124 protein-coding genes and 1 riboswitch (2 of these 125 cut by a window edge) are annotated in these 114131 nt (G+C 44.5%); of the genes, 80 read left to right on the forward strand and 44 right to left on the reverse strand.

Going from position 1 to position 114131, the window contains the following annotated elements:
* The 11 genes from ASC49_RS05220 to ASC49_RS05270 form a co-directional block, all read left to right on the forward strand.
* A protein-coding gene (locus ASC49_RS05220; protein ID WP_055462177.1) for a FecCD family ABC transporter permease crosses the window boundary here: on the forward strand, positions 1-311 show its 3' portion. The gene continues 670 nt to the left of window position 1, outside the view; only the last 311 of its 981 coding nucleotides appear in the window; its start codon lies beyond the left edge, outside the window; it ends in the stop codon at positions 309-311.
* Positions 308-1075 carry an ABC transporter ATP-binding protein gene (locus ASC49_RS05225; RefSeq protein WP_407067172.1) on the forward strand — a complete coding sequence of 256 codons (768 nt, stop codon included), beginning with the start codon at positions 308-310 and terminating at the stop codon, positions 1073-1075. Before ASC49_RS05220 ends, ASC49_RS05225 begins: the two co-directional genes overlap by 4 nt.
* A gap of 13 nt (positions 1076-1088) precedes the next feature.
* Entirely contained in the window at positions 1089-1481 is a 393-nt protein-coding gene (locus ASC49_RS05230) for a nucleoside-diphosphate sugar epimerase/dehydratase (RefSeq protein WP_055462179.1), read from the forward strand.
* A 400-nt stretch (positions 1482-1881) separates the two neighbouring features.
* Positions 1882-2889, forward strand: a complete 1008-nt coding sequence (locus tag ASC49_RS05235; protein ID WP_055462180.1) for an amidohydrolase family protein — start codon at positions 1882-1884, stop codon at positions 2887-2889.
* A gap of 27 nt (positions 2890-2916) precedes the next feature.
* Positions 2917-3594 (forward strand): 4-carboxy-4-hydroxy-2-oxoadipate aldolase/oxaloacetate decarboxylase, encoded by a 678-nt coding sequence (locus ASC49_RS05240; protein ID WP_055462181.1) that lies wholly within the window; start codon positions 2917-2919, stop codon positions 3592-3594.
* Positions 3587-4657 carry a 4-oxalomesaconate tautomerase gene (locus ASC49_RS05245; protein WP_055462182.1) on the forward strand — a complete coding sequence of 357 codons (1071 nt, stop codon included), beginning with the start codon at positions 3587-3589 and terminating at the stop codon, positions 4655-4657. Before ASC49_RS05240 ends, ASC49_RS05245 begins: the two co-directional genes overlap by 8 nt.
* Positions 4658-4699: 42 nt before the next feature.
* A complete protein-coding gene (locus tag ASC49_RS05250; protein WP_055462183.1) occupies positions 4700-5569 on the forward strand; it encodes an amidohydrolase family protein in 870 nt (289 codons plus the stop codon).
* A 34-nt stretch (positions 5570-5603) separates the two neighbouring features.
* Positions 5604-5963 (forward strand): protocatechuate 4,5-dioxygenase subunit alpha, encoded by a 360-nt coding sequence (locus ASC49_RS05255; protein WP_055462184.1) that lies wholly within the window; start codon positions 5604-5606, stop codon positions 5961-5963.
* Entirely contained in the window at positions 5963-6814 is an 852-nt protein-coding gene (locus ASC49_RS05260) for a class III extradiol dioxygenase family protein (RefSeq protein ID WP_055462185.1), read from the forward strand. The genes ASC49_RS05255 and ASC49_RS05260 overlap by 1 nt, the downstream gene beginning before the upstream one ends.
* A 245-nt stretch (positions 6815-7059) precedes the next feature.
* Positions 7060-7407, forward strand: coding sequence for a protocatechuate 4,5-dioxygenase subunit alpha (locus ASC49_RS05265; protein WP_055462186.1), 348 nt, complete (start codon positions 7060-7062; stop codon positions 7405-7407).
* On the forward strand, positions 7407-8261 hold the full coding sequence (locus ASC49_RS05270; protein WP_055462187.1) for a class III extradiol dioxygenase family protein: 855 nt from the start codon (positions 7407-7409) through the stop codon (positions 8259-8261). Before ASC49_RS05265 ends, ASC49_RS05270 begins: the two co-directional genes overlap by 1 nt.
* 93 nt (positions 8262-8354) lie before the next feature.
* Here ASC49_RS05270 and ASC49_RS05275 read toward each other — a convergent pair whose 3' ends face one another.
* The 3 genes from ASC49_RS05275 to ASC49_RS05285 all read right to left on the reverse strand — a co-directional run bounded on the left by ASC49_RS05275 (position 8355) and on the right by ASC49_RS05285 (position 11728).
* A complete protein-coding gene (locus ASC49_RS05275) occupies positions 8355-9338 on the reverse strand; it encodes an aldo/keto reductase (RefSeq protein WP_055462188.1) in 984 nt (327 codons plus the stop codon).
* A 78-nt stretch (positions 9339-9416) separates the two neighbouring features.
* A complete protein-coding gene (locus ASC49_RS05280) occupies positions 9417-10364 on the reverse strand; it encodes a Gfo/Idh/MocA family oxidoreductase (protein WP_055462189.1) in 948 nt (315 codons plus the stop codon).
* 149 nt (positions 10365-10513) lie between these two features.
* A complete protein-coding gene (locus ASC49_RS05285) occupies positions 10514-11728 on the reverse strand; it encodes a LysR family transcriptional regulator (protein WP_055462190.1) in 1215 nt (404 codons plus the stop codon).
* A gap of 284 nt (positions 11729-12012) precedes the next feature.
* Here ASC49_RS05285 and ASC49_RS05290 point away from each other — a divergent pair, with 284 nt between their 5' ends.
* Complete coding sequence (locus tag ASC49_RS05290) at positions 12013-14808, forward strand: ligand-binding sensor domain-containing diguanylate cyclase (protein WP_162265195.1); 2796 nt, start codon at positions 12013-12015, stop codon at positions 14806-14808.
* Positions 14809-14913: 105 nt separating this feature from the next.
* On the forward strand, positions 14914-15225 hold the full coding sequence (locus ASC49_RS05295; protein ID WP_055462191.1) for a high-potential iron-sulfur protein: 312 nt from the start codon (positions 14914-14916) through the stop codon (positions 15223-15225).
* 86 nt (positions 15226-15311) lie between these two features.
* On the opposite strand, the gene ASC49_RS05300 is transcribed toward ASC49_RS05295, so the two are convergent.
* The 6 genes from ASC49_RS05300 to ASC49_RS05325 form a co-directional block, all read right to left on the reverse strand.
* On the reverse strand, positions 15312-16118 hold the full coding sequence (locus ASC49_RS05300) for a M48 family metallopeptidase (protein WP_055462192.1): 807 nt from the start codon (positions 16116-16118) through the stop codon (positions 15312-15314).
* 20 nt (positions 16119-16138) lie between these two features.
* Entirely contained in the window at positions 16139-16498 is a 360-nt protein-coding gene (locus tag ASC49_RS05305) for a DUF2750 domain-containing protein (protein WP_072242061.1), read from the reverse strand.
* A gap of 118 nt (positions 16499-16616) precedes the next feature.
* Positions 16617-17687 carry a BMP family ABC transporter substrate-binding protein gene (locus ASC49_RS05310; RefSeq protein ID WP_055462194.1) on the reverse strand — a complete coding sequence of 357 codons (1071 nt, stop codon included), beginning with the start codon at positions 17685-17687 and terminating at the stop codon, positions 16617-16619.
* Between the two features lie 55 nt (positions 17688-17742).
* Positions 17743-18675, reverse strand: a complete 933-nt coding sequence (locus ASC49_RS05315) for an ABC transporter permease (RefSeq protein WP_055462195.1) — start codon at positions 18673-18675, stop codon at positions 17743-17745.
* 9 nt (positions 18676-18684) lie between these two features.
* Positions 18685-19752, reverse strand: coding sequence for an ABC transporter permease (locus ASC49_RS05320; RefSeq protein ID WP_055462196.1), 1068 nt, complete (start codon positions 19750-19752; stop codon positions 18685-18687).
* Complete coding sequence (locus ASC49_RS05325; RefSeq protein WP_082443723.1) at positions 19749-21209, reverse strand: ATP-binding cassette domain-containing protein; 1461 nt, start codon at positions 21207-21209, stop codon at positions 19749-19751. Before ASC49_RS05325 ends, ASC49_RS05320 begins: the two co-directional genes overlap by 4 nt.
* A 647-nt stretch (positions 21210-21856) precedes the next feature.
* Here ASC49_RS05325 and ASC49_RS05330 point away from each other — a divergent pair.
* Genes ASC49_RS05330 through rlmM form a run of 3 tightly spaced genes read left to right on the forward strand, consistent with a single transcriptional unit; the run spans position 21857 to position 24624 of the window.
* Positions 21857-22870 (forward strand): GGDEF domain-containing protein, encoded by a 1014-nt coding sequence (locus ASC49_RS05330; protein ID WP_141656803.1) that lies wholly within the window; start codon positions 21857-21859, stop codon positions 22868-22870.
* Positions 22871-22873: 3 nt separating this feature from the next.
* A complete protein-coding gene (locus ASC49_RS05335) occupies positions 22874-23557 on the forward strand; it encodes a pseudouridine synthase (protein WP_055462198.1) in 684 nt (227 codons plus the stop codon).
* Positions 23558-23571: 14 nt separating this feature from the next.
* Positions 23572-24624 (forward strand): 23S rRNA (cytidine(2498)-2'-O)-methyltransferase RlmM, encoded by a 1053-nt coding sequence (gene rlmM, locus ASC49_RS05340; RefSeq protein ID WP_055462199.1) that lies wholly within the window; start codon positions 23572-23574, stop codon positions 24622-24624.
* Positions 24625-24681: 57 nt separating this feature from the next.
* On the opposite strand, the gene ASC49_RS05345 is transcribed toward rlmM, so the two are convergent.
* Positions 24682-26370 (reverse strand): L,D-transpeptidase family protein, encoded by a 1689-nt coding sequence (locus ASC49_RS05345; RefSeq protein ID WP_055462200.1) that lies wholly within the window; start codon positions 26368-26370, stop codon positions 24682-24684.
* Complete coding sequence (locus ASC49_RS05350; RefSeq protein WP_245624658.1) at positions 26367-26600, reverse strand: YkgJ family cysteine cluster protein; 234 nt, start codon at positions 26598-26600, stop codon at positions 26367-26369. The genes ASC49_RS05345 and ASC49_RS05350 overlap by 4 nt, the downstream gene beginning before the upstream one ends.
* Here ASC49_RS05350 and ASC49_RS20155 point away from each other — a divergent pair.
* Both ASC49_RS20155 and ASC49_RS05355 read left to right on the forward strand, forming a co-directional pair.
* Positions 26545-26676 carry a hypothetical protein gene (locus tag ASC49_RS20155; RefSeq protein WP_281175775.1) on the forward strand — a complete coding sequence of 44 codons (132 nt, stop codon included), beginning with the start codon at positions 26545-26547 and terminating at the stop codon, positions 26674-26676. The two genes, ASC49_RS05350 and ASC49_RS20155, sit on opposite strands and share 56 nt — an antisense overlap.
* A 71-nt stretch (positions 26677-26747) precedes the next feature.
* Complete coding sequence (locus tag ASC49_RS05355; RefSeq protein WP_055462202.1) at positions 26748-27992, forward strand: response regulator; 1245 nt, start codon at positions 26748-26750, stop codon at positions 27990-27992.
* Positions 27993-28078: 86 nt separating this feature from the next.
* Here ASC49_RS05355 and gatB read toward each other — a convergent pair whose 3' ends face one another.
* Genes gatB through gatC form a run of 3 tightly spaced genes read right to left on the reverse strand, consistent with a single transcriptional unit; the run spans position 28079 to position 31287 of the window.
* The gene (gene gatB, locus ASC49_RS05360; protein ID WP_055462203.1) at positions 28079-29524 is read right to left on the reverse strand and encodes an Asp-tRNA(Asn)/Glu-tRNA(Gln) amidotransferase subunit GatB; all 1446 of its coding nucleotides are present in this window, start codon (positions 29522-29524) and stop codon (positions 28079-28081) included.
* Positions 29525-29526: 2 nt separating this feature from the next.
* Positions 29527-30987, reverse strand: a complete 1461-nt coding sequence (gene gatA / locus ASC49_RS05365) for an Asp-tRNA(Asn)/Glu-tRNA(Gln) amidotransferase subunit GatA (RefSeq protein WP_055462204.1) — start codon at positions 30985-30987, stop codon at positions 29527-29529.
* A 12-nt stretch (positions 30988-30999) separates the two neighbouring features.
* Positions 31000-31287 (reverse strand): Asp-tRNA(Asn)/Glu-tRNA(Gln) amidotransferase subunit GatC, encoded by a 288-nt coding sequence (gene gatC, locus ASC49_RS05370; RefSeq protein ID WP_055462205.1) that lies wholly within the window; start codon positions 31285-31287, stop codon positions 31000-31002.
* A 238-nt stretch (positions 31288-31525) separates the two neighbouring features.
* Between gatC and ASC49_RS05375 the strand changes: the two genes are divergently transcribed.
* From ASC49_RS05375 to ASC49_RS05405, 7 genes are read left to right on the forward strand one after another with little or no spacing between them, the layout of a single operon-like run.
* A complete protein-coding gene (locus ASC49_RS05375; protein WP_055462206.1) occupies positions 31526-32569 on the forward strand; it encodes a rod shape-determining protein in 1044 nt (347 codons plus the stop codon).
* 17 nt (positions 32570-32586) lie between these two features.
* Positions 32587-33423, forward strand: a complete 837-nt coding sequence (gene mreC, locus ASC49_RS05380) for a rod shape-determining protein MreC (RefSeq protein WP_072242051.1) — start codon at positions 32587-32589, stop codon at positions 33421-33423.
* On the forward strand, positions 33420-33893 hold the full coding sequence (gene mreD, locus ASC49_RS05385) for a rod shape-determining protein MreD (protein WP_055462207.1): 474 nt from the start codon (positions 33420-33422) through the stop codon (positions 33891-33893). Before mreC ends, mreD begins: the two co-directional genes overlap by 4 nt.
* Positions 33894-33902: 9 nt before the next feature.
* Positions 33903-34499 (forward strand): Maf family protein, encoded by a 597-nt coding sequence (locus tag ASC49_RS05390; protein ID WP_055462208.1) that lies wholly within the window; start codon positions 33903-33905, stop codon positions 34497-34499.
* A complete protein-coding gene (rng, locus tag ASC49_RS05395) occupies positions 34492-35946 on the forward strand; it encodes a ribonuclease G (protein ID WP_055462209.1) in 1455 nt (484 codons plus the stop codon). Before ASC49_RS05390 ends, rng begins: the two co-directional genes overlap by 8 nt.
* Before the next feature lie 14 nt (positions 35947-35960).
* Entirely contained in the window at positions 35961-39797 is a 3837-nt protein-coding gene (locus tag ASC49_RS05400; RefSeq protein ID WP_055462210.1) for a YhdP family protein, read from the forward strand.
* Between the two features lie 6 nt (positions 39798-39803).
* Positions 39804-40643, forward strand: a complete 840-nt coding sequence (locus ASC49_RS05405; RefSeq protein ID WP_055462211.1) for a carbon-nitrogen hydrolase family protein — start codon at positions 39804-39806, stop codon at positions 40641-40643.
* Between the two features lie 3 nt (positions 40644-40646).
* Here ASC49_RS05405 and yjgA read toward each other — a convergent pair whose 3' ends face one another.
* The 9 genes from yjgA to ASC49_RS05450 form a co-directional block, all read right to left on the reverse strand.
* Positions 40647-41177 carry a ribosome biogenesis factor YjgA gene (gene yjgA / locus ASC49_RS05410; RefSeq protein ID WP_055462212.1) on the reverse strand — a complete coding sequence of 177 codons (531 nt, stop codon included), beginning with the start codon at positions 41175-41177 and terminating at the stop codon, positions 40647-40649.
* Positions 41178-41190: 13 nt separating this feature from the next.
* Positions 41191-42543 (reverse strand): magnesium transporter, encoded by a 1353-nt coding sequence (gene mgtE / locus ASC49_RS05415; RefSeq protein WP_245624644.1) that lies wholly within the window; start codon positions 42541-42543, stop codon positions 41191-41193.
* Positions 42544-42547: 4 nt separating this feature from the next.
* Complete coding sequence (locus ASC49_RS05420) at positions 42548-42817, reverse strand: HPr family phosphocarrier protein (protein WP_055462214.1); 270 nt, start codon at positions 42815-42817, stop codon at positions 42548-42550.
* A 10-nt stretch (positions 42818-42827) separates the two neighbouring features.
* Complete coding sequence (gene ptsN, locus ASC49_RS05425) at positions 42828-43277, reverse strand: PTS IIA-like nitrogen regulatory protein PtsN (RefSeq protein ID WP_055462215.1); 450 nt, start codon at positions 43275-43277, stop codon at positions 42828-42830.
* 11 nt (positions 43278-43288) lie between these two features.
* Entirely contained in the window at positions 43289-44776 is a 1488-nt protein-coding gene (locus tag ASC49_RS05430) for an RNA polymerase factor sigma-54 (RefSeq protein WP_055462216.1), read from the reverse strand.
* Positions 44777-44852: 76 nt separating this feature from the next.
* Positions 44853-45578, reverse strand: coding sequence for an LPS export ABC transporter ATP-binding protein (lptB, locus tag ASC49_RS05435; protein ID WP_055462217.1), 726 nt, complete (start codon positions 45576-45578; stop codon positions 44853-44855).
* Between the two features lie 5 nt (positions 45579-45583).
* Positions 45584-46099 carry a lipopolysaccharide transport periplasmic protein LptA gene (gene lptA / locus ASC49_RS05440; protein ID WP_072242052.1) on the reverse strand — a complete coding sequence of 172 codons (516 nt, stop codon included), beginning with the start codon at positions 46097-46099 and terminating at the stop codon, positions 45584-45586.
* A complete protein-coding gene (gene lptC / locus ASC49_RS05445; protein WP_055462218.1) occupies positions 46080-46661 on the reverse strand; it encodes an LPS export ABC transporter periplasmic protein LptC in 582 nt (193 codons plus the stop codon). The genes lptA and lptC overlap by 20 nt, the downstream gene beginning before the upstream one ends.
* A gap of 3 nt (positions 46662-46664) precedes the next feature.
* Positions 46665-47621 carry a calcium/sodium antiporter gene (locus ASC49_RS05450; protein WP_055462219.1) on the reverse strand — a complete coding sequence of 319 codons (957 nt, stop codon included), beginning with the start codon at positions 47619-47621 and terminating at the stop codon, positions 46665-46667.
* Between the two features lie 166 nt (positions 47622-47787).
* On the opposite strand from ASC49_RS05450, the gene ASC49_RS05455 reads away from it, so the two are divergent.
* The 10 genes from ASC49_RS05455 (at position 47788) to ASC49_RS05500 (ending at position 54862) form a co-directional block, all read left to right on the forward strand.
* Positions 47788-48585, forward strand: coding sequence for an ATP-binding cassette domain-containing protein (locus ASC49_RS05455; protein ID WP_055462220.1), 798 nt, complete (start codon positions 47788-47790; stop codon positions 48583-48585).
* Positions 48585-49367: a lipid asymmetry maintenance ABC transporter permease subunit MlaE gene (gene mlaE, locus ASC49_RS05460; RefSeq protein WP_055462221.1), complete on the forward strand. Its 783-nt coding sequence runs from the start codon at positions 48585-48587 to the stop codon at positions 49365-49367. The genes ASC49_RS05455 and mlaE overlap by 1 nt, the downstream gene beginning before the upstream one ends.
* 2 nt (positions 49368-49369) lie before the next feature.
* Positions 49370-49831 carry an outer membrane lipid asymmetry maintenance protein MlaD gene (gene mlaD / locus ASC49_RS05465; RefSeq protein WP_055462222.1) on the forward strand — a complete coding sequence of 154 codons (462 nt, stop codon included), beginning with the start codon at positions 49370-49372 and terminating at the stop codon, positions 49829-49831.
* Positions 49828-50454 carry an MlaC/ttg2D family ABC transporter substrate-binding protein gene (locus tag ASC49_RS05470; protein ID WP_245624645.1) on the forward strand — a complete coding sequence of 209 codons (627 nt, stop codon included), beginning with the start codon at positions 49828-49830 and terminating at the stop codon, positions 50452-50454. The genes mlaD and ASC49_RS05470 overlap by 4 nt, the downstream gene beginning before the upstream one ends.
* 1 nt (position 50455) lies before the next feature.
* On the forward strand, positions 50456-50728 hold the full coding sequence (locus ASC49_RS05475; RefSeq protein WP_055462223.1) for a hypothetical protein: 273 nt from the start codon (positions 50456-50458) through the stop codon (positions 50726-50728).
* Between the two features lie 110 nt (positions 50729-50838).
* Positions 50839-51075, forward strand: a complete 237-nt coding sequence (locus ASC49_RS05480) for a BolA family protein (protein ID WP_055462224.1) — start codon at positions 50839-50841, stop codon at positions 51073-51075.
* 17 nt (positions 51076-51092) lie between these two features.
* Positions 51093-52355 carry a UDP-N-acetylglucosamine 1-carboxyvinyltransferase gene (murA, locus tag ASC49_RS05485; RefSeq protein WP_055462225.1) on the forward strand — a complete coding sequence of 421 codons (1263 nt, stop codon included), beginning with the start codon at positions 51093-51095 and terminating at the stop codon, positions 52353-52355.
* A gap of 1 nt (position 52356) precedes the next feature.
* The gene (hisG, locus tag ASC49_RS05490) at positions 52357-52995 is read left to right on the forward strand and encodes an ATP phosphoribosyltransferase (RefSeq protein ID WP_055462226.1); all 639 of its coding nucleotides are present in this window, start codon (positions 52357-52359) and stop codon (positions 52993-52995) included.
* Between the two features lie 6 nt (positions 52996-53001).
* On the forward strand, positions 53002-54312 hold the full coding sequence (gene hisD, locus ASC49_RS05495; RefSeq protein WP_055462227.1) for a histidinol dehydrogenase: 1311 nt from the start codon (positions 53002-53004) through the stop codon (positions 54310-54312).
* Between the two features lie 13 nt (positions 54313-54325).
* Positions 54326-54862: an SRPBCC family protein gene (locus tag ASC49_RS05500; protein WP_055462228.1), complete on the forward strand. Its 537-nt coding sequence runs from the start codon at positions 54326-54328 to the stop codon at positions 54860-54862.
* 1 nt (position 54863) lies between these two features.
* Here ASC49_RS05500 and ASC49_RS05505 read toward each other — a convergent pair whose 3' ends face one another.
* Positions 54864-55862, reverse strand: a complete 999-nt coding sequence (locus ASC49_RS05505; RefSeq protein ID WP_245624646.1) for a S1C family serine protease — start codon at positions 55860-55862, stop codon at positions 54864-54866.
* Between the two features lie 64 nt (positions 55863-55926).
* Between ASC49_RS05505 and ASC49_RS05510 the strand changes: the two genes are divergently transcribed.
* Positions 55927-56688 (forward strand): Nif3-like dinuclear metal center hexameric protein, encoded by a 762-nt coding sequence (locus ASC49_RS05510; protein ID WP_055462230.1) that lies wholly within the window; start codon positions 55927-55929, stop codon positions 56686-56688.
* A gap of 77 nt (positions 56689-56765) precedes the next feature.
* On the opposite strand, the gene ASC49_RS05515 is transcribed toward ASC49_RS05510, so the two are convergent.
* Positions 56766-57206 carry a DUF1043 family protein gene (locus ASC49_RS05515; RefSeq protein ID WP_055462231.1) on the reverse strand — a complete coding sequence of 147 codons (441 nt, stop codon included), beginning with the start codon at positions 57204-57206 and terminating at the stop codon, positions 56766-56768.
* A gap of 130 nt (positions 57207-57336) precedes the next feature.
* Here ASC49_RS05515 and zapE point away from each other — a divergent pair, with 130 nt between their 5' ends.
* The 8 genes from zapE to ASC49_RS05555 all read left to right on the forward strand — a co-directional run bounded on the left by zapE (position 57337) and on the right by ASC49_RS05555 (position 63455).
* Positions 57337-58446: a cell division protein ZapE gene (gene zapE / locus ASC49_RS05520; protein WP_055462232.1), complete on the forward strand. Its 1110-nt coding sequence runs from the start codon at positions 57337-57339 to the stop codon at positions 58444-58446.
* A gap of 157 nt (positions 58447-58603) precedes the next feature.
* The gene (gene rplM / locus ASC49_RS05525) at positions 58604-59032 is read left to right on the forward strand and encodes a 50S ribosomal protein L13 (RefSeq protein ID WP_055462233.1); all 429 of its coding nucleotides are present in this window, start codon (positions 58604-58606) and stop codon (positions 59030-59032) included.
* Between the two features lie 15 nt (positions 59033-59047).
* Positions 59048-59440: a 30S ribosomal protein S9 gene (rpsI, locus tag ASC49_RS05530; protein WP_055462234.1), complete on the forward strand. Its 393-nt coding sequence runs from the start codon at positions 59048-59050 to the stop codon at positions 59438-59440.
* A 200-nt stretch (positions 59441-59640) separates the two neighbouring features.
* A complete protein-coding gene (gene petA / locus ASC49_RS05535) occupies positions 59641-60237 on the forward strand; it encodes a ubiquinol-cytochrome c reductase iron-sulfur subunit (RefSeq protein WP_055462235.1) in 597 nt (198 codons plus the stop codon).
* Positions 60237-61472: a cytochrome b gene (locus ASC49_RS05540; protein WP_407067170.1), complete on the forward strand. Its 1236-nt coding sequence runs from the start codon at positions 60237-60239 to the stop codon at positions 61470-61472. The genes petA and ASC49_RS05540 overlap by 1 nt, the downstream gene beginning before the upstream one ends.
* Entirely contained in the window at positions 61472-62257 is a 786-nt protein-coding gene (locus ASC49_RS05545; protein ID WP_245624647.1) for a cytochrome c1, read from the forward strand. The genes ASC49_RS05540 and ASC49_RS05545 overlap by 1 nt, the downstream gene beginning before the upstream one ends.
* 112 nt (positions 62258-62369) lie before the next feature.
* Positions 62370-63002 (forward strand): glutathione S-transferase N-terminal domain-containing protein, encoded by a 633-nt coding sequence (locus ASC49_RS05550; protein ID WP_055462236.1) that lies wholly within the window; start codon positions 62370-62372, stop codon positions 63000-63002.
* Between the two features lie 66 nt (positions 63003-63068).
* Positions 63069-63455 (forward strand): ClpXP protease specificity-enhancing factor, encoded by a 387-nt coding sequence (locus ASC49_RS05555; protein ID WP_055462237.1) that lies wholly within the window; start codon positions 63069-63071, stop codon positions 63453-63455.
* Positions 63456-63462: 7 nt separating this feature from the next.
* Here the strand turns inward: ASC49_RS05555 and ASC49_RS05560 are convergent, their stop codons facing one another.
* Genes ASC49_RS05560 through ASC49_RS05570 form a run of 3 tightly spaced genes read right to left on the reverse strand, consistent with a single transcriptional unit; the run spans position 63463 to position 66232 of the window.
* The gene (locus ASC49_RS05560; protein ID WP_055462238.1) at positions 63463-64056 is read right to left on the reverse strand and encodes an SIS domain-containing protein; all 594 of its coding nucleotides are present in this window, start codon (positions 64054-64056) and stop codon (positions 63463-63465) included.
* Between the two features lie 9 nt (positions 64057-64065).
* Positions 64066-64443 carry a YraN family protein gene (locus ASC49_RS05565; RefSeq protein WP_055462239.1) on the reverse strand — a complete coding sequence of 126 codons (378 nt, stop codon included), beginning with the start codon at positions 64441-64443 and terminating at the stop codon, positions 64066-64068.
* Entirely contained in the window at positions 64403-66232 is a 1830-nt protein-coding gene (locus ASC49_RS05570; RefSeq protein ID WP_072242053.1) for a penicillin-binding protein activator, read from the reverse strand. The genes ASC49_RS05565 and ASC49_RS05570 overlap by 41 nt, the downstream gene beginning before the upstream one ends.
* 35 nt (positions 66233-66267) lie before the next feature.
* Here ASC49_RS05570 and rsmI point away from each other — a divergent pair, with 35 nt between their 5' ends.
* The 6 genes from rsmI to thiH all read left to right on the forward strand — a co-directional run bounded on the left by rsmI (position 66268) and on the right by thiH (position 72680).
* The gene (gene rsmI, locus ASC49_RS05575) at positions 66268-67122 is read left to right on the forward strand and encodes a 16S rRNA (cytidine(1402)-2'-O)-methyltransferase (RefSeq protein WP_055462241.1); all 855 of its coding nucleotides are present in this window, start codon (positions 66268-66270) and stop codon (positions 67120-67122) included.
* A gap of 63 nt (positions 67123-67185) precedes the next feature.
* Positions 67186-67290: riboswitch (TPP riboswitch) on the forward strand.
* 136 nt (positions 67291-67426) lie between these two features.
* On the forward strand, positions 67427-69430 hold the full coding sequence (gene thiC / locus ASC49_RS05580; protein ID WP_055462242.1) for a phosphomethylpyrimidine synthase ThiC: 2004 nt from the start codon (positions 67427-67429) through the stop codon (positions 69428-69430).
* Positions 69431-70570, forward strand: a complete 1140-nt coding sequence (gene thiE, locus ASC49_RS05585; protein ID WP_055462243.1) for a thiamine phosphate synthase — start codon at positions 69431-69433, stop codon at positions 70568-70570.
* Complete coding sequence (gene thiS, locus ASC49_RS05590; protein ID WP_055462244.1) at positions 70551-70748, forward strand: sulfur carrier protein ThiS; 198 nt, start codon at positions 70551-70553, stop codon at positions 70746-70748. Before thiE ends, thiS begins: the two co-directional genes overlap by 20 nt.
* Before the next feature lies 1 nt (position 70749).
* Complete coding sequence (locus tag ASC49_RS05595; protein WP_055462245.1) at positions 70750-71523, forward strand: thiazole synthase; 774 nt, start codon at positions 70750-70752, stop codon at positions 71521-71523.
* Positions 71520-72680, forward strand: coding sequence for a 2-iminoacetate synthase ThiH (gene thiH / locus ASC49_RS05600; protein WP_055462246.1), 1161 nt, complete (start codon positions 71520-71522; stop codon positions 72678-72680). The genes ASC49_RS05595 and thiH overlap by 4 nt, the downstream gene beginning before the upstream one ends.
* A gap of 371 nt (positions 72681-73051) precedes the next feature.
* On the opposite strand, the gene ASC49_RS05605 is transcribed toward thiH, so the two are convergent.
* On the reverse strand, positions 73052-74017 hold the full coding sequence (locus ASC49_RS05605; RefSeq protein WP_055462247.1) for an integron integrase: 966 nt from the start codon (positions 74015-74017) through the stop codon (positions 73052-73054).
* Between the two features lie 410 nt (positions 74018-74427).
* Between ASC49_RS05605 and ASC49_RS05610 the strand changes: the two genes are divergently transcribed.
* The 15 genes from ASC49_RS05610 (at position 74428) to ASC49_RS05685 (ending at position 85328) form a co-directional block, all read left to right on the forward strand.
* A complete protein-coding gene (locus ASC49_RS05610) occupies positions 74428-75348 on the forward strand; it encodes a hypothetical protein (protein ID WP_055462248.1) in 921 nt (306 codons plus the stop codon).
* Positions 75306-76043: a hypothetical protein gene (locus tag ASC49_RS05615; protein WP_055462249.1), complete on the forward strand. Its 738-nt coding sequence runs from the start codon at positions 75306-75308 to the stop codon at positions 76041-76043. Before ASC49_RS05610 ends, ASC49_RS05615 begins: the two co-directional genes overlap by 43 nt.
* Positions 76044-76191: 148 nt before the next feature.
* Positions 76192-76659: a nucleotidyltransferase family protein gene (locus ASC49_RS05620; protein ID WP_082443725.1), complete on the forward strand. Its 468-nt coding sequence runs from the start codon at positions 76192-76194 to the stop codon at positions 76657-76659.
* Positions 76660-76735: 76 nt separating this feature from the next.
* A complete protein-coding gene (locus ASC49_RS05625) occupies positions 76736-77770 on the forward strand; it encodes a DUF2806 domain-containing protein (RefSeq protein WP_055462251.1) in 1035 nt (344 codons plus the stop codon).
* A 112-nt stretch (positions 77771-77882) separates the two neighbouring features.
* The gene (locus ASC49_RS05630) at positions 77883-78278 is read left to right on the forward strand and encodes a hypothetical protein (protein WP_141656804.1); all 396 of its coding nucleotides are present in this window, start codon (positions 77883-77885) and stop codon (positions 78276-78278) included.
* 125 nt (positions 78279-78403) lie between these two features.
* The gene (locus ASC49_RS05635; protein ID WP_055462253.1) at positions 78404-78886 is read left to right on the forward strand and encodes a hypothetical protein; all 483 of its coding nucleotides are present in this window, start codon (positions 78404-78406) and stop codon (positions 78884-78886) included.
* Positions 78887-79036: 150 nt separating this feature from the next.
* On the forward strand, positions 79037-79384 hold the full coding sequence (locus ASC49_RS05640; RefSeq protein ID WP_055462254.1) for a hypothetical protein: 348 nt from the start codon (positions 79037-79039) through the stop codon (positions 79382-79384).
* Between the two features lie 82 nt (positions 79385-79466).
* Entirely contained in the window at positions 79467-80081 is a 615-nt protein-coding gene (locus tag ASC49_RS05645) for a rhomboid family intramembrane serine protease (protein WP_072242054.1), read from the forward strand.
* Positions 80082-80112: 31 nt separating this feature from the next.
* Positions 80113-80544: an acetyltransferase gene (locus ASC49_RS05650; protein WP_055462255.1), complete on the forward strand. Its 432-nt coding sequence runs from the start codon at positions 80113-80115 to the stop codon at positions 80542-80544.
* Between the two features lie 302 nt (positions 80545-80846).
* Positions 80847-81275, forward strand: coding sequence for a hypothetical protein (locus tag ASC49_RS05655; RefSeq protein WP_055462256.1), 429 nt, complete (start codon positions 80847-80849; stop codon positions 81273-81275).
* Positions 81276-81368: 93 nt separating this feature from the next.
* Entirely contained in the window at positions 81369-81758 is a 390-nt protein-coding gene (locus ASC49_RS05660) for an MAPEG family protein (RefSeq protein WP_055462257.1), read from the forward strand.
* A gap of 106 nt (positions 81759-81864) precedes the next feature.
* A complete protein-coding gene (locus ASC49_RS05665) occupies positions 81865-82383 on the forward strand; it encodes a DinB family protein (protein ID WP_281175771.1) in 519 nt (172 codons plus the stop codon).
* A gap of 552 nt (positions 82384-82935) precedes the next feature.
* Entirely contained in the window at positions 82936-83796 is an 861-nt protein-coding gene (locus ASC49_RS05675; RefSeq protein WP_055462260.1) for a transporter substrate-binding domain-containing protein, read from the forward strand.
* Positions 83766-84425, forward strand: a complete 660-nt coding sequence (locus ASC49_RS05680; RefSeq protein ID WP_055462261.1) for a GGDEF domain-containing protein — start codon at positions 83766-83768, stop codon at positions 84423-84425. Before ASC49_RS05675 ends, ASC49_RS05680 begins: the two co-directional genes overlap by 31 nt.
* Before the next feature lie 225 nt (positions 84426-84650).
* Entirely contained in the window at positions 84651-85328 is a 678-nt protein-coding gene (locus ASC49_RS05685) for a hypothetical protein (RefSeq protein WP_055462262.1), read from the forward strand.
* 174 nt (positions 85329-85502) lie between these two features.
* On the opposite strand, the gene ASC49_RS05690 is transcribed toward ASC49_RS05685, so the two are convergent.
* Positions 85503-85820: a c-type cytochrome gene (locus ASC49_RS05690; RefSeq protein ID WP_055462263.1), complete on the reverse strand. Its 318-nt coding sequence runs from the start codon at positions 85818-85820 to the stop codon at positions 85503-85505.
* Between the two features lie 165 nt (positions 85821-85985).
* The gene (locus tag ASC49_RS05695; RefSeq protein WP_055462264.1) at positions 85986-86861 is read right to left on the reverse strand and encodes an MYG1 family protein; all 876 of its coding nucleotides are present in this window, start codon (positions 86859-86861) and stop codon (positions 85986-85988) included.
* A 277-nt stretch (positions 86862-87138) separates the two neighbouring features.
* Here ASC49_RS05695 and ASC49_RS19870 point away from each other — a divergent pair, with 277 nt between their 5' ends.
* Positions 87139-87291 carry a hypothetical protein gene (locus tag ASC49_RS19870; protein WP_169787810.1) on the forward strand — a complete coding sequence of 51 codons (153 nt, stop codon included), beginning with the start codon at positions 87139-87141 and terminating at the stop codon, positions 87289-87291.
* Positions 87292-87526: 235 nt separating this feature from the next.
* On the opposite strand, the gene ASC49_RS05700 is transcribed toward ASC49_RS19870, so the two are convergent.
* From ASC49_RS05700 to ASC49_RS05740, 9 genes are all read right to left on the reverse strand, one after another.
* The gene (locus ASC49_RS05700; protein ID WP_211262017.1) at positions 87527-88006 is read right to left on the reverse strand and encodes a helix-turn-helix domain-containing protein; all 480 of its coding nucleotides are present in this window, start codon (positions 88004-88006) and stop codon (positions 87527-87529) included.
* A 272-nt stretch (positions 88007-88278) separates the two neighbouring features.
* Positions 88279-89163, reverse strand: coding sequence for a hypothetical protein (locus ASC49_RS05705; RefSeq protein ID WP_055462266.1), 885 nt, complete (start codon positions 89161-89163; stop codon positions 88279-88281).
* The gene (locus tag ASC49_RS05710; protein ID WP_211262018.1) at positions 89153-91645 is read right to left on the reverse strand and encodes a fimbria/pilus outer membrane usher protein; all 2493 of its coding nucleotides are present in this window, start codon (positions 91643-91645) and stop codon (positions 89153-89155) included. The genes ASC49_RS05705 and ASC49_RS05710 overlap by 11 nt, the downstream gene beginning before the upstream one ends.
* On the reverse strand, positions 91629-92318 hold the full coding sequence (locus tag ASC49_RS05715; RefSeq protein ID WP_055462267.1) for a fimbrial biogenesis chaperone: 690 nt from the start codon (positions 92316-92318) through the stop codon (positions 91629-91631). Before ASC49_RS05715 ends, ASC49_RS05710 begins: the two co-directional genes overlap by 17 nt.
* A gap of 2 nt (positions 92319-92320) precedes the next feature.
* Positions 92321-93028 carry a fimbrial biogenesis chaperone gene (locus ASC49_RS05720; protein WP_055462268.1) on the reverse strand — a complete coding sequence of 236 codons (708 nt, stop codon included), beginning with the start codon at positions 93026-93028 and terminating at the stop codon, positions 92321-92323.
* A gap of 80 nt (positions 93029-93108) precedes the next feature.
* Complete coding sequence (locus tag ASC49_RS05725; RefSeq protein WP_055462269.1) at positions 93109-93609, reverse strand: hypothetical protein; 501 nt, start codon at positions 93607-93609, stop codon at positions 93109-93111.
* A gap of 80 nt (positions 93610-93689) precedes the next feature.
* Positions 93690-94043, reverse strand: a complete 354-nt coding sequence (locus ASC49_RS05730; RefSeq protein WP_055462530.1) for a hypothetical protein — start codon at positions 94041-94043, stop codon at positions 93690-93692.
* Positions 94044-94885: 842 nt separating this feature from the next.
* Positions 94886-96577 (reverse strand): sensor domain-containing diguanylate cyclase, encoded by a 1692-nt coding sequence (locus ASC49_RS05735; RefSeq protein ID WP_055462270.1) that lies wholly within the window; start codon positions 96575-96577, stop codon positions 94886-94888.
* A gap of 94 nt (positions 96578-96671) precedes the next feature.
* Complete coding sequence (locus ASC49_RS05740) at positions 96672-97130, reverse strand: hypothetical protein (protein ID WP_055462271.1); 459 nt, start codon at positions 97128-97130, stop codon at positions 96672-96674.
* 508 nt (positions 97131-97638) lie between these two features.
* Here ASC49_RS05740 and ASC49_RS20160 point away from each other — a divergent pair.
* The 5 genes from ASC49_RS20160 to ASC49_RS05765 all read left to right on the forward strand — a co-directional run bounded on the left by ASC49_RS20160 (position 97639) and on the right by ASC49_RS05765 (position 101719).
* On the forward strand, positions 97639-98766 hold the full coding sequence (locus ASC49_RS20160) for a methyl-accepting chemotaxis protein (RefSeq protein WP_055462272.1): 1128 nt from the start codon (positions 97639-97641) through the stop codon (positions 98764-98766).
* Between the two features lie 3 nt (positions 98767-98769).
* Positions 98770-98961, forward strand: coding sequence for a hypothetical protein (locus ASC49_RS05750; RefSeq protein WP_055462273.1), 192 nt, complete (start codon positions 98770-98772; stop codon positions 98959-98961).
* Positions 98962-99263: 302 nt separating this feature from the next.
* Positions 99264-100340 carry a GGDEF domain-containing protein gene (locus ASC49_RS05755; protein WP_055462274.1) on the forward strand — a complete coding sequence of 359 codons (1077 nt, stop codon included), beginning with the start codon at positions 99264-99266 and terminating at the stop codon, positions 100338-100340.
* A 237-nt stretch (positions 100341-100577) separates the two neighbouring features.
* Positions 100578-101276: a helix-turn-helix transcriptional regulator gene (locus ASC49_RS05760; protein ID WP_055462275.1), complete on the forward strand. Its 699-nt coding sequence runs from the start codon at positions 100578-100580 to the stop codon at positions 101274-101276.
* A 77-nt stretch (positions 101277-101353) separates the two neighbouring features.
* Positions 101354-101719: a VOC family protein gene (locus ASC49_RS05765; protein WP_055462276.1), complete on the forward strand. Its 366-nt coding sequence runs from the start codon at positions 101354-101356 to the stop codon at positions 101717-101719.
* Between the two features lie 82 nt (positions 101720-101801).
* On the opposite strand, the gene ASC49_RS05770 is transcribed toward ASC49_RS05765, so the two are convergent.
* Both ASC49_RS05770 and ASC49_RS05775 read right to left on the reverse strand, forming a co-directional pair.
* Positions 101802-102263: an NfeD family protein gene (locus tag ASC49_RS05770; protein WP_055462277.1), complete on the reverse strand. Its 462-nt coding sequence runs from the start codon at positions 102261-102263 to the stop codon at positions 101802-101804.
* Positions 102263-103210 (reverse strand): SPFH domain-containing protein, encoded by a 948-nt coding sequence (locus ASC49_RS05775; protein WP_141656805.1) that lies wholly within the window; start codon positions 103208-103210, stop codon positions 102263-102265. Before ASC49_RS05775 ends, ASC49_RS05770 begins: the two co-directional genes overlap by 1 nt.
* A 364-nt stretch (positions 103211-103574) precedes the next feature.
* Here ASC49_RS05775 and ASC49_RS05780 point away from each other — a divergent pair, with 364 nt between their 5' ends.
* Positions 103575-103784 (forward strand): cold-shock protein, encoded by a 210-nt coding sequence (locus ASC49_RS05780; protein ID WP_055462278.1) that lies wholly within the window; start codon positions 103575-103577, stop codon positions 103782-103784.
* Between the two features lie 126 nt (positions 103785-103910).
* Here the strand turns inward: ASC49_RS05780 and ASC49_RS05785 are convergent, their stop codons facing one another.
* A complete protein-coding gene (locus ASC49_RS05785) occupies positions 103911-105464 on the reverse strand; it encodes an ATP-binding cassette domain-containing protein (protein ID WP_055462279.1) in 1554 nt (517 codons plus the stop codon).
* Between the two features lie 236 nt (positions 105465-105700).
* Here ASC49_RS05785 and ASC49_RS05790 point away from each other — a divergent pair, with 236 nt between their 5' ends.
* From ASC49_RS05790 to ASC49_RS05815, 6 genes are all read left to right on the forward strand, one after another.
* Positions 105701-106024 carry a DUF2834 domain-containing protein gene (locus ASC49_RS05790; RefSeq protein ID WP_055462280.1) on the forward strand — a complete coding sequence of 108 codons (324 nt, stop codon included), beginning with the start codon at positions 105701-105703 and terminating at the stop codon, positions 106022-106024.
* A 23-nt stretch (positions 106025-106047) separates the two neighbouring features.
* Positions 106048-106533 carry an AAA family ATPase gene (locus ASC49_RS05795; RefSeq protein ID WP_055462281.1) on the forward strand — a complete coding sequence of 162 codons (486 nt, stop codon included), beginning with the start codon at positions 106048-106050 and terminating at the stop codon, positions 106531-106533.
* 198 nt (positions 106534-106731) lie between these two features.
* On the forward strand, positions 106732-107721 hold the full coding sequence (gene msrP, locus ASC49_RS05800; protein WP_055462282.1) for a protein-methionine-sulfoxide reductase catalytic subunit MsrP: 990 nt from the start codon (positions 106732-106734) through the stop codon (positions 107719-107721).
* Position 107722: 1 nt separating this feature from the next.
* Complete coding sequence (locus tag ASC49_RS05805; RefSeq protein ID WP_055462283.1) at positions 107723-108337, forward strand: protein-methionine-sulfoxide reductase heme-binding subunit MsrQ; 615 nt, start codon at positions 107723-107725, stop codon at positions 108335-108337.
* A 262-nt stretch (positions 108338-108599) separates the two neighbouring features.
* Positions 108600-109868 (forward strand): ABC transporter substrate-binding protein, encoded by a 1269-nt coding sequence (locus tag ASC49_RS05810; protein ID WP_055462284.1) that lies wholly within the window; start codon positions 108600-108602, stop codon positions 109866-109868.
* Between the two features lie 9 nt (positions 109869-109877).
* Entirely contained in the window at positions 109878-112133 is a 2256-nt protein-coding gene (locus tag ASC49_RS05815) for an ATP-binding protein (protein WP_055462285.1), read from the forward strand.
* Between the two features lie 419 nt (positions 112134-112552).
* Here the strand turns inward: ASC49_RS05815 and ASC49_RS05820 are convergent, their stop codons facing one another.
* A complete protein-coding gene (locus tag ASC49_RS05820) occupies positions 112553-112990 on the reverse strand; it encodes a GNAT family N-acetyltransferase (protein WP_055462286.1) in 438 nt (145 codons plus the stop codon).
* Positions 112991-113270: 280 nt separating this feature from the next.
* On the opposite strand from ASC49_RS05820, the gene ASC49_RS05825 reads away from it, so the two are divergent.
* Both ASC49_RS05825 and ASC49_RS05830 read left to right on the forward strand, forming a co-directional pair.
* The gene (locus ASC49_RS05825; protein WP_055462287.1) at positions 113271-113636 is read left to right on the forward strand and encodes a hypothetical protein; all 366 of its coding nucleotides are present in this window, start codon (positions 113271-113273) and stop codon (positions 113634-113636) included.
* 106 nt (positions 113637-113742) lie between these two features.
* Positions 113743-114131 carry the start of a DMT family transporter gene (locus ASC49_RS05830; RefSeq protein WP_055462288.1) on the forward strand. Its footprint extends 502 nt past the window's final position, so 389 of the gene's 891 nt are visible here — the first part of the coding sequence; the start codon lies at positions 113743-113745; its stop codon lies beyond the right edge, outside the window.

Genomic DNA, 114131 nt, shown 5'->3' on the forward strand with positions numbered 1-114131 from the left:
TTGGAGTCAATGTAAAGCAGTTAGAGCGCTTAGTGTTTATCATTGCCAGTTTATTGACAGCGATTGCAGTGACTACTGCTGGTAGTATTGGATTTGTTGGCTTGGTTGTTCCACATATGTTGCGATTGGTACTGGGAAATGATCAGCGTCTTATTTTGCCAGCCTGTGCTTTAGCGGGTGGCACCTTGGTGACGATAGCGGATACGTTGGCGCGTACCGTTATTGCGCCTGAGCAGTTACCTGTGGGTGTGATTACCGCCTTATTGGGTGTGCCGACCTTTTTATATTTGTTGCATAGGGGGCGAGTATAATGGCCTTAGTGACGAATGCTTTGGTTGTCGATATCCCATCAAGGCATCCGGAACCACTGGATTTAACCATGGAACCGGGACAAATTTGGGGTGTTTTGGGACCCAATGGCGTAGGTAAAACCACTCTGTTACATACGTTAGCGGGGCTGATTAGCCCCCGATCTGGTGTGGTTTCTTGGGCTCAAAAACCATTGCCGGAATGGCATCGTTTAGCGTTAGCACAAGAAATTGGTGTCATGTTTCAAGAACATCAAGACGGCTTTCCTGCTACCGTTTTAGAAACTGCATTATTGGGTCGCTTTCCTTATCTGAGTCCATGGGAAATGGAAAGCGATGAAGACATGCAGATGGCTAAGGCTGCGTTGGAATATCTTGACTTGGAAGGCTTGGCCAGTCGTTCTATTAGTCAATTATCGGGTGGCGAGCGCCAACGCACGGCCCTCGCGGCACTCCTTAGTCAAGATCCTGAGATGTGGCTAGTGGATGAGCCTACCAACCATCTGGACTTGCATCATCAAGTCGCGGTGATGCGCTTATTGCAGCGTAAAGCACAGGCCGATAAGCTGGTGGTGATGTCGTTGCACGACGTTAACCTAGCCGCGACTTGGTGTAGTCATGTACTGCTATTGTACCCTGATGGTCCTGCTCGAATGGGGGCCGCAGAGGAGTTGCTGACACTAGAGCATTTGCAGCCTTTATATCAACAAGTTTTAGTGCAAGGCGAGCTCGATGGTCGTTTGGTATTCTTGCCTAAGGTGATATAAGAGGAAGTCTTGGGTGAATTGGCTGAGAAAAATAGGCGAGCAGTGGTTTTTGAAGAGCAAATCATTACCAAAAATAATCATCGTCGGTATTGATACGCACTGTTATCAGCTTGCCCAGACTTTAATCGAACATAAGGATGCGGAAGTCGTAGCGTTTATTGACGATGAACCATGGACCAATCGAACAGAATTACTTGGCGCAAAAGTCCATTATCCTAGTGACATGGCGGCCTTAGTCACCCGTAAACAGGTGCGCCTGATTATTGATTTCGACACTTCAGAGCAAGTGCCCGAGTCTATTCAGCAAGAATTGCAATCCCTACCAGTTGAACAAATTGTGCTTAGCCATGCTATGCCGCAGCCTTTAACATGTTGGCGTACTCAAATCCTAGAACAGCTAAAATAAATCAATTATTTCATGCCGCTGTTGTGCCTTACGGATAGGGCTTCAAACCGCTCCTTGATTGGCAAAGTCTAAAAAACGTAGGTCTTGCAAGATCCCCTTAGAATAGCTCGATTACACTTATCGTCTATAGCATGTTGAATAGACACAGTTTTATACATTGACTTCCCTCCAACTTATTGAATCTATTGTAAAAAATATTTGTATTGAAAAATGATAACTAGGTGCTATATCAAAATGCAATACAGTTCCAATTAAATTGAAATAGTAAAAAACAGGCCAGCTCTTAATACTTTTAAAAAATGACAAGGCGTAATGCCTAGTGCTTTAACATGTTTTTAAGGCCCTAAGCTACGACATCAATCGCCATTCCCAATAAAAATTAGATAAAGAGAGCAGTAGCATGATTATAGATTGCCATGGTCATTACACGACTACTCCACCAGCTGTGGGTGAATACCGTGATAAGCAAAAAGCAGAAGTTGCCAAAGACCCTTCTTTTGTTGGTGAGAAAGGTAGTATCTACGTTACTGATGATGAAATTCGTGAAAGTATCATTAACAATCAATTACGCTTACAACAAGAGCGCGGCACGGACTTAACCATTTTCTCTCCACGTGCGAGCTGGATGGGACACCATGTTGGTAATGAACATACGAGCCAATACTGGACCGAGCACCAGAACGATTTGATTCGCCGTGTGTGTGATCTGTTCCCTGAAAACTTCGTTCCCGTGGCGCAATTGCCTCAGTCTCCGGGTGTTGATCCCGCAAAATCAGTTCCTGAAATCATTCGTACTGTGGAACAGATGGGGTTTATTGGTATCAACCTAAACCCAGATCCAAGTGGTGGTCATTGGAATGGCTCTTCTCTTGGCGATCGCTCTTTCTATCCAATTTACGAAAAAATGTGTGAATACGATATCCCAGCGATGATCCACGTATCAGCATCTTGTAACGACTGTTTCCACACGACAGGGTCTCATTATTTAGGTGCGGATACGACAGGTTTTCAACAGCTGATGATGTCCGATGTCTTCAAGGATTTTCCTGATCTGAAAATTATCATTCCACATGGCGGCGGCGCGGTGCCTTATCACTGGGGGCGCTTCCGTGGTTTAGCCCAAGACCAAGGCTTTGATCTGGCTGAGCGCGTATTAAATAACATCTACTTCGATACCTGTGTTTATCATCAACGTGGTATCGATTTACTACTAGATATCATTCCAACTAAGAACATCTTGTTCGCTTCAGAGATGATCGGTGCTGTACGTGGTATTGATCCAGAAACGGGTCACTACTTTGATGATACTAAGCGTTATGTCGATAACAACGCGGTTTTGACGGCTGAGCAAAAACAAGACATCTTCGAGCACAACACTCGTCGTGTTTTCTCTCGTCTAAAAATCTAATCGTCTGACGTCATAAAGGAGCAAACAATGCGCGAAAACGTAGTAGTACAACATATTGAACGTGCCGATCAGGCGGTGATTGATGGATTGGCTGAGTGCGGTGTGGCAACTATCCACGAAGCACAAGGTCGAGTGGGCTTGCTGGCGCATTACATGCGTCCCATTCAGCAAGATAAGGCGGTTGCAGGCTCTGCGATTACTATCTCCGGTGCAGCAGGCGATAACTGGATGATGCACGTAGCGATTGAACAATGCCAAAAGGGTGACATGCTGGTGTTTGCCCCTACGTCACCTTCTTACCATGGTTTTTTCGGTGACTTGTTGGCAACGTCTGCTCAAGCTCGCGGTGTGGTAGGTCTTGTGATTGATGGCGGTGTGCGCGATACCCGTGATCTTCGCAAAATGGATTTCCCAGTCTGGTCCAAAGCCGTGTGTGCAGAAGGTACGATCAAAGAAACGTTGGGTTCTGTCAATGTCACCATCGTTTGTGCCGATCAACTGATCAATGCGGGTGATGTGATCGTGGCCGATGATGACGGTGTGGTCGTGGTGCGCCGTGAGAAAGCGGCAGAAGTACTGGAGCTTGCGCGCAAGCGCATGGACAACGAAGAAGCGAAACGTGTTCGTCTCGAAAACGGCGAGCTAGGACTAGATATCTACGACATGCGTCCTCGTCTTGAAGAAAAAGGCTTGAAATATGTCTAAAGGCATCGAATGCATGTGGATGCGAGGCGGCACGTCAAAAGGGGCGTACTTCCTTGCGGATGCTTTACCAAGCGATGAGCAGGCACGTTCAGACATTTTGCTACGCGTGATGGGCTCCCCAGATGCACGTCAAATTGACGGTATGGGGGGGGCGGATCCAATTACTTCGAAAGTGGCAGTAGTAAAAAAGTCGATGCGTGATGATGCTGACGTGGACTACTTATTCCTTCAGGTATTTGTCGATCAAGCCATTGTGACCGATGCACAAAACTGCGGCAATATTCTCGCTGGTGTAGGGCCATTTGCCATAGAGCGAGGCCTAGTTGAACCGGCTGAGGGCGAAACAGAAGTTCGTATCTTTATGGAAAACACCGGTCAAATCGCTGTGGCGCGTGTCCAAGTAAAAGATGGCGAAGTGGTCTATGAAGGTAATGCTCGTATTGATGGGGTTCCTGGTTTTTCATCTCCCGTTCCGATTACGTTCAAAGATACGGCGGGGTCGAGCTGTGGGGCGCTATTACCAACGGGTAACGCCGTTGACATCATTGATGGCATAGAAGTGACCATGATCGATAACGGCATGCCGTGTGTGGTGATGCGTGCGTCAGACATGGGAATTCTTGGGACAGAAACTCGTGAAGAGCTAGAAGCCAAAACGGAGCTTCGGGCCAAGCTTGAATCGATTCGTTTGCAAGCTGGCCCATTGATGAACCTTGGCGATGTGAAAGATAAGTCAGTGCCGAAAATGACCATGGTGTCTGAGCCCACTAATGGTGGTGCTATCTCCACGCGGACCTTTATCCCGCATCGCTGCCATGCGTCGATTGGTGTATTAGGGGCGGTGAGTGTGGCCACGGCAGCGGTATTGCAAGGTTCACCGGCTAATGTTTTGGCTGTATATGAGCCAGCGGCGCAAATGACCTTGGATGTTGAACACCCAACGGGTTGTATGACGGTGGTGCTAGATCAAAACAGTGAAGGCGAGGTGGACTCTGCGGCCTTGTTACGGACTGCGCGCAAACTGTTTGACGGTAAAGTATTTGTACATAAGAACGGCTTGTAAGCTGCTCTTTCATTAAAAAGAATAACGATAGGTAGCTAAAAAATGGACAAAGATTATCTTCCATTTCATCCAAATCCAAGTAAACCAACATACCAAGCCCCAGAAGGCGCGGTTGATGCACACTGCCACGTTTTTGGTCCGGCTGACAAATTTCCCTACCATCCAAAACGTAAATACACCCCATGTGATGCTTCAAAAGAGCAACTGTTCGCACTACGTGATCACCTAGGTTTTTCTCGCAATGTCATCGTTCAGGCGTCTTGTCACAGTACTGACAACGCTGCACTGATTGATGCGTTGCAAACAGCGGGTGAATTGGCTCGTGGTGTCGCATTTATCGATGACAGTTTCACCATTGAACAGCTTCAAGAGATGCACGATGCCGGTGTTCGTGGTGTGCGCTTTAACTTTGTGAAGCGTTTGGTAGACAGCACACCGCGTGAAGTATTCTTTTCCATTGCCGAGAAAATCAAAACACTGGGCTGGCACATCGTGGTGTACTTTGAGGCGCCAGATCTAGAAGAGTTGATTCCATTCCTAAAAGAGCTAGGTACAACCATTGTGGTGGATCACATGGGGCGCCCAGATGTAGCCAAAGGTGTTGATCATCCTGACTTCCAGCGGTTCGTGAATTTCATGGCTGAGAACGACAATGTTTGGTGCAAAGTGAGCTGCCCTGAGCGCCTAACGCTGCAAGCGCCTGATTACTCTGATGTTGTGCCTTTTGCAAAGACATTGGTTGAGCAATTCCCTGATCGCGTACTTTGGGGGACGGATTGGCCGCACCCAAATATGAAGTCGCATGTGCCTGACGACGGCCACCTGGTTGATGTGATTCCAATGATTGCAACAACACAAGAGCTTCAGCATAAGCTGCTAGTGGATAACCCAATGCGTCTATACTGGAATTAATCCGGTAGAGAACCGAATCAAAAGAGGTCACCCCATGGCGACTAATGAAAAACGAGACATTCCTGGTACCTACCTTTTTGATAGCAAGATGGCGAAAAAAGGTTATGGCCTGAATAAAATGTGCTACTCCTTTAATAATCAGGAAGCGCGTGATGAATTTAACGCAGATCCAGATGCGTACTGCGATAAATTCAATTTAACAGTAGCTCAGAAAAAAGCGATTAAAGAAAAAGATATTATCGCGATGCTACGAGAAGGTGGCAGTATTTATTATCTAGCTAAATACGCTGGTTTATTAAAACTGAATATGCAAGATATCGGTGCTCTGCAAACAGGCATGAGTGTTGAAGAATTCAAAGACATGCTTGTTAAGAACGGTCGAGGAGAAGTGTAATGGCGAATATTATCGGTGGTATTACGACTTCTCATATTCCTGCGATTGCTAATGCGATGGCAAACGGTTTAGAAGAGACGCCATACTGGAAACCTTTCTTTGATGGTTATCCACCAGTACGCGATTGGCTGAATGAGAAGAAACCTGATGTAATCATTCTGTTCTACAACGATCACGGTTTGGAATTCTTCATTGATAAAAAACCGACTTTTGCGATTGGTGTGGCGGATGAGTACCACAATGCCGACGAAGGTTGGGGTATCCCTACCATTCCACCTGTAACGGGCGAATCAGATCTTTCTTGGCACATTGCCAATAGTTTGGTCGAAGATGGTTTCGATATGACCATCTGTCAGGAAATGAAAGTAGATCACGGTCTAACTGTTCCTTTGAACCTAATGTGGCCGGGTTATAACTATGGTCATGTGAAAGTCATTCCGGTCTGTATCAACTGTGAACAGCACCCGATGCCTCAACCTAAGCGTACCTATGCGCTGGGTCAAGCGATAGGGCGAGCGGTTGCATCTTTCGATCAAGACCTCAAAGTAGCGGTGTTTGGTACTGGTGGTATGTCTCATCAGCTAGACGGCGAACGTGCAGGCATCATCAATCGTGAGTTTGATATAGATTGCTTGGATAAGCTGGTATCTGACCCAGAAGCTTTAACTAAATACTCTAATCTGGATCTTGTGGAAATTGCCGGTGCCCAAGGCGTCGAGCTGAATATGCTGATTGCCATGCGTGGCACCTTGATTGGTGAAGTAAAAGAGCTCCACCGTAACTACCATGCACCGATTTCCAATACTGGTTCAGGCTTAATGCTGCTTGAGCATACCATGCCGAAGAAATAGTCGCGCGTTTCTCTCTCCTTTCTAGGGAAAAGTACTGACTGCAAAAGCCATAACACCCGTTATGGCTTTTTTATTGCCTAATGTTTTTATATAAGTTTTATGCATAGCCCATCGATTTTCTGCACCTAATTAACTCACTTGCTAGTGATAGATTTAAGTCAAGGAATAGCCTTCTGCTAAAGCCCATACTCACTCATAGATAGACAATCTAGTGATTCAATAAAAATAAAACGGTGAGGTAACAAATGACTCAAACAGTCGATATTCCAGGAACAATTATGCTCGATGGCCCTATGGCCACTAAAGGCTATCCACTTAACAAGATGTGTTATTCATTTAACAATGCAGCGGCCCGTAACGAGTTTAAGCAAGATGAAGAAGCCTACTACGAAAAGTTCAAACTAACTGAAGAACAACGAGATGCGATGCGTAAACGTGATGTGATCGCCATGCTCGAAGCTGGGGGCAGTATCTACTATTTAGCAAAATTTGCAGGCTTATTAGGCTTGAGTGTGCAAGACGTTGGTGGCCTGCAGACTGGCATGACAACCGAAGAATTTAAAGCATTTTTGGTCAAACAGGGAGAAATCTAATGGCGAAACTACTAGGTGGCATCGCCACATCACACATTCCAGCGATTGGCGTGGCTATGGATCAAGGGCTAGAAAACACACCTTATTGGAAAGAGTTTTTCGAAGCTTACCCGCCAGTACGGGATTGGCTATACACACAAGAACCGGATATCGCAATCGTCTTCTACAACGACCACGGTTTAGAGTTTTTCCATGATCGTAAGCCGACCTTTGCCATGGGGGCGGCAGCACAATATGAAAACGCCGATGAAGGTTGGGGGATTGCTGAAATCCCACCTGTAACGGGTGAGACTGAGCTGTCTTGGCATATTGTCAATCATCTGATTGAGCATGACTTTGACATTACCGTGTGCCAAGAAATGAAAGTTGATCATGGTTTGACAGTGCCGCTAACTCTGATGTGGCCGGGGCACAAATACGGTCATGTGAAGGTGATCCCTGTGGCGATCAACTGTGAGCGTCACCCTATGCCAAAACCAAGCCGCAGTTACGCCTTTGGTAAAGCCATTGGCGATGCAGTTCGTAGCTTTGCGGGGGATCAAAAGGTGATTGTCATGGGCACTGGTGGTTTATCACATCAGCTAGATGGTCAGCGAGCAGGCTTTATCAATAAGCCATTTGATTTGTATTGTATGGACAAAATGGTTGATGAGCCTGAGCTTTTAACGTGCTATTCAAACTACGAATTGGTTGAGAAAGCCGGTGCCCAAGGGGTTGAGCTAAATATGTGGTTAGCTATGCGAGGTGCTTTGGAAGGGGAGGGGAAACTTAAAGAGCTACATCGTAGTTATCATTTGCCAATCTCTAATACTGGTGCGGGTCTGCAGCTTCTTGCGACCGACAATGCTCGTTAATGGTTTGATGTTAGCGCTGTAAGGATGGCAATAAAGAAAAGGAGAACTTTTGATTCTCCTTTTCTTTTATTCGCTCAATAGGGTGTTATGAGCTTAAAACTCTTCGGTATCGATTTCTTTTTGCTGCGCTTCATTGTAACGAGTGCCGCTGACATTATTCTGGTTGATCATGTCATTCAAGTCGCTCAATTGGCTGTCTGTCAATTTCACGTCGGTGGCGCCTAGATTGTCACCCATATGGTTAACGAAACGCGTGCCAGGGATAGCCACCACGTGGTCACCTTGATGCAGTACCCACGCTAGTGCTAACTGAGCAGGAGAGCAGCCGATTTCTTTTGCCATCCCTAGGAAGTTGCTAAGCAAAGCAATATTTGAAGGGTAGTGATCTTCGTTAAAGCGCGGCATATTGAGGCGGATATCACCTTGCTCTAAGTCGCTTGCACTCTTCACTGCGCCGGTTAGATAGCCACGAGCCAAAGGGCTAAATGCCACAAACGTCACACCGAGCTCTTTCGTTGCCTCAAGAGTGGCGATCTCTGGGTTTCGTGTCCACAGTGAGTATTCTGATTGAAGCGCAGTAATCGGCGCTTCTTTGTAGGCTTTGCGCAGAGTGTCGGCAGATACTTCAGATAGGCCAATCGCACCGATTTTGCCTTCTTTCACTAGGTCATTTAGAGCGCCGACACTTTCTTCAATGGCAATATTCGGGTCTTTACGATGTAAGTAGTAAAGGTCAATGTGCTCAACACCTAGGCGCTTTAAGCTGTTTTCACATTGTTGGCGGATATTTTCTGGGCGACCATTGATTTCTTTTTTGCCATCGACAATGGCCATACCGCATTTACTGGCTAAGAAAAACTCTTTGCGTAAGTGTTTAAGGGCTTTACCAACTAATAGTTCGTTTTTGCCGCCACCGTATAGCGTTGCTGTATCAAAATGCCGGTAGCCCATGTCAAAGGCTTCGTGAAGTGCTTTAACAGCTTCGTCTTCTGCTACCGGCGAACCGTACGCGTGAGATAAGTTCATACAACCAAGGCCGATACTTGGTGTCAGTAAATGGGGGTGTTTTTTCGACATTTTCCTTGCCTCATTTATGGTCGGTATAAATGAAAAAAGCAGGGTGCTAAGCCCTGCTTTGTAGTCACATGCAGTTGTTTAATCTTCTAAGCATTGCTCAAGTTTATGCAGTGTTTCCATCGCGTCAATTGCCTGTGTTACGCAAGCATTTGGTGCGCGGCCTTCTTCGATAGCAGCGATAAACTCGCGGTCCTGCAACTCGATACCGTTGTTCGATACGGCAACGCCAGATAGGTCGATCTTGTTATCATTGCCGTCAAATAGGTCATCGTAACGAGCGATGTAAGTGCCGTTATCACAGATGTAACGGAAGAAGGTGCCGAATGGACCATCGTTGTTGAAGGATAGAGATAGGGTGCAGATCGCACCATTTGGTACTTTCATGCCGATGCTCATATCCATCGCGATGCCAAGTTCTTCATGGATTGGGCCCTGTAGCGCTTGCACTTTGGTGGCCACTTCACCTGTCTGGTATTGGAACAAGTCAACTGTGTGGCAAGCGTGGTGCCACAGTAGGTGGTCAGTCCAAGAGCGCGCTTGACCTAGAGCATTCTTATTAGAACGACGGAAGAAGTAAGTTTGCACGTCCATTTGTTGAACTTTCAGCTCGCCTGCTTGGATCTTGTTGTGAATCCATTGGTGAGATGGATTGAAGCGACGAGTATGGCCAGCCATAGCAACTAGGCCTGTGCGTTTTTGCACCTCAACCACTTTGCGTGCGTCTTCAATGTTGTCTGCCATTGGAATTTCAGACATAACATGCTTTCCGGCTTCTAAACATTGAATCGTTTGGGCCGCGTGCATTTGTGTTGGTGTGGCAAGGATAACGGCGTCTACGTCATCACGTGCAAGCGCTTCAGCTAGGTCAGTGGTGTAATGGGGAACGCCGCGTTCTTCGGCAAAAGCTTTGATCGCATCGGGCTTTGTGCCGACAACTGAAACCACTTCTGAGCCTTCGATGGCTGCAATGGCGTCCATGTGTTTCATACCAAATGCGCCAGATGCACCTGCAATACAAATTCTCATTAGATATCTCCTAACCGTTGTCTTGTTATTCTAGTGAGTCATTTGACTCGTAGCTGTATCCATTCAATCTAACATCGACTCTATCAATGATGTAATTCGTTAACCAATAATGCTATTTAAAAAAAGCATAGGGTGGTGTTTGAATTTTTTCATCGAAACTGATCACATACTTCTCTAAGTACACTTAGAAAATGAGACTGTGTAATGGTTGGAAGCCAGTTTTTACGTACACAAAGGCCGATTGGTCGACGTGTGTGTTCCAATGGATAAGATAAGATTTTGAGTAAGCCAAGTTCAACTTCTCGCTCCATTTGGTGCTTTGATATCAGAGTTAAACGATCGCTACCTAATAACAGTTCGCGAATCAAAATCTGTGAACTGGACTCGACGATGCGACTGGGCTGTGGGCAATCAGCTTGCTCAAAGATCTCTTTAAAAGCGGTTCGAGTGGGGGTCCCCTCGGCGGGGACTACCCAAGCGAACTTAGCAAGGTCATGTGCAGATATGCTTTCGAGTGACAGTAGAGGGTGATCTGCACGACAAATAATGGACAGTGGGGGATTCCAAAGTTCTTCTTGGATCACATCGTCCGCAGGCGCAGGGTAACGTAAAGCTCCTAAGACAATATCGATATCGCCATGACGTAAGTGATGCAATAGGTCAGGGTAAGGACCCTCTATGACTTTAACGTTAACGTCAGGATGTTGATCACCAAAACGCAAAATCGATTTTGGCAAAATGGTGGTGCGTGCTAACGGCATGCTACCGAGTGAAATGGTAGAGACGTCTTTGAATTGCAAGGCGTGAATTTCGTAAATGCCTTGGCGTAGCTCATTAAAAGCAAGTTTAGCGGCTTTGGTTAAAGTCTTCGCAGCATCCGTTGCGTTGATGCCAGTATTGGTTTTATCAAACAAGGCAATGCCCAGTAGTTTTTCTAAATCTCTTGCTGCCCGATGTACTGAGGATTGAGAAACACCTAAATTACGACTGGCAATACTGAAGTTTTGCACATCACACACGGCAACTAGCGCCTTCAGCTGGGTTGTACTGATCTGAGCCAATACATTAGCGGATAGGGTATCTTTAAGAGCGGGTTCCCTTAAAAGCTCTAAGGTGGAGTCTCTTAAGTAGTTTAGTGAACGCGTCACTCGCTTCTGCCATAAAATCCCTGATTCGGTAGGGTACATGCCATCGGAATGACGTTCAAATAGATGGGTCTCCAGCTGCTTCTCTAATTTTGCAATAGCTTGTGTGATCGCTGGCTGCGATAAGTAGATACGCTCAGACGCTCTGGTGATGCTTTTTAGTTCACAGACCGCCAGAAATACACGTAGATGCCGTAAATTAGGAATTTGAATGTCCACCGCTGGCTCCAATCATTAAATTTAGTTGACTATATCAAAAATGAATATAGTTTAAAAAGGTTACTTTTAGCTAATTAGATTGACTGTGTGCGGCACATTGTGATTTGAAATTTTTAAAAATCTACTTTTTTCCTTTTACTTACGCTATTTTGGCTAAAGTTGCTGTGGTGGGATCGAACATGCGAGTCAGTCAAATTAAATATACGTTTCAATGGATGCTCTGTTTTTGCAGTTTTTTCATCGGCGGCTTTTCTTACGCCGCCTCTGCATTTAATGATTATTTTATGGAGGTGTGGACCTCACATGACGGCTTGCCTCATAACAGCGTGAATGCCATTGCTCAGACTGGCGATGGCTATCTTTGGTTTGCGACATGGGAAGGCGTAGCTCGTTACAATGGCCTGTCATTTGAGCTATTTAGTCGTGATTCGAAAACGGGCATTGCCGATGCAGGCATTCGTGCTTTGGTGGCAGATAAGAACAATCGTTTGTGGATTGGCGGTGCAAGGGGCGGCCTAACACTGCGCCAAGATTACAGTTGGTACCCGCAGAAGCAGGCGACCAGTTTGATCAATCATGTCTTGATAGATCATGAATCAAATCTTTGGTTGGCGGTGGAAGGAGAAGGTGTTTTTTTCCGTCCACTTGTTGGCGATAACGAATATGGGCCTGAACAGAAAGTACTTGATGTAGGCACTTATCGATTGGTGCAATCTAATCAAGGTGCAATTTACGCAGCGACTAAAAGTGGCGTTTATAAGATTAATGAATCTGGATCAGAGAAACTTGCCATTCCAAATTTGCCTGAAAACACCCGTATCTATTACGTGGCAATGGATCACCTTGATCAATTGTTAATTGCCTCGGCTCAAGGTGCATGGCGTTACGATGGGGGGCAATTTAGTAGTATCGCAGCAGAGCTTAATCATTCGACGGTAACTTTAATTGAAGAGGACGATGAAGGGACCCTTTGGCTAGGAACGCTTGATAAAGGTTTGGCTCGCGTCGATTATCGTCAAATTGACTACATCGATGCGGACTCTGGGCTCCCCAATAATCGGGTTTTGTCGTGGTTTCAAGATGTCGAAGGCAGTATTTGGGTCGGCACAAATGGCGGCTTATTACGGCTTCGTACTGCGCCTTTTAATTCTGTTAGTAGATCAGAAGGGCTCTTAGGGGACTTTACTCGTACCGTCTTGCAAGTCCCAGGGGAGCGCTTTTTAGTTGGCACCAGTGAAGGGCTTAGCTTGCTTGAAGATGGTAAAGCGTTCCTTGCATCGGGCGATCGCTCAGCGCGGCAATCTATATTGAGTCTTGCAAATATGCAGTCAGGCTCTGTCTTGGTTGGTACTCAGCGTTCAGGGGTATATGTATGGCGCGCGGGTGAAATGACGGCGTCATATAATATGGAAAATGGCCTGCCCTCCAATGAAGTAAGGGCGCTCTTGGAAGATTCAAAGGGACGTATTTGGGTTGGTACGGTTGATGGTCTGGTTGTCATTGAATCGGATGGCTCCCTTAAGCAGATTAATCAAGAGAATTCAAACTTGCCGGACGATTACATTATGGCCTTGATGGAAGATCATCGTGGCCGTATCTGGATCGGTACAGCACAAGGTGTCGCCTTTTATGATCGTCGAGACAGAATTCTGACCGTAGATATTTCTGCTTATGAAGGCGCTCAATATGTATTTGGCTTTTACATCGAACCTGGGTTTATTTGGATGGCAACAGACCGAGGCTTATTGCGTTACGATGCCATGGAAAACCAATTAAGTGGAGTAGGGAAACCAGCCGGGTTACCTATCGACAAGTTTTTCCAAGTGATCTATGACCATATGGGAAGCTTTTGGCTAAGCAGTAACCGAGGTATTTGGAAAATAGGGTATGTGGATGCGCATCGAGTGGCTTCTGGGGAGCGCAAGACCATCAATTTCGAGCATTTTGGCGAGGAGGATGGTATGGGGAGTAGTCAGGCCAATGGCGGCTCTAGCCCTGCTGCAGTAAGCTCTCGAGGCGGCAGTCTAGTCTTTGCAACGGCTAATGGCGTGTCATTTATTCGTCCGACCGCACTTAAACAGCTTTATCAATACCGTTTACCTATCGTCATTGAAGACGTTGATGTTGATGGTAGGTCGATTAACCCTAAAGTGGACAAAGTGTTGGGCTCAGGTGTTAGCCGTATTAGGATTAATTTTGCTGGCTTGAGCTATATCATGCCACAGCGTCTGCAATATCAAACCAAGTTAATTGGCTTCGAAGAAGAATGGTTATACCACGGTAGTCAAACGGTTGCTGAGTACACCAATTTACCCCCTGGACATTATGAGTTTCTAGTCAGTGTGCGTTACCCATACGGTGATTGGAATGAGGCTAAAACCCCTTTTCAATTCGAAATTGAGCCATTGTTATGGCAACGCAAAGACATGCAGCTGATGGCGTTGCTGGCATTTATATTGTGCATTGGCAGCTTGATGTATTGGCGAGTTCATTCTTTAAAAAGTCGTCAGCGTGAACTGGCTGAACAAATTCGTATACAAACTCAAGCCTTAAGGGATCAGTCTGAGCGTTATGAGCGATTAGCTAAAGAGGATGCTTTGACTGGTCTGTTCAATCGCCGTGCATTTGATGAGCGGGTTCGTCGCGACTTTATTATGTCGTTTCAGTCATTAAGGCGTTTGAACATGGCGATTATTGATATCGACCATTTCAAACAGGTTAATGATCGCTTTTCTCATCTGGTTGGAGATGAGGTAATCCAGCTAGTGGCAGATTATCTAAAACAAGCGGTTAGTTCTCCAAATATCGTAGCGCGTTGGGGAGGGGAAGAATTCACGTTATTAATACATGGGGATCAGCTTGAGGCAGAAGAATACTGCGAGCAGTTACGCAAAGGGTTATCCGAATTAGAATGTGCTGCGCTCGAGGATCAGTTCCAATTGACCGTAAGTATTGGTTTGTCCAATGCGCTGGGGTGTCCAGATTATCAAACCCTTTTGAAGCGAGCCGATCATGCTCTCTATGAAGCCAAGGAGACGGGGCGCAATCGCGTTGTCAGCTATCAGGAGTTTCGTCACTGAAGCGGAACTTATGATGTACGTCATGCTCTGAGAATGATTCCACCCTTAGTCTCTTAGCCATACGTTTGGCTAACAATATTATGTTGGGAATTGCAGGAGAGAACTATGATTGATAACGATCGCCGTAAATTTGTTAAAAAAGGATTGTTTGGTTTAGCTGTTTTGCCATTTGGTATGGGGGTGTTGACTACAAAAGCGTTTGCTGCAATGCCAATGTTGGATCCAAATGCGCCTAATGCAAAAGCATTAGCTTACACACCTGACGTTGCTACAGCCGCTTCTCACGCTGCTTACAAAGCGGGTAGCAGTTGTTCCAACTGTAATTTCTTTAATGCTGGAACGGGGGCCTGCCCATTGTTCGCTGGTCATGCTGTTGAACCAAACGGTTGGTGCCAGGCTTGGGTTAAAAAGCCTTAAGCATAAGCCTTAGTGATGATTAAAAAGCTCTTAAGCTGTGGAAGGCTTAAGAGCTTTTTTATTGCAGTTATTAGTCTGTTGACGATTTAGTAGCAATGGGCAGTTTTATTGGCCGCTTTAAGAGATGTGTATACCTGTTTCGGGCCTGCCATTGCCGCATTCAAATCATTCATGCGGGTTTGATGCGATGGGTGAGTAGATAGAAACTCTGGGGTTGAGCTAGAGCCTTTCTTAGACATATTTTGCCAAAGTTTAATGCTTTCTTCTGGGTTAAATCCTGCCTTAGCCATTAAGTCTAACCCGATGACGTCTGCTTCAGATTCGTGCGTACGGCTAAATGGAAGTAGGATACCTATTTGGGCGCCAATGCCTAAACCTTGGAAAATAGCGGTTTTTGTCGCGGAGTCTTCACCGTAAAGCTGAGAACCTAAAGCCAAAGCTTGGCTAGTTGCTAGCTGCGTGGATACTCGTTCATTACCATGACGGGCAAGTACGTGACCCACTTCGTGACCGACTACAGCAGCCAATTGATCTTGGTTAGTAGCGACATCTAACAGACCTGTGTAAACGCCAATCTTGTAACCAGGCAGTGCAAACGCATTGACTTGTTCATCGTTAAACAGCACCACTTCCCAGTTTTGCTTACGGTACTCATCTGGTAGTACGGCAATGATGCGATCCGCGACACACTGTACATGTTGTGTGGCTTGAGTACTGCTGGATGCAGGGGTGTTTGACTTCATTTCGGCAAAGGAAGCCACACCCATTTCATTGAGCTGATTGTCTGGAAGCAGTACAAGTTGCTTGCGGCCAGTTGGGGATGTGCTGCAGGCGCTAAGTAACGCTGCGCTAAGAAGACCAAGGGCAATATTACGCTGTAATTTAGATGCCATAAGAGATAATCCTCGTGTGTTTATCCTTGGATATCTTGAAGTAGCTCAGCAGCTTGTACGACAATTCCTTCACCTGCCATATTGGGCGCGATGCCGACACTGACACCATCATTCGACATGCCTGGCAGCCAAATATCAACAAATGACTCATTGCTAACATCCAATGCACTGAAGCCTTCATGTTCAGCTTTTGCCCACTCATTTGCCATGTCTTCGCTTGGCCATACAGGTAATACTCGTTCACTACCGATGGTAACGTTTAAACAACCTTCCGTGTCCGCAAGAGTGTAACAAGTGCCGCCGCTCTTTATGTGGCTAACAAATAGGTCATAGCGCTTTTGACTGGTTTCTCTAAAAAAAGCTGTGTTATCAAATGTCATAATTTTTTCTTCAATATAATTTGCTCGATAATAACACATCAGACTATATCCGATAGACCAAAAAAATGGGCAGCCCTGATGGGCTGCCCATTGCACAAATAAAAAGGAAAAGTGTGAGTTAGCGTGGGATTTCGTCGGTAATGCCTTCGACGTACCAATTCACTTTTGCCAATTCTTCATCAGATAGACTATGGCCTTCAGCGACAACAATATTGCCTTTGTTATCTTTAATTGGGCCGGTGAATGGCTTGAATTCGCCTGATTTGATCTTTTCGTATGTTTCGTCAATTTTAGCACGAACGTCAGTCGGCAAGTTCTCGTTGATCGATGCAAGGCTTAGCATGTCCTCATGGAAGCCACCCCAAAAGTCTTTAGGCTCGTAAGTACCGTCCATCACTTCCTGAGTGACTTTGATGTAGTAAGGTGCCCAATCATCACGTACAGAGAAGATGTGTGCCTTAGGGGCAAAGCTGCTTTGATCAGAGGCTTGACCAATGGCGCGCGCACCACGTTTTTCGGCAGCGATTAAAGGTGCAGGGCTGTCGGTATGTTGTAGTAAGACATCTACGCCCTGATCCATAAGAGCATTGGCTGCATCTGTCTCTTTACCTGGATCGTACCAAGAATTCACCCATACGATTTTGATTTTAACGTCAGGGTTAACACTTTTAGCCGCCATGTAAGCAGAGTTGATATCACGGATAACCTCTGGAATTGGGAAAGAGCCAATGTAACCAATGGTGTTAGTTTTTGTCAGTAAGCCAGCTGCGACACCTGATACGTAACGACCTTCATAAGTTCGAAGAACGTAAGTGCCCATGTTCTTAGAGCGTTTGTAGCCTGTCGCATGCTCAAAGGTCACGTTAGGGAATCGCTTAGCTACTTTTAACGTTGGGTTCATAAAGCCAAACGAGGTTGAGAAAATTAGGTCATTACCTGATTTTGCCAATTGTGTAATAACGCGCTCTGCGTCCGCACCTTCAGGTACGTTCTCTACAAAGGTTGTTTCGACTTTGTCACCAAAGAACTTTTCCAATTCTTGGCGACCGCGATCGTGCTCATAGCTCCAGCCTAAATCTCCAACTGGTCCAACATAAACAAATCCAACTTTAAATGGGTCATCTGCAGCGTGTGCGCCGCCGATACCTGCTAACAGGCCAAGACCTACAAGTAAGCTCTTCAGTTTCATTATTTGCTCCTTTTGTGCCCTTAGGCATTTTCTATCACATACAACAAAATGGGGATTAGGCCATCTGACGTGGATCAAATGGCTTGCCAAGCGAGCGAGGCGCTAGCAGTTTCTCTTTGTATTTATCAGCACTAATGATCACCATGACCACAATGGTGGCGACATAGGGCAACATGGCCAGCAAATTCGGTGAAATCGACCAGCCCATGCCCTGTAGTACCAGATGCATAATGCTAGCTAGACCAAAGAGGTAGGCACCAAGCACAATATTACCAATACGCCAAGAGGCAAAGACGACTAAGGCCAATGCGATCCAGCCACGGCCAGCGGTCATGTTTTCAACCCACATTGGGGTATACACCAAAGACATGTATGCGCCACCAAGGCCAGCCATGGCACCACCAAACATTACCGCAAGATAACGAACCTTCAGCACTTTAATGCCAATGGCATTAGCAGCATGAGGGTTTTCTCCAACCGCTTTGATGGTTAACCCTAAACGAGTTTTATTCGTAACGAAAGAGATAATAATCGCCATAACGATGGCCAAATATACCAAGGGATCATGGCTAAAGAGTACCTTGCCGATGACTGGTAAATCCGATAAAACCGGAATTTCAATCGGCTGGAAGCCCGTGATAGTTTGACCAACAACACTTGAACCGACAAAAGCGCTTAGACCTCCACCAAAAATACTCAATGCTAAACCGGTAGCCACTTGGTTCGCCCCTAGGTGAAGCACCAAGAAGCCAAAGATTAAGCTCATCACCATACCAATGAGAAGCGCACCTAAAATACCCATGCCAGCATTGCCCGTGGCGTAAGCGGCCATAAAACCAACTACTGCGCCCATTAGCATCATGCCTTCTTGACCGAGGTTTAGAACCCCTGTTTTCTCACAAATGGCTTCACCAAGCGCGATAAATAACAATGGTGTACCGGTTTTGATGGCTGCAAACAGCACTTGAGTAATTAGATCAATATCCATGTGATGCTCCTAAGCCATGTTTTCGCGAGATGAAACAATGCGGTAACGAATAAAGAAGTCACACGCTAGAAGGAAGAATAACAAGACGCCTTGGAACATACCGACCACGGCGATGGGAATGCCCATTTCAATCTGTGCTAAGTCGCCACCCATATATAGGATTGCCAGAAAGATGGACGCAATGATTGCGCCAGCTGGATGCAAACGACCAAGGTACGCTACGATGATGGCGGAGTATCCATACCCAGGTGACACATTTGGAGTAAGTTGCCCGATTGGCCCCGCTACTTCAGCGACACCCGCTAGTCCAGCTAATGCGCCAGAAAACAACATGACAAACCAGCTAATTGCTTTCGCGTTGAAACCCGCATAGGTTGCCGCAGGCTCATCAGCGCCGTAAACACGTATTTTGAAGCCAAGATGGGACTTGCTCAGTAGAAACCAAGCAAATAGAGCCAGTAGTAGCGCCAAGATAATGCCTAAATGAACTCGTCCACTTTCAAATAGAACGGGTAGCAAGGTGGCATCAGAGAACATCGCCGATTCTGGGAAGCCAAATCCGTCTGGGTCACGCAACGGGCCATGGACTGCCCAGATCAAAAGATACAGAGCAATGTAATTCAACATGATCGTAGTGAGGATCAGGTTAGAGTTAAACTTTATTTTTAGATAGGTTGGAATGCCCGCCCAGAACATGCCTGATGCAACGCCACCTAATAATGTTAGCGGCATGGCAAGCATGGAGTCTGAATTTACAAACATCAGTGCCACTGCACTGCCTCCTAGTGCCCCAGCAAGCAATTGTCCTTCGGCGCCAATGTTCCACATATTGGCGCGATAACAAAGTGAAAGACCCACGGCACAAAGCAACAGAGGCCCCATCTTTACCAACATTTCGCTAATGTTGTAAGCATCTGAAAGCGGGAGAACGAGCAGAACATACAGAGCTTGCAGAGGATCTTTACCTAACGCAGAAAACAGAATAGAGCCAAATACAAGCGTTAAAACAATCGCCAGAAAAGGCGATGCGAAAGTCATAAGTGTGCTCGGTTCGGTACGAGCTTGAACGCGGATCATGCCAGCGCCTCCGAAACCTTAGGTTCATTGATAAAAGTACCGGCCATCCATTGACCAATTTGATCAATGGAAGTCTTTTCAGTGCGCACTACTGGTGATAAGTGGCCATCACAAAGAGCGGCCATACGATCTGCCAGCAGGAACAATTCATCGATATCTTCTGAGATCAGTAGGATGGCCGTGCCTTGATCACGAAGTTTCAGAAGTGCTTGGTGAATGGCTAGCGCAGCGCCCACATCAACGCCCCAAGTAGGATGGGCGCAAATCAATACTTTAGGGTTCTGGCCAATCTCACGACCCATAATGAATTTCTGTAAGTTACCGCCACTTAGGCTCTTGGCTTCAGAAAACTCACCATGACATTTCACGCTGTACTGTGAAATCAGGTTTTTAGCGTACTCTTTGACGGCACTCCAGTTAACCAAGCCGGATTTCACAAAACCGCTGCTGTGGGTCAATAAGGTGTTTTCCGATAGGCTCATTTCGGGGACTGCACCGCGGCCAAGTCGTTCTTCTGGAACATAAGCTAGGCCAGATTTGCGACGAGCACCCGCAGACATTATACCGAGGTCAATACCGTCTAAAGTCAGCACCTTTTTAAGGTTGCGATTATCTTCGCCGCTGATGATTGACATCAGCTCCTCCTGACCATTGCCAGCAACCCCAGCAATGCCAAGAATTTCGCCTTTTAATAATTCAAAATTGATATGTTTTAACGACGTACCAAATGGGTTCTTTGCTGGAAGGTGCAAATCATTCGCTGAGAAAATAACACTTCCCCCATGAGCCTTCTCGTAGCCAGCATCTTGCTCTGCTAAGTCGCCGACCATCATTTTGGCAATGGTTGCTGGTGTTTCATTCGCAGGCTCGCAATCGCCAACAAATTTGCCGCCACGAAGGATGGTGGCTGTATGGCAGATCTCAGTGACCTCGTGCAGTTTGTGAGAAATAAACAAAATGCTGCAGCCTTCACTAGAAAGTTGCTTTAACACGGTGAATAAGCCCGCAACTTCTTGGGGTGTTAGTACAGAAGTTGGTTCATCAAGGATCAGAAGTTTTACTGACTGTACCAAGCAACGTACGATTTCTACCCGTTGACGTTCGCCAATCGAAAGTGAATGTACATAGCGATCAGGGTCAACATTTAAACCGTAGTCTTTTGATATATCACGGATTTTCTCGGCCAGATTGCCAATTTTTTCCAATTGGCTTTTGGTCAAACATAGTTCGATATTTTGCGCGACAGTTAGGGTTTCAAATAGTGAAAAATGTTGGAACACCATGCCGATGCCTAGATCTCGGGCGATTGCTGGCGATTTGATGTCGACTTCATGACCATTCCAAAGGATTTGGCCAGCATCAGGGGAAACTATGCCATAAATGGTCTTAACCAATGTACTTTTGCCAGCGCCGTTTTCTCCAAGTAATGCGTGGATCTCTCCAGGCATTAAGGTCATGCATATTTGGTCGTTGGCAAGACATCCGGGGTACTGTTTAGTGATATTCAGCAATTCTAAGCGGGGGCTAGAATTCTGTTTTTTCAATGTTTCCGACACCGTTAATTCTCTATGTATGATTGGGTGATTTACTCTTTTAACAGATGCTTTAAACGCTGTCTGTTAGATTCTAGTGTTTGCATCCTTGGCATTTTTGACTGATTGATAGGTGCTTTGCTCGCGTTGCGTCTGTTTTTAATTTTCAGTCTGTTATGTCGTTATCAATAAATGTGCCAATACCTTGAAGTAAGGCGAATAGCATCAATAAGGCGCGAAGAATACGCAATTTTCGCTTGTTTGTCTGCATGGTCAGCTTTTTATGTAGAGTTTATTTGCTCAGGATTTTAAATAATCTTGTTTAAATGGTCAGTATTGCACCATTTTGGGGATTTATTTGACCGATCGGTCCAGAATTAGGCGTAGGCGTGTGGCTTTGCCTAGTGTAAAATGCCGGTTAATTATAGCGCTTGAAATAATAGACTTTTTCAGGTTTATCGCTTGCATGCCTTACAGGACAGACGTTGTCTTTTTTTAGCACATATCTACAAAAATTAGCTTTGATTAGTTTGAAAAATAGTGCGGACGTTGATCACAATCGAAAGCAGGTAGTGAATATTACCTACCTACTTGCCATTGTAGTGAGCTTTATTTCAGGGCTGATTTTCGTGTGGCAAGGGTGGTTTTCTGAGTCTTTGGTGCACTGGATTGGAATGTGCGCTTCCTTAGTTGGTTTCACTCTGTCCATCAAAGGGCATTCACGCAGTGCCAGAATGCTGCTTCCTTTTGCTTATGCTCTTTATGTTTCCTTTTGCACCTTCTTATTTTATGGCTCCCAAAGTCATTTCCAATGGCTGTTGATTGTACTGGCGGCTTATTCGGTTGCAGGTTATCGGGTGTCAAGTGGAAAAGAACAAGTGCTGTTGTGCTGTTTTGCCTTGTTGGTGTTTGCTTTTAACCAGTTATTTGCTCCCATTAGCACCCAGTACTCTTCTAAAGATTTTCAGCTCTTTGTGACTTTGGCAACATTTATTGTTGCCATGATGTTTGTTGTCCTAATTGCTGGGGTAGTAGTGAATAAGTTGCGCAAACTCAATGAGCATCTGCGTTATCAAGCTGAAGTCGATGAGTTAACTCGAGTAAGTAATCGGCGCAAAGTACTAGCAGAAGCGGTCAATGTGTTTGCTGATGCCGTTATGAGTAACCAGCGCTGCTGCTTTGCCATTTTGGATCTAGACCATTTCAAACAAATCAACGATCGCTACGGTCATGACGTCGGTGATCGAGTGCTGCAACGATGCGCTCAGGTGATGCAAAACTCAATTCGAAGAGGGGATTGGCTAGGGCGTTATGGCGGGGAAGAGTTTGTGCTAATTATGCCGAATACTCGATTACGTGAAGCCTATGACATTATGGAGAGCTTGCGAATACAAATCAGCGATTTGAATATCTTTGTTGAGGGGCAAGATCAGCCAATCGTTGTCACGACCAGTATTGGTGTTGCTGAAATTAAAGATGACACCTTACGCTACGAACAAATTTTAGCGCGCGCTGATGCGGCATTGTATCTTGCTAAAGATAATGGCCGTAACCGTGTGGAGCTAGATATGTCAGAGTTAGAATAGTACATGAAAGACATTGATATCATTTATCAACACCCTGACTTTTGGGTGCTGGTAAAACCTGCTGGAGAAAGCTTTCACTCGGAAGACGGCGTTGGTTTTGCTCAGCGTTTGAAAAATGCTTTTCCTGAGCAAACGTTTTATCCGTTACATCGCTTAGATAAGATGACCTCAGGCGTGATTATGTTTGCGACTAATAAAGCCGCAGCAGCGCAGTTTGGCGCAATGTTTGCGGAACACCAATTTGAAAAGCGTTATTTAGCCGTTTCTTCAAATAAGCCGAAAAAGAAGCAAGGGACTGTTGCTGGTGCCATGCTGCCTAGTCGGCGTGGGCAATGGAAACTCTCTAATCAAGGGGGGGATTTTGCCGCGACTCAGTTTTTCAGTGCTGCTCTTGAGGGGAATCGTTATTTTTATATTCGACCATTGACGGGTAAAACTCACCAAATCCGTGTGGCATTGAAGAGCTTAGGCGCTCCCATATTGGGGGATGTTCGTTATGCCGGTGGCGGCTCGGATAGGGGGTACTTGCACGCCTATTCATTGGCTTTTACTTGGCGAGACCAGCCTTTTGTTTTTCAAGTTTGGCCTGATCATGGGGTGCTGTTTTCGGACGCAGCGAAAGAGCTGTATCAAACAAATTTCTTCGAGCCATCGTTGTCATGGCCTAAATTCATTATTCCAAAATAAAACACCTTGCCATTATGAAAAATATTTTAATTTACTGTCGTCCAGGTTTCGAAAAAGATGCGCTGGCTGAAATATCAGACAAAGCTGCTGAACATGGACTGTACGGCTATGGTGTACCCTCTGAAAACGCCGGTTATGTGCTCTACAACACAGGTGATGATCACGGCGCAGAATCGCTAATTCAATCGATGTCTTTTAATCATTTGATCTTTGCTCGTCAAATCATTGCCGTGAATGATGTGATAGATTTTGAAAAAGGTGGGCGTGTGCAGGCATTACTGGAAGCGGCTCGTGAGCTTCCTTTAGCAGAAGATATTTGGTTTGAGACAGCCGACACTAATGAGGCTAAAGCTTTATCTGGCTTGATCAAAAAGATTGAAAAGCCTCTACTGACAGGCTGGAAAAAAGCGGGCTTGCTGCGTAAAAAAGCAGTCGGTGTGCGTCACCATGTATTTTTCATGGAGGGCGATCAAGCCTATCTTGGTGTGAGCTATGCAGAGTGTCGCTCTGAATTTCCACTGGGGATTCGTCGTTTGCGTTTTCCAGCCAAAGGCCCAAGTCGATCAACTTTGAAACTAGAAGAAGCGCTGTTGCAGTTTGTTCCAGAGCATAGACGTGAGAAGGATTTGCATGATGCCATGCATGCAGTAGACCTTGGAGCATGTCCCGGTGGATGGACATACCAGTTTGTTGTGCGAGGCATTCATACGTATGCCGTAGATAATGGGCCGATGCAAAAAGAATTGATGGCTACAGGTCTAGTGTCACACATGACCGAAGATGGTTTTAAATTCCAGCCACCTGTTAAAGTGGATTGGATGGTGTGCGATATGGTGGAGCGTCCTATTCTAGTTGCAGAGCTAATGGCCAAATGGTTGTGTGAGGGCTGGACCCAGCGAACCATTTTTAATCTGAAATTGCCGATGAAAAAGCGTTATCAAGAAGTGGTGCAGTGTCTTGAACTGATTTCGAGTCAATTAGCGCAGAAAGGTCTTCGCTATGATATGCAATATAAGCACCTGTTCCATGATCGAGAAGAAATTACCGTGTGCATCATGGTGAGATAAGAAAGGGGGCTTCGAGTCCCTTTCTAATGTTTGTTGGCTGAGGAAGTGTTCAGAAGATCAGATGCTGTCTTTAGCTTTGAGCGGTGAGTACCCCATCGCTTCTTTCATTAATGCATCTCGCTGATATATATCGTTTCGAAATTCTGGCATGCCATTGGTGTTGGGCACTACTGTGAAGTAGACCAGATATACTGGCAAAGAATGATTTAGGGGAACCACTCTGGTTTCCTGTGATTCTCTAGCATCGGCCAATTGTTGCTGCCCTTTGCGATAACCAGCTACCAGTAAGTTGGCAAAATCTTCCGCCCTTTCTAGACGAATGCAGCCGGAACTGAACGCCCGCACGCCTTCATTAAATAAGTGTCTTGCAGGCGTGTCATGCAAATAAATGTCAAACTTATTGGGAAACATAAATTTATATCTCCCCAAGGCGTTCTCGTCATCGGCTGCTTGCTCAAAGCGATAACGAAGTTCCTCCGGTTGGATGTCGTGCCAGTTAATAGTAAGCGGGTCTAACTGTCTTGCACCAATGCTCCAACTGCTGTAGACATGATAGCCATGTTCGGTCAAATAGTTGGCATTTTCTTGTTGTTTAGGAAGTAAGCTTTCTCGGGCAATGCGCATAGGAACGCGCCATGTTGGGTTGACGACCATGTAAGTCATTTTGCCGTAGAAAACATTGGTTTTGCGATCGGGTTTGCCGATGACAACCTTCATGCGTTCTGTGCGCTCGTTAAGGAAGATGTGAGCGGTATAATCCGTTAAGTCGACCCATACTCGATTGTCTTCAAGTTGTGATGGGAGCCAGCGCCAGCGTTCTAGGTTGTAAGCAATCTGTCTGGCGCGTTCTTCTAGAGGGACATTTAGAGCTTGAATGGTTTGAGTGCCAACGGTGCCATCCGCGTCTAATTGATGGCGCTTTTGAAAGCGAGTAACCGCAGTCTGCAATTCTTGATCAAAGTAATTCTCAGTAATTTTTCGGGCTGAAAAGCGAATGTCGCCTAATTGCACCAAGCGAGCTCGTAGTTGCGCTACACGAGGGGACTGGTCACCTAAGCGTAATAGGAGGCCGTAATCGACATGAACATCCCCTTCTTTCTGCGCAAGCTCTTGGTAGAACGCCAGCCAGTTCTGTAGCACCTGATAATCCGGTTGTCGGGGTGCTAAGGTAGGTAAATAGTTCACCATGTGGGCGGGTGAGTCTAGAAATAGCAGGTTTTTCCAATCGTTACTGGGTGCGTCAAGTTGCCAATTTGGGTCAATCAGATGAGGCTCGTAGCGGCCGTTGGAAATGTCATGAGCGTAACTGGATAAGGCAATTGTAGTAATGACATCCAGCTCCGCCAGCTGTTGTGCCGTTGGTTTCTTAAGTGCCAAATATTCTTTAATGGTTTGTAGATGATAATGCACGGGATTAAGACCGTGGCTATAGGCTTGATCGAGGATTTCGACCAATCTATAGATGGAACTATCAAGTCGTTGATCTTTAATCCAGATAGGCTCAAAGTTACGAAATTCGTACGCTGCTAATACACTTTTATTTGGTAATGCTTGACCTGCAATAGGCGTGAATGCATCCAGCATCCAAGAGACTTGCTCACGTACGCTGCTTTCGATCTGGATACCACTTGGTTGAACGCTGTTTGAGCTGGATGCCTCACTGGAGTGTCTGCTATGAGTGGAGCAGCCCGTGAGTACGCTGCAAACAATGCATGCGATGCCAACATTGCGCGTTAAATGTTTCACGTGGGGTCCTTAATAATGAAAATCGGTGCGGTGGTGGCTTCCATGTCATTTAAAGTGGCAACAGCTTCATCGCGGTGGCTGCCACATACATATTCAGCCGCTTGAAATTCAGAACAAACTTTAGGTCTATCTGGTTGGCCAAAAATTTTGCAGCGAAAGTCTTGGTCAAGTTGTATGCAAGGCACTCCAGCTGGTTTGCCGTTCGGCATGCCGGGTATGGGGCTGGAAATCGATGGGGCGATACAGCAAGCACCGCAATTGGGTCGACAGTTCATGAGGCCCTTTTTACAAAAAATCACTATTTAACAACTAAGTAACCGACGTTAATCTGCCAAATCACTGATACATTCTATAAGAGTCATCTTAAGGGTAGCAGAATGTATAACATATTGGTGGTTGAAGATACTGCTGTAGTTAGAAAAATCCTCGAGAATCTAATTGGTTCAAATCCTTTCTTTCGCTGCGTATCTTGTAAGGATTTTGCCTCAGTACATGAGGTTATGAAGCAGAATGTTGATTTTTTGGCTGCAGTGGTCGATCTTAATCTGCCTGATGCTCCAAATGGGGAAGTGGTGGAAGAGGTGCTTCGACATCGCATTCCGACGGTAGTGTTAACGGGTAGTGTTGATGAGCCCCTGCGAGCTAGCTTACTCGCTCAAGGGGTGCTGGATTATATTACTAAAGATGCTAGCTACTCCTACCGACAGGTCGTGAAAATTTTAGAGCGACTTCGAAAGAACTTATCTATCAAAGTATTGGTGGTGGAAGATAGCTTAGTGTGCTCTAACATCATGTGTAATTTGCTGCGTAAAGCGCTTATCGAAGTGGTGGTTGCCAAAAATGGCGTTGAGGCGTTAAGAGTGCTTGAAAAAGAACCAGACATTAAGATGGTCATTAGTGATCATTACATGCCTGAAATGTCTGGTTTTGAGTTGGTTAGACAGTTGCGCGAACAGCCGCAGTACCAGAATTTGACCATCATTGGGGTTTCTGCTCAAGGAGATCCAGTAATGTCGGCCAAGTTCATCAAGAGTGGAGCAAATGATTTTTTAACAAAACCCTTCTATCAAGAAGAGTTTTATTGGCGTGTCTTTAGTGCCTTAGAATCCATGGAAATGATGGAGGCGATACATAAAGCTGTTTATGTAGATGTATTGACTGGTATTCATAATCGACGTTATTTGTTTGAGCAGGGTGAAAAGCTATTTATTGAGAAGCATAAGTTTGCTGGTTTTGGTGTCTGTATGTTTGACTTAGATGAGTTCAAAGAAGTGAATGATTCACTGGGGCATCTTATTGGTGATCAGTTAATAGCTCAGTTTGCAGGCATTCTTAAAAAAACCTTCGCTGATGACTTGCTTGGGCGTTACGGTGGTGAAGAGTTTGTGGTGATTTCCACTCGTTCAGAAGAGGCTTTGCGCAAAGATATTGCGAATTTCATGTATACAGTGCGCTGTACATTATTTACTGAAAAGAATTTGGCAATGACTTGCAGTGTGGGCGTTTGCTTTGAGCCCATGACCAGTTTGAATGAGTCTTTGGGGGCTGCTGATGCTCAGCTCTATCAAGCTAAGGCGTTTGGTCGTAATCGTGTCGAGCCTTATGACAGTGAAGTGGCTTAATGCTTATCTTGTTTTTTTAATGTCCATTAAAAAGCCCGCTTTAAAAAAAGCGGGCTTTATTACATGAGCTCAACTCAAGAGATGAATTAGCCTTTTAGTAGCTTATTCAGGATAGGTGTTACCACGCCAGGGTTAGCCTTACCTTGAGATGCTTTCATCACTTGTCCCATAAAGAAACCGATCATCTTCTTCTGCTTGTCTTCATCGGATGCGCGGAATTGCTCAACTTGTGCCGCGTTGGCTTCCAGCACGCCTTGAATCATGGTTTCAATGGCGCCTGTATCTGTGACCTGTTTCAAGCCTTTCGCTTCGATGATCTCGTCAGCGGAGCCTTGGCCTTCCCACATGGCTTGAAGCACACTTTTCGCTGTGTTGCCGTTAATGGTGTTGTCTTCAATGCGTACCAATAGGCCACCTAACTGTTCAGCAGAAACGTTAGATTCGGTGATCTCTTTGCCTTCGGTGTTTAGGTATTTGCTTAGCTCACCCATCACCCAGTTAGCTGCCAATTTGGCGTTGCCTGCTGCCTTTGTCACTTCTTCAAAGTAATCCGCCATTGCGCGCGTCGCAGAAATAACACCTGCGTCGTATTCGCTTAGCTTGTACTCTGTCATGAAACGCTCAGCCTTCTGCGCAGGAAGCTCAGGTAGATTTGCGGCGATTTCGTCAACGTATGCTTGAGTTAACTCGATCGGTAGCAAGTCTGGGCAAGGGAAGTAGCGGTAATCGTTTGCATCTTCTTTGCTACGCATACTGCGTGTTTCATCTTTATCTGGATCGTATAAGCGTGTTTCTTGTACGATTTTACCGCCATCTTCAAGGATGTCAGCTTGGCGCTCGATTTCTGTATAAATCGCACGCTCGATAAAGCGGAACGAGTTGACGTTCTTGATCTCGGTACGAGTACCAAACTCTTGCTGGCCTTTTGGTCGCAAAGAAATGTTGATGTCGCAACGCATTGAGCCTTCGGCCATGTTGCCGTCACAAATGCCCAAGTAAGTTACAATCGAGTGGATCATCTTCACGTAAGCCACCGCTTCTTTTGCTGAGCGCATGTCTGGCTCAGAAACGATTTCAAGCAGTGGTGTACTTGAGCGGTTAAGATCGATCCCTGTCATACCGTGGAAGTCTTCATGCAATGACTTGCCTGCATCTTCCTCAAGGTGAGCACGGGTAATGCCAACACGTTTTACGGTGCCGTCTTCAAGTGTGATGTCTAGGTGACCTTTGCCCACAATTGGGTGATCCATCTGGCTGGTTTGATAGCCTTTTGGTAGGTCAGGGTAGAAGTAGTTTTTACGTGCAAAAACAGACGTCATGCCGATCTCGGCGTTAACCGCTTTGCCGAACATAACTGCCATTCGTAGAGCTTCTTTGTTGAATACTGGTAGTGCGCCAGGCATACCAAGATCAACTAAGGTTGTGTTGGTGTTTGGTTCAGCACCAAAGCTAGTTGCCGCGCCAGAGAACAATTTTGATTTAGTCGACAGCTGAGCGTGAATCTCTAAGCCAATTACAACTTCCCAATTCATGATTATGCTCCTTCTGCCAAGCTAGGGGTTTTTGTGTGCCAATCGGTTGCTTGTTGGAACTTGTGAGCAACGTTCAATAGCTTAGCTTCCGTGAAGTAGTTACCCATGATTTGTAGGCCTACAGGCATGCCGTCCGCAAAACCTGCTGGAATAGACATGGCTGGGATACCTGCAAGGTTAATCGACAGGGTGTAAATGTCTTCTAGGTACATGGCAATTGGGTCATCAGTTTTTGCGCCGATGCCAAATGCTGTGGTTGGTGCCACTGGGCCCATGATTACATCGACTTCCTCAAAGGCTTTAACGAAGTCTTCTTTGATCAGACGACGAATGCGCTGTGCCTTTAAGTAATAAGCGTCGTAGTAACCTTCGGACAGTGCGTAAGTGCCGACCATGATGCGTTTTTGTACTTCTTTACCGAAGCCTTCGCCGCGGGAGCGTTTGTACATATCCATTAGGTCTTTTGGCTCTTCGCAACGGTAGCCGTAACGTACGCCATCGAAACGAGATAGATTAGAAGACGCTTCCGATGGCGCGATCACATAGTAAGAAGGAATGCTTAGGTTAAGGTTAGGTAGAGAAATCTCTTTCACCTTAGCACCTAGTTTTTCGAATTCTTTCACGGCGTCTTGAATGACTGTCGCAACGCCATTGTCTAGACCGTCACCGAAGTACTCTTTTGGTAGGCCAATAGTTAGGCCATCAAGAGGAGAGTCAAGGTTGGCTGTGTAGTCTTCCGTTGCAACGTCTGAACAAGTTGAGTCATTGGCGTCGAAGCCAGCAATTGACTGAAGGATGTGTGCACAGTCTTCTGCTGAGCGCGCCATTGGGCCCGCTTGGTCAAGGCTTGATGCGTAAGCAATCATACCGAAACGAGAAACACGGCCGTAGGTTGGTTTAAGGCCAGAGATGCCGCAGAAAGAGGCTGGCTGACGGATAGATCCGCCGGTGTCAGTGCCGGTGGCTGCCACACAAAGACCTGCCGCTACCGCAGCCGCAGAACCGCCGGATGAGCCGCCTGGTACCTTGTCTAGATTCCATGGGTTTTTCACCGCACCGAAATGGCTGTTTTCGTTCGATGAACCCATCGCGAATTCATCCATGTTGGTTTTACCCAATGTGACTGCGCCAGAGGCTAGCATGCGTCCAGTCACTGTTGACTCGTATGGCGGTACAAAGTTGTACAGCATTTTTGAGGCACAAGTGGTTAGGATGCCATTGGTACAGAACAAGTCTTTATGGGCGATTGGAATACCAGCCAGAGCACTTGTTGAGCCTGCTGCGATTAGTTTGTCGGCCGCTTCAGCTTGCGCGAGGGCTACTTCGTCAGTCACTGTGATGAAACTGTTTAATTGGCCGTCTAGCTGTTTGATTCGTGCTAGGTAATCTTGCGTTAGTTCAACGCTGGAAATCTCTTTTGCTCGCAGTTTTTTTGCGAGCGAGGCAATACTTTGATCAACCATGTCATTAAGCCCTTAATCGATAACTTTGGGAACCAAGAAAAGGCCCGCTTCGGTTTGAGGTGCGTTAGCAAGGAAAGCTTCGCGGCGATTATCTTCTGTCACCACGTCGTCACGTAGGCGCTGTTTCGCTTCCAACGGATGCGACAGGGGCTCAACACCGTTTGTATCAACAGATTGCATTTGTTCAACCAAATCAAGAACACTCGTTAGTGAGTGCTGGTATTGCTCGGCATCGTTGTCATCCAACGCTAAACGAGCAAGGTGCGCGATCTTGAGCACGTCTTGCTTTTCTAGAGACATGTTTCACCTAATTTTATCGGTTTGCAAAAATGCGGACATTGTAGCGCCATTGGGAAATGGTAGAAAGCGCAGCTTGAAAAAATATCGAATATTCCTTCTTGGTGCGAAAAAACTCCTATAAACAAAGATATATGAGTAAAGAAATCGCTAAATTATGACGTTTCGGCTTGCCCAATGGGCAGCTGGTTGTTACATTTTCTGACTATTCGTAATGGATCTATTCAGGGTGTAGAAATTCATGTTTAAAAAAATTAGGGGAATGTTCTCAAGCGACCTATCCATCGATTTGGGGACAGCCAATACCCTTATTTACGTGCGCGATCGTGGAATCGTTTTGGATGAGCCGTCTGTTGTAGCAATTCGACACAATGGTAACCAGAAAACAGTGGCGTCTGTGGGTGCAGACGCAAAGCGCATGTTAGGACGTACGCCTGGAAACATTACTGCGATTCGCCCAATGAAGGATGGCGTGATCGCTGACTTCCACGTAACTGAAAAAATGTTGCAGTACTTTATTTCAAAAGTACACGAGAACAGCATGTTAAAGCCGAGCCCTAGAGTTTTGGTTTGCGTGCCTTGTAAATCGACTCAAGTTGAGCGTCGCGCCATTAAAGAATCTGCGCTAGGGGCGGGTGCTCGTGAAGTATTTATTATTGAAGAGCCAATGGCTGCCGCAATCGGTGCGGGGCTTCCTGTTGCCGAGGCATCAGGCTCGATGGTTATTGATATCGGTGGTGGTACCACTGAAATTGCGATCATTTCTTTAAACGGTATTGTTACATCTGAATCAATCCGTATCGGTGGTGATCGCTTTGATGAAGCCATTACGACCTATGTACGTCGTCAATACGGTAGTTTGATTGGTGATGCAACAGCTGAACGAATCAAAACTGAAATCGGGATGGCTTATCATACAGGTGAAGAGCTTCAGATCGACGTTCGTGGTCGCAACCTTGCCGAGGGAGTGCCACGATCATTCACTTTGAAAAGCAGTGAGATTCTTGATGCGTTGCAAGAGCCTCTGGCGCAAATCGTACAAGCTGTAAAAGGTGTTTTGGAACAATCACCACCGGAATTAGCAGCAGATATCGCCGAATCAGGTCTTGTGTTGACTGGTGGTGGTGCTTTGCTACGTGAAATTGATCGTTTGATTAGTGAAGAAACCGGTTTGCCAGTGATTGTTGCTGATGACCCACTGACGTGTGTTGCTCGTGGTGGTGGTATGGCGCTTGAAATGATGGATAAACATGCCTCGGAATTATTTTCACCGGAAAGTGATTAAGTCTAGGAGCTTATCCCATTAGCAGTTCTGTTTTCGTTTCAGGCAAAGTTTCCAGTGTACGTGTTGTTGTGCTGGTGTTGCTTTCTGCTGCGATGATCGTAGGGGATTTGCAGTACAAAGTATTTAGCCCCATTCGCCCTTACTTGAGTTGGCTTGTTACGCCAATTCAAGTAGTTGTTGGTGCGCCTCAAAAAATGATTAGCTGGGCAGAAATGCACCTTGATAGTCGAGAGGATCTTGTTTATCAAAATCAAAGCTTAAGTCAAGAACTGCTGATGCTTCGTCGGCAGTTACAACTTTTTGAGTCATTGAAAGCTGAAAACGTTCGTCTACGTGAATTATTAGATGCATCGCAGCGAGTAGATGAAAAAGTAGTGATGGGCGAAGTGATCGGCTTTGATCAAAATGCTTACAGCCATAAAATCCTTATTGATAAAGGTTTCTCTAGCGGTGCTTACGTCGGACAGCCAGTTTTGGATGCTACGGGTGTTTTGGGGCAAGTCGTTGAAACCTCCGCATATACCAGTCGTGTTCTACTGATCGCTGATGCCAGTCACTTTGTGCCAGTACAATTAGCTCGTACGGGGTTTCGTAGCATATTGCGCGGTACAGGGGATATGAAGCGTATGGAGTTGATGAGCGTGCCCCATACGGCGGACATCAAAAAAGGGGATATCTTGACTACCAGTGGCTTAGCAAACCGTTTTCCAGTGGGCTATCCCGTGGGTGTTGTGCGCAAAGTCACCCATGAGTCAGGCAAACCATACGCTGATGTTGAAGTAGTGCCATTGGCACAGCTCGGGCGCAGTCGTCATGTGATGTTAATAGAACGCGCTAAAGGAGGTAGTAAATGAAATCCTCCATCGTGTTTTTTTTAACTTTTATTGTTGCCTTGATGCTAGAAGGGTTGGTTTTTCCTACCTCATTGATTTGGTACAAACCTGAATGGACGCTGTTGGTCATTCTTTACTGGGTACTGGCATTGCCACTAAAAGTAGGGGTTGGTATTGCTTGGATATTGGGTTTGTTGGTGGATCTATTGCAAGGTGGCGTTATTGGACAACATTCTTTAACTTATGTCATCGTCACAGCAACCTGCGCGACGCTTTACAAGCGTTTGCGTATGTATCGACGTTGGCAGCAAAGTATTTTTATTTTTCTATTAATTTCAATCAACCAGTTGGTTGGCTTTTGGATCGACCATTACACCGGCGATGCAGAGCCAACTTTGATGATCTTTATGCCTGCTATTATTTCGGCACTGATTTGGCCGTGGATATTTGTATTGCTGCGTAGTATTCGTCGGTTGTATTCGATTCAGTAAAGGCCCTTCATGATTATTCTTGCTTCAGCATCGCCTAGACGAAAAGAATTGTTATCTACCTTGGTTAATGAGTTTTCCGTTATACCTGCGGATATTGATGAGACGCCTTATCCTTTGGAAAGGCCTGAAGAATATGTGGTGCGCATGGCTCGCGAGAAAGCTGAAGCCATTGCAAGCCAGCCAAGCTTGTCGCATCGCGATATTATTATTGCATCGGATACTAGCGTCGTTTTGGGTAAAGATATACTGGGGAAGCCTGATAGCTTAGAGCACGCAAAACAAATGTTGCGCGCCTTATCGGGGCAAACACATCAGGTAATGACATCATTATGTGTATGCAATGGCGGATTAAACCGTGTTGCGACTTGTAATGTTGTCTCAGCTGTTGAGTTTAGGGATATTTCTGATCTTGAAATTGAGCAATACTGGCGTACGGGTGAACCGGTTGATAAGGCGGGCGCCTATGCGATACAAGGGCTTGGCGGTATGTTTGTAAAGCATATTTCAGGCTCTTTTTCCGCTGTTGTCGGACTTCCTGTCTATGAAGTGACTCAGTTATTAAGCGAATTTGGTGTGAGCCCTTTAAAGGAGAAAGTTCGTGAGTGAAGATGTATTAATTAATGTCACTCCCATGGAGATCCGCGTTGCGCTGGTTGAAAATGGAGTGCTGCAAGAAGTTTACATTGAGCGATCTACCCGCAAAGGGATCGTAGGTAATATCTATCAAGGTAGAGTGGTGCGTGTCTTGCCCGGTATGCAGGCAGCCTTTGTTGACATTGGGCTTGAGCGTGCGGCGTTTATTCATGTCTCCGAAGTCGCTGACCGAGATTCGGTAAATGCTAGTGATCAGATTGGTGATTACTTGCGTGAAGGGCAATCTTTGGTAGTACAAGTAACGAAAGACCCGATTAGTACCAAAGGTGCTCGTTTAACCACGCATTTATCAATTCCATCGCGTTACTTGGTATACATGCCGGACCAGGCGCATGTAGGTGTGAGTCAGCGGATTGATAATGAGGAAGAGCGCGAGCGCTTGAAATCGCTTGTTTCCAAGGCCCTAGAAGATCGGGATGAAACCAGCGGCTACATTCTGCGCACAGCGGCAGAACGTGCTGGGGAAGAGGAGATTCTTGCTGATATCAATTTCTTAACACGCCTATGGCAATCGGTTAAAAAGCGCATCACCAGCACTAAAGCCCCTGCTATTATCTATGAAGACTTGCCGCTTCATTTGCGAACAATGCGTGATCTCGTCAGTATATCGACCGAGAAAATTCGCATAGATTCCCGTGAGAACTATGCAAAATTGCGAGGTTTTGCGGAAGACTTTATTCCAGACTTGATGGATCGCATCGAATACTATCCCGGTGAGCGCCCAATATTTGACCTTTACAGTGTTGAAGATGAAATACAACGTGCTTTAGATCGTAAGGTACAGCTTAAATCCGGTGGTTACTTGTTAATCGAACAAACCGAATCGATGACAACGATTGACGTCAATACCGGTGCGTTTGTAGGGAGTCGAAACCTAGAAGAAACCATTTATAAAACCAATCTGGAGGCGGCTACGGCCATAGGGCGTCAGCTGCGTTTGCGTAATCTTGGTGGCATCATCATTATTGATTTTATTGATATGGAAGATGAAGAGCATAAACGTCAAGTGTTACGTATGTTGGAAAAAATACTTGAAACCGATCATGCCAAAACCAAAATTACGGGTGTTTCAGAACTAGGATTGGTGGAAATGACTCGTAAGCGTACTCGCGAGAGTTTGGGGCAGGTTCTGTGTGAGCCCTGCCGCTCATGTCGTGGTAGTGGTGTTGTGAAAACACCTGAAACAGTTTGCTACGAGATATTGCGAGAAATTATGCGTGCAGATCGGGCATACAACTCTCACACTTATACGGTCTTGGCGAGCAACTCTGTGGTTGAGCGCTTTTTGGATGAAGACAGTAGTGCTGTAGCAGAATTGGAAGCTTTCATAAGCAAAACCATTCGGTTCCAAGTGGATCCAGTCTACACTCAAGATCAATATGATGTAGTACTGCGATAACAAAGGAATAGTACATGCGGGTATTTAAGGCAACGGCAATCTTCACCTTTTGGATCGTGGTGACGGCCAGTGTGCTTATGGCTGGCGTTGTCTTGCTCGCAAAGTACAGCCTGCCGTGGCTTAATGCTTATCAGCCACAAATAGAGCGTAACCTTACACAGCTTACTGGCATGAAAGTTCAGGTAGGTCAGTTGCTAGGGGAGCTTAATGGTGTCAACGCAGAGCTTAATGTCGCAAATATTAGCGTGAGCACCGCTGATCAAGAGGGTGCGATTCAAGTAGATAACTTGAGTTTAGAGCTTGATATTCCCAGAACATTATTAACATTCACTCCTCAGTTCAAAAATGTGTCAGTTTCCGGTGTCAGTGTTTTGCTGCAAGAAGACGGTGCCGGAAATATTGCTTTACGTGGCGTGGCTGACTCTACAAAGGCTTCTGGCGGCACGAATGTCGCTATGTCTCGAGTGTTAAATTACGCGGCTGAACAGCAGCAGATGACGCTCTCGAATGTAGTAATCAATATCAACAGTCCTCGATTTTCTGATGTAACAATCGCCATCCCTGAAACCTATTTACTCAAACAATCCTCACAAACCCTGTTGCGCACAGATGTGTTTGTTAATGATGTTGAGCGACCGATTGAGGTCCGTGCGCAAATGAATACGGACCTGACGAACTTCTTGCAGCAGCAAGTGCAGGCGTCTGTGGTGGTGCCTGACATGAACGTATCTTTGGGTTGGTTGGAATCCGGTGCTTTAGCAAAGTTAGCGGGACTCAGTGTTGCGGGAAACTACTGGCTAACCTACCAGCCAAACAAGGGTGTGACAGTGCAGGCGGAACGCAGTCGTTTGAAGCTGGAATTTGTTGATCAAGCTCCCTTGTTTATGACGTCGGATTGGCGACTAAGAGCAAATTCAAATAGCATCAATGCAACGGTTACTAATCTGGCATTTAATCATGATAGCCGACTCTATGAAGGGGTGGACATTAAGGCGGAGTGGGAACGTGAGGATAACCGTACATTTGTTATTTTCAACAAAATGGATGCTGAAATTGCCAACCGTGTCGCATTGAATTTTGTACCTGAGGATTGGTTGCTAGCCAAAATTTTAACTGGTTTAAGTCCTCGTGGTGAAGCTCAGAATGCTTCCCTACGTGTTTGGCATGATGATGGCAAATTACGCTATCAATATTTAAGTAACTTACTTGATGCTCAAGTGGATGGATATAATGGTATTCCATCAGTCAATCATGTTTATGGCTTGTTTTCCTTAACCGACTCTCAGGGCAGTGTTGAATTTAAGAATCAGCAGGCTACTTTAGCTTTTCCGACTGTTTACGAAGACAGTTGGGAGATAGAGCGGGCTAGGGGAGAAGTCTCTTGGCAATTGCATGACAATGCTTTTGTCGTGACAGGCCGAGACCTTTTTTTAGAACGCAATGGTGCCACCATTCAAGGGGGATTCCATCTTGAGCAGCCTCTTGAAAATACAGGGGTTGGGGATGATTGGTTGGCCATTGATCTCAACGCACAAAATGTTCCTGAGCAGGACCGAATGACTTTTGTTCCGCCAAATGTTTTGTCAAATGATCTAACGCAATGGTTGGAAAGCGCGTTGGGGGACGGTGTAGCGGAGAAAGTGGACCTGTTGTTGCGAACTGGCTTGAAAAAGGGGGATGTGCCACATCTTCGTTTGGCTATCGATGCCAAACTTGATCAAGTTGCTTTTGCCGATGATTGGCCTGCGCCGAAGAATGTTGACGGCAAAGTTTTTGTTGATGATCAGCAAGTAAGTGTCGATGTTAAAAGTGCGGTATTTTCGGGTCTACCAGTCCAAAATATTCAGATCACCGTACCGATACACGGAGATCGGGCGGGGTGGATCGACGTTAAAGGGCAGGTTCAGCACGATGCAGGAAAAGTTTTGGCAGCCCTGGCAAAGACGCCTTTGAAAGATTCAGTATTAGAGCCTTTTGTTGATTGGCAAGCAACGGGATCTGTTTCGGGAGATTTTGCTGTTAGTGTGCCGATTCAAGGGCAAAAAGAAGATCCCGATGTGGCTTTGAATTTGGCCTTCGAAGGAAATTCCATTAATCTTGCGCAAATAGCGCTCCCTGTCGCAATAGAAAAAGGGGCGTTGCATTTCAATAGTCAACAAGGCATTCATAATACTCGTTTTAAAGTGCAGACGTTAGGTGGTAGCACGGATTTGGTATTGACCTCGGAGCGTACTTCTTCTGGCAGCCTAATTGTGGATGGTGTTTTAAATGGCGGCTTTGACAGTACTCAGCTTGCTAAGTGGCGCCAAGCACCTACTGCGATCTTGACTCGTCTACAAGGCGCAAGCACTTATTCTGCAAATCTAGCGATTGGTCGGACTTTGCCGGATCAGATTGATTTTAATCTTTCAAGCGATCTGAAAGGTGTTTCCCTTGCTTTGCCCTCGCCATTCACTAAGCGTTCTGATCAGCCTCGGCAAACAAATGTAAAAGTAAAGGTTTTGAAGGGTGAAGTACTGGTTGATGTGTCTTCTAGAGATTTGATTTATACCCAATTACTGGTTGAGGGTGGTGAGCTTCAGGGGGGCAATGTTTCTGCTCTCAAGCCTCTACCAAGTGATGTGAGTTTAAAAAAAGGGATGTCTTTTTACGGCCAATTTGATCGTTTCGACTGGCAAGCTTGGCAGCCTATTGTGAATGATTTTAGTGCCTCGACAGCCGCTAAGACGACAGAGAATGATCAGGTTTCCAATATTGCTACTGAACTTCCTACATGGGTTCGTGCCGCGGATATTTTAATTGATCAATTGCCTATAGATGAGAACAACCAACTCAATAACGTTAAGTTAACCTATTCGCGTGGCCAGGACGGGCATCCGTTGTCGGTGACATCCGATGAGTTAAATGCGGCGTTACGTCAGACCGATGTTGGCCCAGAGTTGCATATTCATTACCTAAATTGGCGTACTGGGGGGCAGGCAAGCGAGCAAGCCGCATCAGAAGAAGAGGTTGGAGGAATTGAGCCAAGTATTATTCCATCCATAGCGCTGCGAGTGGATCAGATCTATATTGATAACCGCCCTTATGGTGATTGGCAAGGGCAGGTGGTGAATTTAGGAAACAGTCTACGCATCGATGATATTTCTACTAGTTTGCCTAAGGGGCAATTCAAGGGGCAAATTTTCTGGCAAGGTGGAGCTCAGCCAAACGTTGAGCTAACAGTAAAGGGGCAAGGAGAGAACGCTCGTGAGTTAACCAAAAAATTCTCCTCGACGCCGTTTTTGTCATCCAACCGTTACCAAATGGATATTGCTTTGAGTTGGAAGGATTCCTTGCTGAAGTTTGACCGAAAAACCTTGAATGGTCGCATACAATTTAATGTTCAGGACGGTAACTTTAATCAAGTGGATCAGTTACCTCCGTTTCTGAAGCTATTAGGTATCTTTAACGTCGATGCGTTAGCCAAGCGTCTGACCTTTGATTTTTCAGATTTATATGAGTCGGGTACGCCGTTTGATCGATTTAGTAGCTCGTTGTTCATTACAAACGGCGTACTAAAGACTGCTGAGCCTGTGCGAATTGAATCGCCTAGTGCTGAAATCACACTTCAAGGCAGTGCTGACCTCGTCAATGAGACCTTGAATGAGCGTTTGACGGCTACGGTCCCTATTAGTAGTAGTTTGCCAGTAGCAGGTTTGTTGCTGGCGACACCGCAGATTGCCGGTTTGCTCTATATTACTGATAAGCTGATTGGTGATCAGTTGTCCAAGGTAACGAGTATTCAGTACGAGATTGAGGGCTCATTTAGCAACCCAAAAGTCACCCCAGTTCCGTATTCTCCGATAAGGTAGTGCCCTATGTCTAAGCTTTCAGTTGTTTCTATTCAGCTCACCAGTGGTGCTGATTGGCAGGTCAATTTAAATACGGTGCTGGATTTGATGACAGCCGCTCTCGTACATGCTCCACGGTTAATTGTTTTGCCTGAGAACGTTTTTTTATTTGATGCCAAGCAAATGCGAGCTGTTGCGGAAGGTGAAGCGACGGAGCAGATTTTGAGCGCGCTTTCTGTTTTCGCCCAGCAACATCAAACCTATATCCTGATTGGCTCTCATCCTATGGCTTTCCGTCCCAATGGTGAACAGGTGGAAGGGGGACGAGTAAGACAGTCGAGTATTTTGATTTCTGATCAAGGAGAGCAGGTTGCTCGCTATGATAAGATTCATTTATTTGATGTGCAGGTGGCCGATAAGGCAGCGGTATATAAGGAATCCCGTTTTATTGAGCCCGGAGAGATTCAAGCAACCGTATTTGACATTGATGGTGTTGTTTTGGGCTTGAGTATTTGTTATGACCTGCGTTTTCCAGAGCTTTATCGTCTGCTTATGGAAAAAGGTGCTGACTTGATAGCAGTGCCTTCGGCGTTTACCCATCGTACTGGTGCGGCGCACTGGCATGCGTTATTGCAAGCAAGAGCGATCGAAAACCAGTGTTACATAACAGGGGTTAATCAAGCCGGTTGGCATAATGAGACGCGTCAAACCTATGGTAATACGGTCGCTTATTCGCCTTGGGGGGAGCGTTTGGCTTGTTTGGATGATGAGCAGGTGGCGTGGTTGCACTTTGAGGTGGATACTGAATATCGTCAGGCAATTAAAACGACAATGCCCTGTGCTGAGCATCGCCGTATTGTTAGCTAGGCGTTATAGAAGACCTAGTTGTGCGTCCTGTACTTCACGCAAGTACTTGAATAATTTCTTACGGCTGGTTGTCGCTGTTCCCGTTTCAGCTTCTTTCGTCGCCATGCGAACCAAAGAGCGAAGTTGCTGAATATCAACGGCTGGATTACGCTCAATGTATTCATCTAGAATCATTTTACTATTTTCGCCAATGAGTGCATCGCGAGTGGCTTCAAGCTGATGGAAGCGCTTATTGTTGGCAGCGGAGGTGCTGTCAAACAGTTCAAGTCGTGCAGCAATGGCATCAGAGTCTTCTGTGCGCATTACTTTACCAATGTACTGTAGATGACGACGTTTTGCGCCCCATTGCTTAATGCGATCAGCTTCTTCAAGTGCCGCGCGCAACGTATCAGACATGGGAACTTTCTTGCGCTGGTTAGGGCTTAGCTGAGTCAATTTTTCACCTAAGTCTTGCAGAGCTTCCATTTCTCTTTTTACTTGGGTTTTGCTTTTGTAATCGTCTTCGCTGTCGTCGTAATGTTCAAAATCTGTCATGGTAAATTCGTTTCTATAGTAAAAAGAGAGTTGCTAACCCGAGAAAAGATAGGAAGCCTACCACATCTGTGACGGTGGTTAAAATAACACTGCCAGCTAATGCGGGATCTATACCTAATTTCTTTAAGGCAATCGGTAATAGGGTGCCAGTTAGGGCGGCAAATATTAAATTTATAATGATGGCTCCAGCGATGACATAGGCTATCTGCATATCACCAAACCACACTACAGTGAGCAGGGCAATCACGGTCGCCCAGAGAACTCCATTAATGAGGCCAACAATGATCTCACGGTTAAGAAGCCAACGGGCGTTTGAAGCGCCAATTTGGTTGAGCGCAATACCGCGTATGACCAAGGTTAAGACTTGTGAGCCAGCGATGCCGCCCATGCTGGCGACAATAGGCATAAGGATGGCAAGTGCTACTACCTTGTCTAAGGTATCTTGAAATAATCCAATAACATAAGACGCAATAAAGGCTGTGATAAGGTTAATGCCCAGCCATACTGCACGGCGACGTGTGGTTTGCATCACTGGTGCAAAGGTGTCTTCATCGTCGTCCAAGCCAGCCATCTGTAGCATCGAGTGCTCGGCTTCATCACGAATGACGTCAACAACGTCATCGATGGTAATACGTCCCAGTAGTCTTTTGCTGTTCGGGTCAATTACGGGGGCTGAGACAAGGTCCATCTTTTCAAACAGCTGTGCTACTTCCGTAGCCGTTTGCTCTGCGTAGATCACATCACAGTCTGTTTCCATGATGTCTCTAACAGTCGTGTCCGTATCAGCAACCAGTAATTTTCGTAGAGGCAATATGCCAAGAAAACGGTCAGATCGGCTCACGACTAACAGGCTGTCGGTCATCTCAGGTAGCTCTGTATGGCGACGTAGAAAGCGAAACACAATATCAATAGTGATGTTCGGACGAATGGTGATGGTGTCCGTGTTCATCAAGCCCCCAGCCGAATCTTCTGGGTAGCTCATTAAGGATTCCATGCGCATACGATTCTGTGCGGTCATGGAAGCCAAAACTTCTTTTACTAAGGTTTCGGGCAGTTGCTGTAGGATGTCTGCGAGGTCGTCGTCATCGAAGCTTTCAGAAATGGCCAAAAGGCGCTCAGTATCCATGCTTTTCATGAACTGGATACTGATCTCTTCCGAGACGTATTGCAGAACGTCACCTTGCTTGTCGTGGTCGATTAGTTCCCACAACAATTTACGTTCTTTAGGTGGAGAGGATTCTAGAAGACGTGCAACATCCTGCGCAGGTAGAGCACCATTAAGCAAATATCGAATTTGCATCGTTGCTCCAGACTCAAGGGAGTCGGCAACGGTTTGTAAGTGTTCTAATGTCGTCTGATCGCTCACGGGGCTATTCGCCTTCTCCAAAACGGTCATTTATTAACGCAACGATGGCTTCCATGGCTGCTTGTTCGTCTTCACCATTAACCTTGATGTTGATCGTTGTGCCTTTTGCTGCGGCCAGCATCATCATTGCCATGATGCTTTTTCCGTCGACGTTACGGCCTTCCTTTTCAATGGTAATGTCAGATGTGAAGCGAGTGGTCGTTTCAACAAGCTTGCCTGCTGCTCGAGCATGAAGACCTAATTTGTTAATGATCTCTATGGATTGCTCCAACATGTGTTTATCCTTAAATCAAAGAGTCGAACGCTGAGTACAAATCACTGTTGCTTTGTGCTTGTCGTAAAATATTCAGTTTATCTTCAGATTGCGCTAATTCGGCAATTTGTGCCAAGGTTGCTAAATGCTCATCACATTGATTGGATGGCACTAATAGAGCAAAAATCAAATCAACTGGTCGACGGTCAATAGAGTCAAAGTCAATTGGGGTCTCTAAAGACATTAAAACGATCGTGGCACGGTTTGCTTGATCTAGTCGACAGTGGGGAATAGCAATGCCATTACCGATACCTGTACTGCCTAGTTTTTCACGCCCCAGAAGTGCGTCGTAAACTTCATCAGCGTTGCAGTGCAAGCGATCGCCAACAGACTCAGCTAATTGTTCTAACAGTCGCTTTTTGCTGGAAATTTGCTGCTTAGCAAACACCAGTTCAGGTTTGACTAAATTTTTAACAGACATTTCAATAGCCTTTAGATAAGTCGTTTCCGCTCGTTTGAGGGCGGGATATTCATTGCTTCACGGTATTTCGCGACGGTTCGTCGCGCTACCTGGATTCCTTGATCGGCCAAAATGTTGGCCAGTTTATTATCGCTGAGCGGTTTCTGCGGTGGTTCATCTGCCACCAATTTTTTAATCATCGCACGAATGGCCGTGGATGAGCATTCGCCGCCAGAAGCAGTATTAACGTGACTTGAGAAGAAATACTTGAGCTCGTAAATGCCACGGGGAGTATGCATGTATTTTTGCGTGGTGACACGAGAAATTGTAGATTCATGCATGCCCACTTCTTCTGCGACATCGTGAAGTACCATTGGTTTCATGGCCTCTTCACCTTCTTCAAAAAACTCAACCTGTTTGGCGACGATGCAGCTGGCTACTTTTAGTAGGGTTTCATTGCGGCTTTGCAGGCTTTTAAGAAACCATTTGGCTTCCTGCAGTGAGTTTTTGATGTAGGAAATATCTTCACTCGATGCGCTGCTATTCACCATCGCAGAGTACGTCTCATTGATTTTGATAGGGGGCAGGGCGTCGTTATTAAGTTCAACTTGCCAGAAACCATTGTGTTTCTTAACCGTCACATCAGGAATGACATAATCGGTCTCTGTGGTATCAATCACAGAGCCGGGGCGAGGGTTAAGCTGCTGAATAAGGGTGATAACGTCTTTTAAGGCATCTTCTTTAAGCTTGGTCTTGCGGCTAAGCTGCGCGTAGTCGCGGTTGCCCAGTAGGCTTAAATGTTGGTCAACGATATTGTAAGTAACTCGGTACAGAGGATGATCTTTAAAAGCTTCCAACTGGACCAATAGGCATTCGCGTAAGTCTTGAGAGCAGACGCCAACCGGATCAAAGCGTTGTAAGCGATGTTGTACCGCTTCAACTTCATCCAGCTCGAGATCTTCAAGCTCCCCAGCAAGGGAGCTAAAGATATCTTCTAAGCTAAGTGATAAATAACCATCGGTTTGTACGCTATCAATAATAGCGTACGCAATCTCAATGTCGCGATCGGACATATGGGTCAGATTGAGTTGCCAAATCAGATGATCTTGTATGCCTTCTGAGAGAGCGTTACGGCTGTCAAAATCTTGCTCGCCTTCGAAAATTGGCGTATCCGCTGCGGCGGCAGAGTTTTGATAGGTATCATCCCAATTGCTATCAATTGATAGCTCGTTTGGGATGCTTTCAGTCCATTCCGACTCCACTTGTGGTTGATCGGTGCTGCTCTCATTTGTCTCGGAATTAGCTGAATCGTTGGCGTTATTCACTTCGGCTGAACGTGATTCACTTTCCACGCTATAGTTCTCTTCCTCATCAAACTCAAGTAAAGGATTTGATTCAAGAAACTCATGTATTTCTTGTTGTAGGTCGAGCGTAGACAATTGCAGCAACTTGATTGCCTGCTGCAATTGTGGAGTCATGGTTAACTGTTGACCGATTTTAAGTTGCAGGGACTGCTTCATAACGCAACTCTTATATTTTCGTTTATTTGGAATGACTTATGCATAGTACTCCCTTTTCATTCGAAAAATAAGGGGCTTACAGTTTGAAGTTGTCGCCTAGGTAGATTTTTTTAACCTGCTCATTGTTGATAACGGATTCGGCATCGCCGGAAGCGATAATATGTCCATTACCGACAATGTAGGCCTTGTCGCAAATGTCTAAAGTTTCACGTACGTTATGGTCTGTAATTAACACGCCAATGCCACTTTTCTGTAGATGTTGAATGATTTCTTTGATGTCTCCAACCGAAATGGGGTCAACTCCCGCGAAAGGTTCGTCGAGTAATACAAATTTGGGGTTCATCGCTAAGGCCCTGGCAATTTCAACCCGTCGTCTTTCGCCGCCGGATAGGGCCATGCCTAAATTTTTGCGGATATGTGTAACGTGAAACTCCTCTAGCAAGCTTTCCATTTTTTCTAGGCGTTCAGCTTTGTTAAGGTCTTTGCGTGTTTCTAATATAGCAAGGATGTTGTCCTCAACTGACATTTTTCGAAAAATGGACGCTTCCTGCGGTAGATAGCCAATTCCTTTTTGTGCTCGGCTGTGCATGGCGTCTTTGGTGACGTCTTCCCCGTCAATAAAAATGCCGCCAAAATCGTTCGCAACCATGCCTACGATCATATAGAAACAGGTGGTTTTCCCTGCTCCGTTAGGACCAAGTAATCCAACGGCTTCCCCTGAACTAACGGATAAAGAAACGTCTTTTACGACTTGTCGTTTTTTGTAGCTTTTGGCTAAATTTTTTGCTTCAAGAATGGCCATGACAATTATTCTATCTGATCTGTAAGGCTAGGTTGTAGGGTCATGTTGACTCGACCAGTACCGCGGTTTTCTGCTTTGAAAGTACCTTTATTGAGTAAGTAATGGATGTAATCCGCTGAGATTTCATCTTCACCACGTTGAAGGTAGCCGTTGGAGTGGATTTCTAATTCTCCGGTTGTGACGTTATAGTCTAAAGAGTCACCGTTGGCGTGCATGGTCTTTCCCGATTCATCCATTTGCTGGGAGAATTTTGAGGGAGCTCCCTTCGCGTTTAAAGCCTTGAATTCGCCAGTTTCCGGATTGGTTTGAATAGAAAGCTGTTGAGCTTCTATAACAATTGAGCCTTGTTTAACCAATACATTGCCACTGTAACTGGCAGTGCCTTGCTTTTGATCAAAGAAGGCTTTATCTGCTTCAATACTAATCGGTTGCTGGTGGTCATTTGGTAGGGCAAATGACGTGCCGCAGACTACAGAAAAGGCCAAAGCGGCTAAAGTGAGTTTAGTGTTTTGAAACGTCATAATGTCCTTTCACACCTCCTTCAAGGGTAGCGGTATTGTCGACAAGGTTGAAGCGGATGCTATCGGATTCGGTGATGCCTTGTTGGGTGATGAGTTTGCCCTGTGATTGTCCATGGATGCTCTGATTTTCATCATTGTAGGTGATCGTTAACGCTTCTACTCGCGCGCTTTCTTGTTGGCCTTGGTAGCGCGTGATGATAGCGTTGTCACTCAGCGTAAAGCTGTCTGATGTATCGTCAATTAGGCCTTTGTCAGCACTGGCAACAGAGCTAATGTTGCCAGTGCTGCGAGTGATCACAGGGTTGGTGAGTTTTGTATGCTGCTGGATGTAGTGGTTGGCTGCGTCAGCATGAATAGTTTCTTGCAGTTCGCCAGCTACATTGAATGATTTCACTTGCACACCTTCCAAGAAGAAGTCAGGTGCTTCAGAAAGCTTCTGTTCTTCCAGAATATAAAGAGTCGGGCGATTGCCGAGCAAGAAAACAACAGCTGCGACAATAGCGACTGCGGCAATTCCTGCAAGCCCTTTATGTTGAGCAATTTTTTTAACGCTTTCTAGCATGGTTTATCCATTGACAGTCAGTAAATATAGATAGCTCGCATAGCCCCCCAGCAATGGTAACGCAAACCAGCGTGGAATGCTGAAACTACGATGTCTTGAATAAATAATGACAGCCAAGGCAAACAGCAGTGTGAAGCCTAGCATCCACCAATAATCTCTATGTATGATGGTCGCATCAATCAAGCCAGGCGACAGTAGCGCTGGTAATGGCAAAACAGTGGCTAGGTTAAAAATATTTGAGCCTAATACGTTACCAATGGCGATGTCATGGTGGCCTTTACGGACGCTGGTGATGGAGGCCGCAAGCTCTGGTAGGCTGGTGCCGATGGCAACAATGGTTAAACCAATAATTAGATCGGATACACCCAGCGCAGAGGCGATGCCGACTGCTCCCCAAACCAATAGCTTGGAGCTACCAATCAACACTACCAAACCCAATATTGAGATAAGAAGTGATCGAGCAACGCTGCCACCGTCGTCTTCAGGCAAGTCTTCGGTTAGCTCATCTTCTAAATTACTAGAATTCTTTAACAGAATGTAAAGCACTACCACAAACACCACGATAAGGATAACGCCATCCATAACGCTTAGGTTTTGATCGATCATTAGTGCGCCTGCTAGAACTGTCACAGCAAGCACTAAAGGGATTTCTTTTTTTACGAGTCCGCCATTTATCGGTACAGCTGCGAGTAGTAACGTGGTACCAAAAACTAGACCAATGTTTGCAATGTTAGAGCCGATAACGTTGCCGATGGCGATGCCAGGGGCGTTATCGAGAGCTGCGATGGCAGAGACGACCATTTCAGGAGCAGAGGTGCCGAGTGCGACCAATGTGATGCCAATAACGATAGGGCTAACATTTAGCTTTTCAGCTACCAATGCAGCGTGTTCGATGAATTTGTCGGAGCTTAGTACGAGTAAAATTAAACCAGCGATTAACGCTGCTGAGAACATGAGCATCTAAAGTTCACCTGAAGAAATATGAGAGAGTATTGTAAAACGCCCCATTTAATGTGGTTTATTCAAGGATTTCAAGACTTGCATGCAGGCAAGTCCAAATAGATGGCGTATCTTTTAGGTTTTCGCGGTGCTAGTATCCGTCCGTTTTTTTAGCAGGGAGTCGTCTATGGAAGTCTATATTGACGTTAAAAACTTGTCTTTTTATCGCGGTAAGCGCGCGATATATGATGATATCACCTTGCAGATTCCAAAAGGTAAAATTACCGCCGTTATGGGCCCTAGTGGTGTTGGTAAAACCACTTTGTTGCGCCTTATCGGTGGCCAAGTTGTACAAGATTCCGGCTCTTTAACCGTTGATGGTGTGGACATAGCTGCTGCTTCACGTAAAGAATTGTTTGAAGCGCGTCGGAAAATGGGGATGCTGTTTCAAAGTGGTGCCTTGTTTAGTGATATGAGTGTCTTTGAAAACGTTGCCTTACCCTTACAGGAATACACTTCTTTCGATAAAGAGATGATCCGCGATATCGTATTGATGAAGCTACAAAGCGTAGGGCTTCGCGGTGCGGCTGATTTAATGCCTTCCGAGTTGTCTGGCGGTATGGCTAGGCGTGCCGCCTTGGCCCGCGCAATTGCTTTAGATCCAGATCTTGTTATGTATGATGAGCCATTTGCTGGTCAGGATCCTATTTCAAAGGGGGTGCTGGTAGAGTTAATCCAGCGCCTCAACAGTGCAGCGAACATGACCAGTGTTTTGGTGTCTCACGATGTAGAGGAGTCCTTAAGTATCGCTGATCATGTGTGCCTTTTGTCTGGTGGAAGTGTAATTTTGTCAGGCACACCTGATGAAGTGCGCAGTTCAACCGATGAGCGTGTCGTTCAGTTTCTTAATGGTTTAGCGGATGGGCCTGTGGCTTTTCATTACCCTGCTAAGGACTACCGAGAACAATTGTTGGAGCGTAATTAATGGCAGTGTTTAAGTACCTTTTTGACAGTGTCTACGGATTTTTTGATGCGTTTGGTCAAGCTGGGATTTTTTTATTTCAGACCTTGTTTCGTCTGCCTGTGCGTTTCAGTGAAGCTTTACGTCTCTATATTAGACAGGTGTATTCGGTTGGTGTGCTGTCACTTGTTATTATTGTTGTGTCTGGTGCTTTCATCGGTATGGTTTTGGCACTTCAAGGGTACACTATCCTAACTCGTTATGGGTCGGAGGCGGCAGTAGGGCAATTATTAGCACTGACCTTGCTGCGTGAGTTGGGGCCAGTTGTGACTGGGTTATTATTTGCTGGGCGAGCTGGTTCGGCGCTTACGGCTGAAATTGGCTTAATGAAAGCAACTGAACAGCTGTCAAGTTATGAAATGATGGGGATTGATCCCTTGCGTCGTGTCATCGCACCTCGTTTATTAGCCGGTATTACCTGTATGCCAATCTTGGCCTTGATCTTTTCTGCGGTCGGCATATGGGCGGGTATGATGGTATCGGTGCAGTGGTTGGGTGTATATGAGGGCTCATTTTGGAGCAGCATGCAACAATCGGTTTACTTTGATACGGATGTCATGAATGGCGTCATTAAATCATTTGTGTTTGCCATAGCAGTGGTCTGGATTGCTGTTTACCAAGGCTACGTGTGTCAGCCTACGTCCGAAGGCATTGGCCGAGCCACAACTCGTACAGTGGTAATGGGGTCGTTGGCAATTTTAGGTTTAGATTTTCTGCTGACTGCAGCTATGTTTGGAGATTTTTAACGATGAAGGATAATAAAGCTGGCGTATTGGTTGGCCTGTTTATGCTTTTAGGAGTATTGGCCTTTATTTATTTGGCGCTACAAGTAAGTGGCCTTGCGTTTAATAAGCAAGCTGAAGGTTATCGTGTAGAAGCCTATTTCGATGATATTGGTGGTCTTACGGATCGTTCTAAGGTGACTATTGCGGGTGTTACTGTTGGGCAGGTTGAGAGTATTGAGTACGACACTAAGTACTACATGGCTAAAGTAACCATGTCGATTTACCCTGAGGTTAATAATATTCCAACAGACAGTTCGGTAGCGATCTTGACCAGTGGCTTGATTGGTGAGAAATACCTAGGTATTTCGATTGGTGCTGAAGAAGAAGTATTAAAAGATGGTGATCAAATCACTGATACACAGTCTGCTTTGGTGCTTGAAAATCTCATTGGGCAGTTTTTAATGAATGCAGGAGGTGGTGAATGATGCGTAAATTAATTGTGGGTTTGGCGGCGGCGTTTATATTGTTCACAAACTCAGCGTTTGCAGCAGTAAACCCTGAAGGTGCTCGTGACGAAGTGTTACGAGTTGTGGATGATTTTAAAACGAAAATCGTCGATCAGCGTGAAGTGTTAAGTAAAGACACTAAAAAGCTTCAGGATGCGATGCGAGAGATCATTGCACCTGTAGTGGATTTTGATGATTTAGCTAAGAAGGTAATGGGTAAATACTACCGCGAAGCCACTGCAGAGCAGGTATCCGCATTTGTTAGTGTTACCGAAGGTACCTTGTTAAAAACCTACAGTGCAGCAGTCATCGACTTTGATCCAAGTCGTTTAACAGTGATGCCATTGGCTCGTCAGAAACCTGGCCGGGAAGTGCGTGTGGATGCTAAGTTTCAAATGACTGATGGTGCACCTGTAGATATTGCTTTTTACATGGAGCCAAATGCCAGCGAGCAATGGATGTTGAGCAACGTAGTAATCAATAACATTAACTTTGGCTTGACCTTTCGTAAGCAGTTCGGCGTTATGATGCAGCAGAACGGCAATGATATTGATCAGGCGATTGCTGCGTGGCAGAAATCGCTAGCATCCTCGGAGGAATAGTATGGAACTTCACTCCTCAGATCAGGGGTGGCGTCTGACGGGGCATTATGATGCAGATAGCTTACTAAAGATTAAGAAAAAATTGGCGGGCGAAAGAGTGCCTGTCATTAACTCTTTAGACCTATCTGAATTAAAAACAATTAATGCGCCTGTTATTGCGCTGATGATTGAAATTCGACGCTATAGCGATGTTTTGACGCTTAAAGGCTGTCGAGAAGAGTTTAGGGAAATGTTAAAGCTGTATGGCGTTGAATGCGTCTTTCAGTTTGCATAGGAATCGTAAACAGGAGGAAACTCCTGTTTTTGCGTTATAAAGCTGACAAAAAGCTTGAAGGGTAAGGTACAATACCTGCCATAGAACATTGAATAAATATTGGAGTTTTTGTGAACGCCTCCGAAGTGAAAGCTTTATTAGAATCAAAAATTGAAGGCAGCCAAGTCACCGCGCAAGGCGAGGGTTGTAATTTCCAAGTGATCGTCGTAGCAGAGGCATTTGAAGGCCTTAATACCGTTAAAAGACAGCAGCTTGTTTACTCTCATTTACAAGAGGCAATTTCATCAGGTGCCATTCATGCGGTCACGATGAAAACTTACACGCCAGCACAATTCGAAAGTCTTTAAATCTAAGAGAGAAGTAAATGGATAAATTGCTGATTACTGGCGGTAATACTCTAAACGGAGTAGTTCGTGCGTCAGGGGCAAAAAATGCTGCACTGCCAATTCTTGCTGCGACACTGCTTACCAAAGATCTAATCACCATCAAAAACCTGCCACATCTACATGACATCACGACTATGTTGGAGCTACTTGGCTCGATGGGGTGCGGTGTAGTAGTGGACGAGCGCATGAATGTTGAGCTAGATGTGTCTTCACTGGACAACTGTGAGGCGCCGTACGAACTGGTTAAAACCATGCGTGCTTCGATCCTAGTTTTAGGTCCACTCGTTGCTCACTTTGGTCGTGCAGTCGTATCTTTGCCGGGTGGTTGTGCCATTGGTAGCCGTCCAGTTGATCTTCATCTTCGTGGCTTGGAGGCGATGGGGGCCGATATTGTTGTTGATAACGGAAATATCATTGCCAAAGTGGATGGCCGTCTAAAAGGTGCCCGTATTTTCTTTGACAAAGTGACGGTAACGGGTACAGAAAACTTGCTAATGGCTGCGGCGTTGGCTGACGGCACTACGATTTTAGAGAACGCGGCGCGTGAACCAGAAGTGGTTGATCTGGCAGAGTGTTTGATTGCCATGGGGGCGAAAATCACTGGTCATGGTACTGATACCATTACCATAGAAGGTGTTGAGCGTTTAGGCGGTACCACTTACTCTGTAATGCCGGATCGAATTGAAACAGGTACTTTCTTAGTCGCTGGAGCCATTACGGGCGGTAAAGTACGAGTGATCGATACGGATGTGGATAGCTTAGAGGCAGTATTGGCTAAGCTTGAAGAAGCGGGTGCTAAAATCACCTGCGGCGATGATTGGATTGAGTTAGATATGGAAGGTCGTCGACCAAAGTCTGTCAATATCTCTACGGCTCCATACCCAGCTTTCCCGACCGATATGCAGGCGCAGATTGTCGCATTGAATGCTGTGGCTGATGGTGTTGGTACAGTTATCGAAAATATTTTTGAAAATCGCTTTATGCATGTGAACGAAATGGTTCGCATGGGAGCGGATATCGAAGTGACAGGCAATACAGCGATTGTGCGCGGCAAAGAGAAGCTAAAAGGTGCGCCAGTCATGGCAACCGATTTGCGCGCGTCGGCATCGTTGGTGCTGTCTGCTTTAGTGGCGGATGGCGAAACCAAAATTGATCGAATTTACCACATCGACCGTGGTTACGAGTGTATCGAGGAAAAACTTGGTGCATTGGGTGCGAAGATATCAAGGGTTCTAAATTAACATGAGCGAAACCTTAACGATTGCGCTATCGAAAGGGCGCATTTTGTCAGAAACGCTTCCACTTCTTGAGAAAGCGAACATTTATCCTTTAGAAGACATCAGTAAAAGTCGTAAGCTGATTTTTGATACTAATCATGAGCATATTAAGCTTGTGATCTTGCGCGCTACGGATGTGCCAACATACGTTGAGCATGGTGTTGCTGATTTTGGTGTCGCAGGTAAAGACGTATTGATGGAAGCGAATACCAAAAATCTTTATGAGCTAGTAGACCTTAAAATTTCAAAATGTCGTCTAATGACGGCAGGTGTGCAAGGTCAAGCGCTTCCAAATCGTCGTTTGAAGGTCGCTTCTAAGTTCACTAAAACAGCGAAAGCTTATTTTGCTGAGCAAGGTATTCAGGCTGACGTTATTAAACTTTACGGTGCAATGGAATTGGCCCCGATTATGGGATTAGCTGATCTAATTGTGGATATTGTTGACACCGGTAATACCTTGCGCGCTAACGGTCTTGAAGCACGTGATTTGATAGCGGATATTAGTACTCGATTGGTGGTTAACAAAGCCGCTTACAAAACTAAGTATGAACACATTCAGCCTATCTTGGATATGTTGAATGGTGCAGTATCTGCTGAGGCTTAAAAGATTATGAAACTAGATATCAGACAGTTTTCGTCCAAGGACGAAGGCTTTCGTAAAGACCTAAATCAGCTGCTTTCTTGGGAAAGTGTGTCTGATGCAAGCGTACAAAAAAGCGTAGAAGACATTGTTAACCGTGTGCGCACAGAGGGTGACGCAGCGCTAGTTGAGCTCACTAACCGTTTTGACCGCCGTTCTGTGCAATCAGCGGCGGAATTGGTTATCGAAGCTGACGAGTTGGCAAAGGCTGTAGAGCGTGTTGATAGCGCGATCGTAGACGCCCTAAAACAAGCAGCTGAGCGTGTGAAGTCTTACCACGAGCGACAAATTCAACCATCTTGGCAATATGAAGAATCTAACGGTACAGTGCTTGGTCAACAGATCACGCCGTTGGACCGTGTTGGGGTTTATGTGCCAGGTGGTAAAGCGGCATATCCTTCATCAGTATTGATGAACGTGATGCCTGCAAAAGTTGCTGGTGTTGCTGAAATTGTAATGGTTGTACCTACGCCGGATAACGTAGTGAATGACATTGTATTAGCAGCTGCCCATGTTGCAGGTGTTGATCGTGTAATTACGGTTGGTGGGGCGCAGGCTGTTGCTGCTTTAGCTTATGGTACTGAAACTGTGCCAAAAGTAGACAAAATCGTGGGGCCAGGCAACATCTACGTTGCTACGGCAAAACGTATGGTATTCGGTGCTTGTGGTATCGATATGATCGCTGGCCCTTCGGAAATCCTGGTGGTGAGCGATGGTCAATCGAACCCAGATTGGATTGCCATGGATTTGTTCTCTCAAGCTGAGCACGACGAAGACGCTCAATCTATTTTGATCAGTACCGATGCAGACTTTATCACCAAAGTGAAAGAGTCGATGGAGCGTCAGATCGAAGACATGTCTCGTAAAGAGATTATCAAAACGTCATTGGAAGGTCGTGGTGCTTTAATTCACGTAGACTCAATGGAAGAAGCGATCGAAGTGGCCAACATTGTAGCGGCTGAGCACTTGGAGCTGTCGATTGAAAATCCAGAAGAATGGGTGAGCAAAATCCGTCACGCCGGTGCGATCTTTATGGGTCGTTATACCCCAGAGGCATTAGGTGACTACTGTGCGGGTCCAAACCATGTGTTGCCAACCTCTGGAACAGCGCGTTTCTCTTCACCATTAGGTGTGTATGACTTCCAAAAACGTAGCTCAATCATCTACTGTTCGCACGAAGGTGCGAGTGAGCTAGCAAAAATTGCCTCGCCATTGGCGCGTGGTGAATCTTTGGAAGCTCACGCAGTGTCTGCGGAATTCCGCATGATCGACAACGCTTAAGAAGGAGTGATCAGTGCAACCCACTCAAGCACTGGTGTCCCTGCGTTATGTAACCCGCATTGCTGCCGTCATTATTTTAGTGGCGGTTGCTGTGGGTTTTTTTCTGCCTTCGGATTATCGTATTGAACGCAGTGCTGTGGCGCAAAGCGCACAATACGACTTAGTTCAAGAGCGATTATTAAATCCTGAGGCATGGACCGATTGGATGTATATTGAGTCAGGTAAATTGGTGCAGCAAGATGGGGGGGATACTCTCCAAGAAGGCAATCGCTATTTGATTCAATATGAAGGTGAAGCCACAAAGCAGGGTTCGATGGTGATCGACTCTGTGTCCATGGAGGCAATCACCTTTACAGTACAGCCCAATCAGAAAACGCAGCCGATCCCTAATACCCTATATATTGATGTCACAGAAGACGGGCGAACTCACTTACAGTGGGTGATTGAAGGCGAGTTAGACGCGGGCTTTTTAAGTCCGTATTTGGCTTTCTTGGCTAACCGTATTGCGGGTGCTAATATCGAAAAAAGTTTATCGAATCTGACTCAATAGACTACTGCTCAACTGCCTGCATCGCAGGCAGTTTCTCCACTAACGCTTGCGTAATAAAACTTTGCGTACCGCGAATCCCCATAATACTAATGCTTTCACCTGGTTTTAGGTTTGACACTAATTGTTGTGCATCGTGGGCACTTAAGTCTGTGCGTTTTTCAATAGATGTTAAGATGTCACCGGCACGAATGCCTGCTTTATCTGCTGGACCTAAAGGGACGATACTTGTGACAATCAAGCCTCTTTCTATAGGAAGGTTCAAGGCAAGAGCAACTTGAGGGTTGTTTTCTTGCACTTGCAGTCCTAGGTAACCACGAATCACGCTGCCATTTTTAATGATGGATCTCATGATGCTGATGGCATCATTAATCGGGGTGGCAAAACCGATGCCCTGTGAGCCGCCTGAGCTAGAATAGATAGCAGAACTGATGCCAACCAGTTTGCCGGTTAGGTCGACCAATGCGCCCCCAGAGTTACCAGGATTGATAGCAGCATCGGTTTGTAAAAAGTTTTCATAGGTGTTGAGGCCTATGCTGTCTCGGCCTTTAGCGCTGATGATGCCCGCAGTGACTGTTTGACCGATGCCGAAAGGGTTGCCGATAGCAAGAATTTGATCGCCGACCATAAGTTGATCGCTATCTCCAAGGCTTATCGGAGATAGGTTATCTAGGTTAACTTTTAGGACGGCCAAGTCCGTGGCGGGGTCTGTACCAATAATTTGTGCGCGGGTTTGCCTCTGATCATTTAGAGAGACAATCACAGTACTTGCACCTTGAATAACGTGATGGTTTGTGAGGACGTAGCCTTCTTCCGATATAATAACGCCTGAGCCGAGGTTAGTGATCTTCTGGCTGCTACTATGATTAAAAGGGGAAGTTTGGTTGGTGAATGTATAAATATTCACCACAGAGTTGGCAGTTTTTGCTGCAGCGCTAGCGAAGCTTTGTCCTGACTCATTCTTATAATGCTGCCAAAATAAAAATGCAGTTCCGAGCCACAATCCTAGTAGTATCCAGACAAGACTATTACGACTTCTTAAACTATTTAGTGTGTATGGAGTAATCATGAATAAAACAGAACTCGAGAAAAAATTGACGGCATTATATCAGCCGCGCTTATTTAAAGATTATGCGCCTAATGGTTTGCAAGTGGAAGGCAAAGACCAGATAAACAAAATCGTAACGGGTGTGACGGCTTCAATGGCGCTAATTGAAGCGGCTATAGCAAAACAAGCAGATGCTATCATCGTGCATCATGGTTACTTTTGGAAGGGGGAACGTCCAGAAGTGGTAGGAATGAAGTACCGTCGTCTTTCTGCCTTGATCAAAAATGATATTAATTTGTTTGGCTATCATCTTCCGATGGATGCGCATTTGTTAGTTGGAAATAATGCCAACTTAGCGCGAGCATTAGGTGTTGAATCGTTGCGTCCATTGGAGTCAGAAAAGCCCTTAGAAGAAAGTATTGGTGTGGTGGGTAAATTGGCAGTGCCTCTGTCTCCCGAAGCGTTTCAGATGTTAGTGGAAAAAGTGGTGGGTCGTGAAGTGTTATTTGAATCGGTGTCCGATTCCCATATTTCTGACGTTGCGCTTTGTACCGGTGGTGCTCAAGGCTATATCAATAAGGCTCTTGCTGCCAATGCGGATGTATTCATTACTGGGGAGGTGTCTGAGCAGACGATCCATACTGCTCGAGAAGAAGGTATTCATTTCTGCGCAGCAGGACATCATGCAACCGAGTGTTTTGGTCCTAAGGCTTTGGCTCAGCATATTAATGATGTCTGGGGGATCGATTGTGAATTTATTGATATCCCAAATCCAGCTTAAGAATGGCTAGATTGATGCCAAAAAAAAGCCTGCATTAATTGCAGGCTTCTATAGATTCGCTGTCGCGAGGGCGTCGACTAGTAAGCTCGGCTTGGTTCTTCCGGTGCTTTACGGTGTAGACCGTAGTTTTCGCTAAGCATGCCCTCGTCGTCACCAGATTTGGCTGCGTAATCTCGAGGCTGTGCCGTCACTTCTTCTGTCTCAGCTTGGTTGTCGCTAGTAGTCTCGGGCTTTTCTAGCTCAACGGTTGCTAGGCTTGATGCCCCGTCAAAAACTGCCTTGCGAGCATCTGCCAGTTTTTTCTCGGCAGCAGCTAGGTGTGCGTTTAATTGTAAGAAATGATCGTCAGCAAGTACTTGGCGACGTTCCATTTCGTGTTGCATGGCTTCCATTGCTACACCTGCTTGGTGTTTGTCGTTTGTGCTCTTCTTGCTGAGAGCGCGAAAAATTAGCGCGCCTACAAACCCTACAATGATGCCAGTAACAAAAACGATGATATCGAATACTTCAAGTTCCATGGTTTACTCCCCAAAACATCTTTGTGAATTATAACGGAAATACACCATGGGAAATATAGGGAATAGTGAGGTTTCTGTATCAATTTGCTAATATGTCGCAATCTTACATGCAATGGTGTATTCGCAGACAATGACCCCGTTATCGAAATATCAGGAAGACCTAAAACGTCCAGACTTTAACTATGATCCGGCACAAGAAGAAGCTGTACAAGCTTTGCAGAACTTGTATGAGCGAATTGTCGCAAATGGATCAAAAGCGTCAAAAACGCAGAAATCTTTGTTTGGCTTTCTTAAGAAAAAGAAGCCAGAAATTAATGTAGAGCAAGGGCTTTATTTTTGGGGTGGGGTTGGACGTGGTAAGACCTATCTAATGGACACCTTTTTCGAATGCCTGCCAGTAGAGCGCAAACTTCGTTTACACTTTCACCGATTTATGCAGATGGTGCACCAAGAGTTGCGCAAATTGCATGACACTAAAAACCCTCTTGAAATTGTAGGTAAGCAAATTTCCGAGAAAGCACAGGTGTTGTGTTTTGACGAATTCTTTGTGACCGATATTACCGATGCCATGATTCTGGCTGGCTTATTGGAGCAGCTTTTCATTAACGGTACAGTCTTGGTGGCAACATCTAACATAGAGCCTGACGGTCTTTACAAAAATGGTTTGCAGCGCGCACGCTTTCTGCCTGCAATTGATCTGGTTAATAAGCACACTAAAGTCATGAATGTTGACGGTGGGGTGGACTACCGTTTGCGTACATTGAAACAAGCTAAGCTTTACCATTATCCATTAACCCCTGAGTCAGCGGATGCTTTAAGCGAACGTTTCCGTAGTCTGGTTGTGAATCAAGACAGTGTTGAAGAGGGGGGTGATGTAGAAATTGAAGGGCGTTCTATTCCATTGCAGCGTAGCTGTGAAGATGTAGCATGGTTTGACATTAAAGCGCTTTGTGATGGGCCGCGTAGCCAAGTCGATTACATTGAAATCGCCAAATTGTATTCAACTATTATCATCTCTGGTCTGCCACAATTCGATTCGCCCCGTGATGACATGGCGCGTCGCTTTATTAACCTGATTGATGAGTTTTATGATCGGCATGTCAAAGTGATCATTTCAGCTGAGGTGGCTATTCCTGACATTTATATTGGTACGCGTTTGGCATTCGAGTATGACCGTACTGTTAGCCGCTTATTGGAAATGCAATCGGAAGAATATCTAATGTTGGAGCATCGCCCATAATTAGATAGCTAAAACGCTTTAGTTTTTGAAGTGCTTTGGTTATAATTCGCGCGCTCTTATTTGAGTATGTGTACGTTATGGCATCTTAATAGACGCCATAACCAATAATAATAGGTATTGACATGCGCACTGCATGTAAATGATAAAGGGTTTTTTAATGAAAACTTTTACTGCAAAACCTGCTGAAGTACGCCGCGACTGGTTCGTGGTTGATGCTGAAGGCAAAACTCTTGGTCGTTTGGCTACAGAAATTGCTCGCCGTCTACGCGGTAAGCATAAAGCAGAATACACTCCTCACGTTGACACTGGTGATTACATTGTCGTTATCAACGCTGAGAAAGTCCGTGTAACTGGTAACAAAGCATCTGACAAGAACTACTACCGTCACACTGGTTACCCAGGTGGCCTACGTTCTATGAGCTTTGAGAAGTTGATTGATCACGCTCCAGAGCGCGTTCTTGAAATCGCTGTTAAAGGCATGCTGCCAAAAGGTCCTCTAGGCCGTGCAATGCACAAGAAAATGAAAGTGTATGCAGGCGCTGAGCATCCGCACACAGCACAACAGCCACAAGAACTTAACATCTAATACGGGAAGATCATTATGTCAGCTACTCAATACTACGGTACAGGTCGTCGTAAAACGTCTACTGCTCGTGTATTCCTAAAGGCAGGTTCTGGTAACGTAGTTATCAACAACCGCTCTCTAGAGCAATACTTCGGTCGCGAAACTTCTTGCATGGTTGTTCGTCAGCCACTAGAACTTGTTGATGCAACTGAGAAATTTGACGTTTACGTTACTGTAAACGGTGGTGGTATCTCTGGTCAAGCAGGTGCTATCCGTCACGGTATCACTCGTGCGCTAATGCAATACGATGAGACGCTACGTCGCACTCTACGTTCTGCTGGTTACGTTACACGTGACTCTCGTCAAGTTGAACGTAAGAAAGTTGGTCTACGTAAAGCACGTCGTCGTCCACAGTTCTCTAAGCGTTAATTTTTACTACGCTTCGTATTTTTCAAAACGCCTGCATTTGCAGGCGTTTTTTTATGTCTCAAATCAGTGTTTGGTGAATGTGCAAAAATGTTGCCTTGTCACCAAAATACCTTTCCCATAACATCCTATAAAGTATTCAAATCCTTATTCTTTTTAGGGAATTGAACTTGTTGACAGTAAATTGGTGGGAGAGAACCATAATGAGTCAAAGCGGCGTGAATAAGGGCCGTCGTCGATTTCTACTCGGAGCTACTAGCGCGATCGGTGCGGTGGGTGCAGTAGGGATTGCAACGCCTTTTGTTGCCTCATGGAATCCAAGTGCCAAAGCGAAAGCGGCTGGTGCACCGGTGAAGGCCGATATTAGTAAACTAGAAGTAGGTCAGCAGATGATTGTTGAGTGGCGAGGCCAGCCTGTATGGGTAGTGCGTCGTTCTAAGCAAACAGTTGCTGATTTATCCAAATTAGACGATCAACTGGCAGACCCATCTTCTGCTGTTGAGCAGCAACCTACATACGCACAAAACGAATATCGCTCAATTAATCCTGAGATTGCCGTTTTGCTTGGTATTTGTACGCATCTTGGCTGTTCTCCAACCTACCGTCCAGAAATCGCACCAGAAGACCTTGGTGAGAAGTGGTTAGGTGGCTTCTTGTGTCCATGTCATGGTTCACGCTTTGATCTTGCTGGCCGTGTTTACAAAGGTGTGCCTGCTCCGACAAACCTTGTCGTTCCACCTCATCGTTTTATTGATGATTCTGTTATCGAAGTCGGTGTCGACGCTGGAGGTAACGCATAATGGCTGCAATGAAAAATTTCATGGCTTGGGTAGATGCTCGTCTACCTGTAACGCAAGCGTTTGAAAAACACATGAGCAAGTACTACGCGCCGAAGAACTTGAATGTTCTGTATCTTTTCGGTGTGTTATCTCTGTTGGTATTGGTTAACCAATTGCTAACTGGCGTGTGGTTGACGATGAGCTACAACCCATCTGCTGAAGGGGCGTTTGCTTCGGTTGAATACATCATGCGTGATGTAGAATACGGATGGTTAATTCGTTACATGCACTCGACCGGAGCTTCGGCATTCTTCGTCGTGGTTTACCTGCACATGTTCCGTGGTTTGCTATACGGTTCATACCAAAAACCGCGCGAATTGGTTTGGTTGTTTGGTATGGCCATTTACCTAGCATTGATGGCTGAAGCCTTCATGGGCTACTTACTGCCATGGGGGCAGATGTCATACTGGGGTGCTCAGGTAATCATTTCTCTATTTAGTGCAATTCCAATGATCGGTCCTGACTTGGCGCAATGGGTGCGTGGTGACTACCTGATCTCTGGTATTACGCTAAACCGTTTCTTCTCTTTGCACGTTATCGCCTTGCCATTGGTATTGGTTGCTTTGGTTGTATTGCATTTGCTTGCACTTCACCATGTAGGCTCGAATAACCCTAAAGGCGTTGATATCAAGAAACACAAAGATGAGAACGGTATTCCATTGGATGGTATTCCATTCCACCCTTACTACACGGTGCATGACATTGTGGGGGTTGCGGTATTCTTGTTCGTATTTTGTGGTGTGATCTTCTTCTTCCCTGAAATGGGGGGCTATTTCCTAGAGAAGCCAAACTTTGAAGCAGCTAACGCATTGAAGACGCCAGCGCATATTGCTCCAGTTTGGTACTTCACGCCATTCTACGCCATTTTACGTGCAGTCACTTATCCTCTATTCGGTTTGGATGCAAAATTCTGGGGTGTGGTCGCTATGGGTGGTGCAATCGCAATTCTATTTGTGCTGCCATGGTTAGATCGTAGTCCAGTAAAATCCATGCTTTACAAAGGTTGGATGAGTAAAGTTGCTCTAATCTTGTTCTGTATGAGTTTCGTGACTTTGGGTGTATTAGGGGTGCTGCCATCAACTGAGAGCCGTACTACGATCGCGCAAATTGCATCACTAGTGTACTTCTTATACTTCATTTTGATGCCTTTCTATACAAAATGGGAAAGTACTAAACCAGTTCCGGAGAGGGTGTAATGATGAAAAAGATGTTCGCAACAGTGGCGCTGGTGTTTGCGTCAGCGATGACTTTCGCATCTGGTGGTTCTGCGGTTCACTTAGAGCAAATGGCGCCGGATCTTCACGATAAAGCTTCATTGCAGCGTGGCATGCAAGTCTACACAAACTACTGTGCAGGTTGTCATGAGATGGGGTATGCCCGTTATGAGCGCGCAGCCAATGATCTTGGTATTCCAGTGGATTTGTTTGAAGAGAATATGCTTCCTTCGGGCAAAAAAATTGGCGAGCTGATGAAGAATGCAATGGATGGTACTGATGCCAAAAACTGGTTTGGCGCGACACCACCAGATTTAACGCTTGAAGCGCGTTTACGTGGGCATGATTGGGTTTATACGTATCTTAAATCTTTTTATGAAGACAAAACTCGCCCTTGGGGTGTGAACAATACGATCTTCCCAAGCGTGGGTATGCCAAACGTATTAGAGCATCTTCAAGGTGTGCGTCACATGACATGTGCACAAGCGCCTGCATTGGATGAGCATGGTAAGCCAAAATTTGATACACTAACTGGCGATGTTTTAACGGAAGAACAATGTAATGTAGTTGTGCAAAAAACTGCAGGTCAATTATCTGAAGAAGAATTTGACCAAGTTGCCTACGATGTTACAAATTTCTTGGTGTATATGGGTGAACCAAGCCGTTTACAGGCTGAATCATTAGGTATAAAAGTGTTATTATTCATTGTTCTATTTGGTATCTTTGCATACCTGTTGAACAAAGAATACTGGCGCGAAATTCACTAATGAATCGATGAGTTTTGCCAAAATGTCCCTCTCAAAGAGGGACATTTACACATTAGTTTGTTAAGTTAACCCCTTCATGGGGTTTTCGTTGTTTATTGAATAGGGGTTATACATGGGTGTTATTGCAAAGCGCTCTTCAATGACGTTCTTCTCTGATGGGGAAGATCATTACAGTCATCGCGTACGTATCGTTTTGGCTGAGAAAGCGGTAACCGTAGATATTATTGATGTTGATCCTTTCAACAAGCCAGAGGAATTGGCTGACATCAACCCTTACAACGAGTTGCCGGCACTAGTTGACCGCGAATTGGTTCTTTACGAACCAAACGTAATGATGGAATATTTGGATGAGCGTTTCCCGCATCCACCATTGCTACCTGTTTACCCTGTGGCGCGAGCGGAAAGCCGTCTTTACATGTATCGTATCCAACGTGACTGGGCTGGCCTAGTTGATACGATTCTAACAAGTAAAGATCGTAACGCTGTAGAAACGGCGCAAAAAGAATTGCGTGAAAGCTTAATTAGCGTATCACCAATTTTTGAAGAAAAACCTTACTTTATGAGCGAAGAATTCACGATCGTGGATTGCTGCCTAGCTCCAATTTTGTGGCGTTTGCCGGTACTGGGTGTTGCTATCGAGAAATCGCAAGCACCTGGCTTATACAAATATATGGATCTTGTGTTTGAGCGTGAGTCTTTTAAAGAAAGTCTTTCTGAAGCAGAACAAGAGATGCGCCTTGACTAAATAAGGCGCGCTAAAGCATAACAAAAGGGGCCCATAGCCCCTTTTATTTTTTCTGGAGTGCAGTGAATGATTCCAAAACGTTCTTATTTGCTAAATGCCACTTATGAGTGGATTGCAGACAATAGCATGACGCCATACTTATTGGTGGATGCGGATTTTCCGGGGGCTGTGGTGCCTCGCGAATTTGTGAATGATGGTCAAATCGTGCTGAATATTAGTATGAATGCGGTGCGTCATTTGCACATCGATAAGCAAGGTGTGTCGTTCGAAGCGCGCTTTAGTGGCAAGCCGATGCAGGTGTATGTGCCGATGGCCGCCGCAATGGCGCTTTACGCGAAAGAAGATGGAGATGGCTTGGTGTTTCCACCAGAGGAGTTTGATGAGACTCCAGCGCCAGAACCAACGCCACCGGAGCCCCCAAAGAAAGGCTTCACATTAAAGGTTGTAAAATAAGCAACCTTTAGTCTTCGTAGCCAAACAGCTGTCGTTCAAGCAGATCAACTAACGCATGGACGACGGTTGTTTGTACTTCTTGTACCCGTGCTGTCCCCGTTAAATTGATTTTAATTTCAGTATCGTCTCTTGACGTCAGTGACGACACGTTTTTCGCGTCCGGTGTGGTCAGGGCGACAATATTCATCTTGCGTTCATGGGCGGCTTGAATCGCCTGAATAATGGGGGATGTGTTGCCTTTGTTTGCCACAACAAACAGCACGTCGCCGGGGTTGCCAATGGCAGTGATTTGCTTAGAAAATACATCGTGATAGCTGTCATTATGTGTGATGGCCAGCAAGGCATTGCCATTGCTAGTTAAAGAGACTGCAGGTAAGCCTGGGCGCTCTCGATCCATGCGGTCCAGTAGTAGTGTGCTGAAATATTGAGCGATGTAGGCGCCTGTACCGTTGCCTACTGCCACTACCTTGCCGCCATTTGCGATGCTGTTAAAGAGAACTTTTGCAGCATGCTCAATGAAGGGAGGCAAGGTTTCTAAGGCGTATTGCTGTGACTCAAAGCTTTGAGCAAACTGGGTGTAAATGGCTTCTTGATAATCCATAAGTAACTACTATATCTGTACTGCTTTCAACCAATTTATGTTGTTAATGTCGAGTGGGCCGTCTATGGCAATGACATCAATTTGATATTGGCTACTTTGCAAATTATTTTTGATTAACCAGTACTCTGCGGTTTTCAGGCAGCGGAGATACTTCTGTTTTGTTATGCTTTCTGCGGCGCTGCCTCTAGAGGCATCTGCTCGATAACGCACTTCTACAAACACAATGGCTGGTCCATTGCGCATAATCAAATCCACTTCACCCTGGCGTGAGTGAAAATTTCGAGCAATAAACTGATAGCCCTGTTGGACTAGATAATGCTCAGCCAACTGCTCGGCTTTGGCGCCATCATTCCTTTTCCTTCTGGGCGAAATAACTTTCCTTAGCATCAATAAGCTCTCCTTGCTTATAAGTCACTATGTTAGGTCGGCGATTAAAGATGCCATCGTCGTCAAGCGTGATAATACCAGTTCGGGCGGATACTTTTGCCGATTTAACATTGGCGAATAGTGCTAAACGCTTGGCCAATAAATAGCTGTCGTTACCTAATGCTGTCAGACGTTGCAATACGAAAGGAGTGTTACTGTGTTGCTCTGCCGACTCTAAGACCGCAGGCAGCTCAGTAAAAATAATTCGTTCAATGTCTTCGCTTTTGCTGTTTGAGCTAGGTGTCTTGTCGTGAATCGTCTGTGACGCCAGCATTGGAATGTCTTCGGCAAAATAGAAATTCAATAGTGGTCGAATCTGCTTTGCGTCATCCAGTTTACCAATGTAATAAACATAATCTAGGTCTCGTCGTGCTCGTGGCGTAGACTCCACATCTTGCTGCGTCCATTGTTGAATGCTTCGAATTCGTGCTTCACTTTCATCGACTTGCAAAAGTTTTTTAACGGCTTGAGCGCGCCCGTTTGGTGTATTGTCATAAGAAATAGACGTTAGTACAGGCAAATTGGTTTGTTGGGCGATTTCTTTGAACTGATCGCTTTGGCGTAGTGCCCAAGTGGATTCCATCGATAAGATGGCTGAATTCTCAGCGCCTTGTTTTTTGGCAAATGCCATTAGCTCGCGAATATCGTCGCTCACATTCAAAGAAAAATGATACAGATTCGGGATGATGCGATTGTTTTCCAATTGGTTCAGCGCAATAGTGGGGACGTCTTGTACAAGATCTGCTAGCTGGGCCACGTTTTGTTTGCGCAGCGGGCCAATAATGGTTTCAGCGCCAGACTCTAAGGCCGTCAAATAGGCCTGAGAGAACTGGGTATATTGGTCTGTGTCAATGATATAAAGGTTAGGCTGCACATCACTGTTTGCGTAATATTGTTGCAAAATACCATTGAGAATGGACTCCGAAGCCACTTTGAGCTCCTTGCTCATCGGTAGCATTACCGCAATCGAAGTAGGCATATTTTGTTCTAGCGATGCCATGATTTGGAAATCTAATGGCGGATTGACCGCTGCAGGATGGCTGCTATGAAGTTGTTGCCAAGATTGAAACTCTGCCACTTGCTGTTCTACGGTCAAAGACTGCTGTCTTAAAATTTTTGACACATCTAACCAGCCGTCCAATAGAGGTAATTGGTTGCCTTCAAGATCACTTACTTCGTTGTCGGTGAGATTCTGAATGGCTAGCCACAGATCGCTACGGTTCTGCTCTTGCTGATCTGCAGGGAGCATCAGACTCAACTGCATGAAATCTTTCACCGCATTTGGCCAATTATCCAAAGAGGCCATGACTTTGGCTCGTTGCTGCAGGACTTTAATGTTGTTGCCAGGACGATCTGCATAGGGCAGTTCCGCTGCTTGGCTCAGCATTTGTAATGCCAGCATAGGAGTGTCTTGCGCTAAGGCAATGTCGCTCATCAATAGGTAGCCGTCAAACTGACTTGGACTGCGAACGGGAAGCACATGGGTTTCAAGCAACGTCCGAGCCTGTAGATATTGCTCATCTACAACAAGCGCCTTCGCTGCTGCCCAGTAGAAGGGCGCGGCCAGTTCCGGTGTCGATTGAGCCTGAGCTTGAGCTAGGGCGTAGTTGTAATCAGATAAACCACTGCCTTGTTCAAGTTGGGCATTTGTCATACCAGAACTAGGCACGGAAGTTTCAATAGCACCACAACCAATTAGCGACAATGTAACCAAGGAAAGTGGTATGATACGGGATCTAAACAAACTCATATGCACGCAATACTTAAGCCTATAAAAGAGGAATCATGGTAACACAGTCTGATAATGATGTGAGAGGAACCTTCTACATTGTAGCGACCCCAATCGGTAATCTAGATGATTTTACGGATCGTGCAAAACGAGTTTTACATGAAGTTGACTATATCGCCGCCGAAGACACTCGCCACAGCAAACGTTTGATGAATCATTTTGGCATCGACACCAAGTTGTTTGCTTTACATGACCACAATGAGCGCGACAAAGCGGCTTACATTGCTTCGCTGTTAAGCGAAGGTAAAAACGTTGCTCTGATCTCTGATGCGGGTACGCCATTGATCTCAGACCCTGGCTACCATGTGGTGAACTACTTACGTCAAGAAGGCCATAAAGTTACTCCCGTGCCGGGCCCATCGGCATTGATTACTGCATTGTGTGCATCAGGCTTGCCGACCGATCGATTTAGCTTTGTCGGCTTTTTGCCAGCAAAAAGTAAATCTCGTCGTGATGAAATGTCGAGCTGGGTACCTAGCCTAGGGACAGTGGTTTTCTATGAGTCCACGCACCGTATTTTGGACTGTTTAGCAGACTTAGAAGCAGTCTGGGGAGATCGAGTTCAAGTGGCGTTGGCGCGTGAGTTGACGAAAACATTTGAGACATTCTTGTCTGGTTCGGTTTCTGAGATTAAGCAAATTTTAGAAGACGATAGTAACCAAACCCGTGGTGAATTCGTGATGATGGTGTCACTTCCTGCCGTGGAAGAAGACCATTCAGAGGCGCTGAAAATCCTTAAAATTCTGCTCAAGGAACTGCCCGTAAAACAAGCTGCAGCGCTGGCCGCTGAAATCACGGGCGAGAAGAAAAACGCCTTGTACAAACAAGCGCTCGCCATGAACGAAGAGTAACCATCTAAATCTGTCATCTCGCGTTTGCTTGTTTACAGAAACAAACAAACGCGTATACTGATGCACAACTTGTCGGAGTGCCTTAATTGGCTGAGATCGCATTTTAATGCGGGATCCGCAGAACCTGATCAGGCTAATACCTGCGAAGGGAACAAGAAAGCATCATTTCTTTTCTGCTGAAATAGCGTTGTTTTACCCAAGCTCTCAATTGAGAATGGGACAAATAAACAGCCGCATGTGCGTGGAAGCGCATGCCCTCCTGACAAGCATTTTTTCCAAATTCAAACATAATGGGAATCTGCTAATGTCGACTACACAATCAAGTTCACCTTTAAAGCCAAATAAAAAAACACGCGAAAAAGCCCGTCTAGAAGCCAAAGCCTTTATTGAGTCTTTGCAGGCCACGCCGTTTCCATCCTCTGAGCGTATCTATGTGCAAGGTTCGGACGCTTCCATCCAAGTCCCAATGCGTCAGATTAATCTAACGGATACGCCTATCGGTTCTGATCCAGAAAACCTAACGTTTGAGCCAAACGAGCCAATCTACGTGTACGACACAGCGGGTCCATACGCCGATCCAGCGGAAAACATTGACGTGCATGTCGGACTAAAAGCACTACGTAAGCAGTGGATTGAACAGCGTAACGATACTGAAGTACTTGAAAGTGTAAGCTCTAACTTCGCGCAAGAGCGCCTAGCAAATAGCGAGTTAGATGAACTGCGCTTTAAACACCTGCCAACGGTACGTAAAGCCAAAGCCGGTCACTGCGTGACGCAAATGCATTACGCGCGCCAAGGCATCATCACACCAGAGATGGAATACATCGCCATCCGTGAAAACCAAAACCTACAAGCGATCAAGTCTGAACTATTACTAAAACAGCATCCTGGCCACAGTTTCGGTGCAAATATACAGACGGAAATTACGCCCGAATTCGTGCGTAAAGAAGTGGCAGAAGGTCGTGCCATTATCCCTAACAATATTAACCACCCAGAATCTGAGCCAATGATCATTGGTCGTAACTTCCTAGTGAAGGTTAACGCCAACATCGGTAACTCAGCGCTTACGTCTTCCATCGAAGAAGAAGTTGAGAAGCTGGTTTGGTCGACGCGCTGGGGTGCGGACACTGTGATGGACTTATCGACCGGTAAGAACATCCACGAAACTCGTGAATGGATCCTACGTAACTCGCCTGTCCCCATCGGTACGGTACCGATTTACCAAGCCCTAGAAAAAGTAGACGGCGTCGCTGAAGATCTTAACTGGGAAGTGTTTCGCGATACCTTGATTGAACAAGCGGAGCAGGGCGTTGACTACTTCACGATTCACTGTGGTGTGTTGCTACGTTATGTGCCCATGACCGCCAAACGCCTAACCGGTATCGTGTCGCGCGGTGGTTCGATTATGGCGAAATGGTGTCTTGCGCACCACGAAGAAAACTTCCTGTACACACGTTTTAAAGAAATCTGTGAAATCTGTGCCGCGTACGATGTTGCCCTATCGCTAGGTGACGGTCTACGCCCTGGTTCGATCATGGATGCTAACGATGAAGCGCAATTGTCGGAGCTACGTACCCTAGGTGAACTAACGAAAATCGCGTGGGACTACGATGTTCAGGTGATGATCGAAGGCCCGGGTCACGTGCCAATGCAGCTCATCAAAGAGAACATGGATCTGCAACTTGAGCACTGTCACGAAGCGCCGTTCTACACCTTAGGCCCATTGACGCAAGACATCGCACCCGGCTACGACCACATCACATCCGGTATCGGTGCGGCTCAAATCGGTTGGTACGGCTGTGCCATGCTGTGCTACGTGACACCAAAAGAACACCTTGGCTTGCCAAACAAAGAAGACGTGAAACAAGGTCTGATCACTTACAAGATTGCTGCCCACGCAGCCGATCTAGCCAAAGGTCATCCGGGGGCTCAGGTACGTGACAACGCTCTGTCGAAAGCGCGTTTTGAATTCCGCTGGGAAGATCAGTTCAACCTATCTCTTGACCCAGAAACAGCGCGCTCTTACCACGATGAAACCTTGCCACAAGCGTCCGGCAAAGTGGCTCACTTCTGCTCGATGTGTGGTCCAAAATTCTGTTCCATGAAGATCACTCAAGAAGTGCGCGACTACGCCGCGGGTCTTGAAAAAATTGAAGCGCTGGATGTGACGGCGGAAGAAGGTATGCAGCAAATGTCTGAGCAATTTAAAGAGCTGGGCAGTGATGTCTATCTCACTACGGACAAGTTGAGCGCAGACAAGCGTAAAGCAGACAAACAGTCTGAGGGCGAGTTGGAGACCGAACAGTAAATGACCACAACAGATGTTAAACAGATAGCGTTTACGGACGCTGGGTTTAAATCTTCTGTTTTGGACAACACTCGACACCTAGGGTGTCGAGTGCTTCACTCCATAACGGATGACGTTCGGATTGAGCCTAGCCATAATGGATTAACGCTGACTACCCATACTGAAACGTGGCGCTTTGTCACAGAGTTGGATGCCTCAGACAAAGCCTACCAAGCCGTTTGCCAAGGTAATCAGGTGTCCGTGAAATGGCTGCAAGATGAGCGCATTGCCCACTTTCAAGCGGACAAGCTGACCAAGATTAATCAAAACGACCTGGCCGTTGCCTTGGCATGTTTTATCGAACAAGGCTACGAGCATTTAGATGCCATGACCTTGGCGCTGGCATGGCTGACTCAACAAGCTCTTGCTGGTGGTGCTGGTTGGCCTGAGGATCGCACTTGGTTCCCAAATACCTCGTTTACCAATGATCATTGCTTGCCTCAAAACGGGCAGTTTGCCCCGATTCGCAAAGAGCTATTTACCCTGTATCCGGTAGTGGATACGGTGGAATGGTTGGCGTTGGTGTTAGAGCAGGGGGTGACGACAGCCCAACTTCGTATCAAAGATCCCAACGACCCAGATCTAAAGCTTAAAATTCAACAGGCGATAGCCCTCGGGCAGCAATACGGTGCGCAGGTGTTTATCAATGATTACTGGCAATTGGCGATTGGGCTGGGCGCCTACGGCGTACATTTGGGCCAAGAAGATATCGAAGTGGCGGATTTGACCGCGATTCAGCAGGCGGGTTTACGCCTAGGTATCAGCACCCATGGTTACTTCGAAATCATGCGCGCGTTTAACTTAAAACCAAGCTATATCGCGCTCGGTCATATCTTCCCAACCGTGACCAAGGATATGCCTTCTCAGCCTCAGGGCTTGACCCGCTTAGGTCAATATGTGGCGCTGATCAATGGTGCTTACCCAACGGTGGCCATTGGTGGCATCAATGCAGAGCGCCTACCGAAAGTGAAAGCCACAGGCGTGGATTCCATTGCCTTAGTCACCGCGATTACGCGTGCGGACGATCCTAAGTTGGCGACTCAGACGTTACTCAAAGCGGTGGTTGATAAGGGAGCAAGCGATGCAGTTGTATGTGAATGATGAGCCGGTTCAGTTTGAACACAGTACCTTATTGGCGCTATTGGAAAACTATGTCAGTGCTGAACAACGGGTCGCCGTCGCGGTGAATCAGCAAGTGGTACCGCGCAGTATGTGGTCGGAGTGCGTATTAAAAGACAACGACCGTATCGATATCTTCGAATCCATTGCAGGGGGCTAATATGTCACTTACGATTGCAGGTCATACTTTTTCATCACGCTTGTTTACCGGTACGGGCAAGTATGCCAACCAAGAACAAATGATCGCCTCCATTTTGGCCAGCGGCAGCGAAATGACGACTTTATCATTGCGCCGTATGGACCTTAAAAGTGGCTCGGACAACATTCTAAAACCGCTCCAGCAATTAGGCGTTAAGCTACTGCCCAATACGTCTGGCGCGCGCGATGCCAAAGAAGCCATCTACGCCGCGCAATTGGCGCAAGAAGCCCTTGAGACCAACTGGGTGAAAGTGGAAATCCACCCTGACCCCCGTTACCTGATGCCGGATCCGATTGAGACCTTAAAAGCGGTCGAAGAACTGGTGCGTCTTGGCTTTGTGGTGATGCCATACATCCACGCCGACCCAGTGCTGTGCAAGCGCTTAGAAGAAGTGGGTGCGCAATGTGTTATGCCCCTTGGCGCACCAATTGGCTCCAACCAAGGCTTGGCCTCTAAGCCATTTCTCGACATCATCATCGAGCAGAGCAACGTACCCGTGATCGTCGATGCCGGTATTGGCGCACCGTCTCATGCGGCAGCGGCATTAGAAGCGGGGGCAGATGCCGTTTTAGTCAATACCGCCATGGCCGTGGCGTCGCATACTGAAGCCATGGGTAAAGCCTTTAAACTAGCGGTCGAAGCAGGGCGCATGGCCTATGAATCGGGTACTGGCAAAGTACAGCAAACCGCGGAAGCCTCTAGCCCATTTACTGAGTTCCTGAAGGAGCTGGTATGAGTGGAGCCATACGCGTATTACATCAAAGCCCAGCAATCGAAGGCCAGTTTAGTGCAGAACTCGAAGTGTTAGACTGGGATGCCACAACGGCTAAGCATGTTGCAGCGACCGAAGCCGATGTGCGCCGAGCATTGGCAAAACCAAAACGTGATATTAATGACTTTGCCGCGCTGATTTCCCCTGCAGCCAAGCCATTTCTAAATGAAATGTTGGCGCAAAGCGAGCGCTTAACCCAACAGCGATTTGGTAATACCGTCAGCCTGTTTGCACCTCTGTATTTGTCCAACACCTGTGCCAACGAATGTACTTACTGCGGCTTCTCCATGAGCAACGCCATCAAGCGTTTAACCTTGGACGAGCAGCAGATTGAGCGCGAGATTAAAGCCATTAAGCAAAAGGGCTTTGATCATATTTTGCTGGTGACAGGCGAAACCAAAAAAGTCTCCATGCCATACTTCGAGCGTATGCTGCCGCTGTTTAAACCTGCGTTTAGCCAGCTTTCGATGGAAGTGCAGCCGCTGGAAATGGAGGAATACGCTCAGCTCAAAGAACTCGGCCTTGATGGCGTCTTGGTCTACCAAGAAACCTATCGTCGCAGCACCTACCTTGAGCATCACCTACGAGGTAACAAGTCCGACTTTAACTACCGTTTGGATGCGCCGGATCGTATAGGTCAAGCCAAGGTACATAAAATCGGTCTAGGCGTACTGCTTGGCTTAGACGACTGGCGCACCGACTCCATGATGATGGCGCACCACCTAAGGCACCTGCAAAAACGCTACTGGCGCTCACGTTTCAGTGTGGCGTTTCCGCGCATTCGCCCTTGTGCTGGTGGCATCGAACCCAAGTCCGTGATTTCTGATCTGGAACTGGTACAACTGATCGCCGCATGGCGCTTGTTTGATGCAGATTTAGAGATGAGCCTCTCCACCCGTGAGTCAGCGGAGTTTCGTAACCACGCCGCCCGCATGGGCTTCACCACCATGAGCGCGGAATCGAAAACCCAACCGGGTGGCTACGCCGACGATGCCAAAGAAGCCCTAGAGCAATTTGAAATCAGCGACGAACGTAGCGTCACCGAAATCGCCAACGCCATCCGTGCCCAAGGCCGCGAAGTCGTCTGGAAAGACTGGGACATCTCCCTTAACCTCGCCTAATTGAACTGCTTCATATCTGGGGTAATTCATTTTCCCTCCCCTTGTTTCTTTAAGGGGAGGGCTAGGGAGGGGTTAATCAACTTGCACCGGCAAACGAACTTTGCTCCACCTCGAAACCTCGTAAGAGGGGTATCTTACCCCGACCAGTATCGCATCATCAAGTAACCAGCTTCGGCTTCACCAACTGCTTTGAGGCATCATTCCATGTAATTCAATTCGCTTGCGCAAATCTCAGGTCGTTCCTCCCTTCGAACGTCAGCGCGAATCAAACACATGGAATGTTGCCAATTAGACCCAGCAGACCTAGTACGTGCGGGTTGCACCCCGCGATCAAGGTTTTGTACGACCTCACTGCACGCGGGGACAACCAGTCAAATTATGTTATCAAGAGGACTGTTAGTCCCAGCAAAATGCTGTCCAATAACATGTGTGTAGATCTGTGTAGTTGAGACGTCGCTGTGCCCCAATAGCTCTTGGACTGTTCGAATATCTCTGCCAGTCATTAGAAGGTGGGTTGCAAAAGAATGCCTGAAAGTATGACAATTCACGCGCTTAGTTGGGATGTTTGCTAACTGAACGGCTTTTTTAAGTATTTTTCGCGGCACTGAGTCATGAAGATGATGGCGGCAAAGCTCACCTGTTAAAGGGTGAGGGCTTAAAGTGGTCGATGGAAATAAATACATCCAACTCAGTTGTCGAAATGCATTAGGGTATTTTTTGCTTAAAGCGAAGGGAAGTGATGGCCCATAGCCTCTATCATTATCTTGCTGTTGTATTAATTTCACTGTTTCAATTTGCTTGGAAATAAGGCCTTCCAGCTTTTGACTGAGAATAGTGGTCCGATCTTTATTGCCCTTACTGCACCGAACAACAAGGCTGCCTTGTTCCAAATTTACGTCTTGAATTCTAATTCTCAAACACTCACTGATCCTAAGCCCGCTGCCGTATAGTAATGCAAGAATGAGTCTGTCTCGTTCACTTTCAATTTGATCAATAATTGACTTAACTTCAGGCGCAGACAACACAGATGGTAAACGCCGACCTTGCTTGGCATGCTGAAAACCAAGATCTCCAAGTGGCTGCTCAAGCACTTTGTTATACAAAAATGCAAGCGCATTCAAGGCTGATTTCTGCGTATTGATAGCAACATGCTGCTCTGTTGCCAGAAAGGAAAGAAACGCTCTTACCTCGTTGGCTCCCATCTGTTTAGGATGTTTTAGCTTGTTGAATCTGATGAAATAACGAATCCAATACAAGTAGGACTTTTCCGTTTTCATACTGTAGCCACGTATACGCAACTCACTGCGAAGGTGATTCATAAATGGACTGGAAGACATCACACACTCCTTGTGGATATATTGCTTTAATCTGTATAAATATACAGTCTATTTTTATGTTCGCAAATTGGATGCCTGTTTTTATGATCTAAATGCTATTCAGTTTCTCGCATTGTCATGGAAGCGACTACAAAAGTGTACTAGGATCAATAACTAAACAACGCCACAGCCAGAATAACGCGCTGTGGACAAAAGATATAACGCGCATGCTCGATTTCAGGTTTTGAGTTGCTATGGTGTAAGCCTGAAAAATGCTGATAGAACAAATCGTTAGAAGGTTTTGTTTCAAGGCCTCGGCAAGTGTAAACGCGCATGCGTACTATTAAAATGTTATGTGGCTTGGACGCAGTGGAGAAGTTCGTGAGTCAAGATGTTCCAAAAAGTATATTAAACATTATCAGGGGATATAGTTGAGATATATAATTTTACTCATTGTTTTGTCCTTACTTTTGTTTGGCTCAATGAATTCTGATGTGCAAAAAATAACGCCTTGGCTTCTTGGGGCTAACTTCACAATAGCTATATTCTCAATAAATTTTACTTTTTTTGGTTATCAACTTTCAAAGTATAAGGCTATATATAGTGAGATTTCTAAGAGGCAGTGGGCCAATATTGTAGCTTTGCTGTCGCTACCGTTTGCCCCTTTAATAAGTTACTTAGTCATCCCTGATTACTTTGGGATAATAGCGTTATTAATTCTTCCAGTATTGGTTTTTTCTGCAATAGATAATGCATCTTTGACGGATAAATATATAAGTCCTAAATTTTTTATAGATAAAATATCTAGAAAAAAAGTGATCGATAGATATTTGATCCAGTTATCAAGAGAGCTAGAAAAAGAAGTAGAAAAACATAAGAGCTACACTAAAGACAGAGAAAAGTATCAAATTCCTGCACACGGTTATAGCTTCGAACCCACCACCCTTGGCCTTGAAAATGAAGATATCTGGGATTCAATAACGGTCGTTGTTAATCTGTCCATTGAAAATAACGATTATCCAGTTTTTAGGAAATCTTTAAGTTCTGTCTTAAATACGGTTGTAGCATTTTATTCTTTTAAAACCGAAGTAGACGATGGTTGCAGAATAGATGATGGCGTTAAGTTCATTGCTAGAAATAGGCTGCGTTCAATTATAACTAACGTCATAGAGAAAGATAAAAGTAGGATGTTTCTTCAGACGCTATCGAGTGAGTTTTGCTCTTTTCTGATGAAAGAGAATGTTATAAATGATCCATGCTCCGATCTAACGAGGTCAATTGTTTCAGATTGCATTTGGATTGGTAAAAAATGCTTGAATCACATAGTATTATTGAGCCAACAAAAATACTAAATACGGTTCACCGAATATCTGAAGTTAATATTTACAACCTAGAGAAAAAGGAATCGAATAATAGCCTGAAGAATTTTGATAAATATAACGTATCTATATATGCGTATGATATAAAGGCGCTGGGTGTTTCCGCATTAAATAATGGGAACTCACACTTTTCATATAGGTGTATGGAGACCCTTTCATATTTAGGATGTAATGCTGCTAAGTTGAAGTCACATCAAACAGTAGTCGCTGTATTAGAGTCCATCGTACATCTGGGTAGATTGGCTAGAAATCTTAAAATAGGTTGTTTTTGGTCAAGGTGTCTAATTCCCGCTGAAAGCCACGCCGAAGAATTTATGGGCCATATTTTGACTTGGCTAGTTCAAGACCTCGCAAATGATGGATCTTTTTTTATGAAAGAATATGCTGAGCAGTCATACTCAAGGTTGAGGGGTGTTAAATGCGTAATAAAGCCCAAGTCTAATAGTAATCCTCGCTTCTGGATAGAAGAGTTGGAAAAAGATGGCGATAAAGTTACTCACATAGAATATGAGTCAGGGATGTACGGGTATGGGGGGGAATGCGATTACTCTGATTTCACAAACTTAAAAGAATATGTTCTGCACGGCATAGGATCCGAAAGTTCTGCGATGATTTTTCATAGTACACCTATTCCACTGGACATTGATTTAAATGATACCGAAGAATAGATGTTATTTATAAAGCCACATAACAATGGCGGTAGAGAGGGACTTGCCTTCCACGGTGCTTCTTGTGTGCTAAAAGAGCCTAGCACACAAGAAACCCCGCTACGACAAGCCCATCACCGCTAGCGTTATGCATTCAAGAGGAAAATTCGTGGCAACTGAAGCGCTGGAGTGGATTGTCAGTCTTTTAACCAAGCAGGAAACTCCCTTCGTGGTTTGCGGTGGACTCGCGGCCATCGGATATGGCTCAAATCGCCCGCTCAACGATATAGACCTGTTTGTGCCCAATGAGCATTTCGAGGCAGTAGTAGCCGCTGCCTCTGAGTACATCTCGAAGCCGGCCCAGCGCTATGTCGGGGAAGGTTGGGATCTTGAGTACGTACAGTTTATGTATAAAGGCACTAAGGTCGAGGTCGGAAACGCAGAGGATGCGAGAATCTTCAGTGCTGCTACAGAGCGGTGGGTTCCGTTGCTGGTTAATTTCTATCACACCCGAAATGTGGCAGTCCTTGGAGTCGAAGTGCCGCTCATATCGGCGGAGGATCTCATCGGATATAAGAAGATCCTGGATCGAGCGGTAGATCGAGAAGACATTGAGGCAATAGAAAAACATGCATAACAAGGTCATGAAATTGACCTCAATAAGCTGCGCTTTTTTCGGCAATTTATAACGGCGTTAAGCATCAAGGAGATTTATGGATTACCCAGGTGAAAAATTACTTCTAAAGATGTGGGAAACCCTTGCCGAAAAAGGTGTTGGTTCACTGCTGGCTCCTTGGCAAGAAAAGCGTATGGCTGATGCTCGAGCTGAAATACGACGCAAAGAAATGTTATTACTAGCTCAAGCTGAGGTAGAAGTTGACTCAATTAAGTCGGGGCAATCTAGCTTTCAGTTAAAACCCGAAGTTAAGCTCTTGAATGCCCCATCTAGCAGCGTAGATGAGCTAGGCAGGGTTGAACCTACTTTAGATCTTTCCGAACTGGCTAGTACGGTTAGCAATAATGATTTTTCCGAGTCGATTCGAAAGGAAACCAATGTTGCAAAATCAATATTGATTGCGGAGGATATTCTCGGTCAAGATCGTCAAGAACCTTCTGACACTCCAATTGAAGACGACTGGCTGTATTCATGGAGAGAATATGCTGGCCGAGTTTCAGCTGACGAACTACAAGATTTATGGGGAAGAATATTAGCTGGTGAAGTGAAACAACCCGGCACTTATTCGATGCGAACATTAGAGTTTTTAAAAGGTCTATCCAAAGCTGAAGCCGAACTAATTAGCAAGGCAGCGCGGTTTGTTATAGATGGAAGGATTTATCGTGACAAAGAAAATTTCTTAGAAGCGGAGGGCCTATTTTTTTCGCAGCTCCTATTTTTACAAGATATTGGGGTTCTTTCTGGCGTCGAGGCTCTAGGCCTTACTACAACGTATAAGACTCAAGACCAAAATAAGTATTTTAAAGGGTTGATTGCTAGTGACAAAATCATCCTTATTGATCATGAAGATAAGAACAAAACTGTAGAAGCCAGCGTTTATTTGTTGACGAGGGTAGGTGCTGAGGTTTTGAGGTTAGCCAGTTTTGGTGTTAATACCGATTACCTTGAATCCGTTGCTAAAGATTATGCTAAGAAAGGCTTTAATGTAAGAACTGCTGATTTTGTTCAGCTAACTGCGGAGTCTGGGCAATATTTTAATGCCGCAGAGGTCAAGCTCGAGGAAAATGCTTAACAAAGCCAGCCAGAGGGACCAAAAAACCGCCGCTTCGCTTTGGTTTTTCGGCCCCTGCTGGCGGCGTTATCCGGCTTCTCCCCAAAATGGCGTTTGACTTAAGGTAAACAAAATGGAAAAGAGAGTCTTTCAAAACTTACGGATGACACTTCTATCTAATGAAGAAGGCTTCTCTCTCGATTTAGGAGTGGCAAGTGGTCATGCAGATTTTTCCGTTTTGATTAAATTAACTGAAGAAGACTACTTTGTTATTAACACCGATGAAGAAAGAGCCGCATTTCTTCAGGCGGCTCTTCATCACCCGTTTCAGCTAAAGGAGACGTGGCTTACAGAATCAGAGCAGCGCACCTATTTTGACACTATACTGCACTCGACAACGGAAACCGTAGAAGCGTTTTTAACAGAAAAGGATCATGGGCGTGCGCATGGTTCAATTTCGAACATGGTTCGTATTACGCGAGGGAGAGATCTGTCAATTTTACGTGCAGGCGAATGGTTTGAGAAGTAATTATAGTCAACGGCTGGATAACAAAACAATCAACCGGACTCCGCTAAGCGTGGTTCGCTTTGCTCACAATACCACGCCTAGATGCGCTCGGTTATTGTGGCGTTATATTTAAAATGAGCATCTTTATGAAATTATGTGGTTTTTTATTACTACCTTTAATCATTATTCTGGCAATGGGATGTTCAGAACATGAGCAAGTTACAGGGCCTGAAGTTCAAACTATTGATTATATCGTTAAGGCAAAGGCGGGAAGCAACTTAACCAAACTTGCATACAAAGTCGCTAGAACAACACAAACTTATAAAATTATTGATTCAAAAGTTGGAAGCATTGAAGCAAATAAAATTCTGGAAATTGAGCTGAATCGCACCATACTAAAATATCAACCACAATGGAATCAAAATTTAGCTGATGCGCATTCTGAATACTTAAGTGATGAAGAAATTAATTCCCTCTATTACAACGGTAAGAATTCGCCTTATTTTGAAAAGCTGGTAGAGCTTCGTAGTAAAATAGGTGTAACAATGCAAGAAAAATCTAAGGACTTACTCACAAAAATCGTAAGAGAAGCAATGCAAGGTGCATTTAAACAACTTCCTCCTGATTAAAAATATAACAAGCGGCTGTACCGGACGAATTTCCGCTGTCACCTTTTGTGCAAAATACGCACAAAAGCCGCCATCTAAAATTTGCTCGGTGAGCCGGGCATTATGTCAATAGAACTCGAATTCAGCTCAAGTGATTAAGGAACAGTCGATATGGAAGATAATCAAGAAGAGTTAAAAATTGCGGAAAAGTATCTCACTGAAATGCTAAACGCAGATCAAAACGGAGATTATGCTTCTTTCATAAAACGTTATGAAACTGTTGATTCAGGTTTTAACGAAGATGTTTTTATCAAAGACGTAGAGGCGATGAAAGATGAGTTAGGGGCCTACAAAGAAAGGGTATATCTTGGCTCGTTAAATTGCTCGGGTAAAGGTAGCTCACAGAGATCTTTAAGGTTTGTGTGGCGTGGAATTTATGAAAAGAGTGAGGCTCTTATCGTTTTGGGTATACACCAAAACTCCGGTGTCTGGTACGTTAATGAGAATCATATTTCTTAGTCGTGTAGTTGTGCAGCGGCCATAACAAACAGCTCCAGCTCACATGCTTGCTGAGCCGGGCGTTAACTCTTAAGGAGATAGAGTGAAGAAATTACCAATTGCATCAATTGGACTAGGTTTAACAACTATATTTGTCTCAATGATTGTGGCTTATATCGTCACCGGATCTTTTCTTGGTAAAGTAACGATGATTGAGCTTAAATCATACGGAGGTGTTAACGTATCTAACTTGATGAATTGGGAGGTTTGGACGTTATTTACATCCCAGTTGGTGCATGCCAAACAATACCATATGTTTTACAACGTCTTATCTCTTGTTGTATTAGGGTATGCCATAGAGAAACGTATTGGCTGGCCTAGGTTTCTCTTAGTTTGGTTTATAGCTGGTGCTTCAGGAACGTTGTATAGCACTCTATTTGTACAAGCCCCATGGAATACTGGAACAGGTGGTTCTCAAGCTGTATTGGGGATTGCCGGCTTTGGAATTATTCTAACAACGATTATGCATGACAAACGCAATGTAATTTATGCGTTATTGTTTGCATTAATCCCAGCTTTTTCGCTCGATCTTATTTTTGCTAATTATCCGAAGCCTGGTCATGTTTTAAGCTTGGCTGTCGGTATGGTGCTAGGCGTTTTTCACGTAAATAAGCTAACAAAAAGCTCAAATAAGGACGCCGCTTGTGGCGCCGCTTAGCTCGGCGTTAAATTTTTAATTAAGTTAAGTGATGAACATTGAGATTGTAGAAAAAGCAGATCACCTTAAGCTAATAGAAATCTGGGAAGCATCGGTCAGAGCAACACATGATTTTCTGGCTGAGGATGATCTACAAGAGTTAAAGCCATTAATTCTTGAGCAGTATTTTGACGCCGTTGACTTAAGGTGCGCGAAGAATGCGCATGGTGAAATTCAGGGATTTTGCGGCGTCCATGACGGTAATATTGAGATGTTGTTCATCTCCCCTGATGCACGTGGCAAAGGCATTGGTGCCATGTTAGCGGCCCATGCTATCAAAGAGCAGAGAGCATCAAAGGTTGATGTAAATGAACAAAACGAACAGGCGCTGGGCTTTTACCAGCATATTGGCTTTAAAGTGATAGGTCGCTCACCAGTTGATGATCAGGGTAAGCCATATCCACTGTTGCATATGGCGCTATAAAAATTTAACAAGGTCGGCACGGCGACGTTAGCCATCATAGAGGATTCAGTGCAGAGAGAAATTCGCTGCGGTTGGTGCTGTTAAAAGCCCAATATTAGGGAGTTACTATCGACTTTCATGGCAGTTCCAATTGCACTGTTTATTATCGGTGACACGTTATCGTCTAATAATTTGTTAAGTTAGTACTTATACGAAAAAATGGCTAACAAGACCATGAACGTTCGGGCATTTCATGCCTTGGGCTCGCTACGCTCGGCTTGTGTGAGAGGCGTTAGGTATCCGCCAGTAATTGGAGGTCAGTAATGAACTATGCAGCGTCAAAAGAAGATAGGGAATTTAGGAGACAAGTTGAATCATTTGAATTTCCGGTGCCCGAATTTGATCATAGGGCACATGTGCGCTTAGCCTACACATACCTTGTCGACAATGATGTAACTGAGTCTGTTTGTCTAATGCGAGATACAATTATCAGTTTGTTGAAACATGTTGGTGTTGAACCTTCTCAGAAGTATCACGAAACATTGACCGAAGCTTGGGTTTTGGCCGTCCATCACTTCATGATGAATACGGATAGCTCTGAGTCAGCAGACGACTTCATGGAAAAGAATGAAGTTTTACTTGATTCAAGTATCATGATGACGCACTACTCAGCTGGTGTGCTTTTTTCGGAGCTGGCTCGTAGTTCATTCGTCGCACCTGATCTAGATCCGATTCCTAGGCATGGTAGATAGATGCTTAACAAGGCTATTAAATTCGCTCCCAAGCTCGCGCGGTTTATGGCGGCGTTATGCGTCAAACAACCTTAATTTTTATCGAGGAAATAAATGGAATATATTGAGTTAGTCGGAGCCTTGGCTGTGCTCCAGTTTTTCTTCTTTGGCTTCATGACTGGATCAGCCCGGAGAAAATCAGGTTTAAAAGCACCGGCTGTAACTGGCGATGCAGGTTTTGAGCGTATGTATCGCGTTCAAACAAACACCTTAGAAACGCTTGTTGCTTTTTTGCCTGCTTTATTTATTGCTGGGAATCATTGGCCATCGGCTTTGGTTTCAGGAATAGGGGTAATTTATCTTGTTGGACGTTTTATATACTGGCGTGCTTATATTTCAAACTCGGAAAGTCGAGGGCTGGGTTTTATGTTGTCAATACTGCCAACTTTTGTATTGATTGCATTGGCTATACTTGGCCCACTCATTAGCGTCGCAAATGCATAACAAAGCCAATCATAATCGCCCATGCAAAAAGCACATGGGCTGGATCTCGCTGCCGCTCGGCATGTGTTGGTAGCGTTAGGTGCAGATTGGGTTCCTCAACTCTTAAATGAATCAGAATGGAGAAAAAATGGATTTTTCGACGGCGTTTCAATATAAAAAGTGGGCAAATAAGAAATTGCTTGATATTGGTGAGCAACAGTTTTCAATACTTCCAGAGAGTGATGCTACCTTTTTCGTTAGAATATTAAACCATACGACAGTGGTTGATAGCCTCTTCATTAGTCGAATTTTGGGCAAGCCTGAAAAATATAGCGGTGATAATACCGTTGAAACTCCAACTCTATCGGAGCTACGAGAGACCATGAATCAAAACGACTCATGGTTAGTTCAATATGTAGGCGCAGCATCCAAGGAAGAGCTAAAAAGAGTTGTTTCATTTAAGTTTGTTGATGGTGATACAGGGCAAATGTCAGTCGAAGAAATTCTGCTCCATTTGTTAACTCATGGTAGTAACCACCGAGGTATGGCATCTAGGGTGCTGGCAGAAAACAATCTAGAGCGTCCCAAAGACACATTTACACGCTATCTTCATCAATTAGAACCTTCAAGAAGAGTTGGGGGCTAACACCTAACAAAGCGTTTAAGAGGGATTCATGTCGCGTGGCATTTTTGGTATGCGGCATGCTGCAATACTCCTGTAGGGACCCCCTGCTAAATTCTAAAGTACCCTTCATTGGTCTTGTTCACTCATCGCTCGATCATTTTCGTATGGACGCCGACTTAGGGAAAAGCATTGCCAAAGTTAATACCGATACAGCGACAGGAGAGCTGAAACCAGGATCGGATGGATATTCTGTTTCCATTCTTCGATTTCTCTGGATCGTTATCTCAACGTGTATCAGCGTTCTGCATAGGAAATTAGAGCTATTTAATGAATCGCGGGCTCCCATAGTGCGCCCAAAGGTGCTTACTGCTGAAGAAGTCAGGCAATTGAAGAGCGGTGCCGAATAACATAGCGCTCAAGTGGGGCGGTCGTTATTGCTCTTGGCTTTATGTTGATAGCTAGTTTTTGACGTGATTTTCTGGGATGGTCAATAGATGGTCATTGAATTACTATAAGGGGTGATTATTTAATGCTCGTAAGTTGATCTACGAATGTGGTGTGCATAGGGATGTTATGAAGGGAAGTTCATTTTTGATTAAACGCTTGTTCGGTTTTCTTTATCTGCTGCTATTCAGCATGATAGGCATGTCGTATGGACAAGATATCTTAACGGCTGATGAACGACTATGGCTGGATCAACAACCTGTTATCCGCTTTGCCCCTGCACCTAATTTCCCTCCGGTTGAATTTTTCGATGAAACTAATGAATACCAAGGCATTACGGCTGATTTTATTAAGATAATCGACCAGAAACTGAACTTGGGACAGAAGCTAGAGATTGTTCAGCTTGATAACTGGGGCGAAGTTTTGTCTCAAGGACGCTCCCGTGAAATAGACATGTGGGGGGCTGCTGAGAAAACCGAAGGGCGTAGTCAGTATATGCAGTTTACTCAACCTTATATACGCTTGCCTGCGGTGGTTATTGTGCGTAATGAGTTTGCTGGTGAAGGAATAGAGGCGCTCGAAGGCAAAAAAGTAGTCGGTATCGAAAATTATGCATCCTATGAACATTTGCAGGAGAAATACCCGCAACTCAATGCGTTAGGTGTCCCGGATATAGAGACTGGGCTGCGGATGGTTTCTTATGGAACGGCAGACGCTATTGTCGCTAACAACGCGGCTGCTATTTATTATATTGAAAAAAATGGACTGACGAATCTTAAAGTGATCGGAGAGTCAGGCTTCGAATGGAATTTACGTTTCGCAGTGAGAGATGATTGGGCACCATTATTGTCTATCATGCAAAAAAGTTTAGACAGTATTACGGCCCAGCAGAAGCGGGATATATATCGCTATTGGATTAATTATATTCATCAGGTGAGTGGAAATTCACGAGGGATTATATGTGGATTGCCAGCGCAGCTGGTCTCGTAGTGTTATTACTGATTCTATTCGGCTGGGGACTACGTAAGAGAGCGGCAATAAAATTGCAGCGACTCACTCAGCGTATTGAAGAGCAAAAAAAGATAGAGGAAGAACTGAAAAACCTAGCCACGACCGATGAATTAACGGGCACCTACAATCGACGTGCTATTTTAGAAATTGCACAAACGGAATTTGAGAAGTGTCTTGATGAAGGGCTGCCCTTTAGTGTGTTGTTGATTGATATTGACCACTTTAAGCAAGTAAATGACCAATACGGTCATGAAGTGGGGGATCGGGTAATCAGGGCTGTTGTTAATGTTTGTGGCGATACCTTAAGGCTTAAGGATATAGGCTATATTGGCCGTCTTGGAGGTGAAGAATTTGTGATTCTTCTCCCTGGTGTTGACCAAATAAAAGCCCATGTTGTCGCCGAACAGCTCAGGGAATGTGTCGAAAAACAGCCTATCCAATGTGTCGAAAACACTTGGTATAGTGCAACGGTTAGCGTCGGTTTGGCGACTATGAAACGTTCTGAGAAGTTTGATGAGCTGTTAAATAGAGCGGATCTGGCTATGTATCAAGCTAAGAAAGCGGGGCGGAATCGTGTTAATATTTCGCGAGAGCCTGTTGCGGGCTAATTTTTGCCTAAGGCACTTAAAAGCGTTGTGTCCTCCGGCTCGTAGGACTATCTTCGCTGATCTGCTTTTGAAAACAGCAAGCAGCCAGCTTCAATTCTATGAAACAAATAAAATCAAGCAGACTCATTGTAGCTATCAAGGTTTATCTAAAAAAGCAGCAGAAAATGCTATTCCATACACTATATTTATAGTGTTATACGATTTTGAAAATCTTGGATGGTCTAGATGGAATGTGAAATTGATAAAGAGAGAAGGAATGCATTAACCGTGTTAGGGGCATGCTTGCTGGCGAGCTCTCTACCCAATATAGCCAATGCTGGAGAAGAAAAAAGCATGGAACTAGTGGTTGATCATGTCATGTTCCCTCTCTATTACAATAACCAATTTCTTGATATTGCAGAAAAAGTTTGGAAAGAGCTAAATGCAGGTAAGGTAATAGTAGGCGATCAAAACCCTACTTACAAAGGAGTCTACTTACACAGTCGAAGTTTTTACGTAGAGTACCTTTCTAATGTGAAGGAACAACCTTATTGGAGCAATACTATATATTTCATTGTTCCCAAAAAATACTGGGGGTTTTATCAAAATCCGGCATTAGTATCTGAGCATTTTTTAGTGCCCGAGTTCGGGTGCGGGTATCAACTGATAAGCCCTGAATATCCTCATCTAAATGCTAAGGTCGCTGCTAGTATTGATTATGATGGATTGGAAATATTTATTTCACAGGCTCTTAAAGAGGAAATAACAAACATTGCTGGGCAAAATTGGACGCTACCAAGTAATGGGAAAATTCGAGTGCATAAGGATCTAAAGCACGCCCATGATATAGTGGTAATCAATGAAAATAGGAAAACAATCGCGCCTCTTTTGCAACCAAATCCAATTCTCAGGGAGTATCTGTAAAAGTACATAACAGGCCCTCGGTGGTAAGAATGTTTGTGATGCCCACACTACTATCACTATTGAAGAGGATCATGTTGTTTCTGACAATCTTTCTTGTCGAATATAACTTTGGTACGAGTGGTTGGAACAAACGTCTAGAAAACGAGTTTTCAAGGTGCTCGGGAGGTAATTGTATTATTTGTATCTAAGGGTGTTCTTAATATAGGAAGCAATTGAATAGCTTTGAGGTACAGTTAACTGGGAAAAGATTGGCATTTGCCTTTCGTCTTTGTGCTGACGTCGTATCACATCAGCAATTTCACTCAGGCTTAATTCTGTATCCTTAATACGTGGTACACCGATTAGGAACTGGCCTGTTCCTCTAGAACGATGACAGCCAGCACAATAATTTTCATAAAGCTCTTTGCCACCTTGCATGGTGGTTGTTTTATCGTTGTAATCTGAGCAGCCAACCAGTGAAACAATTACAAGTGCGATGAGCCATATTTTCATTGCGCCCACTCCGTAGCAGGAATTTACCAGTCAACACACCCTCACTGCCAATCACCTTAGAGATTGCGTTGGCAATTTGTAGTGGAAGATGTTGTTTTGTGCAGTCGTTGGTAAATACTTTTAAGTTAGTCTAAGTATGAGACAGATCTTTTTTATAGCAAGCCTTTAGTTCTCCAACGCCAACTCGGCCATTCTCATGGTACTTTCAAACGATTTACAGCCGGCTATAAACATGCCGTTATGACAGAACATGGCATCCTCTAAACCAGTGACGTCTTGTAGTTCTTTACCAGACAATCCAGCCCAAGGTGCAGGGAGTTTTTTACGGTCTTCAAACGAGCCGAGCTCGACGGGTACGGTTTGTATGCGCCACTCTCCAGTTTGTGCAGGGTAGATCATAAACAAAGCATCTGGCGATGTGTTAAGAACCGTGGTTTTCCAAGGGGTGAATTGCTCTAGCACGATTACTCTTGGGTCTGCGGCATTTTCAATGGCTTCGATAACGATGCTTTTAGCGTTGACGCCGCCTCTGGCTGCGGCGATGAATCGTGCTAACACGCGTGACGCAAAGGTAACCGCTTCCTCAAAGCAGGCATCATAATCGCCATGTTCTTCCCATGTTGGGTTAAACATGGAGATGGTTTGGCTCAGGCTAACGCCAGTGATAGGGCCGTCTACGTGGCCACAATCAATGGCGTCGATAGCCGAGACGAGGTTTTTATCCACGGCATCGGCGATTTCTTGATCATCCCCGCAAATTTGAAGGCCGTACTTTTGCCACATCAAGCCAAAGGATGAAAACGGGATGCCGTTTTCTCGTGCGCCGGCACCGCCTCGTTGGTGATGATCGAAGCGGCCTTTGTCGGCATCGTATACACCGCCGACATCAAGCACAATATCGGCTTTGGCTAATACGTCTAGGTCGCGTGTCCGTATTAGCTCAGCCGATGGAAAAAGGTGTTTAAGTGCTGCAACAGCAAATACGTCGTCTGCGTGAAAGTTTCCATTATGTGTAGCAATTACTTGGATTATATCAGTCATTTACCGTCTCTTTTATTGGTCTCATTTCACTTAACAGCACACATGTACTAAACGTCGGGATTCTACGGGGTTTTGAGGGCAGGGGACACCATTCATTTAGTGGGTGCTCAAGAGGGGGGATGAGTGAGCACGCGCTGATGTGGCAACCCCTACTTGTGTCTTCGCAGAAAAATTTAGCGAGAGCTGCTTATTTTTAGAGAATTGATCTGAGTGTCTTGTTAAGATGCGCTGAGTTGAACATTACTACACACATTGCTTCTATAAATGAGAGTTACAGATGACAAACTTTGAAAAAAGAGTTGAAGAGCTGATTGCTAAACACCCGAACTTAACAAAAGACGAGGCCATTAAAATCGTCACTGAGAAAAATGAGCGTAAGAAACTGAAGCGAAACGCAAAATCAAATAAAGGCAGTATTGGTAAGGCCTAGAAAGGAAATTTACGCTCAGGCCGTGGGTTAGCTTAGCCGTTCATAAAGGGGGAGACCCCTTTAACTGGTACTTAGATGAGGAAGTGCTAGCTGCGAAACGTTAAATTGACTTACTTTTATTTTGGAAAACGAGCTGTTACGGAGCCTCAAGCCACAGTCTATCCGTTCCCACAACCACATGTTGGTGCCTTCTAACCCAGTAACGATGCATGCCAGTTACTAAGGTTGAAGCGTATCAACAATCAATTTCTGAGATATAGCCTGCTTTCCTGATGGCTTCTTTTCGGTTACTTACATTTAGTTTTTTATAGATGTTATATACATGCGTTTTTACTGTGCTTTCAGAAATGAAAAGTTCATCTGAAATGTCTAGGTTTGATGCGCCTTTTATAAGTCTCTTAAATATTTGAATTTCTCTTTTTGTAAGTGGGGCTTGGGCCTCCTGAAGCTTGATAGTATAGGGGCGTACTTCTGACAACATTTGCGCCATGACTTTTCGAGGTAGCCAAAAGTCCTCATCACTGACAGCTTTTAAGCATCGTGTCAAATGCTCTATTGGGGATTCTTGAAAAATGATTCCTTTAAGGTTGATGCAGTTAAATAGCTGAATCTCCGAAATTGCTTTCTTTCCTAAGTCTTTTGGGACGTCATAGACGATCCACCGGGTAGACAGTACCTTTGATAATGATGCATCAATATTTTTATCATCGACCAATAAAAGGTAACTAATTAGTACGATATCTGATATTTTAGCTTGATCAGCCTGCTCAATACACTGAGGTTCTACTATATTAAAAAAGAAATCATTGCTTTTTTCTATTTCTCTTTGAATGAATTTGTTTTGGATGCAGTTACTTCCAATAAGAAGGATGCTATTTTTTTTTCATTATTGTTGAGTGTAAGTTTTTCAATCATAACGCTCTCCAAAATGAAATTTCCTTATTTCATTTCAATGTTTAATTTTATTTTAATAATAATTAAATTTTATCAGTCTGGATGTTGTGATAATTGAGGTTCAATAGATATATCCAATGTGTCTTCATACTTCCCCCCCGGTTTTAGTTGAATGTCTCCAATAATAATACTTATTGGTATGGACCTCCCACTTGTTGTTCCTTGAAAACTAATATACGCCTCAAGTTCTTTAAGATCTACTATATCGTTGTCGAACGCCACCTGATATGGAATATCCCATTTAGCAGCGTTAGATTCATGCCGTAGATTGCCCTGATGTGCTGATGCTAAAACTATGCTGTAAGATGAGTTACTTTGAATCCAAAGATTAGGAGAGGAGCTGATTACTTTGTTAGAAAATAATTCACCTAAATCAAGGTCATAGTCTTGTTGTTGTAGTCCATAGTAATGAATCTGGGCAACTGGGGGGACGTATATATTGACGGCTAAAGTGCTAGGGCTAACCTCAACTAAACTGTCCTCTGGAAGGTTTGTTAAAGCGACATTCAGTATACCTTGATAGGATCCTGAAGTTAGCCATTGATTGCTTGGAAAGCGCATTTGTACCGTCGCTGAAGGTTGGCTTTCAGTGAGTGATATTAGCCACTGATTAGCAATGTTTGTACCGAACTGCTCATACCATTCAAACGCAAGTGTTTCATTATTAGTTCCCTTTAATGTTCGGCTGTCATCATCCAATTTCAAAATAGCATTAAATTGACAATCTTCGCCTAATATATTTGCACTGATACGATAGCTATTAATGGCAGCATAACTACTAGTATTGAAAACATCATAATTGCTTTGGTTGTTCATTGGTTGAATGGCTAATGAACTTATCTCGCAGGCAAATATAGAATATGCATAAGAAAAAGGAATGATGCTTATTGTTGTCCATACAATTTTCTTAATCCACATATAAATCTCCTAGTCTGATTAAAGTGTTGCTCTTTTCGTCTAGATTGATAATGGCTGATTCTTTTTTCGTTGTATCAAGTGTCAATTCATAGTCACCTGGCTTTAGTCCAGATATAGCAAATATGCCATTTCGGTTAGTGAAAAAATCTATCGGTGGCTGCTGGCTTTTTCCTAGATAATGCGCGGTACCTGCAACCAGTGAAATTGGGGTATTGCTTTGACGATCTATTAATTTGCCAATCACAGTCAGGGCAGCATCCGAACCTACTTGAAGCGAGTACCCTTTTTTGTAACCAGGCTTAATTCTAAAAGCTCCATCGCCAAGATCGTAGCCAGGAGGCAAATCTTTAACGTCATAACTAATTAGTTGGCTATTGTAAGACACTAAGTCTGGTATCAAGGCGGTCGTATCTCCGTGGAGATATACACGAGCGTTTTTACCGTCGCGAGTAGGATCAATAGCCAATTCATTATCTGCAAGGCTTGAGTGTTTCTGAACGATTGCAAACGCTTCGCGAACAGGTCTGCCCATGGTAACTGACGATCCAGAAAAAGCGATTGCACTGCTGATGGTGACGTCTGTGCTGTGATTGCGTACGTCACCATTTGGTTGATCAAATCGGGAAGTATGACTGGCGTTCACTTCGAAGCGGTTAGCTGCGTAATTGACTCCTGCATTGAGGTTAGTGTCAACTTCTTCATTGGTGAGCGCACTGGCAAATGTCGAGATGCCGCCAGTGTTGCCGATATTATTTTGGTAGCTGTAATCAATTGATTTTTCATTTAGCGGTGTTGCATAGCGGTTTACGAGTCGGGTGCGTTTACTAAGAGGCCAACTTAAAGTTAGAGTGGCTCCAAGGTCACTGTCACCGATCTTACTGTGTTTGTAGTTCATTCGAGCACTCCAAGTGGCTGGCGTATCAAAAAGTCTACCGGAAAGGCTAGGGCTGGCGATTAAGTAATCGTTTTTACTGTCTACACCGACGCGATAATTAAGGGTCAGTGCAGTACGTAATGAGCGCGTCAGATACACAGAGCCAAAGGCACTGATATAGTGGTTGGTTAAACTAATGTCTTCGTCGGGGGCGTCAAATCCTGAGATACCAGTGAAGTTATTGGTTAAGTTCTCATAGCTAAATCTAAGCTGCGGCTGTAATGGGTTTGTATTGGAGAATTGCGCATCGAATGCGACTCTGTAGGCGTTACCTCTGCCGTATTTGGGGTGGCTGCTTTGTGACGCGTTGAATTCTGTGACTCCCCATGAAGAGGCAATTAAAGCGTTTACACCGTACTGATATAGGTCTTCACGGATTTGTGAGTTTATACCTAGTGTTAACCACGGAGAGATACCAACATCAAAATAGTCGTGTAAGATACGTTCGTCTGTAAGATAGTCTCGCTTACCATCCTTTATTTCAGAGGGGGCACCGTACATCAAACTGTACTCGAATTCGCCGCTATTGAGTAAGTTGTCTGCGGTGGCGATTGAAAACTTAATGCGCTCTTCATTGCCCGAGCGATCGGTAATAACCAGTTCCACATCGTTGTTACCTCTGGCCAGTGGTATATCGTTTAGGTCATAACTGCCGGCACCTAAGGTGAGCCTACGGACGGCGATACCGTCAACGTAGACATCAACATTAGAGGTGCGTTGTAAGGTGAAAGATTGAGTGGCTCGAGGCCGGACATTTCGAGTCGGGATTAGGGTGAAGTCCCGCGTGATGCCAACCCCTAAAATATCAGCGCTATCTTGGAAAGCCTTGCCACCGTTATACATATCTCCGATTACTAAGCGGGAGCCTTGATTAGGATAGTCAATATTGAGTCTTGAACCTTCCCTTACATAGTTTGAATCGACCTCAGACCCATTTTCGAAGAAGGACTCATATTCAAAGTTGAGATTCCCTATGTTGAGCGCTGAATCAAATTGAGAACGGTATAAGCTCTGTCGATCCGACTCAAGATCAATGAATTCGCTTTTGTTGGCTGACAACGCAACATTCACGTAGCCACTTAATGTACTTGGGTCCACATAATTATGAAGATCGTCTTCTTCACGCAAGGTCAGCCGCTGTCTCAAGCTCAACTCGGGCGGTACGGTTACAATGCATTCTAAAGACGCAAAATCAAATGTAAGGCCTAAACCACTTTGCTCAAAGTGATGTTGGGAGAGTGTCTCATCGGTGGTAGTCGCACTTAAACGCTGGATCCCTTCTTGAGTAACGACAGGCGCGAGCAGAACGAGTGTGCTGTCTTTTGGTAAGAGGATTCTGTTGTCAGCTGTAATGCTAATATCCGCTTCACCAAGAACAGTGTCACTTATTCTGATCAAAGACGTGAGCTGAATGTCTCTTCCCGTTGGGTTTAGTACCATTTCTTGGCTTAAAGCAGACAAGCTTGTAAAAATAAAGAAGAGCAGCAGTGGCTTAATAGCGCTCCAGTATCTTACATGATGCTGGTTAGATTTATTGCTCGTAACCATAGTAAGTACCAACCGGTAAATGCTGTGAAGAGGGATCAAAAGTATGAGTTGAGTAGGGCGGCACGAATTGATCCCCAATGGTTTCGTATAAGGCTTCTATGAAATGATGATCTAGATTTTTAAAGTGAAGCTTTGAAGTAAAAGTAAAACGATTGCCTGAATTGGTAAGTATTAAATTACCTTCTTTGCCTATATTGATTTTTACCTCTGGCTGGAGCGAGGAAGAGTACACATGTAATAAGGCATTATAATTGATTTGTACATTGATACCTGTTTGCAAGTTTTTTGTTTTTCCGAGTTCCTGATTACCCTGATTAATTTGAATGTTGCTAAATCGAATAAAGTAGCTTTCCGACATTTTAAGGGGGGTATTACTAACCCATTGGACGCGAAATGTTTGAAGCTTTCCAGGGGCTAATAATGCGGCAGGTGGAAAAACTAACACATTTTTATCGGCTGAACTCTGAATTCTAGTCATCCCATTTGATGAAAAGCTCAAACGATGAACGCTTGTTTCAAGCGCAATTTTTTTTGTAGAGTTATTCGTCACCACAAGTTGTGATGTTAATCTATGGTCGGTGTTAAGCTCGATGACTAAAGGAGAGATTGTCACGGCAGAAGCTTGTGTGCATAGAAAGCACAAGGCCAAACCTTTTAAAATAAATCGCCACATAATTATTCATCCGGATTAATTTCAATAGAAAGATTTCTCACACTGAAGTTGTTAAGTGGCTGCATTTCAAGATAACGGGTTGAATGTGGCAAAATCAAAGTGCCGGGAATACGTGTAGCTATATCCGAACCTTTCAGGTATTGTGACTGTCTACCATCCGTAACTTTCCATGTGGTTTGAGTTAATCGACCGTAGCTGTTACCGGTGTTAGAGACTTCTAATACCCAGTTATTGCTTTCATTTTGCTTGATACTTTTCACTGCTAGTTCGGGAAAAGTATTCTGTGGTCGCACGTTAATAAGAGTGTTGAATTGCAATAACAGATTCACTTGCCCTTGCTTCTTACTTGCACGTTCGACGGCGACTTGTTTCACTGCAATGCGGTACGCTTTGGATTCTGTAATAGCTGGGTCGCCAAGATAGCGCACCATCACAGACTGTGAGCGACCTGGCTCTATGATGGCGGTTACAGGAATGACTAGGAGTTCATCGTCCGCCTCAGTAATGGTCTCTTTGCCGTACTCATCCATGGTCATAGAGAGAGGGTAGAGCTCTACTGTAAGTGGCTCAGGCGAAGAGTTTTCAATTCGCATAGTCATTTGAGAGCGCTTGCCAAGGGGAGCCATTTCTGCCGACATTGGTTCAACTTTAAACGCATGGGCAAATGCACACGTTAGAGAGAATACGAACACTGGGATCCATCGAAACATAGCAAAGTACTCCGGAAGAATTAGCCAGTTATGGGTAAATAAAATGGTAGGAGGTCTGTTAGACCTCCTACCGTGGACTTCTAGTTAGAAGTAATGTTGACGGTCAACGTATCTGAGTAGCCGCCTGCCCATGGAGAGGTTTCGGTTGTTGCGATATTAATTGATGCGCCTACACCTGACGCTAGAGCGCTTGAGCCACCATAAGGTTGCGCAACAGACACATCATTTTGCCCAGGGCCACCAGGAGCGTTTAGTGTAAAAGATGGCAAGCCACCACTAGGGGTGAATGTTGCATCATATTTAAGCGCGAAGTCTTCGTTGTCATCTGACTCCAAGCCACCTTCGGAACTGGTCAATGTCACTGTTGCACCATCAGCGTCATTACATCTCATATTGAGACCGCTCAATGAAACGTTCTGAATTTGTGAAACATTACCGAAGTCGACTAATTGAGTAGAAAGGCCTGTTACTTCACAAATAGGAGAAACAAAACCGACCAATTGAACATCACCTGGTGCTGCTTGTACTTGAGCGCCGAAAATTGCTGCAACGGCTGCTGCGCTTAGTGTTAGCTTTTTCATAATAATTTCCTTTAACGTTAGTTATTAGCCCTATTACTATTACTACTGAGCCGATTTTTCCTGCAGTAAAATGCAGAGGTTTACGGAGCCACGCTATGAATTGATGGGTATACCTCAATCTCGATAACGTCTTGATAATACCCTGCGAAAAGCAGGTTTTTTTCGAGTGTTACACTAAGAACTCCTTGTTGAGAAAAAGGTATAACACCAGAACTGTCCTCAATGATTGTCGGAATAAGTAATTGGCTACTGTTTCGACTTACATCGAGCTGAAGGGAGTCTATTTGTAATGTTAGATTGTATTTTTCAATTAAATTAATACCTTGTTGTTGGTGCTTTAGACCGCCATGCTTAGAATTAATGCTTATGCCTAGGGGACGGTTGCAATATAAATCAAAAGGAATTGTTTGGACGTTTTGTTCTTCAAACTTCATTACGTTTCCAGATGGGAAAATTATTTCGCAACGATCTTTAATATGACCGATAATGTCCATTGTTAAGGTGTTGGCGCCGACATTGGATGTAAATAATAATCCTATAGATATTATTGTAATTGTTCGTCTGTAGAAGTTTATAAAATTCCTTAACATTTATGTAACCTCAATTTTTCGGTGTGTCTATTTGCTTAATTAAATATAACCGTGCAAAAAATATGAGGGTATGAAAAAAAGTTTATAGTGACTTTAATGTATTAGGTATGGTGCTAAATTGATTCTTGGAACTGATGCTTGAATACAGTATTTTATTTTTAACTTATTGTTTTTATTGAGGGATTTTTGACTATTTTATGCTTTTTCTTGGTGAAAAATTAGCGGAGGCGCGACTTTTTAGTCTAGCGAGATGGCTTCTTGGCTAAATCCTATGCTCCCTGCCCCAATGTGAGCAGGCCAAAATTCTTACACTCCGCACTTAGCAGCAAAAGTTATAAGCATTTCTTCATTGAGTGAAGTAATAAAAGTGATTGATAAAACAAGTGTTAAATCAATTACAGCTAAATTTCCCATAGCTACAATGTGTACATTTCTTGACTAGTAAGAGTTTAACTCTATCTTTCAATATTGGCAGCACTGCTTCTTCGAGCCTGGGGGACTTAAACCAGCGGAGACTCCTTGGACTTGGATGTGGAAAGGTAATTTTGCCATGTTCCAGCCAATAATCTTATTTTTGAAATTGTTCAGTAACACTGCTGTTAATTCCTGTCAGCTGAACAAGTTGGATTGCGTTACAGCTTTTAGGGGCAGCGGAGTCATGTGGCTTACTTTATATTTGTCAAAAATCATGTCTGGATTTGATTTCGCCCAAGCTGTTTAGCGCGATACATTTTACGATCAATCTCTACCAAGATGCTTTCTAAAGAGTGATTGTTGGTAAATTCAGACAGGCCGAGGCTAACAGTAACGTTAATCTGCATAGGGAAATTATTTGAATGGATTGCTGAAAATACCTTTTCTGCAATGCTTAATGCCATGTTTTGATCAGTATTTGGGCATACTATGACGAATTCTTCGCCACCCCATCGCCCTAGTGTGTCGGTATCTCGAATGGTCGCCTTGACGACTTGAGCAAGCCTTCTTAGGACCTGGTCCCCAACTTCATGCCCAAATGTATCGTTCACACGCTTGAAGTGGTCTATATCAAACATTAGAACGCTAAAAGGGCGATGGCCAAGCTGATAATTACTAACTTCGGTATGAAGCACTTCCATCATTTTGCGACGGTTGGCAATCGACGTTAGCTGATCCGTATGCGAAATGGTACTGAGTAGAGTATTTTTGTCTTTTAGCTCAATATTCTTCTTAATCAATGCCTTTTCAGTGAGTTTCTCAATGGCTTCCGAGATTTTGCCTATTTCGTTATTGGGAAACTCATATTTATCTAACTCATCTTTGCCTTCAGTAATCTCCTGTACCCTTTGCTGTAGACGCTTCAATGGTAAGATCAAATACCGACTTAAAACATAACTCATGAACCAGGTCGTGAAAAGAGATCCTAGTACTATCACCAATAACGTAGAGGCGATGGTTTTTACAATGGGTTGTCGAATGTCTGATAAATTAACTTCAGTGACAACAATCCATCCTAATTCATCGATACGATTGAAGTGAGCCAGTTTGTTATGTTCCCCGTTATTATAGGAAAGACTCCCTGAGGTGTTCATTTCCTTTGGAATGTGAGAAATGATTTCTTGATGAAGCGTATCGGGCAGCGTTTCATCAGGATGAATAAGTATCTTACCCTCAGTATCCATTACAAAGTTGTATATAGTGGGGTATTTCTCGTCTTTAACCGCCAGTGCTCGAACAATCGCATCCATTCCTGCATCGATGGAAATAACTCCGATAATCTTTTTTTCTGCATTTAAGAGCGTCTTTCCAAAGGATACAAGCCACTTTTTAGAATTGATATCTTGATAAGGGACTCCATCAGATATTAGAGGGTGGGATTTTATTGCTGCCTGATACCAAGGGCGAATGACAGCGTTAAAGTCCGAAGGAGGCGTGTAATTATTGATCAACAAAGAGCCATCTTCATACCCTGAAAAAATGTAATGTATATTGGGTATTGTGTTTTGCAGAACTTCAAACAGCTTTAGAATTTTTTCTTGAGTTTCTTGTTCACGATAGTGACTATGATCAGCGCCTGAAGCTGGGCTGCTAGTGTATTCAACGGCTTTACGCAAGGGGGCAACATAGCCTTCGATTAATGCTGTGACAGATCTATTTTTGTTGCGCAGTACTGATTCAGCATTATCGATGCCCTGCGTATACAAGAGGGAGGCAATACAAACGCTGATAATAACAATGGTCACTAAAGCTAAAATTGTTGTGATAGAAAAAATTTGGCGATGTAACTTTGATAGCTTTTTCATAGGAAGGGGTGAATTCGGCTGATTATCTGCTTCTGACGCTAAGATTTGTTTGAAAATCATTCTGATTGAAAATTGACCGATTCTATTCAAAGTACGCATGTGTTGTCTAGATATATTCTAAATAGGAGGAGCATTGATAATGCCAAACGGCAAATACGGTTCAGTGTTCCAAATGCTCTCTAAGAGTAAAGCACTATGTGTATTCATTGATCCTTTGAGTCTTCCTAGCAATTTGAATTTTCTCTAAAAAAGAATAAGCATCTTCTAATGTTTTTGTTGGCACTCTATTATTTTTATTAGAATCAATTCTGGCACTAAGTGATTCAAACATATTGAATGTTTTGTTCATTATAGCTTCGCCTTCCGGCGTGCCAGTCATGTCGGTGAAACTGCCGTTGCTGTTGGCTTTTAGAAGCGGCGGAGGTAAGAATGCCGAGCTCAAATCTGCCTCGCCTGCTTTCATTAGGTCATTGGCAAGAGCCATTGATTCTTTGTGGCTCATATTTTTTGGGTCAAATGATGTGGCCAATTCACGAATAAATGATTGGTTAGGCTGTATCTTGCCGTTAGCAGTTGTATGTGACGGCCTATTATTGTCGCTTTTTTGTGTTGGGGTTACCGCAACAGTAGCGATTGCATATCCGATTTGCATTTTTTGCCTCTATTGTCATTGATCATAAGCAACAGCAGCAATATGTGTGCCTAATACTACAAGGCCGAACTCGATCGGCTAAATAGACACCAGTCTAAACTTTGTTAGCTATGTCAAATTGCGACACCCAAGTGAATAAGGCTAAATGGGAGTTATCATGCGGATGATGAGCGGACAATTTCTTTGATCCAATAGGTTAAGGCTGTACGTATACAATGCAACGCGCTCAAAAATGCTTGCGGCAGGTTGCACCTATGACATTTCTTGTACGGCAACTTGGTTTTTAAATTTTAGTAGATCGTCAATCCATTGACCCTTCTCATATAAATAAATAATTAATTTATCAAATGCTTAGAAAAATTTAGTTGTTACATACAACTACAACCGTTCATTACCAAACGTTACCAATTTGCATCGCAAATGTGGATTACTAATCGAAATAGAAGCTGTATATTAGTTTTAACTGTTAGAGTTCTCATTGAAAGATGTAGGCTATAGGGGAAAGAGCATGAAAAAGTATTACCGCCTCACATTAGTTTTGAACACTGTATCGATAGTCATCGCTTTACTATTTACCATAGAAAACACAAATCTGCTGATCTTGGTTGTTGCGATGGTTGGACTGTTAGGTTGTCTGATAAAAATGGAGCGTTCGGCAAAAGAAAAATTCAACTTTTATGAGCAGGTTCTAGACACTATTCCCAACCCGCTTTCTGTTACTGATATGGATATGAAATGGACGTTTGTCAATAAAGCGGCTACTGATCCACTGGGGGTTAAACGAGAAGATGTGCTTGGGCAGCATTGCTCAAATTGGGGCGCAAATATCTGTAAAACTGAAAATTGTGGTGTGAACTGTCTAAGAAAGGGCAAACCAGTTACTCAATTTAACCAATGGGGTAAAGATTTCCGAGTAGATACTTTTTACATCCATAGTTTGGATGGTAAAGAGATCGGTCATGTAGAATATGTACAGGAAATCTCAGAGAAAGTCGCGCTGAAATCTGTGTATAAAGATGTTGATGATATCAGTGAGAGCCTAACAACTGGAGCAAAAGAGCTTAATGATGCTAGCCATGCGCTGACCGTTGGATCAAACCAGCAAGCAGTATCTATTACTCAAATCGGAAACTCGCTGAATGAGATTCTTAGTCAGGCTAATAACAATGCTGAGCGTGCATCCATGGCCAGAAACATATCGTCTGAAGCTAAGCGAGCTGCGGCCACAGCATCTGACGAAATTAGAGAACTTGAGCAAGCAATGCAAGAAATTAACCGCTCAAGTGAAGCTATCAGTGAAATTATTAATGTGATTGATGACATCGCGTCACAAACCAATCTTTTGGCGCTTAATGCTTCCATTGAGGCAGCTCGAGCAGGTGAAATGGGACGAGGTTTCGCCGTCGTGGCGGATGAAGTGCGATCTCTTGCTGAACGCAGTACAAAAGCCGCTAGTGAATCAGCGCAGTATATTCAGTCTTCTGTAGAAAATGTCGAAAAGGGCAATGCTATTTCCCAAAAATGTGTCTTGGCATTGGGTGAAATCGTTAAACACGTGGAATCTATTTCAAATACAATTGAAGCAATTGATAACGCTTCGCAAGGTCAGGCGATGGGACTGAGTCAGGTAAACTAGGGGATGTCAGAAATTGATCAGGTGATTCACTCGACAGCAGCCTCTGCAGAAGAGACTTCTCTTTCTGCTAAAGAGTTAACTGAACTTTCACTGAAGCTTCAAGCTCAGCTTGAAGGTATCAGAAAAATCGACGGGTTAATCGATGATGCTAATAAGAATGGCGTGAATCTTATAGAAGTTAAGAATGTAGCATAGCATTTCTTAGAAGATTTCTATGGTTGAACCAAGTAGGAAGCGATCAGCGGAAAAAGTGAACGGAACATACTAGGTTTCAACTGGTTACTTACTAAGTTAACAGCTCGATATATCACCTAATATATCGAGCTTTTTAGTGTCTTGGGGGAAGCTCCAAGTACTGAACTCTCATGTAAGGCCATCCTACCTATAACCAAATCCATACAAATTCCACGGTGACAGACACTTTTTGTTTCAATTAAGTGATCGTGCATCTGCTAGGTTATCATTATGATATAAAGATAATCATATAGGTTGTCGGCATGCACAAACATTGTTTCAATAAAATTTTAGAGTGGTTGCTTGGCAATAAAGATAACCCTTTTGAATACACTCATCATGCCGTATTACTGGTTGCGGTGGTGCTATACGCTTACGCAGCTTTCCTAAACTACTACTTAGACGTAGCCAACATTTACAACATATACCTTCAGGCTGCTATCTCATTGTTAGTCTTGATAATTTGGTACTTATCTCGCTGGAAAAACCAATTTCGAATGATGAGATTTGTTTTCATCTCAGTTATTTTGTTGGTATCTATGCCTGCAAATTGGATTGGCAACGGTGGGTCTGATGGCCCTACTTATATCATGATCTTCGGTTCGCTAATCTATCTCTCTGTTTCTTTCAAGGATTTAGGTGTCTACCGTCGTATCGGGCAATGCTACTGTATCCTAATTCCTATCCCGTTAATTTTTATTGAGCAGCATTATCCTGAGCTTATTTTTCGATATGGCACTGAAACACAAAAACAAATCGACCTGATGATAACATTTATCATCATTGGCCTCTTTTTAATATTTATGATGGAGAGTCTAGCGACTCGATTCAGGTTAGAAAAAGCTAAGGCGGAGCAGCTGTCAGAGCAGCTACGGGCTTTGTCAGAAGAGGACTCATTAACTGGATTGTATAATCGTAGGATTCTTGATAAAGAATATTCGTCATGGAAAAATCAAGGGCGGGTTTTTAGCTTAGCTTTGTTGGATTTAGATCACTTTAAAAAACTAAATGATCAATGGGGGCATAGCTATGGTGATGAAGTTTTAGTCATTTTTTCGGCTCTTCTGAAAGATATAGCGATACAAAATGAGGGAGTAGCGATAAGGCTTGGTGGTGAAGAGTTTGTGCTTTTACTGCCGTTATCATCAGATATAACACATCAAAAGCTGATCCAATTAGCAAAAAGATTAAGTAACACCCCCCTCAAGCATGGCCCAGTATCCTTTAGTGCAGGAGTTGCTCAAGATATGGAAACAGAGGGGCAATATGACCTGTTAAAGCGTGCTGACAACTTGATGTACTTGGCTAAAGAAAATGGTAGAAACCTGATTTGCAAGTAAAGGTCAAATAGTTTTCTAGCTACAGGCAACTCAACAGTACACTCGAACGCTCCGAACCTTGGCCTAAGGTGCGTGTTCAAATGCTAATCAGGCGCGTTGTTAACAGAGGTAGATGCTCTGTATCAAGAGCAGCTAAAAGGATCTCTAGCCACCATATTTGGTAATAAAAAATCTCTTTATGCGAAGTATTGCTGAGTGAGCTGACAAGAGAGTCGTAAAACAGATTTAAGAGTCACTATGAGTCGTTCAGAACGCTTGTTAACATTATTAGATTTATTACGGCAAAGCCGCCGACCTGTGACTGCACGACAGTTGGCACAACAGCTTGAAGTTAGTGTGCGCAGCATTTATCGCGACATCGCCACGCTTCAAGTGCAAGGTGCACAGATAGAAGGGGAAGCAGGATTGGGCTACCAAATGGCATCTGGCTTTTGGTTGCCACCATTGAACTTTACTGCTGAAGAGCTAGAGGCGCTCGTTTTAGGGATGCGTTGGGTGACTCGACAGGCGGATCCTGCGTTAGCACAGAGTGCTTCGACTTGCTTAGGGAAAGTGCTGTCCGAATTGCCAGCCGATTTAGCGGATAGAGTCATTCATAATACATTATTGGTTGGTCCGATATCGCCGCTCGCGGATGATGCGGATGTGGCCCAGCTACGCTCAGCGATTCAAGCTGAATTCAAAGTCGAGTTCGCTTATCAAGATCAAGTAGGACAGGGTAGTCAACGTATTGTATGGCCCATGGCACTGGGATATTTCCAAACCGCTCTTATGTTGATTGCTTGGTGTGAAACGCGACAAGATTTCCGTCATTTTCGGGTGGATAGACTTCAAGGTTTGACGGTGAATCAGCAGGCTCGTTATCCAACCCCAAGACGTGTGTTGATGAGTCAATGGTTTGAGCAGCAACAGATACCTAAACCGCTTCCTATTTAAGCCCAACGCTACTGACAAAAGCTGGCACTCAGCCGTTTTAAAATTTACTTCTTCTTAAAAACGAAAGGAGTAACGACATGATATTAAACGGCTTTGTGTTATACGTAGCGTCCCTCTCTCAAAGTATTAGCTTGTACAGTGAACTACTGCAGCAACCTCCTACAAGGCAATCAGATGACTTTGCCTTGTTTATGACGCCTGCGGGCCAAGCCTTGCGTTTGTGGCAGCAGGATCGAGTCATCCCTGCGACTGAGGCCTCTGCTGGTGGGGTAGAGATTGTTCTCAGTGTGGATAGCATCGCTGAGCTAGAAGCACAGTGGCTCCGTTGGCAGTCGCTTGGCCTAGAGCCCATTCAAACAATCGAAACACTGAGTTTTGGCGAGACGTTCACAATGATCGACTCCGACGGTCATCGAGTACGTTTGATGAGACTATCGGTGTGACTAGAGAAGTTTATATATCACTGAGTTAGACAATAGATAGTCGAAAAAGAAAGGGGTCAATGACCCCTTTCATGAGGATGTTTTAAGCCGGATCTTTTGCTTTGATAAACAACTCACCAACCTGTAGGTTGACGACTTCGACCAGCGTGTCTTTAGCGATGGGTTCGCTGGTGACTAAACGCCACTCAACGCCCATAAAGCGATAAATTACTCTCATATCAGGGGTAACGTCTTCGGGTAAGACAAAACTATGTCCTATCAGATCACTTTTTACGACGCTATGTTCAGGTGTCTGTTGTGCCCGCTTCATGATTGGCCACAAAACGGCCCCCGTTAGTAGTGTGAAGAGGGTGGTGCCAATCAAGGCCCATTGCCAAGTGGCTGGAATCCACTCCAAGTACATTGACAGTGAAGTCAGCAGTAATCCTAGCCCTACAAATAGCAGGACAAACGTGCTGATTCCCAGCACCAAAACTTCAATTGCGAGTAGTACTAGCCCCAGCACGGCAAGTACTTGAATGAGGTATGTGGCAATAAAGTTCATTATGCACGCTTATTCAATTGACTAATGATAGAGGTGGCTTGAGCCACCAGTGAGCTGGCTTCGGTTGCGCTATCAGGCAAAATAATCATTGAGGATTCTTTGGCGATCGCCTGTTTCGCTTCGATGGCTCTGGTCGCGAGGTCGAGCTGAATAGCTTTTTGACCGCTTTCAGTATTAGCGGCTTCACCTACGGTGCGTATGGCTTCGGCTCGGGCTTCGGCCACGGCAATAATCGCCTTAGCTTCACCTTCAGCTCGAAGAACCTGCTCTGCCTTATCCGCTTCAGCGGATAGAACGACCGATTGTTTAGCGCCTTCAGCACGGTTGATTGCCGCTTGGCGATCGCCTTCAGACTCTAAAATTTGTGCACGTTTGACACGCTCAGCTTTCATTTGCGCTTCCATCGCTTCCATAACGGATTGCGGCGGAATGATGTCTTTGATTTCGTAACGCAACACCTGGATGCCCCAAGGGCCTGAAGCTTCATTGATTGCGGAAACGATGTTGGTGTTTAGGGCGTCGCGCTCTTCAAAGGTTTTATCCAATTCCATCTTGCCTAGCTCAGAACGCATAGTGGTTTGTGATAATTGCGTCACAGCAAAGACGTAGTCATCGACACCGTAGGTGGCTTTGTATGGATCCAGTACACGAAAATACAGTACGCCGTCTACATGAAGTGAGATGTTGTCCTTAGTAATGGCACCTTGCTTAGGAACATCTACCGCTTGCTCTTTTAAAGAGCGATCGGCGCCGACTCGATCAATAAAAGGGATTAAGAAGTTTAAACCAGCTTCTTTAGTAGAGCGGTATTTACCAAAGCGTTCAATTAAGTAAGCTCGGTTCTGGGGTACAAAAATAATTGAAGATTTAAGCAGGATGATAGCGAAGATCAACAGTGCAACGGGCACGGTAAAAATGTTATCAAAGAGTAGTTCGATCATGTCCATGGTGTCAGGTCTTTCCTAGGTTAATAAACAAACAGCATGAGTGTACTGCGCTTATAACAGCAAAGATAGGCCAAAAAATGGTGTGCTTCATTATCATGTTCACAGGGAGGGATGAAGGTTATCGATGAATATCATCACGGAGTGACGAATGGTGGTTTGGCATGAGATAACTGAAATAAACATTGACTCGGTAAACTAATGTCTATATCTTAACCATCAGCAAGAAACACAGCGTCTTTTTACATCCTCCTTTGCGTAGCGTTATTCGTAGTTCTCCGTCCTGTAGTATTTAAAACTTTGTCTTTTTTCCACGCTATTCCGCCTATTTAAGGCACACTTATTTTTGATCTATAGGATAACTATTATGTCTACTACCACTACCGGCACTGTAAAATGGTTTAACGAAACTAAAGGCTTTGGCTTCATTCAACAAGAGTCAGGCCCAGATGTATTTGCGCACTTCAGTGCTATCGTAAGCTCTGGCTTCAAAACCTTAGCAGAAGGCCAAGCAGTTGAGTTCATTGTGACGCAAGGCCAAAAAGGCCCACAAGCTGAGAACATCGTAGCGCTATAATCAAAGCTGATTAAAGCGTTCTAAGAAAGGGGCTGCCGTAAGGTGGCCCCTTTTTTTTGCGTTGCAAACATTCATCAAATCGGTGCTTTACCGCGTTACGTGTTGTACGTCAGTCGCACGAAAAGGTTATGAAGTACTTAATTGGATCACTTTGTCTGTTCTGATCCAGTTCTCCTGATGAGAAGCGAATATTAGAGCTCCTTGGTAACCTTCCAATATCGCAGCCAATTGATCTTGGCTATCGAGATCAAGGTGGTTGTCTGTTTCATCAAGGATAAGCAGGGCTTCACTGCTTAAGAGGCTGATCAGGAGTACAGCAGCCTTCATGCGTTCACCGCCACTTAATTGGCAACAGGGTAGAAAAACATGATCCCCCCGTAGCCCAATAGTACCAAGAAAGGTTCGAACAGTGCTTGGACCAAGTTCAGGTAAGAGTTGTTGAAATAGCTCAAAAGTTGATGAGAATTGATCCAATATACTTAAATGCTGATCTAAATAGAGTGTTTTCCCATGAAGTATTAAATGGCCTGATGAAAGTTGTAACTCACCTTGAATACATTGAATTAAGGTCGATTTACCACTGCCATTAGGCCCTTCCAGACGCAGACGCTCGCCACGGTCAAGTGAAAGGGTAATAGGCGTTCTATCGCCATAGGGCAATATACCTTCTATGATGTCGAGTACACGATGCTTTCCTTTAGGTTGACTTGATAGCGAGAGCTTTAAATGGCAAACATTGGTTTGCTGGCTTTGATGTTGATGTAAATTAGCCGTAAGGGATTGATGTCGCTGCTCAGCCAACCGCTTTTGTGCACCATTGTGTACTTGTGCTTTGTCCTTCTTTCGATCGAGTAAAAGCTTGGACTGGCTTCCTGTCTGGCGCTTGGCTTCACCCTTACGTTGGCGTTGCTCGGCCTTCTGCTCACGGGCTTGTTGCGCTTGTCGCTCCTTTTTCAGTCTGTTTTTAGCGTCAAGGATAGCGTTTTTCCTGTCCTCATGCTGTTTAATGAGTAGGCTTCGAAGACTCTCAAAGTTGGTGTTATAGGGGGTGATGCCATGTTCATCCAACACTAAAAATCGCTGAACACTCCGTAGGAGCTGGCGATCATGACTGACCAAAAGAACTGCGCTGTTAGTTTTCTGTAGTTCGCCAATAAGCCATTGAGTGCTGGCTTGATCGAGGTGATTCGTCGGTTCATCTAGTAGCAAGACATCGGGTGCCTGTTTCAGTAAACCAACAAGGCGAGTTTTGGCTCGCTGACCACCGCTCAGTTGCTGCAGTGGCTGAGTGAGTTCCAGCGGTAGGTTGGCTTCTTTTAACCACTGCTTTGCTCGCTCGATGACATCCCAATGATGCTCAAGTAAATCGATATCCGTATTAAAAAGTGTTCCATTTTCAACGCGATTTAGCGCATCAAAATACTGCCCAAGCCCTAAAGCATCAATCACCCGAAGGTCGTGGACTTCATCGACGGAAATCTGTTGATAAGTTTGAATTGTTCCGCAAATGTTGACGCCAGACATTTGGTTCGCAATGCACTGAAGTAGGGTAGATTTTCCGATACCGTTACGCCCAATAACCGCGCTAATGCGATCACTTTGGGAACAACTAAAGGATAGATTTGAAAATAGCGCATCGCCATTTGGCAATGCATAGGATAAATTAGATATGACCAGCATAACACGCTCACTTGGAAACCTTTGGCTTCCTACCTTGATTCAACAGTTATAGAAAAGTTGGAAAAAGGCTTAATTGTTCACGGCGCGTTACGCTCCTCTTCTAGTGGTAAGATGAAGCTAGTTTAGATCAGCGTAATAGTCGCTGCAAGCTCAATAGAATTCACCCCTTCCTGGCATAGGTAACTTGAGACGTGGAAGGGGTCATAAGTAAGCACACATTATTAAGGGACTTATCAATGCGCTTAACACAACTTTATCTCGCTTTATGCTTCATAGGAGTAGCGGCTCCATTGAGTCAATTTATACCTTGGGTAATGGAGCATGGTATCAATATAGGACTACTCATCACAGAGCTGTTCAGCACGCGAATTGGTGCGTTCTTTGGTTTGGATGTGATTGTTTCTGCCGTAGTGCTGATCGTTTTCATTTTGCATGACAGTAAGAAATCAGCCATCTCAAACGCATGGCTGGCAATTCTTGCTACCTTAAGCATTGGCGTATCATTAGGCTTGCCACTGTATCTATACATGCGTGAACGAAATAACCTAACAAACAAATGATGATGCATTAGTAGGATGAAGAAATGAGTAAGGGAACATTAACATTTTTCTGCGGCAAAATGGGGGCGGGTAAATCTACCAAAGCACAAGCATTCGCAGCGCAAACTAAAGCAGTATTGCTGAGTGAAGACGAGTGGCTCGCGGCGCTGTATCCGAACCAAATTACCTCCATATCCGATTATGTAGAGTACACCAACCGATTGAAGCCTAAAATTAAGTCGTTAGTGCAATCTATCCTGTCCGCCGGCGCTAATGTGGTAATGGACTTTCCTGCTAATACGCTAGGTCAGCGAGATTGGTTTCGAAGCATCTTTACGGAGATCGAAGCACCGCACCAAATGATTTACATAGAAGCGACGGATGCGATCTGTCTAGAGCGTATTGCTAAAAGGCGTGAGCAACAGCCGGAGCGTAGGGCAACTGACACGCCAGAAATGTTTGCTCAGATGTCACAGTATTTTGTGGTGCCGACGGCCGACGAAGCCTTCAACATCGTGACAAGCTCTTAGCTAATCACCTAGAACAAGCCTGTGCCAGATTATCACCGCTTTAAATGATCGACTTGACGTTGTGCTAGGGGCGAGTACTTTTGTCTATTGAAACCGAAAAAAAGCTTATAAATGTGGTGAAAATGTGGTGTTTATATAGCTTTGCCGAACAATTGCTTATTTCAGTAGTCAATCCCTTTAACGATTGAGGAAAGAGTTATGTTGATTAAAAATAAGAAACGTTCTGATTGTTCTGAAAATGAGGTGACGGATCAGTCGGTGTATCTTAACCGACGTCAGTTTATGAAGGTCACAGCAGGCACCGCGTTAGGACTGGGTGTTGGTAATGCTTTCGCTGCGCTACAGCCGGGCAACCCTTTGGCACCGCCAGAGTCATTGCAAAATGCCTTTGACAACATTGCTGAAACTTCCTTTGGAAGCGGCGAAACCGTTACCCCTTATGATGTCTCTACCTCCTACAACAACTTTTATGAATTTGGCTATGGCAAAGATGATCCTGCAAAAAGAGCAGGGTCTTTGCAAACACGCCCTTGGAGTATCACAGTCGAAGGTGAGGCAGAAGTTACCGGCGTGTTTGATCTGGAAGACATCATCAAAGAAGCTGCTCTAGAAGAACGTATCTACCGACTTCGCTGTGTCGAGGCTTGGTCAATGGTTATCCCTTGGGTCGGGATACCGCTAGCTGATGTGCTGAATAAATTCAAACCTACCTCCAAAGCTAAATACGTTTACTTTGAAACGCTTTACGATCCAAAGCAAATGCATGGGCAACGAGGCGGTTCCATCGATTGGCCTTATCGAGAAGGCTTGCGTATCGACGAAGCCATGAATCCTTTGGCGTTACTCAGTGTGGGAATGTACGGTAGCATATTACCCAATCAAAACGGCGCCCCCGTTCGACTTGTTCTGCCGTGGAAGTACGGTTTTAAAAGCATCAAATCCATCGTCAAAATACGTTTTGTTGAGAAGATGCCTACGTCTACTTGGATGCAGCTTGCACCGAATGAATATGGTTTTTATGCCAACGTAAATCCGCAGGTGGATCATCCACGTTGGTCGCAAAAAGAAGAGCGCCGGTTGCCCAGTGGTGTGATTTTTCCTAATGTGATTGAAACCCAAATGTTCAATGGTTACGAAGAAGAAGTGGCTGATTTGTACGCTGGCATGGATCTGAAGAAGTATTACTAACGTGAAAGCATTTTGGGATCGCAAAGAAAAACCATACGTACTAATCGTATTTTTATTACCATTTTTATGGATGCTTGGTTCGCTGTTAATGGGCCAGTATTTTCCTGATCCAGGTAAGCTACTAATGCGATTAAGTGGTATTTGGGCTTGTGTATTTGTAGCGGCGGCTTTGTCTGTCACGCCGCTGATGAAAATCAAACGCTTTAATTGGCTGGTACGTTATCGTCGATTTGTTGGACTCTCTGCGTTTTTCTACTCCATGCTACATCTCGTGATTTATTTGTTGCTGTTTGCGGGCCTTAGTTGGCGCTGGATACGCTCAGATTTGGTTGAAAAGCCTTATATCTATGCTGGGGTATTCGCATTGTTGGTTCTCTTAGCGCTCGCCATTACTAGTACCAAGAAAATGATGAAACGACTTGGGCGTAATTGGAAGCGTCTGCATCGGCTGATCTATCTCGCCACCATTGCCATCGTGCTACACCTATGGTGGCAAGTGAAGGGGGACACCTCCCTAGCGGTGATCTTTACTGTTGTCTTTGTAATGCTCTTAGGCCTTCGACTGATTAGCAATAGAAAAAAACTAAAGAAAACGATAGTAAGTGCAACCATTTAGCCCTATTAGCTTTGCAGGACGTGTGATCAAATTGGCCTTTATAGAGTGGGTATGACAGCCCATAGAAGAAAGCTAAGCAATCCAACAGAATTCTGTACATTCGATTACAGAATATTACAGCACACTCAGATCAATTAAATACAATTATAGTTCTACTCGACTAACAGCAAGCAAACGTCGTTAAGCAGAGCCTCTTCAATCTATTGTGTGCTTTGTAATAACACTGTGGCCATGTATTTGAACTGGTATAGGACTAGCACCGATGAGTGACTTAATAGATCGCCGAAGCTTTTTACGAACCCTTGGAGCAGGGGTCGCCTTGTCAACCGCAGCGCTTAAAGCCCCCTATGTTTATTCGAAGAAGGTCATTACCTTGAGGGTCATGGGAACCCATGTCACCTTGCAAGAAGAGTTGCGCCAAAGGGCAATGAAAGAGTTAGGTATAAATCTTGAATTCACGCCTATGGGAGATGCTGCGTTGCTACAAAAAGCAGCCTCTGATCCGAGTTCTTTTGATTTGTATGAGCACTGGTCTGATTCGATCAATATCTTGTGGCAAGCGGGTTCGATTCAACCGCTTGAGACGGATCGATTACGTTATTGGCATGAGGTTAATAACTTGACTAAAACAGGTAAGTTAACAGATAACTCTCATATCGGAGCTGGGGATGCACCGAATAAAATCATTTATGTGCAACCTGATGGTTCTCTCGGCTCTAATCCCACAAGGCAACTCAGTTTTATGCCCTATGTTCATAACGTGGACTCGTTTGGCTATAACACTCAACATATCCCTGAAGGTGTCGCTTATGAAACTGAGTCATGGTCGTGGCTGCTAGACGAACGCAACCAAGGCAAAGTAGGGCTTGTTAATGCACCGACTATTGGAATTTTTGATGCGGCGCTGGCGGCGCAAGCACAAGGCCTAATGACATTTAGTGATATTGGTAACATGACGATCGTGGAAATCGATCAACTGTTTGAAATTCTGCTTACGAAGAAGAGACAAGGCCATTTTGCAGGCTTTTGGACATCGGTTCCTCAGTCTGTAGAGTTTATGAAAACTGATCGTGTGAATATTCAAAGTATGTTTTCGCCTGCTGTCAGTGCCTGTAGAGGGCAAGGAATCCCCGTTGTTTATGCGGCGCCAAAGGAAGGATATCGAGCTTGGCATGGTGTCATGTGTTTATCCTCCAATGCTAGCGAAGAAGTTAAAGATGCCGCTTATGAATATATGAATTGGTGGCTGTCAGGCTTCCCAGGTGCATTTATTGCGCGTCAAGGGTATTACATCTCTAATCCTCAGCGCAGCCAAAGTTTGATGTCCCAAGCGGAGTGGGACTACTGGTATGAAGGTAAAGAAGCTGTCACGGATCTAAGAGGCACGGATGGCAATATTTCTGTGAAAGCGGGTGAGTTAAGACACGGCGGTAGCTATACTACACGACTATCAAACATTGCCGTATGGAATACGGTAATGCAGAATTACGACTATAGTTTAGATAAATGGTTCGAGTTACTAAACGTTTAAGGGATAAATGTGTTTTCTATTTTTGCTCGTTCTATCGCAGCTAAAGTTGCTTTAGCATTCAGTTTCGTGGTTGTGACACTGGTGACCAGTTACATTGTTATGGCTGAGCGTCTCGATACCATCGGCGAGGCAATGGATAATATAACTGAAATTAATAGTTATACCACTTCGATTATACGTATTAACAAAGATATCATCGAAATCCAGCGAGATGTGTCAGTTTATAGTTTGTCCGGTAGTGATGCTGTATTCGAGAAAATTAATGAAAACTTCAGTGATATAAAGAAACGACTGGATAATTTATCTGATAGGAAAAATTTAAAAGACGAAGAGCAACAACAATATATCGATGCCTTATCTATATTGGTTTTTCAGTTAGGCGATAATTTGAAAATTTTATCCTCTCTTTATAAATCAAGAGAACAATTAATTGATGTCGTATTGGAGGAAATATATCAATCAGCTGTGAAAGAGCTAAGTATATTGGAGGAAAAATCCTCTAATATAGAAGATAAGTTGAGGTTTGTAGAAGAAACTAATAAATGGCATACTCTTCACCGTAACGCCTGGCTGTTTTTGTCGAAGAAAGATTATAAAAGAAAAAAAGAAGTTGATATTATTTTCAAGGAAATGGCTTCGAGTCGATTGCTTAGTAATGCAGATGCTTCCTTAAAGTTAAATGCATTGTTAAACGACTATCAACAGTCTTTCGTTAAGAGTGTTCAAATCAACCGAAACTACTTCAACCTTGTTAATGTGGTTATGGCTGGTGATGCTATCGAGTTTGGGGCATTAGCAAATATGTTAATGAATCGATCACAATCACGACTAAAAGAAATAAAAAATAAATCTAATGCTGTTATATTTGATACGGAGAGCATTCTTAATATTTTGAGTATTTCGATTATTTTATATCTTTTTCTTCTGGCTTATTTTTTCCATGTCCATATTAGTAAAGCTATTACTCGACTAACGGCCAGCTTTAGTCGATTTCTTAGTGGTGATCTATCAGCGCCAATATGTCATACACATCGAAAAGATGAAATTGGTGTATTGGCTCAGGCGGCAAGCCGATTCCGCGATATGAGTAAGGATTTAGACAAGCAAAAGCAAGCGGCTGAGCATACATCCAAAGTAAAATCAGAGTTTCTGGCGAATATGAGTCATGAGATTCGTACACCAATGAATGGTATCTTGGGTATGGCATCACAGCTCTCCCACACGCAGCTAGCTGAACCGCAAAAGGAAATGCTCGATATAATTACCTCATCTGGTGAGAGCTTGCTCATCATTATTAATGATATTTTAGACTTGAGTAAGATTGAAGCTGATAAAATAGAGCTTGAGAAGCGTCCTGTCAGCTTGACGGATTTACTCAAAAATATAGAGCCTTTGTTCAAGGGGCAAGCCGCAAAAAAAGGAATAAAATTATCTGTGAAGGCTAGCTCAAAAGATGAAAATATTCTTTTTATGGCTGATGAAACGAGAATTAAGCAAATACTAATTAATTTGGTTGGTAACGCCATTAAATTTACTAATGCAGGGGAGGTCGACTTAACTGCTCAAGTGAGAATGGGGACAGATAAAATAATTACTCTATTGTTTAGTGTGACTGACACCGGTATTGGTATTGAGGCAGGAAATATCGATAAGCTGTTTGATGCTTTTTCGCAGGCAGATACCTCGATTACAAGAAAATTTGGTGGAACGGGTTTAGGGCTAACCATTACTAGTAAGCTGCTCCAGCTTATGGGGTCTAAGCTTGAAGTAGAGAGTGAAGTGGAAAAAGGATCGAGATTCTTTTTTGAAATTAAGGCGGAACGATGCTCTTCAGAAAAAAATAACCTTCAAAATGAAGTTGACTTCTCTCAATCTGAGACTGGTGATTATTCAGGTTTGAATATACTGATTGCAGAAGATAATAAGACCAATCAAATTGTGATAAGAGGGTTCCTCAATAAGCTAAAAGTTGGTTCAATCACTGTAGCGGAAGATGGTGAGCAGGCGATAAATTTTTGCAAAAACCAAGCTTTTGATCTTATTTTCATGGACATGCAAATGCCTAATATTGATGGCCTCCAAGCAACTGTTGAAATCAAAAGGTTGGAAAACTATCGCATTGTTCCCATTGTCGCATTAACGGCCAATGTACTTGAAGATGATAAGAAACGCTGTTTAGATGCCGGGATGTGCGACTTCGTCGGCAAACCTGTTAATCTTCTTCAGCTTGATAAAATTCTAGAAAAGTGGTCTTCGTCAACCTGATAGGCCTGTCCGACATACCCTGCTTGAAGTTGCCTGTAAGCGTCTTTTGATCTGCTCATGCATTCCATCTCGAAGACTACTTTGAAATAATAGAAAACTGATTAGATACAGGTGGGTTGTGCTAAGGCAAGCTCATTAGGCTCAATGCAGCATAGTATTTATTGAAATATGGAAATGAATAAGTAGAAAGGCATCTAAAATGGATAAAATACTTAATAAGTATTGTCCTCGCACGGGGAAACGAGTGACAAGCGATTCATTAACTTACTATCGTGGTTATATCGTCGGTTTTTTTAATCCTAGCTGTAGGGATGATTTTGCCAACAATAAGGAGAATTGTCCGAAGGATACCAACTATTTTGATGTGCTCATAAAAGAGACTCAATCTTAGTTGCTACTTCGGATGAAGGCTTAAGTTTTCACTTCAACTCTTCAATATTCGTCAAGATCCACGCACTATTATGCTTGGTGAAGCCAATTTTTGGATAATATTCCACCGCTTGCGGTGCAGACAATAAAATGAGGGAACAATTATCAGGCAGAGCTTCTTTAGTCATTCGCACCAAGGTCTTGCCAATTCCTGATGACTGTAAGGATTCATCTACAGCTAAGTCTGATAGGTAACAACAAAAGGCGAAGTCTGTCACTGATCGTGCTACACCCACTAAGTTCGCCCCTTGCCAAGCAGTAATCAATAAGTTGGCATTCGTTAGCATAGCCTCAACGGTGTCTAATTGATCTAATGGCCGACGTGCTCCAAGGGTGGTTTTCGATAACAATTCAATAAACTGCATGGCAGTGATGGACTCATTAACTTTGTACTTAATAGATTGATCTGTAGACGAGTTATCATTCATAAAGGGGCTACCTTGACGATACGAATAAAGGACAAGCATAAATCAGTTTATGAGCTTATAATATTACTATTTTGCTATTTCATAGATGCTCAACTAGCTTTAAAAAGTGATTGATCCTGTGTTAATCATTACATCCATCACAGTATTTATGAGAGTACTATTGAGGATGGTGGAATTCATATAATCGACCAAGCAAAGTGCTTAGTCTTTTAAGATATTGACTCCAGATACTCTGAAACACGTATTACTTTCTATTTAGTGAAAGTTTTTGGAGGTAGTCATGGGAGACGTTATTGATATTAAGGAGTATCTAAGCTCAGTACCTGATGACAATGAGCTTAAGATCGCTTTACTGAAATCACTAGACGCTATGCCGGTAGAGCTTTCTGATGCAGAAAGACAAGAGGTATACCAATATGCGAAAGGATTATGGACCCAAGTTAAGAAAATGGAAGCTGATTCCCTTAAATCCTTCACCCTTGAAATTCCTTGTACGGCAGAGCAGCGAGAGCTACTTAACATACAGCTGAATGAATGCATCCATTTTTTGATCAATCCTAGAACTAAGATGATTAATAATTTGGTGGCTGAGTTAATTGTTGGGAAAATTAAGGAGATCCAAGTCCGGCAATTGTTGATGGAGTGAAATTGTAGCTTACAATCTTGAAACGGTATGACTCTACAACACAATTCGATAGACTACCTTCTTATCCGTTTGACATCTTTTCCTGTAACTAGGCAAGCCTATCATTATGAGTTATTCAGCGCAGTTCTCCACTCAGCAAGAGCAACGTTCTACGTTAACGGGAGTGATGTTATGTATCGCTGCCATGATGGCATTTGCTACTCAGGATGCGTTTACGAAAGTTATCGTTCAGGAAATGACGGTTGCGCAAGTGGTGATGGTACGCTATTGGGTATTTGCCATCTTTGCCGTTGTTTGGGTGACCCGCACGGGCACTTTGCGCAGAGCACTTCCAACCGCTTCGTTTAGGTTGCAGCTGTTCCGATCATTATTATCACTCGCTGAGATCGCACTTTTTAATTTAGCATTGCGCTATCTAGGCTTAGCAGAGTCTCATGCTTTGATGGCAGTATTCCCACTGGCAGTCATTGCTTTGGCTGCACCCGTGCTAGGAGA

Origin of the sequence: Marinomonas fungiae (assembly GCF_001418205.1) — a bacterium.
GTDB classification, from domain to species: domain Bacteria; phylum Pseudomonadota; class Gammaproteobacteria; order Pseudomonadales; family Marinomonadaceae; genus Marinomonas; species Marinomonas fungiae.

Bases quoted from the DNA above. Each gene is read 5' to 3' on its own strand.
- ASC49_RS05510 (WP_055462230.1), top strand. From the start codon at position 55,927: ATGAATAAAACAGAACTCGAGAAAAAATTGACGGCATTATATCAGCCG.
- ASC49_RS05450 (WP_055462219.1), bottom strand. From the start codon at position 47,621: ATGCTCATGTTCTCAGCAGCGTTAATCGCTGGTTTAATTTTACTCGTA.
- ASC49_RS20155 (WP_281175775.1), top strand. From the start codon at position 26,545: ATGCAAGGCACTCCAGCTGGTTTGCCGTTCGGCATGCCGGGTATGGGG.
- ASC49_RS05400 (WP_055462210.1), top strand. From the start codon at position 35,961: ATGCGGGTATTTAAGGCAACGGCAATCTTCACCTTTTGGATCGTGGTG.
- ASC49_RS05235 (WP_055462180.1), top strand. From the start codon at position 1,882: ATGATTATAGATTGCCATGGTCATTACACGACTACTCCACCAGCTGTG.
- lptB (WP_055462217.1), bottom strand. From the start codon at position 45,578: ATGGCCATTCTTGAAGCAAAAAATTTAGCCAAAAGCTACAAAAAACGA.
- ASC49_RS05785 (WP_055462279.1), bottom strand. From the start codon at position 105,464: ATGCTGGTCATATCTAATTTATCCTATGCATTGCCAAATGGCGATGCG.
- ASC49_RS05825 (WP_055462287.1), top strand. From the start codon at position 113,271: ATGGGAGACGTTATTGATATTAAGGAGTATCTAAGCTCAGTACCTGAT.
- ASC49_RS05770 (WP_055462277.1), bottom strand. From the start codon at position 102,263: ATGAACTTTATTGCCACATACCTCATTCAAGTACTTGCCGTGCTGGGG.
- ASC49_RS05515 (WP_055462231.1), bottom strand. From the start codon at position 57,206: ATGGAACTTGAAGTATTCGATATCATCGTTTTTGTTACTGGCATCATT.
- ASC49_RS05305 (WP_072242061.1), bottom strand. From the start codon at position 16,498: ATGACATTTGATAACACAGCTTTTTTTAGAGAAACCAGTCAAAAGCGC.
- thiE (WP_055462243.1), top strand. From the start codon at position 69,431: ATGACCACAACAGATGTTAAACAGATAGCGTTTACGGACGCTGGGTTT.
- lptA (WP_072242052.1), bottom strand. From the start codon at position 46,099: ATGACGTTTCAAAACACTAAACTCACTTTAGCCGCTTTGGCCTTTTCT.
- thiH (WP_055462246.1), top strand. From the start codon at position 71,520: ATGAGTGGAGCCATACGCGTATTACATCAAAGCCCAGCAATCGAAGGC.
- ASC49_RS19870 (WP_169787810.1), top strand. From the start codon at position 87,139: ATGACAAACTTTGAAAAAAGAGTTGAAGAGCTGATTGCTAAACACCCG.
- ASC49_RS05315 (WP_055462195.1), bottom strand. From the start codon at position 18,675: ATGGATATTGATCTAATTACTCAAGTGCTGTTTGCAGCCATCAAAACC.
- ASC49_RS05735 (WP_055462270.1), bottom strand. From the start codon at position 96,577: ATGCGTACTTTGAATAGAATCGGTCAATTTTCAATCAGAATGATTTTC.
- ASC49_RS05420 (WP_055462214.1), bottom strand. From the start codon at position 42,817: ATGTTGGAGCAATCCATAGAGATCATTAACAAATTAGGTCTTCATGCT.
- ASC49_RS05455 (WP_055462220.1), top strand. From the start codon at position 47,788: ATGGAAGTCTATATTGACGTTAAAAACTTGTCTTTTTATCGCGGTAAG.
- ASC49_RS05280 (WP_055462189.1), bottom strand. From the start codon at position 10,364: ATGAGAATTTGTATTGCAGGTGCATCTGGCGCATTTGGTATGAAACAC.
- ASC49_RS05655 (WP_055462256.1), top strand. From the start codon at position 80,847: ATGAACTATGCAGCGTCAAAAGAAGATAGGGAATTTAGGAGACAAGTT.
- ASC49_RS05760 (WP_055462275.1), top strand. From the start codon at position 100,578: ATGAGTCGTTCAGAACGCTTGTTAACATTATTAGATTTATTACGGCAA.
- ASC49_RS05720 (WP_055462268.1), bottom strand. From the start codon at position 93,028: ATGTTTCGATGGATCCCAGTGTTCGTATTCTCTCTAACGTGTGCATTT.
- ASC49_RS05755 (WP_055462274.1), top strand. From the start codon at position 99,264: ATGCACAAACATTGTTTCAATAAAATTTTAGAGTGGTTGCTTGGCAAT.
- ASC49_RS05595 (WP_055462245.1), top strand. From the start codon at position 70,750: ATGTCACTTACGATTGCAGGTCATACTTTTTCATCACGCTTGTTTACC.
- ASC49_RS05390 (WP_055462208.1), top strand. From the start codon at position 33,903: ATGATTATTCTTGCTTCAGCATCGCCTAGACGAAAAGAATTGTTATCT.
- ASC49_RS05750 (WP_055462273.1), top strand. From the start codon at position 98,770: ATGTCAGAAATTGATCAGGTGATTCACTCGACAGCAGCCTCTGCAGAA.
- ASC49_RS05375 (WP_055462206.1), top strand. From the start codon at position 31,526: ATGTTTAAAAAAATTAGGGGAATGTTCTCAAGCGACCTATCCATCGAT.
- gatA (WP_055462204.1), bottom strand. From the start codon at position 30,987: ATGGTTGATCAAAGTATTGCCTCGCTCGCAAAAAAACTGCGAGCAAAA.
- ASC49_RS05635 (WP_055462253.1), top strand. From the start codon at position 78,404: ATGAAATTATGTGGTTTTTTATTACTACCTTTAATCATTATTCTGGCA.
- ASC49_RS05705 (WP_055462266.1), bottom strand. From the start codon at position 89,163: ATGTGGATTAAGAAAATTGTATGGACAACAATAAGCATCATTCCTTTT.
- rplM (WP_055462233.1), top strand. From the start codon at position 58,604: ATGAAAACTTTTACTGCAAAACCTGCTGAAGTACGCCGCGACTGGTTC.
- ptsN (WP_055462215.1), bottom strand. From the start codon at position 43,277: ATGTCTGTTAAAAATTTAGTCAAACCTGAACTGGTGTTTGCTAAGCAG.
- mlaD (WP_055462222.1), top strand. From the start codon at position 49,370: ATGAAGGATAATAAAGCTGGCGTATTGGTTGGCCTGTTTATGCTTTTA.
- thiS (WP_055462244.1), top strand. From the start codon at position 70,551: ATGCAGTTGTATGTGAATGATGAGCCGGTTCAGTTTGAACACAGTACC.
- ASC49_RS05605 (WP_055462247.1), bottom strand. From the start codon at position 74,017: ATGTCTTCCAGTCCATTTATGAATCACCTTCGCAGTGAGTTGCGTATA.
- ASC49_RS05430 (WP_055462216.1), bottom strand. From the start codon at position 44,776: ATGAAGCAGTCCCTGCAACTTAAAATCGGTCAACAGTTAACCATGACT.
- ASC49_RS05300 (WP_055462192.1), bottom strand. From the start codon at position 16,118: ATGGCATCTAAATTACAGCGTAATATTGCCCTTGGTCTTCTTAGCGCA.
- yjgA (WP_055462212.1), bottom strand. From the start codon at position 41,177: ATGACAGATTTTGAACATTACGACGACAGCGAAGACGATTACAAAAGC.
- ASC49_RS05335 (WP_055462198.1), top strand. From the start codon at position 22,874: ATGAAAGACATTGATATCATTTATCAACACCCTGACTTTTGGGTGCTG.
- ASC49_RS05690 (WP_055462263.1), bottom strand. From the start codon at position 85,820: ATGAAAATATGGCTCATCGCACTTGTAATTGTTTCACTGGTTGGCTGC.
- ASC49_RS05545 (WP_245624647.1), top strand. From the start codon at position 61,472: ATGATGAAAAAGATGTTCGCAACAGTGGCGCTGGTGTTTGCGTCAGCG.
- gatB (WP_055462203.1), bottom strand. From the start codon at position 29,524: ATGAATTGGGAAGTTGTAATTGGCTTAGAGATTCACGCTCAGCTGTCG.
- zapE (WP_055462232.1), top strand. From the start codon at position 57,337: ATGACCCCGTTATCGAAATATCAGGAAGACCTAAAACGTCCAGACTTT.
- mlaE (WP_055462221.1), top strand. From the start codon at position 48,585: ATGGCAGTGTTTAAGTACCTTTTTGACAGTGTCTACGGATTTTTTGAT.
- ASC49_RS05660 (WP_055462257.1), top strand. From the start codon at position 81,369: ATGGAATATATTGAGTTAGTCGGAGCCTTGGCTGTGCTCCAGTTTTTC.
- ASC49_RS05550 (WP_055462236.1), top strand. From the start codon at position 62,370: ATGGGTGTTATTGCAAAGCGCTCTTCAATGACGTTCTTCTCTGATGGG.
- ASC49_RS05790 (WP_055462280.1), top strand. From the start codon at position 105,701: ATGCGCTTAACACAACTTTATCTCGCTTTATGCTTCATAGGAGTAGCG.
- ASC49_RS05565 (WP_055462239.1), bottom strand. From the start codon at position 64,443: ATGCTAAGGAAAGTTATTTCGCCCAGAAGGAAAAGGAATGATGGCGCC.
- ASC49_RS05820 (WP_055462286.1), bottom strand. From the start codon at position 112,990: ATGAATGATAACTCGTCTACAGATCAATCTATTAAGTACAAAGTTAAT.
- ASC49_RS05325 (WP_082443723.1), bottom strand. From the start codon at position 21,209: ATGACCTTAATGCCTGGAGAGATCCACGCATTACTTGGAGAAAACGGC.
- ASC49_RS05630 (WP_141656804.1), top strand. From the start codon at position 77,883: ATGGAAAAGAGAGTCTTTCAAAACTTACGGATGACACTTCTATCTAAT.
- ASC49_RS05310 (WP_055462194.1), bottom strand. From the start codon at position 17,687: ATGAAACTGAAGAGCTTACTTGTAGGTCTTGGCCTGTTAGCAGGTATC.
- ASC49_RS05470 (WP_245624645.1), top strand. From the start codon at position 49,828: ATGATGCGTAAATTAATTGTGGGTTTGGCGGCGGCGTTTATATTGTTC.
- ASC49_RS05710 (WP_211262018.1), bottom strand. From the start codon at position 91,645: ATGGTTACGAGCAATAAATCTAACCAGCATCATGTAAGATACTGGAGC.
- ASC49_RS05650 (WP_055462255.1), top strand. From the start codon at position 80,113: ATGAACATTGAGATTGTAGAAAAAGCAGATCACCTTAAGCTAATAGAA.
- ASC49_RS05775 (WP_141656805.1), bottom strand. From the start codon at position 103,210: ATGGACATGATCGAACTACTCTTTGATAACATTTTTACCGTGCCCGTT.
- ASC49_RS05405 (WP_055462211.1), top strand. From the start codon at position 39,804: ATGTCTAAGCTTTCAGTTGTTTCTATTCAGCTCACCAGTGGTGCTGAT.
- ASC49_RS05240 (WP_055462181.1), top strand. From the start codon at position 2,917: ATGCGCGAAAACGTAGTAGTACAACATATTGAACGTGCCGATCAGGCG.
- mreD (WP_055462207.1), top strand. From the start codon at position 33,420: ATGAAATCCTCCATCGTGTTTTTTTTAACTTTTATTGTTGCCTTGATG.
- ASC49_RS05625 (WP_055462251.1), top strand. From the start codon at position 76,736: ATGGATTACCCAGGTGAAAAATTACTTCTAAAGATGTGGGAAACCCTT.
- ASC49_RS05685 (WP_055462262.1), top strand. From the start codon at position 84,651: ATGGAATGTGAAATTGATAAAGAGAGAAGGAATGCATTAACCGTGTTA.
- ASC49_RS05290 (WP_162265195.1), top strand. From the start codon at position 12,013: ATGGAGGTGTGGACCTCACATGACGGCTTGCCTCATAACAGCGTGAAT.
- gatC (WP_055462205.1), bottom strand. From the start codon at position 31,287: ATGTCTCTAGAAAAGCAAGACGTGCTCAAGATCGCGCACCTTGCTCGT.
- ASC49_RS05260 (WP_055462185.1), top strand. From the start codon at position 5,963: ATGGCGAATATTATCGGTGGTATTACGACTTCTCATATTCCTGCGATT.
- ASC49_RS05320 (WP_055462196.1), bottom strand. From the start codon at position 19,752: ATGATCCGCGTTCAAGCTCGTACCGAACCGAGCACACTTATGACTTTC.
- ASC49_RS05270 (WP_055462187.1), top strand. From the start codon at position 7,407: ATGGCGAAACTACTAGGTGGCATCGCCACATCACACATTCCAGCGATT.
- ASC49_RS05615 (WP_055462249.1), top strand. From the start codon at position 75,306: ATGCTTGAATCACATAGTATTATTGAGCCAACAAAAATACTAAATACG.
- ASC49_RS05665 (WP_281175771.1), top strand. From the start codon at position 81,865: ATGAATCAGAATGGAGAAAAAATGGATTTTTCGACGGCGTTTCAATAT.
- ASC49_RS05295 (WP_055462191.1), top strand. From the start codon at position 14,914: ATGATTGATAACGATCGCCGTAAATTTGTTAAAAAAGGATTGTTTGGT.
- rlmM (WP_055462199.1), top strand. From the start codon at position 23,572: ATGAAAAATATTTTAATTTACTGTCGTCCAGGTTTCGAAAAAGATGCG.
- lptC (WP_055462218.1), bottom strand. From the start codon at position 46,661: ATGCTAGAAAGCGTTAAAAAAATTGCTCAACATAAAGGGCTTGCAGGA.
- ASC49_RS05695 (WP_055462264.1), bottom strand. From the start codon at position 86,861: ATGACTGATATAATCCAAGTAATTGCTACACATAATGGAAACTTTCAC.
- ASC49_RS20160 (WP_055462272.1), top strand. From the start codon at position 97,639: ATGAAAAAGTATTACCGCCTCACATTAGTTTTGAACACTGTATCGATA.
- ASC49_RS05265 (WP_055462186.1), top strand. From the start codon at position 7,060: ATGACTCAAACAGTCGATATTCCAGGAACAATTATGCTCGATGGCCCT.
- ASC49_RS05540 (WP_407067170.1), top strand. From the start codon at position 60,237: ATGGCTGCAATGAAAAATTTCATGGCTTGGGTAGATGCTCGTCTACCT.
- ASC49_RS05675 (WP_055462260.1), top strand. From the start codon at position 82,936: ATGAAGGGAAGTTCATTTTTGATTAAACGCTTGTTCGGTTTTCTTTAT.
- ASC49_RS05275 (WP_055462188.1), bottom strand. From the start codon at position 9,338: ATGTCGAAAAAACACCCCCATTTACTGACACCAAGTATCGGCCTTGGT.
- thiC (WP_055462242.1), top strand. From the start codon at position 67,427: ATGTCGACTACACAATCAAGTTCACCTTTAAAGCCAAATAAAAAAACA.
- ASC49_RS05250 (WP_055462183.1), top strand. From the start codon at position 4,700: ATGGACAAAGATTATCTTCCATTTCATCCAAATCCAAGTAAACCAACA.
- hisD (WP_055462227.1), top strand. From the start codon at position 53,002: ATGAAACTAGATATCAGACAGTTTTCGTCCAAGGACGAAGGCTTTCGT.
- ASC49_RS05475 (WP_055462223.1), top strand. From the start codon at position 50,456: ATGGAACTTCACTCCTCAGATCAGGGGTGGCGTCTGACGGGGCATTAT.
- ASC49_RS05795 (WP_055462281.1), top strand. From the start codon at position 106,048: ATGAGTAAGGGAACATTAACATTTTTCTGCGGCAAAATGGGGGCGGGT.
- murA (WP_055462225.1), top strand. From the start codon at position 51,093: ATGGATAAATTGCTGATTACTGGCGGTAATACTCTAAACGGAGTAGTT.
- ASC49_RS05715 (WP_055462267.1), bottom strand. From the start codon at position 92,318: ATGTGGCGATTTATTTTAAAAGGTTTGGCCTTGTGCTTTCTATGCACA.
- ASC49_RS05245 (WP_055462182.1), top strand. From the start codon at position 3,587: ATGTCTAAAGGCATCGAATGCATGTGGATGCGAGGCGGCACGTCAAAA.
- petA (WP_055462235.1), top strand. From the start codon at position 59,641: ATGAGTCAAAGCGGCGTGAATAAGGGCCGTCGTCGATTTCTACTCGGA.
- rpsI (WP_055462234.1), top strand. From the start codon at position 59,048: ATGTCAGCTACTCAATACTACGGTACAGGTCGTCGTAAAACGTCTACT.
- ASC49_RS05255 (WP_055462184.1), top strand. From the start codon at position 5,604: ATGGCGACTAATGAAAAACGAGACATTCCTGGTACCTACCTTTTTGAT.
- ASC49_RS05780 (WP_055462278.1), top strand. From the start codon at position 103,575: ATGTCTACTACCACTACCGGCACTGTAAAATGGTTTAACGAAACTAAA.
- ASC49_RS05570 (WP_072242053.1), bottom strand. From the start codon at position 66,232: ATGAGTTTGTTTAGATCCCGTATCATACCACTTTCCTTGGTTACATTG.
- rsmI (WP_055462241.1), top strand. From the start codon at position 66,268: ATGGTAACACAGTCTGATAATGATGTGAGAGGAACCTTCTACATTGTA.
- ASC49_RS05810 (WP_055462284.1), top strand. From the start codon at position 108,600: ATGAGTGACTTAATAGATCGCCGAAGCTTTTTACGAACCCTTGGAGCA.
- msrP (WP_055462282.1), top strand. From the start codon at position 106,732: ATGTTGATTAAAAATAAGAAACGTTCTGATTGTTCTGAAAATGAGGTG.
- ASC49_RS05555 (WP_055462237.1), top strand. From the start codon at position 63,069: ATGATTCCAAAACGTTCTTATTTGCTAAATGCCACTTATGAGTGGATT.
- ASC49_RS05730 (WP_055462530.1), bottom strand. From the start codon at position 94,043: ATGAAGTTTGAAGAACAAAACGTCCAAACAATTCCTTTTGATTTATAT.
- ASC49_RS05725 (WP_055462269.1), bottom strand. From the start codon at position 93,609: ATGAAAAAGCTAACACTAAGCGCAGCAGCCGTTGCAGCAATTTTCGGC.
- ASC49_RS05765 (WP_055462276.1), top strand. From the start codon at position 101,354: ATGATATTAAACGGCTTTGTGTTATACGTAGCGTCCCTCTCTCAAAGT.
- ASC49_RS05355 (WP_055462202.1), top strand. From the start codon at position 26,748: ATGTATAACATATTGGTGGTTGAAGATACTGCTGTAGTTAGAAAAATC.
- ASC49_RS05740 (WP_055462271.1), bottom strand. From the start codon at position 97,130: ATGCAAATCGGATATGCAATCGCTACTGTTGCGGTAACCCCAACACAA.
- ASC49_RS05560 (WP_055462238.1), bottom strand. From the start codon at position 64,056: ATGGATTATCAAGAAGCCATTTACACCCAGTTTGCTCAAAGCTTTGAG.
- hisG (WP_055462226.1), top strand. From the start codon at position 52,357: ATGAGCGAAACCTTAACGATTGCGCTATCGAAAGGGCGCATTTTGTCA.
- ASC49_RS05680 (WP_055462261.1), top strand. From the start codon at position 83,766: ATGTGGATTGCCAGCGCAGCTGGTCTCGTAGTGTTATTACTGATTCTA.
- ASC49_RS05640 (WP_055462254.1), top strand. From the start codon at position 79,037: ATGGAAGATAATCAAGAAGAGTTAAAAATTGCGGAAAAGTATCTCACT.